Below are 115,343 nucleotides of genomic sequence, written 5' to 3' on the forward strand. Positions count from 1 at the left end.
GACATCATTCCAGCCACAAGCTCGATCCTTCTTTACACCACCCCGGACGGGAACGAAAAAATTGAAGTCCGGCTTGAAAACGAGACGGTATGGTTGACACAGGCGGGTATGGCTGAATTGTTCCAGACCACACCTCAAAACATAACCCTGCATTTGAAGGAAATATTTGCTACCGGCGAATTGGCTGAAGACTCAACTTGTAAGGATAACTTACAAGTTCAAACCGAAGGACAAAGGCAAGTCAGCCGAATCCGCAAATTCTACAATCTGGAAGCTATCATCGCAGTCGGTTACCGTGTACGATCGCACCGGGGTACACAATTCCGCAGATGGGCGACAGAGCGTCTGAATGAATACTTGGTAAAAGGGTTTACCATGGACGATGAACGCCTAAAAAGCGGCATCAACGTGGGTTCTGATTACTTCGATGAAATGCTGGAACGGATTAAAGATATCCGTTCCAGCGAGAAAAGATTCTATCAAAAAATCAGGGATATTTATAAACTCGCAGTTGATTACGATCCTAAAGCGGAAGAAACAATCGAATTTTTCAAGATCGTCCAGAATAAGCTGCATTTTGCAGTATCAGGCAAAACTGCGGCTGAGCTTATTACCGAAAGAGCGGATGCCTCCAAACCGAATATGGGGCTGACATCATGGAAAGGTACAACGGTGCGCAAATATGATGTAGTGATAGCGAAAAATTATCTTAATGAAGCGGAGATGCAGAACCTGAATCGTATTGTCAGCATGTATCTGGATTACGCCGAGGATCAAGCACGGATGCATCGCCAGGTGTTCATGCGTGATTGGCGTGAAAAACTGGACGCTTTTTTAAAGTTCAACGAACGCGATATCTTGAATAATCCGGGCAGAATCGCCAAGGAAATTGCGGATAAGCTGGCGGTTGAACAATACGAAATATTCAATAATCATCGTTTGACGATGGAAGCCACAGCGGAAACGATGGCCGATGATGCTGAGTTGAAGTCCATTGAAAAACAAATTGATGATAAGCGAGACGGCAAATAAAACTCCAATTTGATGCCAACCAGCAATTCCAGCTTGATGCCGTGGCGGCGATCGTCGATCTGTTCGAAGGTCAACCCCAGGGCGCGCCGGAATATGCCGTAATCAACCTGGGTGCCATGGGCGGCTTGTTCAGCGGCCAGGAACAGACGGAACTTGGAACCGGTAACCGCTTGCTGGTGGCAGAGGACAAACTGCGGGAGAATACCCGGAATGTCCAGATACGCAACGACATTGAAGCGCCGGAGCATGAAGCACCGCTTGAATGCTCGGAACTGTTCGACGCGCCAGCCAATATGACCCGCCTCTGCCCCCACTTCTCGGTGGAAATGGAAACAGGCACCGGTAAAACCTATGTCTATCTCCGGACAATTTTCGAACTATCGCAAAAATACGGTTTTCAGAAATTCATTATTGTAGTGCCTTCCGTAGCTATTCGTGAGGGCGTGCTGAAGAATATCGAAATAACCAAGGATCATTTCCGCGCTCTCTACAACAATATACCATTCGAACACTTCGTCTATGACGGTAAAAAGGTCAACCAACTGCGCCAGTTTGCCGTCAGCAATACCCTCCAGATCATGATCATCAACATTGATGCTTTTCGCAAAAACTTTGCCGGCACAGAAGCGGAACAGAAGAGCAACGTTATCTATAAGGAAAGTGACAAGCTATCCGGTCGGCAGCCTATCGAGTTCGTTCAGGCAGCCAGGCCGATTGTCATTATCGATGAGCCCCAGAGCGTGGATTCCACAGAGAAGTCCCAGGAGGCCATCCGGGCTTTGAATCCACTTTGCACTCTTCGCTATTCCGCCACTCACCGGAATCCTTACAACCTTGTTTATCGTCTTGATCCGGTTCGGGCATTCGAATTGAAGCTGGTAAAACAAATCGTGGTAGCCAGTGCCGCGGCGGAAAACAGTGCCAACGATGCTTTCGTAAGAGTGGAAAGCATTGAGTACAAAAAAGGTGTCAAAGCTAAGTTGCGGATTCACGTTCAAACCAAGGATGGACCGAAAGAAAAAACGGTCACCGTAACCAACGGCGCCGACCTGTTCACTCTGTCCGAAGAGCGCCCTTGTTATCAGCATGGTTTTTCTGTGGCTGAAATTTGGGCTGAACCAGGTAACGAATTCATCAGATTTAATAACGGAAAACTGTTGCGCCTGGGTGAAGAAATGGGCGGCTTGCGAGATGATGTTTGGCGGGCGCAGATAAAACACACGGTGAAAAAACATCTGGATAAAGAACTGCAATTACGTGGTCGCGGTATTAAGGTGCTTAGCCTTTTCTTCATTGACCGTGTAGCCAATTATCGTGACTACGAAGAATCCGGCCAGCCGGTAGCCGGGAAATTCGCCAGGGCATTTGAAGAGGAGTTTCATTCCTTGTCCGCATTGGAACAATATAAAGATCTGGATTGTGTTAAACACGCTATTGGAAAACTCCACAACGGTTACTTTGCCCAGGACAGAAAGGGCATCTTAAAAGACACCCGCGGTGACACTCAGGCGGATGATGAAGTCTATAACCTCATCATGAAGGAGAAGGAACGCCTCCTTACGATTGACGAGCCGTTACGATTCATTTTCAGCCATTCAGCATTGCGTGAAGGCTGGGATAACCCGAACGTTTTTCAGATATGCACCCTCAATGAGACCCAAAGCGGTATTAAGAAACGCCAGGAAATCGGCCGCGGACTACGGTTGCCAGTAGACCAAAACGGCTTGCGGGTCTTTGATGACTCTATCAATAAGCTCTACGTGATGGCCAACGAAAGTTACGAAAATTTTGCCCGCAAGCTACAGACTGAATATGAAGAGGAGTGCGGAGTGACCTTCGGCAAGGTCCCGATAACAGCGTTTGCTAAATTGTGCCAGGTAGTTGACGGGCAAGAACAACCAATCGGCCGGACAGCCGCCGATGTTATCAAGGCGGCTTTAGTTGATCAAAAGATGCTTGATACCGAGGGGCGTATCCAAGCGGCTTTTGATCCTAAACGGCTCGATTTCGAGCTGAAATTACCCGAAGCGCATAGAGATCTGGCTTCGGCTGTAATTGATTTACTCTCCGCGTATCAGATTGAACGGCATATCCGCAGAGACAAAGATGAACGGGTAAACCATCTTAAGGGTTTTCTGTTAGAAGAATCAGAGTTTAAAGCGTTATGGGAACAGATCAAACCTAAAACCACCTATCGGGTGGAATTTGAGACCGACGAATTGGTTAGTCGTGCAGTCGCGGCGATCAAGCGAATGGAGCGTATCGAAAAGCCCGTGATCCACGTCCGGACCGGTCAAGTAAAGGTCACCAAAGGCGGTGTTGATACCACCGATATCGGGGTTGCAGAAGAACAGGTTTCCTTTGGCACCAGGCCGGTGCCAGACCTATTAGCGTACCTTCAGAATCAGACTGAACTCACACGCTCCACCCTTGTTCGTATATTGAAAAGTTCAGGCCGTTTGGAAGATTTCTTTAATAATCCTCAACTGTTCATGGACACCGTCGCGGCAATATTGAAGAATGAACTCCATAGGCTCCTGGTAGACGGTATCAAATACGAGAAGGTCCATGGTGACGGACCGGAAGCAGAATGGGAGCAGCTCCTTTTCAAAAACGAAGAGATGATCAACTACCTGACGGCTTTGCAGGTTCAACATTCAATTTACGAATACGTTGAATATGACTCCGAAATAGAGCGGGAATTTGCGCGGCGATTGGACCAGCGCGAGGATATTAAGTTGTTCGTGAAATTGCCAAGATGGTTCGTCATCGACACGCCAGTTGGCAAATACAACCCGGATTGGGCCATCTTAAAGCATGATGACAAGTCTCTTTACCTGGTCCGTGAGACCAAAGGCACCAGGGATTTCCTGAAATTGCGTAACAGCGAAGTGGACAAAGTGAGGTGCGGCGCCAGGCATTTTGAGTCAATTGGTGTACCGTTTGCGGTGGTCACGTCTGCTGATCAAGTATAAGACTGTTTGGAAAATCGGTAATTACTTTCTATCTTCCAATCCATACTTCCCGGTGGTAATATTGAATTAACAGCCTGTCTGGTAAGGAGGCAACATGAAGTGTCCAAAATGCGGCAGTGAGGAAGTGGAGATACTGACCATATCCAACACGTTGTACTGCACCTGTAAAAAGTGCGGTCACAAGTGGAAGAGTGATCTTTAGGGCATACGGCCATGCCTGTTGAACTTAACCGGGACAGTATTGAAATAGATTGCCTGTGCCGTATCTGTCCTTCGTTTGTGGAGTGCGGTGAGCGCATCGGGTTCTGTGTGGCGGGTTCGGCCAGTGTTTGTATTGATATTGAGGCCGGTTGTCTGTGCCTGGGCTGTCCCGTCTGGGTGAAGCAGTGTTTCCGGCACGTTTATTATTGTGTCCGTGGCGCGGAGCCTGCCCAGTGAATATGGCAATGATCATTGATGTGCTAACTACATCACATAGATGTACGATAACAAACAAGGTGCAGATTGGAAATTTCTCCGGACCTCCGTGTAGGTTCAAACCGAAAGCTGGAGATTAAGCATTTTTAACAATGGAAAATAGCGAAATAAAAGTAATAAGCGTGCGTCAGGCAGTCTCTCAGTCCCAGGCCTTGCTGAGGGGCTGTATCCCCGCGGGGCGCTGTCTTTCCGAAGAACTAATCAAGGAGCGGCGGGAAGAAGCGAGCCGTGGCAGAAATCGTTGGTACCCTGGTGGGCCTGTCCAGCCATGAACGGTTCTATGGAAGACTGAATACTGCCTACCGTTTACTGTCTACTGAAAACTGATAGCTGACCGCTGATAGCTAAAATATTCTCCCGAAATGAGACATTTACCCATTGACTATAACTAACATACGTGCTAAAATACATGCTATGATAAACAATGAACAATGTGCCCCAGACAAGCCTGACTCTCCCGGCTCTCATCCACCTGATTCCGAAGCTTCGCCCCGCCGCGGCCCAGGTGCCCCGTTTGGAAATCAGAACGCCCGTAAGCGTGATTTCTACGCCCGGCATGCTGCCGGCAGCCGTCAACCAAGCCTGGAGGAGGCCATGCAAGTTCAGGGGCTTGAGCAGGAGATTGGGCTGTTACGCCACAAACTCCAGTTGATGGAAATACGCAGCCCTGACGACCTCATGTTGTTTTTCAAGGGGGTTAATATCCTGTCTAACGTGATGGCCCGTTGCCGGCATCTTCCAAAAAAGAAGGATGAAAATGAGATATTGCGGGGACTGCAAAGCCTGTTCAGCGGCATAATCATACCGGAAGAAGCGAAAAACGAGATTCTGGCAAAGGAGCTTGATTGAATTTGCTAAAAACAATAATTGAAAAGGCCTATCAATTACCTAAAAAGGCCGTTTTTAAACGTAAAATTCGGATTCGTTTCTGTAAAAAATACTTTTCTGTAACAAATCAAATCCCCTTCGGTGATTGCTTGATTATTTTGACATAAGCCCTTTTACCTTCTATTCTGGAATGAGAGAGGTGAATGGAAAAAATGACCAAATACCGTTGTCTGATCTGTAACTACATCTATGACCCGGCGCAGGGGGATCCCGGAGCCGGGGTTAAGCCGGGTACCGCTTTTGAAGACCTGCCCGGTGACTGGGTTTGTCCCATCTGCGGCGCGGGCAAAGACCAGTTCGTAAAAGCGGAATAAAAGTTTCCGGAGGTTTTCTATGCCGGTAGACCTGAACATTTTAATCGGCGGTGAGGCCGGGCAGGGGGTTGTGTCGGTCGGGGCGGTGCTGGGCCGGGTGATGCTGCGCGGCGGTTACGAAGTCTTTACCGACCAGGATTTTGAGTCCCGCATTCGCGGCGGCCATTCCTTTGCCCGGGTAAGAGTTGCCGACCGGCCAGTGCAGTCGCCGCGGGAAGATACCGATATGGTGCTGGCGCTGAACGCCGAAAGTGTATTACTGCACCAGGCGGAGCTGACCCCCGGCGGCGTTCTCATCTATGATGGGCACCAAACTGAAGTCAAACCGGCCGGCGAGCTGAATTGTCTGGATATCCCCATCGCCGACATCGCGGTTGCAGCCGCCGGCAGTCTGAAGATGGCCAACACCGTGGCTACAGCCGCGGCGCTGGGACTGCTGGAGTATGACTTTTCGCTGCTCTCCGAGGTGTTGGAGCATGAGTATGGCCGGCACGGTCAACAGGTGGTTGAGGCCAATATCAAGGCCGCCCGCGCTGGTTACGATTATGCGGCCGCCCACCGGCCGAAGGGTTACGCCTTCCCGCTGAAGGCCGGCAAGCCGTCCGGGAAGCTGTTGCTTACCGGTAATGAAGCCGTGGCGCTGGGTGCGCTGGCGGCCGGTTGCCGCTTCGTGGCTGGTTATCCCATGACGCCGTCCACGCCGATCCTGGAATACCTGGCGGATAAGGGTCGGGAGTTCGGGGTGCCGGTGATTCAGTCTGAGGATGAGATTGCCGCCATTAATATGGCGGTCGGGGCTGGTTACGCCGGGGCGCGGGCGATGACTGCGACGTCCGGCGGCGGCTTCAGCCTGATGACGGAGGGGCTGGCGCTGGCCGGCATGACCGAAACACCGGTGGTTATCGTTCTGGGGCAGCGGGCCGGTCCGGCCACCGGACTGCCGACGCGCACCGAACAGGCCGAACTGAATTATGCGATACATGCCGGTCACGGCGAATTCCCCCGCGCGGTGCTGGCCCCGGCTAACGCTGAAGAGGCTTTTTGGCTGACGGTCAAGGCCTTCAATCTGGCGGAGAAATATCAGACGCCGGTCATTGTCCTAACTGACCATCAGATGGCCGACTCCTATTATACTGTGGCCCCGTTTGACCTTGAAGCGGTAACAATAGAAAGGGGCGAATGGCTGTCTCAGACCGAGGCTGACCGCCAGGGCAGGGAACATAAGCGTTATGCTTACACCGAATCCGGCGTCTCCCCGCGGGCTTTACCCGGTATTCACCAGGCGCTGGTGGCGGCGGATTCCGATGAACACTCTGAAGCCGGTCATATCATTGAAGACGCCGCAACCCGGCGGCTGATGGTCGGCAAACGGCTGAAGAAACTGACCGGACTGGCCGCCGAGATTAACAAACCCGTCCTCAGCCGGCAGCCGCAGGCGGATTATACCTTCATCAGTTGGGGCTCGGGCTTCGGCCCGGTTGCCGAGGCGGTTGAAATCCTGAATGGTGCCGGCGGCAAGATAAGTCATCTGCATCTGGCGGAATTGTGGCCGTTCCCGGCCTCGGAAGTCGCTGCCATGCTGGACGGCGGCGGCAAACCGGTGGTCATTGAAAGCAATGCCACCGGCCAATTGGTGCGGCTGATTCAGGCGGAGACCGGCATCAATGCTGATATCCGCATCAACCGTTTTGACGGGCGGCCGCTGTCGGCTGCATATATTCTGAACCAATTTCAGCCGGAGGGTGCGTCATGAGCGATAAACTTAAAATTACCCTTGATGACTACACCCCGGCCTCGGACAACGCCTGGTGTCCGGGGTGCGGCAACTTCGGTATCCTGCGGGCGGTCAATCAGGCGCTGGTAGAACTGCAACTGGAGCCCTGGCAGGTGCTGATGGTTTCCGGCATTGGTCAGGCAGCCAAGCTGCCGCATTACACCCGGACCAATATTTTTAACGGACTGCACGGCCGGCCGCTGCCGGCGGCCATCGGTGCCAAAACCGTTAATGCCGGGCTGACGGTCATCGCCGAAAGCGGCGACGGCGACGCCTACGGCGAAGGCGGCAATCACTTCATTCATACCATGAACCGCAATCCGGACATCACTTACCTGGTACACAACAATCAGGTGTATGGGCTGACCAAGGGCCAGGCCTCACCGACCACTGACCTGGGCTTTACCACTAAAATGAACCCGGATGGGGCTTGGACGGCGCTGCATCCGCTGGCGCTGGCGGTGGCCGCTGATTGCAGCTTCATCGCCCGCGGCTTTGCCGGTGATCTGGAACAACTGGCGGCTCTGATCGCCGCCGGAGTCCGGCACCCGGGTTTTGCCCTGGTGGAGATATTACAGCCGTGCGTCAGCTTTAATAAGAAAAACACTTTTCAATGGTATCAGGAACGGGTATATAAACTGGAGGATGAGTCTGGTTATGATACGGCTGACCGGACGGCAGCTTTTGGCAAGGCACTGGAGTGGGGAGATAAGATTCCCACCGGCGTCATCTACCGTCATCCCAGAGAGACCTTTGATGAATATCTCGGCACTGCCGGCAAAGAGCCGCTGGTGTTGCGCCGGCCGGACATCAGGTCGGTGGCAGACCTCTTTGAAGAGTTCCGCTAGCCGCCTGAACTACTGCCGCCGGGTGATGCTATAATAATTTCCGAAGGTGGATGACAGTAGATGAGAAAAGAACAAAAGATACTTAAAAAAGCCGGAACCATTGCCGTAGTCGGCGCCTCGCCGGATATTTCCCGGCATTCCAACGCCGTTACCGCTTACCTGATAGCGTCCGGTTTTCGGGTGATACCGGTCAATCCCAATGCCGCCGAGGTTTTGGGGTTGAAAAGCTACCCGGACCTTAAATCCGTGCCGGAACCGGTGGACATCGTTAATGTCTTTCGGGCTTCAGAGCATACGCCGGAAATTGCCGAAGATGCCGTGGCTATCGGCGCCAGAGTGTTGTGGCTGCAGCAGGGCGTGGTCAATGAAACAGCGGCGGATATTGCCATGCGGGGCGGGCTGGAGGTCATTATGGACCGGTGTATCGCCCGGGCTCACGCCGCCATGACCGGTCTCAGTCACTAGCCGGCGGTGACAATCAGCGCTTTCCGTGATATTCTTAAATATATGCCTTGTACATTTTCACCGCTGAGTCCGGCGGAGCTTTCGGCGCGATGGGGCGGTGATATTAACCTCAGCGCGCCTTTTCCGTTTGTCACTCCCGGGTGGCTAAACGTCTGGTGGCGCAATTTCGGAGCCGACGATGAACTCCTGCTGCTCCTGGCCGAAAAAGACGGCCAGGCCGTGGGCCTGGCGCCGCTCCGGCTGGCGGGCGGCACGGTGCGTTTTATCGGCAGTGCCGATGTTTGTGATTACCTGGATTTTGTAGTCCGTGAAGGCGGGGAAGACGATTTCTTTGCCGCCCTTTTGGATAATTTGGCTGCGGCCGGTGTAAAACAGCTGGAACTGGAAGCCCTGCGCCCGGATTCGGTTACCCTGAAGCATCTGCTGCCGCTGGCGCGGCAACGCGGCCTGCCGCTGGAACTGACCGATACCGATGTCACCCTGGAAATGGATCTTCCGGCAGACTGGGAAACCTATCTGCAAAGCCTGAGTTCGCATCAGCGTCACGAGATAAAGCGCAAAGGGCGGCGGCTGACCGAAGCCGTCGATGTCACATTTGACATAAAAGAACCTGACGATGTTCCGGCCGAGCTGGCGGCGCTGCTCCGGCTGCTCCGCATCAGCCGGAAAGACAAGGCCGAGTTCATGACCCTGGAGATGGAAGTTTTTTTCCGGGAACTGGCGGCGGCCATGGCTGATGGGGGCTGGCTGAGATTCGGGCACCTGCGGCTGAACGGGGACATTGTCGCCGCCGTCATGTGCTTTGATTATAATAACACCCGCTACCTGTATAACAGCGGCTATGAGCCGGAACACTCCGGTCTCAGCGTCGGCTTGCTGTCCAAGGTTTATTCCATTCAGGATGCCGTGGAGCGCCGGATGCGGGTTTATGATTATCTTAAAGGTGCTGAAATATACAAGTACCATCTGGGCGGACAGGAGAAACCGATCAGTAATCTCAGGATTGAGTTAAATGGCGGATAACAGCAAACTGAGTATCGCCATGTTGTCGGTACACAGTTGTCCGGTGGGGCAGCCCGGCGGGCGCGATACCGGCGGCATGAACGTCTATATCCGGGAAATGGCCGCCGCCCTGGGACGGCGGGGGCATCGTGTGGATATCTTTACCCGTGCCCATGACCCGCGGGACGCGGAGTCGGAGGCATTAGCCCCTGGTGTCCGCCTGGTCCATATCCGGGCGGGAGCCGTGGCAGAAATGGGCAAACTGACCCAGTTTAATAATCTGCCGGAATTTGAACGCAATCTCCATGATTTTTGCCGCCGCGACTGCGCCGTCTATGACCTGATTCACTCCCACTACTGGCTGTCCGGTGAAGTCGGGCGCAAGCTGGCGGCTGAACTGGGCGTACCGCATGTTTTCGCCTTCCACACCGTGGGGGCGGCCAAGGACGCCCTCGGCCTGGGTGCACCGGAACCGGGCTTGAGGCTGATAACCGAGGCTGAAATAGTCAACGACTGCCGCCGCATCATGTGCGGCACCTTGGGGGAGGCGGACTCGGTTATCCGTTATCATCAGGGGGCCGCGGACAAGGTCAGCGTGGTGCCGTGCGGGGTTGACTTGGGCTTGTTCCGGCCGCTGGATAAAACGGCGGCCCGGCACATATTGGGCCAACCCGAAGCCCCGACGGTGCTGTACGTCGGCCGGCTGGATAAACTCAAAGGCATTGACCGTTTGGTTGAGGCCGCGGCTTTGTTAAAAAATAAAAACTGTCGTCTGCTGGTGGTCGGCGGCGATGAACACAGCCGGGAGACTCTGGCCCGGCTGCGCCTTCAGGCTGAAGTTCTGGGCCTCGCTGACCGGGTGAGTTTTACCGGCGCGACGCCGCAGTCCCAGATGCCTTGGTATTATGCCGCCGCCGATGTGGTCGCCGTGCCGTCTTACTCCGAGACCTTTGGTATGGTGGCTCTGGAAGCGGTCGCCTGCGGGACGCCGGTGGTTTCTGCTGATGTCGGCGCCGCCCGGGATATTATTAAAGAAGGGATTTCCGGCTCCGTCACGCCGGATAACCTGCCGTCGTCATTAGCCCCGGCGCTGGATGACTGGTTAAATCGCCCGACAGTTGACCCGGAAATACTGCATTGCTCCATCAGTGATTTCAGCTGGGACGCGGTGGCTGTGCGGGTGGAGGCGGTTTTTGAATCACTGATGGTTGCCAAAGAAGATACCGAGGTGTGTTTGAATGGATAGTGTAAAACAAGCCGATGTACTGGTGGTGATGGCGCATCCGGATGACCCGGAGTTTTCCTCCGGCGGCACCATTGCCCGGCTGGCTGGCGAGGGCAAGCGGGTGGTCTATGTCATCTGTACCGCCGGAGACAAGGGCACGGATGACCGGCAGATGCCGCCGGCCCGGTTGGTGGCCATCCGCATGGAAGAACAGCGGGCAGCCGCCCGAACCCTCGGTGTTGAAGACGTTGTGTTTCTGGGAAATCCGGATCAGGGACTGGAAGCCACGCCGGAGTTGCGCAAAGAGCTGGTGCGGTTGATTCGCCTTTACCGGCCGGAACTGGTCATTACCCACTCGCCTTACCAGCGCTATATCTGGTGGCACCGGGATCACCGGCAGTGCGGTGAGGCAACTATGGACGCGGTCTTTCCCTATTCGCGGGATCATCTGGCGTATCCGGACCTGCTGGCCGCCGGTTATGAGCCGCATAAGGTTGGAGAGGTCTGGCTGGCCGGGGCCGAGGATTCGGACTACCGCTCCGACATTGAAGGCTTTTTTGACCGCAAGGTTGAGGCCATCAAGTGCCACCGCAGTCAGGTGGGCGATGATTTTGCCGCCCGGCTGGATCGGATTAAAGCCCGGGCTTCCGCAGCCGCCGAAGGCGAAGAGTTTCTGCTGGCGGAATCGTTCAAGAAGATTGAGATACCGTGGTGACCGCCTGAATTCCAAATCCAGATATCTTAATAACCAACAAATATTCCGGGAAAAGGCGACGCCGGTGCAGTAATCCTTGACTCATCCTTGTCATATTTCATATAATATCTTTCTGTTTGTAAGCAGACCCGGTATTTCGTGCCGAAAAAACCGGATTCTGCCCGAGTGGCGCAATGGTAGCGCAACCGACTTGTAATCGGTAGGTTAGTGGGTTCGAATCCCCTCTCGGGCTCGGCTGTTGTACGTGGAGAGGTGCCGGAGTGGTTAATCGGAGCAGTCTGTAAAACTGCCGCTCGAAAGGGCTTCACTGGTTCGAATCCAGTCCTCTCCAGTTTTTTTATATTCGGCAGCTAGACAACGTAGCTGGTAATAACTATAATACTAGGGTTGCCCACATAGCTCAGTCGGTAGAGCACGTTCTTGGTAAGAACGGGGTCATCGGTTCGAATCCGATTGTGGGCTCCAGACGAGAAATTAATAAGGGGGAAAATATAAATGGCTAAACAGAAATTTGATCGCTCTAAACCGCATGCCAACGTTGGCACCATCGGTCACGTTGACCATGGCAAGACCACGCTGACCGCCGCCATCACCACCGTGCTGGCCGCCGCCGGCCTGGCTCAGAAGCGCAGCTTTGATTCCATTGACAATGCGCCGGAAGAAAAAGCCCGCGGTATGACCATCGCCATCTCTCATGTTGAGTACGAGACGGCCAACCGTCACTATGCTCACATTGACTGCCCCGGCCATGCCGACTTTGTCAAGAACATGATCACCGGTGCCGCCCAGATGGACGGTGCCATCCTGGTGGTCAGCGCTCCCGACGGTCCCATGCCGCAGACCCGCGAGCATGTACTGCTGGCGCGTCAGGTCCAGGTGCCGGCCATTGTGGTCGCCCTGAACAAAGTGGACATCATGGAAGATGAAGAACTGCTGGAGCTGGTGGAGCTTGAAGTTCGCGAACTGCTGAACAAATACAAGTTCCCCGGTGATGACACTCCGGTCATGCGCGTGGCCGCCGTCAAGGCGCTGGAATGTGCCTGCGGCAAGCAGGAGTGTGAATGGTGCGGCCGCATCCTGAAACTGATGGATGCTGTTGATACCTTTATTCCCATGCCGGAACGCCCCAAGGACAAGCCGTTCCTGATGCAGGTAGAAGATGTCTTTTCCATCAAAGGCCGCGGCACCGTGGCCACCGGTCGGGTTGACCGCGGTGTAGTCAAGGTCGGCGATGAAGTTGAAATCGTTGGTCTGCACCATGACACCCGCAAGGTTGTTGTCACCGGTGTGGAAATGTTCCACAAACTGCTGGACAGCGCCGAGCCCGGCGATGCCGTCGGTCTGTTGCTCCGCGGTGTTGAACGCACCGATATTGAGCGCGGCCAGGTGATGGCCAAGCCCGGCTCCATCAAGCCGCACACTAAAGCCGAAGCCGAGGTCTATGTTCTGTCCAAGGACGAAGGTGGTCGCCACACTCCGTTCTTCAACGGTTACAAGCCCCAGTTCTACATCGGCACCACCGATGTCACCGGCAACATTGAGCTGCCGGCCGGCGTGGAGATGGTGATGCCTGGCGATAACGTCAAGATGAAGGTCAACTTAATCTACCCGGTTGCAATGGAAAAGGGTCTTCGGTTCGCCATCCGCGAAGGTGGCCGCACCGTAGGCGCCGGCGCCATCACCGAAATTCTGGAGTAATATGGCTAAGACAGAAAACCGGATCGTAATTACTTTTGCCTGCACCGAGTGCAGCGAGAGAGTATATACGTCGTCCAAAAACAAGCGCAATGACGCTCGGCGTCTGGAGATTAATAAGTATTGTCCCCGCTGCCGGACTCATCATTTGTTTCGGGAGACTAAGTGACGGGACAATTGCGAAAGCAAGCCATGTCAAAAACAAATGCCAAGCCGCCGGCTAACAAGCCGGCGGCTGCGGCCAGGCCTGGTTTTTTCGGCAATATCATTGCTGAACTGAAAAAGGTTACCTGGCCGACTCGGGATGAAATAAGAAAGCTGACCGTAATGGTATTGGTCGTGGCCTTTTCCGTCGGGCTGGTGCTCGGCGTACTGGACTATGGCCTGTCCTACCTGGTGGATAACTTCCTGCTGAAATAGCGGGATGCGGTTGGTAACAGGCGCAAGCCGAAGGTGCTGGTATTGACGGAAAACGATAGAAAATGGTACGTGGTTCATACTTATTCCGGTCATGAAGAACGGGTGAGAAAGAACCTGGGCGAAAGAATTCAGACGCTGGATCTGGGCGAGGAAATCTGCCGCGTGGAAGTCCCCACCGAAGAAGAGGTGGAGGTCAAAAACGGTCTGCGGCGGACCATCCGGCGTAAGATTTTGCCTGGCTACGTCATTGTTCAAATGTTGATGACTGACCAGAACTGGAATATCGTTCGCAATACACCCGGTGTGACCGGGTTTGTCGGCACGGCCGGCAAACCGACGCCGCTTAAGCCCCATGAAGTTGACCGCATCATTACCCAGATGGAGGCGGAAGCCCCGCGGGTGAAGGTCGGCTTTAAGAAAGGCCAGAGCGTCCGGGTGGTTGACGGGCCGTTCGTTGACTTCATCGGTATGGTGGACGAGGTCCACGCCGACAAGGGCAAGGTTAAGGTATTGCTTTCACTGTTCGGTCGGGAAACCCCGGTGGAACTGGACTTTTTACAGGTGGAGAAGCTCTAAGAGAGTTACTCCCGGATTCAAGGAGATAGGCTTTGGCTAAGAAAATTAAAGCAATTATTAAATTGCAGATTCCCGCCGGTAAGGCTAATCCGGCACCGCCCATCGGTCCGGCGCTTGGTCAGCATGGCGTCAACATCATGGGTTTCTGTAAGGAATACAATGAGCGCACCGCTTCTATGGAAGGCACCGTGGTGCCGGTGGAGATTACCGTCTTTGATGACCGGTCTTTCACCTTCATCACCAAGACCCCGCCGGCCGCCGACCTGCTGAAGAAAGCCGCAGGCGTCCCCAAGGGTGCCACCAGTCCCGGTCAGGGTGCCCCCATTGTGATATCCCGCGCCAAGGTGCGCGAAATCGCTGAATTGAAAATGAAAGATCTCAACGCCGTTGATGTGGAAGGCGCCGTGCGTATTATCGCCGGTTCCGCCCGCAGCATGGGGATAAAGGTAGAATAATATGGCAGACCATGGAAAAAGATTTGAAGCAGTAGAAAAGCTGGTGGAATCCGGCAAAGATTACACGGCCGCTGAGGCCGTTGCACTGGCCAAACAGGCCGCCACCTGTAAATTTGATGAGACCGTAGAGATGCACCTCAAGATGGGACTTGACCCGCGTAACTCTGCTCAGGTAGTCCGGGGCGTGGCGCTGATGCCGCACGGGTTGGGCAAGCAGGTGCGGGTGTTGGTTTTCGCTCAGGGCGATGCCGAAAAAATTGCCCGGGACGCCGGTGCCGATATTGTCGGCGGCGACGACCTGGTGGAAAAGATCGCCGGCGGCTGGCTGGAGTTTGATGTCGCCATCGCCACGCCGGAAATGATGGGTAAAGTCGGTAAACTGGGTAAGTCGCTCGGCCGCAAGGGGTTGATGCCTAATCCCAAGGCCGGCACCGTGGTACCCGCTTCCGATCTGCCGCAAACCATCAAGGAAGCCCGCATGGGCCGGGTGGAATTCAAGCTGGATCGGACTGCCATCATTCACGTTATCCTGGGTAAAGCCAGTTTTGAAGAAGAAAAACTGGTGGGCAATATGACGTCACTGATGGAAGCGATAGTGCGTGCCAAGCCCGCCGCAGCCAAAGGGCAGTACATTAAGAGTGCTTTCCTGACCACTACCATGGGCCCCGGCATTAAGCTGGATATGCGCTCCATCATGTCTCTTGCTGGGGTCTAGTGTCGCTTGCGTCTCACACCGCAGGATGCTAAGATAACCTGAATTAACAATTTAATATCCGGAGACAGCCGGCGTCCCTTTGAGGACTTAATTAATGCCCGCCGAGGAAACAGAGAGCCGATAACGGTTTTTTAAGAGTCCTTGCGCGTGCGAGGACTTTTTTTATTTCTGAAGAGAGGTTAGAAGTATGGTAAATGCCAAAGTTAAGCTGAAAAAACAGCAAACAATTGATGAGCTGCAAAAGATCATCGCTGAATCCAGCGTAGCCATCATCACCAATTACCGTGGTGTCAGCACCGCTGAACTCACCGGTTTACGCGGCAAACTGCGCCAGTCCAGCGTCGGTTACAAAGTGGTCAAAAACACGCTGGTTAAAAGCGCCGCTGCCGGTGCCGGTAAGGACAACCTGACGGCGCTGTTAGACGGGCCGATTGCCTTGTCCTGGGGCTACGGTGAGGATGTTACCGGGCCGGCCAAACTGCTACTGGAACACATCACCAAATCCAAGTCCGTAATGACTGTGGAGGGCGGTTTTCTCGGCTCTCGCGCCTTGTCCGCTGAGGATGTGACCACCCTGTCCAAACTGCCGTCAAAAGAGATTCTGGTGGCTAAGGTGCTGGGCGGTATTCAAGCCCCGCTCTACAAACTGGTCGGTACCCTTAACGCGCCCATTCAGGGTTTGGTGACTGTGTTGAACGGCCACCTGAAGCAATTAGAAGAAGCCAAATAAATTTAGAAAATATTAACGGAGGAATTACAGAAATGGCTGTTAAAGAAATCATCGCTCAAATCAAGGAACTCAACGTCATGGACCTGGCCGATCTGGTCAAGGCTCTGGAAGAAGAATTCGGCGTCAGTGCCGCGGTTCCCATGGCTGCTGCGGCGGCCCCGGCTGGCGGCGGCGAGGCTGCTGCCCCTGCTGAAGAGCAGACCGAATTTGATGTCATTCTGAAAGACATCGGCGCCAATAAGATCAACGTCATCCGGGTTGTTCGCGAACTGACCGGCCTGGGACTCAAAGAGTCCAAGGAAATGGTTGAAGCCGCTCCCAAAGCAGTCAAGGAAGCTGTCAGCAAGGAAGAAGCTGCCAGCGTTAAAGAGAAGCTGGAAGCTGCCGGCGCCACCGTCGAAGTTAAATAGTCTTAAATCACGTAGAAAAAAAGGGAACCCGCCGGAAGGCGGGTTCCCTTTGTGTGTTTAAACAGGGAGGCGGAATTACTGCTGTCGGACGATGAGCAACGGCAGTTCGCTCTCTGCCAGAAGTTTGTGGGTGATTGATTTTGCCCGCCAGGTGGACACCACCGAGGCCGTCGCCATGACCACCATATCGGCCCCAAGCACCCTGGCCGCAGCGGCAATCAGGCGGGATGAATCGTCGCCGATGTCTACCCGTGTGTCGGCATCAAGCCCCTCCAACCGGAGTTTGCGGGCTAGTTGTTCCAGGTAATCCCCGGTTTTTTCCTGTTCTTTGACTGATACTTCCCGGTCATACAGACCACGGTCGCCGACCAGGTCTGATTCCGGTTCGGCATCGTAAACTTCCCTGACCATGCTGAATAGGGTGATTTCTCCGTCATCAACCCGGGCCAGTGCCACCGCCGGCGCCAGAGCTTGTTCCGAGCCGGCGCTGCCGTCCAGCGGGACCAGAATTTGGTTAAACAGCGGTCGGCCGCCATCCGGCGTATGGGGCGGCACCAGCATGGCCGGGCAGCCCACCAACCGGAAAACGTCGTCAAAGAGTGACGTTGTCTGACGCTGAGTGGTACTGGAACCTTCCCGCACCATGACAACCAGGTCAATCCCGTTGTTGGCCACATAGTTTTGGATAACCTCGGTCGGCTGACCGAATTGAGTTACAGCGGTCACCGCCGGCAGTGCGCCGTCGCCGGTGAGGTCGGCAGCGATTATTTCCGCCCGTTTCTCCAGGTACAGCCGATGCATGGTATGGTGCAGGTGATGGCTTTCATCACAGGCATGTAGCAGTACCAACTCGGCCCCGGTCCGGCGGGCCAGGGCTTCTCCGTAAGGAATCACGGCTTCAGCCAGGTCTGAACCATCCAACGGCAGCAGAATTTTCTTAAACATTCAGTCTCCTTTTTAAGAGGTTGTTTCAGGATACCTTTTTGGCGCCAATGCGTCAATTTGTCCGGAACCGATATCCATATTACCGCCTCTTCGGCTGTTTGAAACTGGCGTTATGAGGTGTTACACTCAAGCCCTTATGATTACTATCGGACTAACCGGCGGTATCGGCAGCGGTAAGAGTACGGTCGGCGCTATGTTGAAAGACTTGGGCGCCGCGTTTATTGACGCGGATAAGGTCGGCCACCGGTTGTTGCGGGAAGATGAAGCGTTAAAGGCCGAGATTGTCCGTCTCTTCGGCGAGGATATAGTTAACGGCAACGGTCAGATTGACCGGCGGCGGCTGGCGGGTATTGTTTTCAGCGACCCGGCGGCGCTGAATCGTCTTAACGCGGTTACACATCCGTTAATCAACCGGGCGGTAGCCGCGGAAGTGGCGCAACTCAGACAAGATGGTTATCAGGTGATTGTTGTGGAGGCGCCTTTGCTGGTAGAGGCCGGATGGGCGGCCGAGTCCGACACTATCTGGCTGACGGTGGCCCCGGCGAAGGTGGTGCTCAAACGGCTGGTGGAAAAAATGGGTTACACCGAAGCCGAAGCCGGGGCGCGGATCGCCTCCCAAACATCCAACGATGAGCGGCGGCGTTACGCCGCTGAGGTAATAGACACCGATACCAGCCTGGAAGAGCTTAAAATCCGGGTAGAGCGGCTCTGGCGGGGATTGTAACCTTTAACCTCAGGCCTTTTTAAGATAGCCCAGCCCGTCCCGCAGCGGCATGGGTTTGAAACCGAATTGATTCTCCACGGCATCCGGTTCGGTGGTGTTTTCAATCTCCATGGATTTGAACTCCCCCATGCTGATCGGCGGATTGGCGAAAAGCTTATCCATGACGGCTACCACCGGCAGCATCAGCGGCCGGGGTATTTTGACCTTCAGTTTTTTCTTGCCCATAGCTCTTAAGAGTTCGTCCAGCATGGTCTCATAGGTCACAATTTCCGGGCCGCCGACCGGGCAACTCTCACCGCTTTTTTCGCCGGCGACCATTTTGAGAACGCAGCTGACCACATCACCGATCCAGATGGGCTGCAGTCGGCTTTTACCGTCACCGGCAATGGGGACGATGAACGGCACCATATTAACCGAGCGTATCAGCGAAGCGACAAAACCGGCGCCCTGACCGAACATCACCGAAGGCTGGAGAATGGAGTAGTCCAGGCCGGAGTTTTTGACCGCTTCCATGCCCAGCCACTTGGAATGGAGATAAGTGTAGCGGGGGTCGGGGGAAGCTCCCAGAATGCCCATGTGGATGAAACGCTTTACTCCGGCATCCCGGGCGGCATTGACCACGTTCTGTGTGCCGACCACGTTAATTTTGTGATAGGTGTTTGGCCCGAATTCCCGGATGATGGCCACCAGGTGAATGACGGTGTCTACACCTGCCATGGCCGCCCGCAGACCTTCTGTATCGGTGACGTTGCCCACGGCCAGTTCGGCACCTGGGGCCTGGATGCGGGCACCTTCAGCTTCATTGGTGACCAGACAGCGCAGCTGGTGACCGTCCTTGTGCAGCCGGGGGATAAGGTGGCTGGCGACAAAACCGCTGGCACCGGTGATGAGTATCATGGCATCCTCCCGAAATGAAGTTCATATCAGTATAGCGCGAAAAGATTGAAAGCGGTAGAGTCCGATTGATTTTTTTTCTAAAAGGCAAATACATCACCGGCGAGTGTTATAATACCAACGGGAGGACGTAGAATGTATCCCGCACTGCTTTGGGAAAAATTGCCGGACAACCGGGTCAGATGCGGCACCTGCCAGTGGTTTTGCCGCATCAATGAAGGACAGACCGGTGTCTGCCGTATGTATCGGAACGACGCCGGGGCGTTGTTCAACCTGAATTATGCCAAAATTTCCTCACTGGCGGTTGATCCCATTGAGAAGAAGCCGTTGTATCATTTCCATCCCGGTTCCAAAGTATTCTCTTTGGGCAGCTGGGGCTGTAATTTCCATTGCCGCGGTTGCCAGAATTGGGAGATTGCCTGTCCTGAGGACGAGAACGGTTTGCGGTATTCCCGGGAAATATTGCCGGAGCGGGCGGTGGAGATGGCCTGTCAGTCCGGCAGTGCCGGTATCGCCTGGACTTATAATGAGCCGTCTGTCTGGCTGGAATATACTCTGGAGACCGCCAGACTGGCCAAAGCACAGGGGCTCTATACGGTCTATGTTACCAACGGTTATGCCTCGGAGGCCCAGCTTGATGCCATCGGGCCGTTTCTGGATGCCTGGCGGGTGGACGTCAAGGGATTCAATAACCAGAGTTATCGTAAAATAGGGCGGGTTCAGAATTATGAAGGGATTTTGCGGGTTACGGAACGGGCCAGTCACAAGTGGGGCATGCACGTTGAGGTGGTGACCAATATTATGCCCTGTATCAATGACGATGACAACCAGCTCCGCGGCATCGCTGAGTGGATTGCCGGCAGTTTAAGCCCGTTGACGCCGTGGCACATTACCCGGTTTCATCCCCGCCGGCAGATGCAAGACTATCCGGTGACGCCGCTGGAAACTATGGAGCGGGCCCTCGCACTGGGGGTGGCAGCTGGCCTGGAGTTTGTCTATCTGGGGAACGTTGGCGGTAATGATTCCGGTGACACCGTCTGTTACAATTGTGGGCAAAAAGCGGTTAAGCGGTCCGGTTATTCAGCCCGAATAATGGGTTTAGTTGGAACCCATTGCCGCTTTTGCGGCACGGAATTGAATTTCAGAGTGTAGCTACTATTGAACGAAAAGAGACGACAGCCATGGTAATGACACGGCATCCGATCGCATCAGGAAAATTTTATCCGGGTACCGCTGAACAACTGCGGGCCTTTATTGAGTCATTTGTGGAGCGGCATGATGACAAGATTCAGGCGGTCGGCATTATCTCGCCGCATGCCGGCTATATTTATTCCGGGGCGGTGGCCGCCTCAGTCATAACCCGTATTGCTCCGGCTGATACCTACATCATCATCGGCCCTAACCATACCGGGATGGGCAAACCATTCAGCATTATGACCGTCGGTAACTGGCAAACACCGTTGGGCGACGTACCCATTGATTCGGCTTTGGCCCAGAATATTCTGGCCAATTCCAAATACCTCCAGGAAGACCGAACGGCCCACCAGAGCGAACACGCGATAGAGGTGCAGTTGCCGCTGCTCCAGTATTTCAAACCGGATCTCAAAATCGTTCCGATTACCCTGGCCGTCGCTACGCTGGAGATTTATCGGGAAATCGGGGCCAGTATTGCTCAGGCGGTTCAGGAATCACCGGACAAAAAGATAGTGATTGTGGCCTCCTCTGACATGACTCACTATGAGCCGCAGGAATCCGCCGTTGCTAAGGACAAGAGAGCCATTGAAGCTATTTTGGAATTAGATGAAGAGGCTTTGCTGGAGCGGGTTATCAAGGAAAGAATTTCCATGTGTGGTTATGCACCCGCCGTCACCATGTTGACGGCGGCCCGGGCACTGGGCGCCAAAAGCGCTGAATTGGTGCGGTACCAGACTTCCGGCGACGCTTCGGGGGATTATTCCGCCGTGGTCGGCTACGCCGGTATCATCGTGCATTGTCGCCAGACTTCACCGCTGGTAAGTCTGGCCAGAGAGGCGGTGGAAACCTTTGTGAAAGAGCACCGGACGGTCAGTCCGCCGAAAGAACTGCCCCCGGAGATGACCGGCCGGGCCGGGGTTTTTGTTTCCCTGAAAAAGGAAGGTCAGTTGCGGGGGTGTATCGGCACGTTTGAACCATCACAAGAGACCATTGGGGCGGAGATAATCGCCAATGCCATTGCTGCGGCCAGCCGCGACCCGCGGTTTCTGCCAGTATCTCAGGAAGAGCTTGGCCATCTCTCATACAGTGTGGATGTCCTGACCGAACCGGAGCCGGCAGAGCTTGATGAACTGGACCCCAAAAATTACGGTATCATCGTAGAACGGGGCTGGAAGCGAGGGCTGTTGCTACCTGACCTGGAGGGGGTGGATACCGTGGAAGCACAGATAAGTATCTGCCGCCAGAAAGCCGGGATAGGCACGTTGGAACCGGTCACACTATACAAGTTTCAAGTGAAGCGATACAGGTAATCAGGGTTACAGCCGTTTTTGTTTATATTGGACAGGGAAAGGATTGGAGATGCCCGCTGTTATTCCGTTGGGTGATGAACTATATCGGGAAGAAATAAATCTGCCGTTGATGCGCTGGCTGATGACGTTCATGCTGGTAATCGGCCTGGCATTTTCCTTGGTTCTGTTTGGCGGCAGTGAGTCAAATGAGCCCCCGAAGGTGGTATCGGTGATTCTGTCGGCGGTATTTTTGTCGGTCGCCTGGCTGATGTCCAATTTTCTGAAATTTACAGTCATTGTCACCCCTGAGTTAATTAATCTGCAGTCCGGACGGTTTCATACCTCCATCAGAATTGCCGATGTTCAGGACTGCCTGATTAACAATCGGCCTCCCCTGGTTTTCGGTGGCTGGGGCTTGCGGGTCACTCGCTTTAGAGATGGATGGGTCAAAGCCTACAGCTTTGGACGGAAAGGGATTGATCTGGTTATGAAGAACGGGCCTTATCGCCACATCATATTTTCTACCGAAAATCCGGAACAACTCCGGGAAATCATTGAGGGAAGACAGAGTAATGTCCCAGGATATGTTTGAAAACCAATTTGAAAAGTTGCGGAATGAGACGGCGCCGCTGGCGGCCCGGATGCGCCCGCAAAACCTGAATGAATACATCGGGCAGGAACATCTGGTCGGCGAGGGGCGGGCGTTGCGCCGGGCTATTGATGCCGGTGAATTACCTTCAATCATCCTGTGGGGGCCTCCTGGTTCCGGCAAGACTACATTGGCACACCTGATGGCTAAGGCCAGTGACGCTCAATTTGCGGTGGTGAGTGCTGTCAGCGCCGGGGTCGCCGACCTTCGCAAGGTGATAGAAGAAGCCAAACAACAGCGGTTGTCACAGCACCGGAAGACAATCCTTTTCATTGATGAAATACACCGGTTCAACAAAGGCCAGCAGGACACCATTCTGCCGTATGTGGAGGATGGTACCGTAACGCTGATTGGGGCGACCACAGAAAACCCGTCCTTTGAGGTTATCTCACCCCTGCTATCCCGGTCGCGCACCTATGTATTACAAGCCCTCAGTGCTGAACAGATTAAATTGCTGTTGGTCCGTGCCGCCGGTGATAAGGAACGGGGATTGGGCGAATCACATGTCGTTTTGTCTGAAGAAGGAGCTGAACATATCGTCAATCTGGCCGGAGGGGACGCCAGGATCGCCCTGAATATTCTGGAATTGGCGGCCCGTACCACGCCGCCGGATGAAGCCGGCAAACGCCATATCACCCTGGAGTCCATTGAAGATGCTGCTCAGACCAAAACGCTGCTTTATGACCGCGCCGGCGAACAGCATTACGATATTATTTCAGCCTTGCATAAGTCCATGAGGGGTTCTGACCCGGATGCTTCATTATACTGGTTGGGGCGCATGCTGGAAGCGGGTGAAGACCCATTGTATATCGCCCGGCGGCTGGTGCGTTTTGCTTCCGAAGATGTGGGCATGGCTGATCCGCAGGCTTTGGTCATCGCCATGGCTGCGCAACAGGCAGTACATTTTATTGGTATGCCGGAGGCCAATACGGCTCTGGCCCAGGCGGCGGTCTATCTGGCGACGGCCCCAAAAAGCAATTCGCTGTACGCTGCCTATAAAAAGGTGCAGTCTTCCATTGCCAAGAACCCCGTTGAACCGGTGCCTTTACACCTGCGCAATGCCCCCACCGGGTTGATGAAAGACCTGGGTTTTGGCAAGGGTTATAAATACGCTCATGATTATCCGGAGCATTTTGTGCGGCAGCAAAATTTGCCGGGATCTCTTAAAGGGCAAAAATTCTATACCCCTTCAAAGCAGGGGTTTGAGAAAGAAATTGCCGACCGCCTAAATCATTGGTTCGGCCCCCGCCGGGAAGAAGAATAGAGTCTGACCTCCGGTATCCTTTCGCCCAAATGCTAACTGAGCATGGTTGCCTGCTCTCTGTTCTCGTATATGCTCATATATGTGACGATGGAAAAAGAAAATATTACCCCAAATTTTGGGGGTATTAATACCCTCTTGACATTGTCCAACAAAGTCATTTATAATAGGGTACTCTTAATCAGGCCGGTAAAGGCCCGTATGAGCCACCGGTCTCCATAAAGGGAAACGAAGCACACATAGATAGAGAGGACAAAGCACATGAAACAGTCAAGTTTCCAGGTTGCTACTTCACATTGCGGTCTATGTCACTACTCCGGCTATTCAAATCGCTGCACTTTCTTTGAAGATGGCGTTTGCCCCTACATTCAGAGCGTGCGCGATATCAAAAAGGGTGTCCGCAGCAACAAAGAGGCCGAAGTCAAGGCCTAATTAACTCGGAATAGAAGAATATCGTCTAATCAATCGGCGGGGAAGCAAAACCCCGCCGATTTTCTATTGCCCGACAATTCATCGTGTGCTAAGATAGCGTTAATCTAAATAGGTGAATGAGCGTTCAATGAAAAATAAAATCAGTATCCTGTCTGAGAAAAAGCAACAGATCGCCCTGGGTGGCGGTGAAGCACGGGTCAAGGCCCAGCATGCCCGGGGTAAGCTGACCGCCCGGGAACGTATTGAAAAATTACTGGATCACGGGTCTTTTGTAGAACTGTCTGCATTCTGCACCCACCGGTCAGGCGATTTCGGCTTGGGCAACCAGCAGCATCCCGGTGATGCTGTGGTCACCGGGTGCGGTACCATTGATGGCCGTAAGGTGTTTGTGTATGCACAGGATTTTACGGTGCTGGGTGGTTCCATTTCTGAGGTTGTCGGTCAGAAAGTCCGCCAGGTAATGGAAATGGCCATTGATTCCGGCGCGCCGCTGGTCGCCGTTAATGATTCCGGCGGCGCTCGCATCCAGGAAGGCGTTGCCAGTTTGTGCGGCGTGGGGGACATACTGCTGTTAAATGCGCTGGCCTCAGGCGCTATTCCCCAAATATCTATTATTGTCGGTCCGTCGGCCGGTGGTGCGGTTTACGGCCCGGCCTTGACCGATTTTGTATTCATGGTTCGGGGTATGGGGCAGATGTATATTACCGGTCCGGATGTAGTTAAGGCGGTCACCGGTGAAGAAGTGACACATGAAGCCTTGGGTGGTGCCGATACCCATGCCAAAAAAAGCGGCGTGGCGCATTTTACCACTAACACCGAAGTGGAATGCTTTGAACAGGTACGCAGACTATTATCATTTTTACCCTCCTCTTTTGATAAAGAGGTCCCCAGGTTGCCTTCAAAAAAGGGTGCTGAAACCCATCATGATGATGCGCTGAATAGTATCGTGCCGGATGACCCGCGCAAAGCCTATGACATGAAAAAGGTGATTACCACCGTGGTGGATAATGGCGATTTCATGGAAGTTCAAGCGGCTTTTGCCCCAAATATGATAGTCGGCTTCGGTCGGCTGGATGGGCAGAGTGTGGGTTTCATTGCTCAGCAGCCCAATTATCTGGCGGGCGTCATTGATATCAATGCAGCCGTCAAAGCTGCCCGGTTTGTCCGTTTTTGCGATGCCTTTAATATTCCGCTGGTCAGCTTTGTGGACGTTCCCGGCTTTCTTCCCGGCGTAGATCAGGAGCACGGGGGGATTATCCGGCACGGGGCCAAGCTTATATACGCGTACGCCGAAGCTACCGTACCCAAAATCACGGTGATTACCCGCAAGGCTTACGGCGGAGCCTATATTGTGATGAGTTCCCGTCACCTTCGGGGGGATATTAATTTGGCCTGGCCGTGTGCTGAGATCGCGGTCATGGGTGCCGAAGGCGCTGTGGCAGTGATTCACCGCAAGCGTATCGCCGAGGCGGTTGATCAAAAAGCTGAACGTGATCTGTGCGTTGCTGAATATCGTGATAAATTTGATAATCCTTACCAGGCGGCGGCCATGGGATACGTGGACGATGTGATTATTCCCGCCGAAACCCGCGCTCATCTGATTAAGTCATTACGAGTTTTAGCTGGGAAAAAGGCCCGGAATCCAGCAAAAAAACACGGTAATATCCCGCTCTAGGGCTATCTTCCCCCAATGTTTATTTGCTGAAAGTTTTTGTAAATTGGCTTAACTGCTGATTTACAGTAAAATAGCGGCGCAGTATGTTTTATTCCGTAAAAGATGATGAATGACCGAAAAATCGCTATAATAAGTGCGGCCATTGGGGCTTGGGAGGAATCTCAGGGTCTTGAGGCACCTCCAGTTGACAACGGGCGATTGCTGGCGGTTATTACCGCCGCAATGAACGTCTATTTAGATACCGATAAAGCCACCGTTTAAGGGGGAAGTATGCCGGCTAATCCAGTAAAAATCACCGATCTGACATTACGCGACGGGCACCAGTCGCTCATGGCAACCCGAATGAGTACCGAAGATATTCTGGGTATTGTCGGGGAAATGGACAAGGCGGGTTTTTACTCGCTGGAGGTCTGGGGTGGAGCTACCTTTGATGTGCCGATCCGTTTTCTCAATGAGGACCCCTGGGAGCGGTTGCGGCAGATAAAGAAAGCCGCCCCCAATACCCCGCTCCAGATGTTGCTCCGCGGCCAGAATCTGGTTGGTTATCGCAATTATGCTGATGATGTGGTGACGGCTTTTGTGGAACATGCCGCTGACTGTGGGGTGGACATCTTCAGAGTCTTTGATGCGGTTAACGATGAACGTAATTTTGAGACGGCCATTAAAGCCATCAAGTCTAAGGGCAAGCATGCCCAACTGGCACTCAGTTATTCGCTGACGGAACGCTGTATGGGCGGCCCGGTATACAATCTGGATTATTACATCGCCAAAGCCCAAACGTTTGAGGCCATGGGAGCCGACAGTATCTGTATTAAGGATATGGCGGGTCTGATTTCTCCGACTGATGCCTACAATTTGGTCAAGGCACTAAAGAAAGCAGTTAAGGTCCCGATCCAATTCCACAGCCATTACACCTCCGGTATGGCCTCAATGAGCATGTATAAAGCAATAGAAGCCGGAGTGGATATTATTGATACCTGTCTGGCGCCTTTGGCTTTGAGAACCTCGCATCCGGCTGTGGAACCAATGGTTGCCGCGCTTTCCGGACAGGCGAGAGACACTAAATTGAACCTTAGCGACCTGCTCAAGCTGGGTGAATATTTTGAAACTATTGCGCCCAAGTATCGGGATTTCATGGATAATACCAAAACCGCGGTCATTGATACCGCCGTACTTGAACATCAGGTACCGGGTGGCATGATTTCCAATCTGGTCAGTCAGCTTCGTGAGGCTGGGGCACTGGATCGGATCAATGAAGTTTATGAAGAAATCCCACGAGTCCGCAAGGATATGGGTGTGCCACCTTTAGTGACTCCGACCAGCCAGATCGTGGGTATTCAGGCGGTACAGAATGTCCTGTTCGGTCGCTATAAAGTCATTACCGCGCAGGTGAAAGACTATTTTTACGGCCTTTATGGCTGCCCGCCGTTACCTGTTGACCCGGAAGTTCAGAAACTGGCGCTTAAAGGATACGAACGTGGAGAAACGCCGGTTACTGTCCGGCCGGCTGATGTTCTTGAACCCGAACTGGCTGCCGCCAAAGAAGCCACTAAGGGTATTGCCAGGGATATCGGTGATGTTTTAACCTACGCTTTGTATCCTCAGGTTGGTCTGCGTTTCCTTAAGTGGAAATACGGGCTGGAGACACCCCCGGCGGACATCAAAGCCAAAACTCTTGATGATATTAAGCACGAGGATGACCTGATTGCCATGGCTAAAGCGGGCAAGCTGGTGGAGAAGGGTTCTGCACCGGCGCTGACACCAGTCGGCGGCTTGCGTTATTTCTATGTCCACCTGGACAATCAGGTCTATCATGTCGGTGTTGAGCCGTCGGCTGCCGGCAGTCAGACTCCTGTGGTCCAGCAGATTCAATCCGCCCCGGCAACGGTCAGTGTGCCTGCCGCTACGCCGCCGCCGGTGTCCCAACCGAAGCCCGCTACGCCAGTAGTATCAGCCAAACCTCAGGAAACGGCGACACCCAAAGCCGCCGGCTCTGATCCGGTCGGTGAAGGGGTTGTTGCCCCCATGCCCGGCGTGGTGGTGCGCTATGAGGTGGAAGTGGGCGCCCAGGTAAAATCCGGGGATACGGTTGTGGTTTTGGAAGCGATGAAGATGGCGATTGATTTGCCGTCACCGATTGACGGCACCGTGGCGGCACTTAAGTTCGCTTCCGGTGACCGGGTTTCAAGGGATGATGTTTTGGCGGTAATCGCTCCGTAAGTTTCAAACAGCCTGGACTGAGTTTTATTCAGTATAAATTGCTGAAATACCATAATCCTTGACGGTCTTCGTACCGGGAAATTTCAGTTTTGGTATATCCGGGATTTAATGATGGGTTATTAGGGATTAAAGTTATGGGAAAAAATCTAGCAGAAAAAATTCTTTCAGAGAAGACCGGCAGTGACGTTAAATCGGGAGATATCGTGGTATCCCCGGTTGATTGGGCTCTGGTGCAGGACACAACCGGGCCGCTGACGGTCCGGGAGTTTCTGGCGCTCGAGTTGCCAAAACTGGCCAATCCGGCTCATACGATTCTTTTTATTGATCATGCCGCTCCGTCACCTCAGAAACAACTGTCTTGTGACCATACCTTCCTGCGTAAGTTCGCCAATGATTACGGGGCAGTTTTATCAGACGTCGGGGAGGGCGTTTGCCACCAAATTATGGCTGAAAAGTATGCGCGGCCCGGTGATGTTATCGTCGGGGCTGACTCTCATACGGTCACTGCCGGAGGTTTGGGTGCTTTTGCCACCGGAATGGGTTCTTCAGATGTGGCCGCGGCCTTTGGTCTTGGGAAAACCTGGTTTCGGGTGCCAGAGACTTTTTTCATCAGGATGACCGGCAAGTTTCAGAATCATGTCACCGCCAAGGATGTGATTTTACATCTTATCGGTTTAATCGGTGCTGACGGTGCTACGTACAAGGCGTTGGAGTTCGGCGGCGACGGCGTGGCTGACATGTCGGTGACTGACCGTCTGACCATCGCCAACATGGCGGTGGAAGCGGGGGCTAAAGTCGGGCTATTCCCTTCGGACATTCTGACGCAGGAATATCTGACGCAGCAGGGGCGCGCTGGTGATTACCGGTCGTTGACCGCTGATGCCGGCGCTGTTTATGAACGGATAATTGATATTGACCTTTCTAATTTAGAGCCGACCATAGCCAAACCTCATACCGTTGATAACACGGCTACTGTTACTGAACTCAAGGGTACCAAAGTAGACCAGGTTTTCATCGGCACCTGCACCAACGGCCGGTTGTCAGATTTGAAACAGGCCGCCGAAATTCTTAGAGGCAAGCGTCGGAATCCTGGTACCCGGCTGTTAGTGGGCCCGGCTTCACCTCAGGTGCTGTTGGCTGGGATGAAATTGGGTTATATTCAGACTCTGGTTGAGGCCGGGGCGGTGATTCTGCCGCCCGGATGCGCCGGATGTCTGGGTGTTCATCAAGGCGTGCTGGGCGACGGCGAGGTCTGCCTTTCCACTGCCAACCGCAATTTCCTGGGACGGATGGGTAATCCGGAAGGATATATTTACCTTTCCAGCACACCGACGGCGGCCGCTTCGGCCATCACTGGCGTCATCACTGATCCGCGGGAGGTAGCGTAATGCTTAAAGGCAGAGCTTTTAAATTTGGGGATAATATTTCCACCGATCTGATCGCGCCCGGCCGGCTGGTGCACCTCCGGAGTAATCTGCCGGAACTGGCCAAACATGTGCTGGAAGATGCGGACCCGACCTTTGCCGCCCGTGTTAAGCCCGGAGATTTTGTAGTCGGCGGCAGTAATTTCGGCTTGGGGTCCAGTCGTGAACACGCTCCGGTTATTATCAAGATGGCCGGGGTGTCGGCGGTGCTGGCCAAATCTGTCGCCCGCATATTCTTCCGCAATGCCATTAATGTCGGCCTGCCAGTGCTGGTGTGCGATACCGATAAGATCAACGAAGGCGATGAGCTGGAAATTGACCTGGCTTCAGGCATTATTCAAAACAAGACCAACGGCGAGACTCTAACTTCCGGCAAGCTTCCTGAAGCCATGCTGGCAATCTTGAATGAAGGCGGTCTCAAGCCATATATCAGGAAATATGGTGATTTTCAAATATAATATGGTGAGAGAGCGTGATTTAGACGTGTCCAACACCGAAGGTTAACTAAGGAGCAACAATGATTCATAATGTAACTTTAATTCCCGGCGACGGGATCGGCCCGGAAATATCCGATGCCACTCGTCGAGTACTGGAAGCCACGGGAGTAAAATTTAACTGGGAAGTGGTTCATGCCGGTACGGACGTAATTGTCGAATTCGGTACCCCTTTACCGGAGCAAGTCCTGGATTCCATCCGGAAAAATCGCACGGCCATCAAAGGCCCTATTACCACACCGGTGGGTTCCGGCTTTCGCAGCGTCAACGTGGCTATTCGTAAAGCGCTTGATTTATATACCTGCCTGCGGCCATGCAAGAGTTATCCGGGGGTACCATCGCGTTACAGCGACGTAGACCTGGTTATTGTTCGGGAAAACATGGAAGACCTTTATGCCGGCATTGAGTTTGAGCGGGGCACTGACTGGGCGGAAAAACTTAAGCAGATGCTTAAGGATAAGGGAGAGAAACAAATCCGTGAGGATGCCGGTTTCTCTATCAAGATGATCTCTGAAACCGGAACCCGTCGCATTGTGAAATATGCCTTTGAATATGCCCGCCGCTACGGCCGTAAAAAGGTTACCGCCGTGCATAAGGCTAATATTCTGAAATTCTCCGACGGGCTGTTTCTGGCGGTTGCCCGCGACGTGGCAACAGAGTATCCGGACATTGAGTTTGATGACCGTATCGTGGATAACATGACCATGCAGCTGGTGAGGAATCCGGGCCAGTTTGATGTGATCGTCTGCCCCAATCTTTATGGTGATATTCTTTCTGATCTATGTGCCGGGCTTATCGGCGGTCTGGGTGTGGCCCCGGGCGGAAATATCGGTGACGACTATGCTGTTTTTGAGCCGACTCACGGCAGCGCCCCCAAATATAAAGGACTGAACAAAGTTAATCCAATGGCAATGATGCTTTCCGGTGTATTGATGCTGCGTCATCTGGAAGAAAACGCGGCTGCTGACAAACTGGAGCGGGCGATTGCTTCTGTCATCGCCGAAGGCACCAATGTGACGTATGATCTGACCCCCGAAGGGGGTACTCCGGCGGGTACGGCTCAGGTGGCAAACGCCATCATCGCGAAACTATAGTAACGATGCTCCTTCTTAAGGAGGAGCAATGCTTTAAAACGGGTGGTAAGTGATATGAAGATAACAGTTGTTGGGGCCGGAAATGTCGGTGCCACATTAGCCCAGCGCTTGATTGAAAAAGACTTTGCTGATGTCGCTCTGGTTGACGTGGTTGACGGTATCCCTCAGGGTAAGACACTGGATATGCGACAGTCGGCTAATGTAATCGGTTTCACTCATGAACTGACCGGTTCTGATTCCTATGAAGTAACTGCGGGTTCCGATATTATTGTGATTACCGCCGGCATTGCCCGCAAACCGGGTATGACTCGGGATGAGCTTATCGGCATCAACGCTAAAATCGTCCGCGAAGTTGTTGAAAAATCGCTGGCGCTGTCGCCTGATGCGATATTCATTATTGTGACCAATCCGGTGGACGCCATGACTTATCTTGCGTTGAAGACCAGCGGTCTGCCGAGGGAACGTGTTTTCGGTTTGTCCGGTGTACTGGACGGTGGGCGTCTTGCGGCTTTCCTGGCTGAGGAATACGGTGTCAGCGCCGCCGAAGTTTTCCCCTGTGTCATGGGGGAACATGGTAGTAACATGGTCGTCTACCCCCGTTTTACCACCGTCCAGGGCAAACCGATGTCGGATCTGATGGATAAGGCTAAGCAACAGGCGTTTATTGACCGCTGTGTGAACGGCGGCGCTGAAATAGTAGGTTATCTTAAGACCGGTTCGGCATTCTACGCGCCTTCAGCCTCTGTTGCCTATATGATTGATGCGGTAGTCAATGATTCCGGCATTCAGATGAATTGTGCCACCTATCTCAGCGGGGAATACGGACTATCCGATGTTGTCATCGGTGTACCGGTCAGGTTGGGGAGCGGGGGCATTCAGAAAGTCATTGAACTGGCGCTGAATGCGGATGAAAAGGCAGCACTGGAAGCGTCCGCTGACGCAGTTCGCAAGACTATCGCCGCTCTGAATATTTAAGCTATTTCTGATTAGTGGTGTGTTGCGGTAATATCTTTCGGTCGGTGCTGTCGCAGACAGTTCAATGACAGCCGGCCCTCAAACAGCCTATAATAATCACATGCGTGAAATTCAAACCTCAGTTATTGCTCAAACCGTTGCCCGACTGGCCGAAGAGGCCAATTATGAATTGGGTTCCGATATTCAGGTCGCTCTAGGCAGAGCCAAAGACGCCGAGAAATCACCGCTGGGACGGGAAATTCTGGACAGCTTCGCCGAAAATGCCCATCGGGCTCCTGAACTGCGCCGTCCTTTATGCCAGGATACCGGCGTGGCAGTGGTCTTTCTGGATATCGGTCAGGACGTACATTTTACCGGTGGTGATTTGGAAGCAGCCGTTGTTGAAGGCGTCAGATCCGGCTACCAAAAAGGTTTTTTACGAAAATCTATGGTGGCTGAACCTTTTACCGGGCGTAAGAATACCGGCGACAACACCCCCCCGGTAATTCACTATCGGTTAGTGCCTGGCCATCAGGTTAAAATCAGTTTGATGGCTAAAGGCTCCGGCGCGGAGAACATGAGCCGTCTCTTTATGCTTAAACCCGCTGATAGTCGTGACGGCGTCATTGATGCCGCGGTCACGACAGTGGAGGAAGCCGGCGGTAAAGCTTGTCCACCGGTCATCGTGGGCATCGGTATCGGTGGTACCGCAGAAGCTTCCATGTTGCAAGCAAAGCGGTCGCTGTTGCGTAAGGTTGGCCAGCCGTCCGCTGAGGCGGAAACGGCCGCGCTTGAACAGGAGATATTATCCCGGGTAAATAGGTTGGGTATCGGCCCCCTGGGACTGGGAGGGACGGTTACTGCCATGGCGGTTCATATCGAAAGCCTGCCCTGCCATATCGCCAGCTTGCCGGTGGCGGTTAATCTGCAATGTCACAGTGCCCGTCATCGGGAGGTACTGTTATGAAACAACCATGGCGCGAACTCGTCCTGCCGTTGTCGGCAGACACAATTGCCGGACTGAAGGCAGGAGATAAACTGATGCTGTCTGGTACCATCTATGCCGCCCGGGATGCGGCGCATAAGCGTTTTATTGAAGCGCTTGACCGGGGTGAACGATTACCGGTTGACTTGGGCGATTCACTGATCTATTACATGGGGCCGACTCCGACCCGCCCGGGTGACGTTATCGGTTCCTGCGGCCCGACCACCAGTGCCCGAATGGATAAATATACTCCGCGGCTTATTGTTGAAGGCTTGCGTTTAATGATGGGCAAAGGCAACCGTTCCCCGGAAGTCGTAGCGGCTATCAGAGAATATGGAGCTGTTTATCTGGTAACCCTCGGTGGGGCCGGGGCACTGTTGTCGGCCAGGGTAAAGTCGGCTGAAATACTTGCCTATCCGGAACTTGAGGCTGAGGCGGTACTCAAGATGGAAATAGAACGTTTCCCGGTTATTGTAGCCATAGACGGTCAGGGCAATGATTTGTTTAAAACCGGGCCGGAACAGTATCGCAAGGCATAATTTTAAAATATACAGCCATCATCAATAACCTGGCAAGGTAATTCTAGGGGGATTAAAATGGATTGTATCTTCTGCCGCATCGCCGGGGGCGATATTCCTGCGGAAATATTACACAAAGATGATTTAGTTGTGGCTTTTCGCGATATTGCGCCTCAGGCTCCGGTGCACATTCTGATTGTGCCGGTAAAGCACTTCAGCAACCTGACTGAGGTCAATGGAGATGATTATGAAATCATCGCTCATATTTTCAAGGTGGCTATTGAATTGGCTGACCGGGAGGGTATCGCCGAAAGCGGTTACCGAATTGCCGTCAATTCCGGAAAAGAGGGCGGGCAGGTAGTGGGTCACCTGCACTTTCACCTGTTGGGCGGGCGGCAGCTTTCGGGAGATTTAGGCTGAGTGAATGAATTCTGGAATATAATCAAGGACGTTTCTGTTGTCTAAGGATATTCGGGAGGGCAGCAAAGCGGCTCTCCCTATTGTATTAGGTTACTTGCCGGTCGGCATGGCTTATGGCGTGCTGGCGCGGGCGGCTGGATTATCAACACTGGAAGCAACTGGAATGAGCGTTTTTGTCTTTGCCGGGGCTTCTCAATTTATTGCTGTCAGCATGCTGGGTGCCGGTGCCGCCGCTTTTCCCGTCATTCTAACTACATTTATTGTGAATTCCCGCCATGTACTGATGACATCGGCTTTGGCGAGGTATTTCAAGGGACTGCCGGTTGGGAAAATCATTCCGCTGTCGGGTCAGGTTACCGACGAGTCTTTTGCCGTAGCCATGGCCGATGTATCCCTTGTTACCGGGCGTCCCAATTATCTGATGGCGTTGCAGATGACTGCCTATGGCTCCTGGGTCAGCGGTTCCATTATCGGGGCGTTGTTTGGGTCAATTATTGACAGCTCCTCGTACGGCATACCATTCGCCATGACGGCATTATTCATCTGCTTGCTGGTGATGCAAATACGAAACCGGGTGCATGTTATTGTCGCTGTGACGGCCGGTGTCCTGGCGCTGGGTTTGCAGGGCATTCTGCCCAACAATCTTCACCTCATCATCGCTGCCACAGGGGCGGCGGGCACCGGCTTGTGGCTGACCCTGCGCCGGGAAACTATGAACGGTGTCTGGTCTGAAAGCAATAAAGAATAATGCGCCTGGAGATTCTATTGATTATCCTGGGGATGACCGCGGTGACTTTTATTCCCCGCTTTCTGCCGATGGCTTTCATGAGCCGTCTGAAGGTGCCCAAAAGGTTGAGCGTTTTCCTGGAATATGTCCCGGTGGCGGTACTGGCGGCGCTGGTTTTCCCCGCGGTCTTTGCCGCAGATGAGGGTGGTTTTGGTATTGACCCGACGTTATTGCTGTCGGCCGGCATCGTGCTGCTGTTTTCGTATAAGTTACGCAATCTGTGGGGGGCGGTGGTGCTGGGGATGGCGGTGTATTGGGGCCTGAGCTCTTTTTAACCCTTACATAAATAACAAACGACACCTCAAGAAGCGCTTACATTATTGATAGGATTATCGGTTAAAAGATTGATGCTATTTCAAGTTGAGGTAAAATAGCAGCCCGGCGATGCTTTTACTATCTTGGATTTGCCCGTTCTGTATCATCTGCCGGATTTCAGTTGCCGATGTGCGTAAAAGGGTAATCTCATCGGTGTCCTCCGCCACCAGTCGGGCTGGGGTGAGTTCAGTGGCCAGAAAAAGGTGAAGCACCTCAGTGGAGTAACCCGGCGCTGAATAAAAGCCGGTCAGACGCTCTATCCGCTCTGGATAAAAACCGGTTTCTTCCTGCATTTCGCGGCGAACCGCCTCTTCCGGAGTTTCACCCGGGTCAATGCCGCCGGCTGGTATTTCCAACAGTTCCGTTTCAACGGCGTGGCGATATTGCCGGACCAAGAGTAAATCCCCGTTCTCATCCACGGCAACTACGGCTACGGCAGGGGGATATTCCACCACGTCCCAGATCTTTTCAGCTCCGTCGACCTGCGTTACGGCGTCCTGGCGCACGGTGATGAGCTTACCGGTAAATACGGTGCGGCGCTCTACATCATTATATTCAGACATGGGCTGGCACTGTAGCGTTGAAGGTCATGGCTGACTCATCGCAGTCCGGGAACTTGGGGCAGCGGTAGCACTCACCCCAGACCTTGTGCGGCAGTTCCTTTTTTTCCACCAGCTTGAAACCGCAGGTGCCGAAGAACACCGGTTGATAGGTCAGGCAAAAAATGGTGGGGATGCCCAGTGAGGCCGCTTCATCCAGACAAGCCTGGACCAGGGCTGTCCCCAGTTTCTGGCGGCGACGTTCGGTTTCAACCGCCAGTGATTTGACCTCGGCCAGATCTGACCAGCTGATATGTAAGGCGGCGCAGGCCAATACCTTATCGCCGTCACGGATGACAAAGAAATCACGGATATTTTCATATATTTCCGAGAGCGGTCGGGCCAGCATCTGACCTTGCTCAGCGTGGGAATTCACCAGCTTATGAATCTGCTTGGCGTCATTGATAATGGCTTTTACAACTTTCATGATATGCGGTTGCCTTTCAGTTTGTGGTCGGTGTTTACATAAAAAGAGTCCGGTTCGCTCAGACGCAGGAAATGCAATTGGTGTCGGCTGGTACGCACCTTGATAATATCTCCGGTCACCAGTTCAGTATTGATGTGCCCGTCAATACACAAAGTTGCCTGGTGATTGGTACTGACCTTGAGCGTAACTGTTTTATCTGCGGGTATTACCAATGAATAACTGCGGCCCAGGTGCGGCAGAATAGGGGTCAACAGGATTTCCGGTGATTGCGGATGCATGACCGGGCCGCCGGCGGCAAAATTATAGCCGGTGGAACCAGTGGCTGAGGCTACTATGACTCCGTCGCCTTTGTAGGTAGCGTAATGAGTATGGTCAATGTGACAGTCAACACTGATAATACGGGCAATGCCGCCTCGCGCAGCTACGACGTCATTAACGGTAAAAAAATTCCGGACCGCGCCGTTTTTGGTATCAACGGGCGTCACTTCCGCCTCTAAAACGGTGCGGTAATCATCCCAGCCTTCACCCGCCAGGATGCGGGGCAACAGTTCCAGGGCTTTGTCGGCAGGCATTTCGGTCATGAAGCCCAGTTTGCCCAGGTTGACGGAAGTGATGGGGATATCCAGCGGTAACGCTGCCTGTGCGGCCCGCAGGATGGTGCCGTCACCGCCGGTGGTGACAATCAGATCGGTACCCGCCATGTGATTTTTCAGCTTTTGGCTGTCCCAGGCGGAGCACATCCAGTAATCACTGCCGTGCTTCTCCAGAGAAACAGCAATTTCCTTGCCCAGGCCAAGAGCCGCTTTATTAAGCGGGTGATATATTATGCCGATATGTTTAAAATTCATGAGTGAGTCTTCCCAGTAAAAATGAGTGTAACACCGGTTCCGGAGGGTGTCAAAGAAGATTAGCGGCGACGGGCGAGGATGATAAACGCAATACCGAGCGCCACCACGCCAATGCCAACCAATGACAGGAAGGTGACGTCCGGTTGGCTCATCAGGTAACCGATGATCATGGTTGCGGCGCCGCCCAGCATAACCAGAACGCCTAGCAACTGTAACTGGGGGTATTTAAGACCTGACCGTGTGGTAGAAGTACTGCCGGATGGTGAAGCTGAGCGCACTGGTTTGGCGGCATCTCTCTGCCTTTTAACTTCCTGAGATACAGCCTTCATGCGGCTGGCGCCGACCAGTATCAGGATAATGGCTACAACAAGAAGGAGTTCACCCGGTCCGATTTTCATAATTGTTTCTGATCAACCTCAATATTGAGAGTCATAATAACATAAAAGGCGTTAAAAAGGTAATAATTTCAGCCTCCAGGGACGGATTTTGACACTGATATAACTCATCGGCTAATCTTAAGATTATGGAACCTATTCCGATTACCGAATTGAAGGGCAAGGCCGGATATGAATTGCCGCCGCTGATGTTTTATATTGAGCGGGGCCTGGTCAACAAATTCGCCGCGGCCGTCGGTGATTTAAATTCCCGCTGGGAGACCGAAGCACCGCCGTCGTTGATTCCGGCACTGGGATTTGATCAAGTTTACGAGATACTGGCGTCAGCGGAAACAGTGGCGGTGCTGCACGGTGCCACCGACGTGGAGTTTATCAAACCAGTGAATATCGGAGATACCATCGTGATGAAGGCGGTTATCTCCTCCGCCCGGGAAAGGCGGACAGAGAACGGTATCACCGTGTTTGTTAATTTCAATATTTCTTATATCAATCAGGAAGCGGGCGTTGTGGCGAACTGTCGCCAGACGGCACTGGTGACCCGGCATGACTGATACACTTGAATTTGATTACATTCCTCTTGAGACTGAGATTCCGGCTCTCGTTAAGCATCCTAATTCCCGGCAACTGGTAATGTATGCCGGGGCCTCCGGTGATTATAATCCCATTCACTACGACCGTGATGTTGCCGCGGCGCGGGGATTGCCCGGCATCGTGGTGCACGGGCAACTGGTCAGCGCCTGTCTGATCCAGCTCCTGACTGATTGGTTGGGAGACCGGGGGGTTATAATGAAGTTTGCCGTTAGTTACAAAGCTATGACGTTTCCCGGTGAACCATTCACCTGCCGCGGCATAGTTGCCAGAAAATCGGACGCCGGTGACCGCCAATTGACGCTGACGGTCTGGGCTGAGAATCCACGGGGCGACAAGACTGTTACAGGGACAGCGGTCGTCCGGTTATTTGGGTAACCCAATTTCGGACGACCTTCAAACTCTAACCTTGCCCTTTCCAGTAAATAACCCGGATTTATCAAGATCAGTTACCTCCGCTGCGCTGTGTTTATCTCTATTCCGCAGTTGTAATTCATCGGTTCAATTGACACCTAAGGGTACCACCGTTAAACTTAATTTATTACCTGTTGAAGGAATGTATATGTTTGATATCAACGAGGCTGCCCAATATCTGAGTGGCAAGTTCGGACATTATCGCGCCGACCACATTGAAGTTCATCTGGAAGAAACTGAGGCCAGTGCCGTTGCCTATCGGGGCCGGGATCTGGAAACCGCCACTCGTACCCGTGACGCCGGGGGCAACATCCGCGCTTTGGTCAATGGCGGCTGGGGGTTTGTCAGTTTCAATTCTTTGGATAATATTGAAAAGCGTATTGAACAGGCCGTGGAGCAAGCCCGTCTGGCGGGTAAAGGCGGTGGTGAATTTGCCGGCGTGCCAGCGGTTACCACCGAGGTAACCATTGACGAAAATCATGACCCGCGCCTCATTAGCCTGGCCGACAAAAAGGCATTGCTTGATGAATATAATGAAGCCTTGTGGTCGGTCGGCGGGTTACAGACCAGCAATATCGGTTACGGTGACAGTCGCCGGAAATCTGTGCTACTGACCTCGGGAGGCAGTTTTATCAGTCAGGAACGGGCCGATGTTACCCTCAGGGTGAACGCCGTGGCGGCGGGTGACGGTGAGGTGCAGCAGTCCGGCATCTCCATGGGCAGCCGCGGCACCTTCAGTGACATCAAGGGGCTTCACAGCCGGGTTAAAGAAACCGCAGAACGCGCCGTGTCTCTCCTCAAGGCACCCCAGGCCAGGGGCGGTGAATACACCGTGGTGCTGGACCCGGTGCTGGCCGGAGTCTTCGTTCATGAAGCCTTCGGCCATTTATCCGAGGCTGATCATATTTATGAAAATCCACAACTTAAGGCAGTCATGGTGCTGGGTCGGGAGTTTGGCGGCGAACATCTTAACATTATTGATGATGCCACGATGCTTAATCTTCGCGGCGGCTACGCCTATGACGATGAAGGCACTCCGGGCCAGCGGGTGCATCTGATCCGGGAAGGCAAACTCACCGGACGGCTGCATTCACGGGAGACAGCGGCAAAGATGAAAGAGGCGCCATCCGGCAACGCCCGCGCCATATCTTTCCGGCATCCGCCGATTGTGCGCATGGGCAATACCTTTATCGAGCCCCGGGACGTTACTTTTGACCAGATGATCGGTGATATTAAAGAAGGTATTTACGCCCGGAACTGGTATGGCGGCACTACTTCCATGGAGATGTTTACCTTTTCCGCCGGTGAGGCTTTCATGATTCGCAACGGCAAGGTTGAGGAGCTGATTCGTCCGGTTGTATTGTCGGGCAACGTGTTTGAAACCTTGAAGCGGATTGACGCCATTGGCAATGATCTGGATATGAATCAGGGCGGCGGTTGCGGCAAGGGCGGACAATCCCCATTGGCGGTGTCTAATGGCTCGCCGCACATCCGGATTCAGCAATGCCTGATAGGAGGCCGTTAAATATGGAAGCCAGATTTGTAAAACTGCTGGAAAAGGCGGCAGCGGCTGCGGAACAGGCAGACCTTTTCATTGTTGACAGTGAGGAAACCCCGGTTAACTTTGAGGCCAACCGGTTGAAAAGCCTGGAGTCAAAACAGAGTTCCAGTATTACCCTCCGCCTCATTAAAGACGGACGGCTGGGCCTGGGGGTGAGCAGCCGCCCTGACGACGACGATAAAATTTTAGAAATGGCATTAGAGACAGCGCGGTTCGGTCAGCTGGTGGACTTTGACCTGCCGGGTCCGCAGGACTATCCGGAGGTTGAGACCTGGGATGATGCAGTGCTTAAGGTAAGGACTGCCGAGATGGTGGATATGGGTCAGCGGATGATTACTGCGGTTACTGACCGCTACCCTGACGTTCTGTGTGATGCCGGTGCGGAAACCGCCCATATGTCAGTCAGGGTCTACAATTCCCGCGGCGGTGGCGCCTCGTACCGCAAGACGGTCATGGGCGTTGGTCTGCAGGGCTCCAGAGTCCGAGGCACCGACATGCTGTTCGTCGGTGACGGACAGGATGATTGTTGCGTGATTGCCGACCCGGGTGAAGTGATTAATAATGTACTGACCCAGCTTGAACGGGCTGACAAAAATGTTGCAATCAAATCCGGTGAACTTCCGGTGATTTTTACCCCTTCCGGGGTAGCCAGTGCCTTTATTCCGGCCTTGGTTTCCGCTTTGAACGGCAAACTGGTGCTTGAAGGGGCGTCGCCGCTGGCTCAGAAGCTGGGTGAGACGGTATTTGACCCCAAACTTTCGCTATTTGATGACCCCACAATCAGGTTGCGTCCGACCTCCCGACTCTGTGATGATGAGGCCGTTGCCAGCCGACGTATACCGTTGGTAGAACAAGGCAAAGTGGCCAACTTTTACTACGATTTGAAAACCGCCGCCCGCGCCGGTAAAGTCAGCACCGGCAGCGGTTCCCGCGGCCGCGGCGGAGCGCCATCTCCTTCGGTCAGTGCCCTGGTGGTTGCGCCAGGAGAAACCAGCTTTGAGTCAATGCTGGCGGAGATCAAAGATGGCCTGATTGTGGAATACCTGATGGGGGCGGAACAGGGGAATGTGCTGGGCGGAGATTTTTCCGGTAATGTTCTTTTGGGTTATCGGGTGGAAAACGGCCGGATAATCGGACGGGTTAAGGATACGGTGGTTGCCGGAAACATCTATCAACTTTTAAAAGGCATCACCATTGGTTCCGATAGACGCTGGCAGGGCGGCTTGTACAGTCCTTCCATTTATTGCCCGGCGGTATCGGTATCCACAAAATAGACGGCCCCATTGGAGGAATCAAGGTGAAAGGTTCAGTTAAAATTCTGGCTCGTCCCAAGCTGAAAGATCCATATATGCTGGCGGCCTGGCCGGGTATTGCCAATGTGGCCTTGATTGTCGGGACGTTTCTGGCCCATAAACTTAATCCTAAACCCTTGGCGGAAGTGATTGCCCCGTACTTTTTTGATCCCATCGGGGTGCTGGTTCAGAATAATCTGGTAGAGTCACCGCAATTTCCGGAAAGCCGGTTTTTCTATTGGAAAAATAAACCGGGTAAACGGGACTTGATTCTCTTTATCGGGGATGATCAGCCGCAAAACAAGACCTATGAGCTGGCCCACAGTGTTATTGATGTTGCCGAGCGATTCGGGGTGAAGCGGCTGTACACCTGTGCTGCCGCTTTGACTCGCATCCATCATTCGGAGCAACCGAAAGTTTGGGGGGCGGCGACACAACCGGCGCTGCTTGAAGAGATTAAGCAATACGATCTGGTTCTGGGCGGCGATCTGCAGATTTCCGGCCTTAACGGGTTGCTCCTGGGAGTGGCCAAGGACCGGAGGTTGGATGCCATGTGTCTCCTGGGTGAGGTGCCGCATTATGCCTCCCGGTTTCCCAATCCCACGGCCGCTCTGGCGATTACCGAAGTGCTGCTCAAGATGCTGGATGTGGATGTTGAACTGGATGAACTTAAGGAGCAGGCGGTTGAGGCCAGCAGCCGCTTAAAAGAAATGGCCGCTGAGGCCATGGGTGACTACATTGACTATTTTACCGAGCCGATTTGGGAGAGCGGCGGAGAATACGGAGACGAAGAAGAAGATGACGAAGCCGGATCACAGAACTGAGCCCGGAGAACCAACTTTTGAGGGCGTTTTAGTCAAGCTGGCGAAAACGGGTACAGATTTCTCCAATTCCGAAATTGCCGCCCTCAGCCTGGCTTCACCCGAAGATAAACAGCTTTTTGCGCGTTATTGGGCAGAAATGGCTGAACCCCGCAAAGCGCAGGTTCTTGGTCGGATGCTGGAACTGGCGGAAGAGGACGCCAATCTGGACTTCAGTCCCTTATACCATATCCTTTTAGAGGATCCGCTGGCCCCGGTGCGGGCTGGTGCCGTCCAGGGGCTGTGGGAAAATGAAGACCCGTCGTTAATCCGCAGGTTTATTCCGTTGATGGAGAATGATCCTGATGCCGGAGTTCGGGCAGCGGCGGCTCAAGGTCTGGGCCAGTTCGTTTTGATGGCCGAGCACGGCAAACTGCGGCGGGAAATACGGGATCAGTTGCTGGAAAAATTACTGGCCGTGTTCGGTAATTCTGAGGAGAAAGATGAAGTCAGGCGGCGAGCCCTGGAATCGGTGTCTTTTCTGTCCTGCCCTGAGGTTCGCCAGGCGATATTGGATTCGTATGATTCACCTGACCCTTTCGTTCGAGGTAGTGCCCTGTTTGCTGCCGGGCGTAATCTGGATCCCGGTTGGCTGGATATGCTGCTGGATGAGTTATCCAGCGACAATCCGGAACATCGTTATGAGGCGGTGGTCGCCTGCGGGGAGTACGAGGATGAACTGGCTGTTCCGCAGTTAATCCGCCTGACTTTGGATGCGGATGTTGAAGTAAAAATGGCGGCCATTACCGCCCTGGGCAAAATCGGTGGGGCGGAGGCGAAGCAACATCTGCGTGACCTGACCGAAAGCGATGATTCGGCGGTGGCGGAAATGGCGGTTCAGGCTTTGAACGATATGGTTACCGATGATGAAGTCATGGACTTGCTGGCGGACGAAAATGGCCCGGTTCAGGGCGGCTGATCAGGGGCAGTTCATTATCAAAAAGTTTGGTCAATAATTATTATTAGACGGGAGTGTCGCGGTTTACGATTGAATCAAAAGTTTCATCACCCCATAAAGCCTTGACACGCCCTTGTCCCCTGTGATATTATTCTACTTCGTCAGCGATTGACGGGCACCTTAACAACTGGATAGCGGAAGAAAAAAAAGCCAATTTTATTGCAGCGTAAATTCGTTTTAAAATAGCCTGGAGAGTTTGATCCTGGCTCAGGATGAACGCTAGCGGCGCGCCTTATGCATGCAAGTCGAACGGTCTCTCGCAAGAGAGATAGTGGCAAACGGGTGAGTAATAGATAAATAACCTGCCTTTAAGTGGGGGATAACACTTCGAAAGAAGTGCTAATACCGCATGTGATGCTCTTTCATAAGAAGGATCATTAAAACCGCAAGGTGCTTGAAGAGGGGTTTGTCTCCGATTAGCTTGTTGGTGGGGTAACGGCCTACCAAGGCAATGATCGGTAGCTGGTCTGAGAGGATGGTCAGCCACACTGGAACTGAGACACGGTCCAGACTCCTACGGGAGGCAGCAGCAAGGAATCTTGGGCAATGGGCGAAAGCCTGACCCAGCGACGCCGCGTGAGGGATGACGGCCTTCGGGTTGTAAACCTCTTTTCTCAGGGAAGAATAATGACGGTACCTGAGGAATAAGTCTCGGCTAACTACGTGCCAGCAGCCGCGGTAATACGTAGGAGGCGAGCGTTATCCGGATTTATTGGGCGTAAAGTGGGCGTAGGTGGTCTTTCAAGTCAGATGTGAAATCTCCCGGCTCAACTGGGAGGGGTCATCTGATACTGTTGGACTTGAGTATGGCAGGAGAAAACGGAATTCCCGGTGTAGTGGTGAAATGCGTAGATATCGGGAGGAACACCAGAGGCGAAGGCGGTTTTCTAGGCCAAAACTGACACTGAGGCCCGAAAGCGTGGGGAGCGAACAGGATTAGATACCCTGGTAGTCCACGCCCTAAACACTGGGTACTAGGTATAGGGAGTATCGACCCTTTCTGTGCCGAAGCTAACGCTTTAAGTACCCCGCCTGGGGAGTACGGTCGCAAGACTAAAACTCAAAGGAATTGACGGGGGCCCGCACAAGCAGCGGAGCGTGTGGTTTAATTCGATGCTACACGAAGAACCTCACCAGGGTTTGACATGTTAGAAGTAGTGAACCGAAAGGGGAACGACCTGTTAAGTCAGGAGCTATCACAGGTGCTGCATGGCTGTCGTCAGCTCGTGCCGTGAGGTGTATGGTTAAGTCCTGCAACGAGCGCAACCCTCATTGCTAGTTATATTCTCTAGCGATACTGCCTCGCAAAACGGGGAGGAAGGTGGGGATGACGTCAAGTCAGCATGGCCCTTATACCCTGGGCTACACACACGCTACAATGGGCGGTACAATGGGTTGCCACCGGGTGACCGGGAGCTAATCCCCAAAACCGCCCTCAGTTCGGATTGCAGGCTGAAACTCGCCTGCATGAAGTCGGAGTTGCTAGTAAACGCGTGTCAGCATAGCGCGTTGAATACGTTCTCGGGCCTTGTACACACCGCCCGTCACGTCATGAAAGTTGGTAACACCTGAAGTCGATAGGCTAACCCGCAAGGGAGGCAGTCGCCCAAGGTGGGACTGATAATTGGGACGAAGTCGTAACAAGGTAGCCGTAGCGGAAGCTGCGGCTGGATCACCTCCTTTCTAAGGAATACGAGAGCCTCGCTCTCTATCCTAGGTCGGTCTTCAACGCGAGTTGAAGTATTTGATTGGCTACCTTTTTCTTCCGCTATCCAGCGGTTAAGGTGAAATTGTTTCAGACACCAAACAGCGGCGCGTTAAACAACGCGCCGCTTGATTTTAGGAGCAGTACTGGGTTAAAATTAGCTCCGTTCATTCACATTCCCGGGCCATTAGCTCAGTTGGTTAGAGCGCGGTCCTGATAAGACCGAGGTCCCTGGTTCGAGACCAGGATGGCCCACCAGTCAGAGTCCCAAAGAACCGCTTAAACGCGGTTTTTTCTTTGCCGCCAGGGCATAACGATTGAAAAAACGCAGAATAGTGAAAATAGTAGTGCTATTCTGATAGAATACCTTAGCCTGATTTCAAGTACCGCCTGCCTCCACGTGAGGAAAGGCTTTCAATAGACAAATACTCTGTTCCACCCGCAATACCTTCACCGATACTTTATGGGGACAGGCGCGTTGATTTCTTACAAAGGAGATTATGCCGCGATGCAGTACAAACCATACACCTTGCATAATTTCAAAGATATCCCCCAAATCCGTACTCTAAGTGAGCAACAGATTAAAGACATTGAGATAGTTGGTACCGTTTTACCTTTTCGTACCAATAATTATGTCGTGGATAATCTGATTAACTGGGATAAGGTTGCCGATGACCCGCTGTTTATCACCACTTTTCCGCAAAAAGGGATGCTGTCGCCAAATGACTATGAATTGATCAGGGAGTTTTTGGACGGTGGGGCAAATGCTGATGTTATCCAAAAAACCGCCGGGAAAATCAGGGCGAAGTTGAACCCTCACCCTGCCGGCCAACTACAACACAATACTCCGACCGTTGAAGGCGAAATGCTGGAAGGTATTCAGCATAAATATCGTGAAACAGTGTTATTTTTTCCGGGTCAGGGGCAAACCTGCCATGCCTATTGTACCTTCTGTTTCCGTTGGCCTCAGTTTGTCACCGGGATGGAGGATTTGAAGATAGCCTCGCGGGAGGTTGGGCGACTGGTAGACTACCTGAAAATTCGGCCAGAAGTGACCGATGTCCTGATTACCGGCGGCGACCCGATGGTGATGAAGGCCGGGATTTTGGCACGTTACCTTGAACCGTTACTGGAATTGCCGAATCTGAAAACCATTCGTATCGGCACCCGGACGCTGTCGTTCTGGCCTCATCGCTATGTAACTGACACCGATGCTGAGGATGTGCTTGGGTTGTTCCGAAAGGTTGTTCAGGCGGGCAAACACCTGTCTTTTATGGCCCATTTTAATCATCCAGTTGAACTGAAACCTGATATTGTCAAAGAGGCTGTCAGGCTCATCCAGCAGACCGGGACGGTCGTCCGGACGCAATCGCCCCTGCTGAGGCACGTTAATGATTCTCCTGACGTATGGGCTGAATTGTGGCGGCAACAGACGACCCTGGGTTGTGTTCCTTATTATATGTTTATGGCTCGTGATACCGGCGCTCAACATTTCTTTTCAGTCACCTTGGCAGGCGCCTGGGAAATATATCAACAGGCCTTTCAAGCCGTAAGCGGCATCGGCCGAACCGCCGAAGGTCCGGTTATGTCCGCTTTGCCGGGTAAAATTCAGGTAATGGGAGCCACCACAATTGCTGGTGAGAAAGTATTTGCCTTGCGTATGGTTCAGGGACGCAACCCGGACTGGGTGAATCGGCCTTTCTTTGCCGCGTTTGATGAAAAAGCAGTTTGGTTTAATCAACTGAAACCTGCTTTCGGGGACGGCGAATTCTTTTTTGATGAGGAACTGGCTGCGCTGCTGGAGTCCGGCGAAACCGAATCAGATTTCTAGCTTTTTGTTGAAATAATTCACGGGATACTGTTGGTAGCGCAACACTTGAATTGTTAGGGGTAAGAAGAAAGGGGTGGAAATTTCCACCCCTTTTCTTCAAAGCGCACCCTTGTAACCGTATTAGCTAGCGGCGTCTATGGCGCCTTGGATCCAACTGTCAAACAATGTCTGATTAGCGGCAATCCATTCATTCGCATCCTGGACGATGTCTTCTGGCCGATTTTCACCTTGGAACATCTCATAGTTTTGCGCGAAGATATCTTCCAGCGGAATCTGCAGGTTTTTCAGGATGTAAGCGGCCGCCGGGTTGGCATTCAGGAATGCTGAATTAGCGACCACCTGAATATTGTTGGCCGGCCAGCCCATGTTAAAGGGCTCGGCGGCACCGGCTTTACCAACCAGGTTAGCGACGAAGGTTTCGTCTTCAAGATCTGACTGGTCTGCTGGTAAAGTGGAGAATGGAACCTCCAGCCAGACCACGTCCTCACCGGGTACCAGTTCGTTCACAGTCCAATTTGGGGTCCAGGTGTAGAAAAAGACAGGTTCCCCCGCGTTGTATCTGGCGACTACGTCGGCCATAGCCGTATTGTAGGCGGCCTGGGTGGCGTTAATATAGTCATTCAACCCGTAAGCTTCCATCTGGTGCAGAATTACGGCTTCGCAGCCCCAGCCGGGGGGACAGGCAACCATATTAGCTTTATCATCGTTATCGGTATCAAACAAAGCCGCAATTTCGGGGTCTTTGAAGTCTTCAATACTGGTAATCCCATATTGCTCAGAGGTGGCTTTGTCAATCAGGTAGCCCTGCAGGGCGCCGCCCATGGCAAATTCACCCACAACTTCGCCTTTACCCTCAATGATGCTCAGATATTGATTATGCAGCGGGAACCAGCCATCAGCCCAGAAATCTACATCGCCGGTGGCAATGGCATTGTAGAAAACGGGGTTATCAAGCGTGATGGGGTCTTTGACATCATACCCTAGTTTCTCCAGGGCCTGAATGAAAACCTCGGTTTGGAACCAGCCAGTATCCCAGGTTGGTTGGGCAACATTTACGGTTGTGCCGTTGCCAGGTCCATCATCAGTGCTATCGTCGCTACAACCTGTAACCAGCAGAGACAGCGACAATACGACGGTAAAACCGACAAGCAATAGTTTGCGCATTTTGGAATTCATGTTTTCCTCCTCTTAGAATATTTTCAACAATCTCCTCAGGTGCGCCATAAGGAGAAGTTAGAAACGGGGGTTTAACTCCGTCAGGTTTTTGTCTTCTTACGGAGTGATTTGAACAGGGTGACAGCTTTTTGGAATAAGCCAGTACCCTTTCTGGGTTGGGCAGTGGTTAAAGATTGGGACATTCGGTCAAGGATGATGGCAATGGCCACAATACCGATACCGCCGATGGCCGCGTAGCCGACATCATTACGTCCCAGACCGGTCCAAACCACCAGACCCAATCCGCTGGCACCGATAAGAGCGATGACGACCGCCATGGACATGGCCAGCATGAGAGTTTGGTTTAAACCGGCCATTATCGTAGGCATAGCCAGCGGTATTTGAATATTAAGCAGTATCTGGTTGCTGGTACCGCCGAAAGACCGTCCGGCTTCCACCACATCTTTGGGCACCTGGCGGATACCCAGGTCGGTCAGTCGGATAATCGGCGGCAGGGCAAATACTATAACGGCAATCAGTCCGGGTACCAAACCGACACCGAAGAGCATTACTATGGGAACCAGATAGACAAACGCCGGAATTGTCTGCATGGCATCAAGCAAAGGCCTTATGATTCCCGCGAATTTGTTGCTGCGGGCAGCCAAAATTCCGGTTGGAACACCAACCAATATACAAAAGATGACGGCAGATAAGACCAGGGCCAAAGTGGTCATAGTTGCTTGCCATAAGCCCAGGAAACCCACAAAAGTCAAAGTGATTGCGCTTATTAAACCGAAAACCCAGCCTTTGAGACGCCAGCCAATTAGAAACACGACCAATAGAATAATCAGCGGCGGCAGCCATAGCAGGAAGTCTTCGGTCCCGCTCAAGGTGAAATCAAAAGGCTTTTTTACAACCTGGAAAAAACTGCGGGCATTGAGACTGATCCAGTTAACAGCTGACTGTATCCAATCGTCTAACGGGATTGTATAAAGGTTAAACGGCCACATAAGGTTACTCAGCCTCCCTTTGGGTGGCGGCATCGTCGGTGTTGCCGTTGTTATTGGATTCGCTGCTAAGCGGCGAGACACTACTCAATACATCCAGCGGTTCCAGGATGCCGCGGAAACGACCCTTGTCGGAAACCACCGCAATCGGCAGGCTGTCGCCGCACAAGGTCAGCACTTCACCCAGCGGGGTGTTTTCCTCAGTTTGCGGAAAGTCGGTCATCATGACCTCTTCCAGCTTGAGGTCGCCTTTGCGCACTGCTTTGGCAATATCCTGATCGGTCACCAGCCCCACCGGTTTGCGCTGCCGATCAACTACATACATGGCATCTGATTTGGTCTGACGCAGCCGCACTGAGGCGGTTTTGACCGTGTCATGAGTAATTGTCAGTGTATCCGCTGGCTTCATTATGGAGGAAGCACTGAAAACCAGACCGCGGTTCACATCGGAGGTGAAAGCGGCGACATATTCGTCAGCCGGGCTGCTGACAATTTCTTCTGGAGTACCGATCTGCACGATGCGACCGTCCTTCATCACTGCGATATGGTCGCCCATTTTGAGCGCTTCGTTCAGATCGTGGGTGATGAAGATGATGGTTTTTTGTAAAGTCTGCTGCAGGTTGATCAGTTCATCCTGCATGTCCCGCCGGATTAAAGGATCCAGAGCAGAGAATGGTTCATCCATCAGCAGGATTTCCGGGTCGGTCGCCAGCGCCCGCGCCAGCCCGACCCGCTGCTGCATACCACCGGATAGATCTGCGGTCAGCCTGTCCCCCCAACCGTTCAGTCCGACAACGTCTAACGTATCCTGAGCCTTTTTACGATCCTCTTCCGTCAGAGTGCCCCGGATTTTCAGTCCGAATTCAACATTTTCCAATACCGTTTTATGGGGCAGCAGGGCAAAATGCTGGAAAACCATGGCTATTTTGGTTCGGCGGATTTCTCGCAATCGGCGGTCGTCCACTTTGGTGATATCCTCGTCGTCAATAAGAATGCTGCCGGCACTGGGATTATGCAGACGGTTCAGACAACGGATGATGGTGGATTTGCCGGAGCCGGAAAGACCCATAATCATAAAGGTCTCACCCTGAGTCACAGAAAACGAGGCGTCTATCACTGCGGGGATATTGCGAGATTTTTTCATAATCTCTTCCCGGGTAACGCCTTGCTTTAATTTTTCAATGGAGGATTCCGGGGCAGGTCCGAAAACCTTGTAAAGATTTTCCACCCTTAATTTCGTGTTACTTATGACTTCCTCGCTTTTGTGTCGGATTGGAGACCGGCGAAGCCGGAAAGTGGCCGTATCCGCGAAGTTCTATGGTTCAATATTATAACATATTAAAACATAATGCAAGCGATAAATCGGATTAAATACAGGAGTATATGCGGATTACAGTTGCTGCCTAATGTTGAAAATGCTCGCCAATGCCTGAGAATTGATGTAGTAGAAATATATTATCGCCGGAGAGTCCTGACTGGTGTTATGGGACTGAGTCTGCTTAAATTACCCCGTAACTTCACTGGAGGTGGTATGGTCAATAATTACGAGATTAACGAACTTGGCAAGGAAGAATCATGGCGGATGTTTCGTATTATCGGTGAGTTCGTGGAGGGTTTTGATAAACTGTCCGGTGTCCGACCGGCCGTCACTATATACGGATCCGCCCGGGTCAAACCGGATGAAAACCTTTATTCACTGACCGAAGAGATCGGTTACCGGTTAGGCCAGGAAGGGTTCTCTGTTATTACCGGAGGCGGCCCGGGATTGATGGAAGCGGCAAATAAAGGTGCTGCCCGCGCCGGTGTCACCTCGGTCGGTCTGAATATTCTGCTTCCCATGGAACAGCAACCGAATAAATATGCCACTAAATCTTTGTCCTTCAATCATTTTTTTACCCGCAAAGTCATGCTGGTAAAATACGCCACCGCCTTCATCATCATGCCCGGCGGACTGGGGACTCTGGATGAACTGACTGAAGTTTTAACGCTGATGCAAACTGAGAAAATCAGACCCTTCCCGGTGATTTTATTCGGCAGTGATTTTTGGAATGGCTTTTTGGACTGGCTGCGGGGTATGGTGATGGGTCGGGAATATATTTCTAAAATAGATTGTGACCTTTTGCGCGTAACCGACAGTGTTGATGAAGTGATTGAGATTATCCGTAAATGGCATCAGGAGCACAAACTGATCGGGCAGGGACTGGTTAACGGGCATTAAAGTTATCCCAGTGTGAAAACACGGGTGGAATTAAAAGAACCTGCCGGTCACGGCAGGTTCTTTTGCTAGTCTTTTAATTGAATCTAATGATGGTGTTCGTGCGATGATGGGGTCGGTTCAAAGGGCGGTTTTTCACCGCGGCGTTCGTAATAATTCTCAATCGCTTTTCTCAAAGCCTCTTCGGCCAGCACCGAACAGTGCATTTTGACCGGCGGCAGACCGCCCAGAGCCTCGGCAACGGCTTTGTTGGATATTTCCAGTGCCTCTTCTATGGTCTTGCCCTTAACCATCTCGGTTACCATGGAACTGGTGGCAATAGCGGCCCCGCATCCGAAGGTCTTAAAACTGGCATCGGTGATGATGCCGTCCTTGACCCGGATATAAAGCTCCATGACATCACCGCAAACGGGATTGCCCACCCGGCCGACGCCGTCGGGATTTTCCATCTCACCGATATTCCGCGGATTTTTAACGTGTTCTATGACTTGTTCGCTGTAAGCGGCAGGTCCGTTGCTCATCTTATTCTCCTATTTTACTGCGCCCGGCGCCAGGGGCGACATCGCTCGTAATTTTTTTACAATACCGGGCAGAGTTTCAATCACCCGGTCAATATCTTCGTCATCGTTGAATTTACCCAGGCTGAATCTGATGGAGCCGTGCGCCTCTTCTGCCAGACGACCGCAGGCCAGCAACACATGGGAAGGTTCCAGGCTGGAGGAACTGCAAGCGGAACCGGTGGAGGCAGAGATCGCTTCAAAATCCAGGTGGAGCACCAGGGATTCACCTTCAACGTACTGGAAGGAGATATTGACATTGTTCGGCAGCCGTTCAGACGGGTGCCCGTTCAAGGTAGCGTCGGGAATGCGCTCCAATAGTTCCGCGGCCAGGCGGTCGCGCAGGGCGGTGATTTTCTCGGTTTCGTCGTTCATTTCGGCCATGGCAATCTCGGCGGCCTTGCCGAAACCGACAATGCCGGGGACGTTCTCAGTGCCGGGGCGCTTGTGGCGTTCCTGGCTGCCGCCGGACAAAAGAGAGTCAATCCGAACGCCCTTTTTGATATAGAGCGCACCGATACCTTTGGGGCCGTAGAGCTTGTGACCGGACATGCTAAGCAGGTCGGCATTGAGGTCTCCGACGTTGACCGGAAGATGACCGGTCGTCTGTACGGCGTCAACGTGAAACAGGATGCCGTGCTGCCGGGCAATGCGGCCGATTTCGGCCACTGGCTGAATCGTACCAATCTCGTTATTAGCATGCATGATGGATATCAGAATGGTCTTTGGCGTTATGGCTTTCTCCACGTCGCCCGGAGCAACCTTGCCGTAGCGGTCCACCGGCAGGAAGGTCACTTCAAAGCCGTGTTTAGCCAGATACTCGCAGCTTTCAATTACGGCGTGATGCTCAATACTTGACGTAATGATATGGTTGCCTTTATCCGACCTGGCCCAGGCGGCACCCTTGATCGCCCAGTTATCCGCTTCAGTGCCGCCGCTGGTGAAGAATATTTCGTCATCCCGGGCGCCGATCAGAGCGGCGACCTGACTGCGGGCATGTTCCACGGCCACCCGTACCGTTTGTCCGGTGCTGTGAACTGATGACGGGTTACCGAACGACTCCTTCAGAAACGGCTGCATCGCCTCCGCTACCCGGGAGTCAACCGGAGTGGTCGCCGAATTATCCAGATAAGCCTGTTTCATTAAAAAGCCTCGTTTTGTCGTTAGACGCCAGGTTGGTTAGCTGAATAGACATCCTGAAACAGCCAGGTGGAGAGATAACGCTCGCCGGTATCGGGCAGTACCGCCACAATCAGCTTATCCTTCATCTCAGGTCGTTTGGCGACTTCCAGAGCCGCCCAGACGGCGGCGCCTGAAGAGATGCCGGCCAGGATGCCTTCTTCTTTAGCCAGGCGCCGGGCGGTGATCCCGGCGTTGTCATTACTCACCTGTATTATCTCATCAATGAGTTCAGTTCTCAAAACTGCCGGGATAAAACCGGCACCGATTCCCTGAATTTTGTGCGGTCCGGGCTTGCCGCCGGAAAGCACCGGTGAAGTTTCAGGTTCCACGGCGATGGTTTTGAAACCGGGTTTACGCTGCTTCAGTACCTCGGAGACACCGGTAATGGTGCCGCCGGTGCCGACTCCGGCTACCAGCACGTCCACCCGCCCTTCGGTATCGCGCCAGATTTCCTCGGCGGTGGTCAGTCGGTGAATTTCCGGATTGGCCGGGTTATTAAATTGCTGCAGGATTATATAGCCCGGATTGTTGTCCGCAATTTCCTGAGCGCGGCGGATAGACCCGCCCATACCCTCAGCGCCCGGGGTGAGTACAATCTCCGCTCCCAGAATAGCCAGGAGTTGCCGTCGTTCCATAGACATAGTTTCAGGCATGGTCAGAATGAGCCGGTAACCGCGGGCAGCCGCGGTAAAAGCCAGCGCGATGCCGGCATTACCTGAAGTCGGCTCTACGATGGTGGTTCCCGGTATGAGTTTGCCGCTGGCTTCGGCGTCGGTAATCATGGCCACACCGATGCGATCCTTGACGCTGTGCAGCGGATTAGAAGATTCAAGTTTGACCGCCACTTCGGCAACGGCGCCTTCAGTAAGGCGGTTCAGCCGCACCAGCGGCGTGTTGCCGATGGTCTCGGTGATGTCGGCAGCAATCCCGCGGGTAAGTGCCGGAAATTCCCGGTTTCTGAACTGAACTTTCCTGACTTCGGTTTCCCTGGTCATTATATATTCCCCCTGTTCGTATTGGTAATTAAATAAATGCCGGTTTGAGCCAGGATATTCGGCAACAACCTTACCCTGGCGTTACCGTTAAGGAAGTATTTCTGCTCAACCCTATAATCGTTTTCATGACAGAAGGCAGAAAAATCCGACAGGCTGAGGAAATGGAGATTGGGAGTATCGTACCACTGGTAGGGCAGCGCCTTGGTTACCGGTACTTTACCGATCACGCCCAATCGCCAGCGGGCGGAGATATAAGCAAAATTAGGCACACCCACGATAGCCTGTTTGCCTACCCGCAACGCTTCGGCAATGACTTCCTGAGGGTTTTTTACCTGCTGGAGGCATTGATTTAAGATGACATAATCAAAAGAATCATTGCCGTATTCCGTCAGTCCGTTATCAATATCCTGATGGGAAACCGACAGGCTGCGGGCCACACAGCGGTAGATAGCCTGTTCCGAAATTTCCACTCCGCGAGCCCTGACCTGTTTTTGCTCGTTCAAATAGGCCAGCAGGTCACCATCGCCACAACCGAGGTCCAGCACGCTGCTTCCCGGCTTGATCAGCCCGGCGATAATCCGGTGGTCTTTACTGACAGTAGTCATGACAGTAGGCCTTCCGTCGGGTGCAGTTCCCGGCTGACCTTGCGCAGGAAATGGCTGATAAGATGGGTTTCTTCATCCACCTCCAGCAAAAAAGCATCGTGACCGTAGGTGGAATTGATTTCGCAGTAGGTCACGTCAATTCCGGCGAGCTTACAGCCGCGCACCAGTTCCCGGGATTGATGCGCCGGGTACAGCCAGTCGCTCTTAAAGGCCAGCACCATAAAATGAATATTTCGGGCCACGGCCAGCGAATCCGGCAGGGACTTTTGTCCGGCCAGGTCGTACAGGTCAATCGCCCGGGTCAGGTATAAATATGAATTGGCGTCAAAACGTTTAACGAAAGAGTCGCCCTTATATTGCAGGTATCCGGCTACTTCAAAGTCGGTGCCCAGCTTGGCCCCGTCCTCCCGGCGTTCACGAAAACGCCGGCCGAATTTATCGGCCATGGACGCATCACTCATATAGGTGATATGACCAACCATCCGGGCCATCGCCAAACCGCGTTCGGGTGCTTTGCCGTCATAATAGCGTCCGTTGTTGAAGTGCGGGTCAGCCATGATGGACTGCCGGCCGACCTCATTAAAGGCTATCTGCTGCGGTGAGTGGTGGGTGGTCGTAGCGATAGCGATAACCGAGTTTAATCGTTCCGGATGATTGACCGCCCAGACCAGCGCCTGCATGCCGCCCATACTGCCGCCGGCCACCGCCAGTAGTTTGTCTATTCCGAAATGCTTCACCAGTTCCAGTTGCGCCTCCACCATGTCGCCGATGGTGATCAGCGGAAAATCCAGGCCGTACGGCTCGCCGGTAGCCGGATTGGGTGAAGCCGGGCCAGTAGAACCCTGACAACCGCCGATGACGTTGGAGCAAATGATGAAATGCTCATCAGTGTTGAAAGCCTTGCCGGGTCCGACCATGGTGTCCCACCAGCCGGGTTTGCCGGTGGCGGCGTTTAATCCGGCGACATGGGCATCGCCGGTCAGCGCATGGCAGATTAACACCGCGTTGGAACGGTCTGCGTTCAATTGCCCGTAGGTCTCATAAGCCAGTATTACCGGCGCAATCACTTCGCCGGATTCCAGCGTCAACCGGTCAATGGTAATGTATTGGGTCTTGACCAGTTCGGTAATTTTGGATGGTTGTTCGTTCATGGCTTCACGCCTCAGGTTGCCGCTTTATTCAAGGCCTGGTCAATATCGGCGATGATATCATCAATATGTTCAATACCGATGGACAGCCGGATATAGTCGGGTGTCACGCCGGCAGCCGCCTGCTCATCCTCCGTTAGTTGCTGGTGGGTGGTGGAAGCCGGGTGTATCACCAGACTCTTGGCGTCGCCGATGTTGGCCAGATGGGAGATCAATTTAACCGAGTTTATAAATTTAGCCCCGGCGGCCAGTCCGCCCTTGATGCCGAAGCCGACCATGCCGCCGAATTTGTTACCCAGGTACTTCTTTGCGGTTTCATGATTGGGGTTGTCGGTCAGACCCGGGTACACCACCCAATTCACCAGCGGGTGCTGTTTCAGGTGTTCTGCCACCTTGAGGGCATTTTCTGAGTGTCTCTCCTGGCGCAGCACCAGTGTTTCCAGCCCCTGCAGCAGTTGGAAGGCGTTGAAAGGGGATATGGACGCGCCGAGGTCGCGCAGCAACTGTACCCGGGCTTTTATGATGAAAGCCACGTTGCCCATGCCGGGGAAATCCCCGAAGACATCCCAGTATTTTAGGCCGTGGTAGGCAGGATCGGGTTCGGTGAAATCAGGGAATTTGCCGTTACCCCAGTTGAATTTGCCGGAATCCACAATGACGCCGCCAATGCTGGTGCCGTGACCGCCGATGTATTTTGTGGCCGAGGCGATGATAACATCAGCCCCGAAATCAAAGGGCCTGGTCAGGCCGACGCCGATGGTGTTGTCTACTATCAGCGGGACACCGGCCTGGTGGGCGATTTCAGCCAGAGCGGTAAAATCCGGTACGTCCAGTTTAGGATTGCCGATTGTTTCAGTATACACGGCGCGGGTCCGGCTATTGATGGCAGCCTTGACACTTGCCGGGTCGCCGGAGGGGACGAATTTTACTACCCTGCCCAGTTTGGGAAAGGTATAGTGGAACAATTCATAAGTACCGCCGTAGAGATTGCTGGTAGCCACAATTTCGTCACCCGGTCGGGTGATATTCAATAAAGCCAGTGTTTCAGCGGCCTGACCTGAGGCAACGGCCAGCGCGCCGGAACCGCCTTCAATAGCAGCCACCCGGCGTTCAAAAACGTCAGTGGTCGGGTTCATCATTCGCGTATAGATATTCCCGAATTCCTTCAGGGCGAAGAGGCTGGCGGCGTGGTCGGAATCTTTAAACACAAATGAAGTCGTCTGGTAAATCGGTACGGCGCGCGCGCCGGTGGCCGGATCGGGCGTCTCCTGTCCGGCATGAACGACGATAGTTTCAAGTTTTTGAGCGGTCAATTCAGGTCCCTCCTTGGTTTATTATAGCTGAAATATCCAGACGGCATCAGATATAGTACATATCGCCGTCCTGGGACATCTTGGCCTGCTGACGGCTCACCAGGTCAGCCAGGGTCGTCTGATTCAACACTTCGTTCATCGCCCGTCCCATATCGTTCCAGACATCTCTGGTAGGGCAATAACGGGCCCGGTCGCATTTATCCGGGCTGTGGATACAGTCCACCGGCTCAATGGGGCCTTCCAGCAGACTGACCACTTCGCTCAGTTTTATGGCATCAGGGGACTTGGCCAGTTTGAGGCCGCCTTTGGCGCCGCGGACGGATTGGACCAACCTGGCGTCAACCAGCGGGCCGACCAGATGCTCCAGGTATGACAGCGAGATTTGCTGACGTTTGGCGATATCCTTGAGAGGAATCACCTGATCTCCATAATTCTGGGCCAGGTCCAGCAGGGCGCGAGTACCGTAACGGGCTCTGGTGCTTAGTTTCATTAATTTTCCTCCGGCAAAGTTGATGAAAAGCATCAACAAACTGATAATATCAGTTGGCTGTCACCCTGTCAAATCCGGTTTGGGCGGAAACGCGACAGGAAGCCTGCGCCGCGGGGTTATCGGAAAAAGGGGCAATCTAAAAAAGGAGCCGTTGCTCAAAACGGCATTGTCAGCGAAGGACTGACATATCTCTTGCCGGCCATGGCGTGCCGGATAGCCGTGGCCACATGCTCAAAGCCATAATCTTTGAGGATATAGCAACTGGCACCGGCCTTCAGTGCCCGGATAACATAGGGCTCATCGCTGTGCATGGACAGTACCACTGTTTTTGTTTTTATTTTATTTTTCTGAATGGCCTCCGCCAGTTCAATCCCGGAATAATAGGGCATGGACAGGTCGGTGACCAGAACATCCGGTTTGTGGTGCATTGTCAGCGCCATGGCTTCAGCACCGTCGGCGGCCTCGCAAATTATCTGAAAATCAGGTTCAAATTCCAGTAACGAGCGTATGCCCTGGCGGACAATCTTGTGGTCGTCGGCCAGAATGATTGTTATCCGGTGGTTATGGCTGTTAGTTGTCATATTGTTAATATATTACAAACTCCGTTGAGTTAAAATCCGTATTAATACGCGATTATTACGAATAACTTACTGAAATTCTCTCAGCGGCAACTTCACCGTGACCACGGTCCCCTGACCGGTGTTTGAATTAACGGAGAATTGGCCGCCCAGCAGTGTCGCCCGTTCTCGCATAGCGGAAAGTCCGGTAGAACTGCCGGCGCTCAACTCGGCGGCACTGAAACCTTTGCCCCGGTCGGAAATATAGAGCATAATCGCTGAATCTTTTACCATTATTTTAACTTCAGCTTCCAGAACACCGGCATAGCGCAGGACGTTGGTCAGGGCCTCCTGAATGATGCGGAAAATGCCGATATTCATTTCTGCTGACAACTCCGGCAGGTTATCATGGTGGAAAATGACTTTTAATTCTGCCTGCTCTTTGAGTTGCTTGAACTGCCATTCCAGCGCAGGTATCAGTCCCAGGTCATCCAGAATACCGGGACGAAGTGACAAAGACAGGTTTCGTACCTGTTTGATAATCTCCGTGATCGTATTAGAGATTTCCTTAAGCACCGGGCGTAACTCCTCGGTAGCAACTTGCTCCGCTTTACCCAGCAGCAGTTTCACAACGGTCAGGCTTTGCCCTGTCTGATCATGAAGTTCGCGGGCAATCGCCCGTTTTTCTTGTTCCTGGGCGGATAGCAGACGGTTGGAAAGGGACCGCAGAGAAGCTTCCGCCTTTGCCCGGTATTCAAGTTGCTCCAGGAGTTTATCATGGGCTGACACTAGTTCCCGGGTGCGTTCCTTAATGCGGGCTTCCAATTCAGAGGTCATATTCTGCAATAATTGTTCTGCCTGTTTTCGGTTCGTGATGTTGGTAAAAATACCGACGTTAGCAATGATCTCGTTGTTTTTATTCCTGACCGGAGTGGTTGCTCCCATTACTGTTATAGGATCTTTACCCTCACGGGTAACCAGTATTTCTTCGTTGGTGACTGTTTCGCCGTTCTTCACCGTTCGATACATGGGCCAATCTGATGTGGCATATTGTCGGCCATCAGAATGAAAACAACACAGGGCTTCAAATCTGGATATGTTTTCAGGAATCTGCCCAAAAATATTAACAATCTCGCTGTTGGTCATCAGTAAACTGCCTTCTGTGTCCCGAAGGATTACCCCGGAAGGTAGCTGGTCGATGGTATTTTGCAGCAACAGGTGTTGTTTTTCCAACAACATTAGAAGGTTTTCACGTTCGGCCTCAACGGTTTTCCGCCGATTGATATCCTTGATGATATGGACGGTTCCGATGCAGCGGCCTTCCTGATCAATGATGGGGGAGGTGGTAGCTTCAACGTAAATATCCAGTTTGGGTTCAAATAATTCCTCACTCACCGTCCGGCCGCTGGCCATGGTTCGGGCGTGCGGGCAAATGGCGTGCGGTCGAGCGGAGTTGTGAACGATGTCATGGCAGAGCCGGCCGACCGCTTCTGCCGGGGATATGTTGAATATCCTGCCGAAAGCCTGATTGGCGCGGACGATGCAGTGCCGGCTGTCCAGCAGTATCACCGCGTCATTAATAGAGTCAAAGGTTGCCTGCCACTCTTGAGCGGCCTGGCGTAATTTCTCCTCGTTTACTTTGCGCTCGGTTGTATCGTAAAATATTGTTGCGAAGCGCCCGGGCGCTGGTGAGTAAGCTTTTACCTGATACCATTTTCCGATACTGGTGCTATAATTTTCAAAGGTGACCGGGATGCCGCTGACCGCCACTTTACCATAGGTCTCAATCCAGGAAGATTCTATGCCGGGAATCACCTCACGGACATTCTTCCCAATCACATCTCCTGCCTTCAAGCCGGTTGTCTCTTCAAAAGCGGCATTGACTTCAATGAAACGGTAGTCAATCGGAGTTCCGGCTTCATCAACAATGATTTCGTGCAGAGCGAAAGCTTCGGTCATAGTTGTGAAAAGGTCCCGGTATTTTCCTTCGCTCTCCCGGAGTGCCTTCTCTTGCATTTTACGTTCAGTGATATCTTCGGTGATGCCGAAACCGCCGAGCAGTTCTCCGGAATCATTCGTTTCCAGGAAAGCTTTTTCACGGACCCACTTTTCGCGACCCTCAACAATAATCCGATGTTCAATGTCGTAAGGCTCGCCTTTGAGGGCTGCTTTCCAGCATCCATCCACATGCTGGCGGTCATCGGAATGGATAGTCCCCAGAAAGGTTTCGTAAGTCAACGGAATACCCTTGGGGATTCCGAAAATCCTATGGTTTTCATCCGACCAACTCAAAACGTCCTTCTGGACGTCCAATCGCCAACTGCCGATATGCCCAACCGTCTGAGCCCGGTTAAGATCCTCCCGGGTTTGGGTCAACGTTGCTTCTATTTGTTTACGGGTAGATATTTCCTGTATCAAACGGTCATTTATCAGCGCCAGTTCTTTGGCACGATTTTCAAAACGCTCTTCACTCTTTTTCAAATTATGAAATAAAATGCTGAAAGGCCGGGAGATTCCAGTTTCAATCAGCGCTTTGTAAATAAAGTAATAAGAAACTACTAGCAAGGAATGCCCAAGGGTATTCATCAAGCCGTAAGCGTCAGCATAGAGAGTCAAAGTCATTTCCGAACTTATGTTAACGCCCATGGCGATAATCAAGTATCTAAATACGTTGCCGCTGAATTGACCTCGTTTCTTGTATAGAAGAATAATCGCGCCAAGCAGGATACCGGAAATGATGAACTCACTGATTATCTTGAAAGCAGTTAATCCATTTTCCGGGGTGAATGTCGCCGGGAAAATCGGCCAGATCAGAATGGAAGTTATGATTAACGATGTGGTCAAGGCATATGCGCCAAAAGCAGGGCCGATTTTCAATCGGCGTGAGAGATATCTCGTTGCCGACAGCAGGGTCAGAGCTTGTAGATAACGGGCGGCAATCCAAAACTGAGCAGCCAGGTTGGTAGGTTCAAAATCCTGAAAAACGCCCATGCCGCGGTAAGACAGGGTGTGAAAAGCATTGAGCAGACTGACGAACAAGAAGCCGATACCTATTAACAACAGATAATCGTTGTCCAGAAACTTTCGGGCGTTCCAGGCGATAATGAAAACACTGAAAGCGACTACCACACCGAAAAGCTCAATAAAGCTGTGAAACAACAGGTAATCCACCTGGCTAAGCAGGTACAAACCAATAAAGGCCAGGAAGGAAATTATTATTACGATGGCGGGTGATTTGAAACCTAAAAAATTATTCATGGCTCCTTAATCACCTGACTCTTGCCTGTTTATATCAACTATCCGGCGCTTAACGATATCAATCACGTCTTCTGGGTGGTGAATAGTCCAGGCTTCTTTAACCAGCCCTTTGGCGTGAATGGCTGCGTTAGTAAATGGCGTGGCCATGGCCACCACGTTCATGCCGGCGCGCATTGCGGCGGTGATGCCGTTGACCGAGTCTTCCAGCACCAGACACTCAATCGGCTTGACGGACAATACCTGGGCGGCTTTAAGATAGATTTCCGGGTCGGGTTTCCCGCGGTTTATATCTTCAGCCGTGAGTACCGCATCCAGCAACCCGCCGATATCCAGCGATTCCACGACGTGGTTAACGTCCCGGCGTTTGGAAAGAGTGGTCAGCGCGGTTACGCAACCCATTTGCCGGGCCATTTTCAGAATGGCAACGTTGAAAGGCCATTGGTTGTCCCGGAGTATCTGAGGGTCGGCCACCATCTTATCGTATATCCGATAACGGATGGCCGTCAGTGCGTCCCATGGCTGGGCGGCGCCGTATTGGGGCATCAGTTCACGGAGGTGTTTTTCCAGCCCCAGTTTTTCCATGACGTGACGGGAGGTCTCTTCGCGGGAAGCACCGATGACTTCGGCATAGGCTTTGCCGGCCCGGTCATCAGGCTTGTTGGTGCCCAATATCTCCTGTACCGCCAGGTCATAAGCCCGTGCCTTCAGCTTTTCCGTCTGTACCAGTACGCCGTCCAGATCAAAGATAAAAGCCCGGATCATGACCCCTTTACCTCGCTGATATATATTGTATAATGCTAAAGCAGGCGGGCTTCAAGGTCAAATGAAACGGGAGAGATGCGATGAAAACCATCTACCTGGTTCCGCACAGCCATTATGACGCGGTCTGGGCGTTTACTAAAGAAGACTATTTTTTCATCAATATTGAAAAAATCCTGAAACCGGCGATAGATATGATGGCTGATCCGGGCTATCGCTTTTTGATTGAACAGACCGCCCTTCTGGAAGAAATTGAGCATCGCAATCCCAGCCTGTTTGCCGATATCAGTCAATATGTCGCAACGGGTCAGATTGAGATAGCCGGTGGTGAGTATTTGATGTCGGATACCATGCTGCCCGGCGGTGAAACACTGGTGCGGCAGATCCTTTTCGGGAAAAATTATGTTCGGGAAAAACTGGGAGTGGCGACCCCGGTGATGTGGGGTGCCGACGCTTTCGGGTTTAACGCCCAGATGCCTCAGATATACCTCAAAGCCGGTTTCCGTTATTTTGCCTTCCGGCGCGGTGCTGACCGTCCCGCTCCCACCGAATTCTGGTGGCAGGGGTTGGACGGCAGCCGAATTCTGACTCACTGGATGCCGCTGGGCTACCGCGCCGGCTTATTTTTGGATGAATTGGATGACAGTTATCAGAAGCTGGCTCCGGTGGCGGCCACTGAACATATCCTGATGCCGTCCGGCAGCGGCTCCATTCCACCCCAGCCGGAAACCGCTGCTGCGGTCAGGCGATGGAACCGGCGGCATAAAGATGCCCGCATGGTTGTATCGCGGGCTCGTGATTTTTTCCAGGCCTTGGAAAAGTCCGCTGACGGTCTTGAAATTCGTACCGGGGAACAGTATTCCGGGCATTATTCCCGTGTTTTTCCTCACTGTACCTCCAGCCGGATGTGGCTGAAGCAACAACAACGCCATTATGAACACCGGATTCTCGCCAGCGAAAAATGGGTCACCATGGGCTGGTTGCTGGGCGTGCCGTATCCGGTGGACGCTTTTCGCGACAGTTGGAAAAAAGTGTTGTGGGGTGCCTTTCACGATGTTGCGCCGGGAACAGGCATGGATGAAGGCTATGAAGAAGCGCATCATAATTACGACTATTTGAACAGTCATCTTACCCAGGTGCTTTCCAGCTTTCTGGAGCTTGTGCAGGATAATCTGGCCGCCCCGGCGGACATTATTGTATTTAACCCGTTGTCCTGGCCGGTGCGGAACTGGGTGGAAGTGGAGTTGGGTTTTGACCGCGGGGTGATCCGGCGTATCGGCGGTTTATTCGGTGGCGGCAGCGATGTGGAAGTGGAGATACTTGAGGCCACGCGTTACTCCGATGATTCCTACCATACGGTGAGATTGGGGTTCGTGGCCGCGGTGCCTGCATTCGGGTTTTGTACCTATCGGATTGTTAAAAACGGCCTTAAACCCCCCTCCGGTTCCCGGTTGAGAAACCGGGGCAACAGCATCCAGAATCAGTTTTTCCGTTTGGAGATTGACCCGGGCAACGGCTTGCTGGATCTGTATATGGACGGCAAACACCTGTGTTTCGGCAATGAGTTGGTGGTAGAGGAGGAAACCGGCGACCTGTACTATCACCGGCAAAATATGGCCGGTGATATCCGGACTGAAAGTGAGGCGGGAGTGACTTTCGGCCGCTTTCGCATGAAGCACTTTGAAATTGAAAAAACGCCGTTACGGCGGGTGGTACGGATGGAGAGCGACTACTATTCTCTCATCTGGCCGTATCGGCTTCAGGATAAACTGCGGCCGGTTTTGTGGCGACACAGTTATTTGTCGGTATCAAAAACAATCGTTGTTTATCATGACATTCCCCGCATAGATTGCGTAATCCGCATTGATAATCGCCATCCTCAGATGCAGCTCCGGTTGAAATTTGCCACCGATATCAAATCGCCGCAGTATACTTCCGAAATCCAGTTCGGTGCCGTGAGCCGCCCGGTTAACCAATCCAAAGACACCGGCACCGGTGATGAGGTAGAGAAGCCGTCAGGTATTTTTCCGGCCCAGAACTGGGTGGATTATTCCGATGATGAACGGGGTCTCACGCTGGTCAACAAGGGCTTGCCATCACATGAGGTGTGCGACGGAGCGATCTATACCACCTTATTACGCAGCATCCTGATGCTGTCTTCCGACGGTATCACCGGACCTGCTGTGCCGACGCCGGATGCCCAGGAGTTCAAAAAATATACTTACGAATACTCCCTATTCCCCCACCACGGGGACTGGAAAACAGCCCGGTCTTATCAGGTCGGCCATGAGGTAAACACTGGTCTCTCCGCCTTTCAACTCCACCTCAGTCCGCGGCGGCGCAAGGTATTTCCGGAGGCCTTTTCCTTTATTGAAGCCTCACCCGGCAACATTATTCTCTCGGCGTGTAAGCGGGCAGAAGACGGCAGCGGTATTATCCTGAGGCTTTATGAGGCGGGTGGTGAAGAAACCGCGGCGGTGGTGCGGTTTTTCAGTCCGGTAAGCGCCGGGACAGTTACGCCGGCCGATGACAACGGGTTGATCCGGCATCCGTCAGGGGTGAAACTGGTTAATCTCCTGGAAGAGGAAATAGAAGATCTTGGTCACGACGCGGGCTCCATCAATCTGGAGTTCAAACCATTTGAAATCGTCAGTTTGAAGATAATCTTTTAGTCATTTCGGTAAAAAACTTAGTCTGCCGGCACGGGCAGCACATGGCGGCCGGTTCAGCCGCTGCCGGCCCCGGCGCTGCAAGCGAAGCAGTGACCGGCAAAGTTTATGGTGCGGTTTATCAGTCGGTCATAATCAAACTCAAAAATCGTCTGCGATGTATCCGGGTTCAAACCTCGGTCCAACGCCAGGTTGAAATCACAGTCGTATAGCCGGCCGTCCGGGCCGACGCTGACCAGTGTTCTGCAGGTGGCGGCTTTGATGGCCGTTTCATCTGAAGCCTGGATCAACCCGTTCATATATTCATCGTAACCGCCGGTTCGCTGCAAATCCGTGGCGTAGCGTCCCGCCGGAATATTGGTTACCGTCAGCAAGTCATTAAATTTAATGCCGTACTCTCCCAATACTTCGTGAAATCGGCTTTCCAGGAGGACGCGTTTGGTGGCGCTCAGCGGACCGTCATGGTTGGTCACCAGTTTTAATATAAGTTCCGGCCGGCTGCCGTAACCGACAGCATTGAGCTGCCTCAGGGATTTCAGGCTTTTTTCAAAGACGCCTCGGCCCCGGATTTGGTCGGCGGCGTCTTTTTCCCAGGCGGGCATTGAGGCAAGTAATTCCACCCGGTTGGCGGCAAAAAACTCCGGCAGGTATGTCCGGGATTCCCCGGTCAGCGGATGGCCGTCCAGCGTAACCGTCAGGTTGTGCCGTACGGTAACTTTTTTGTCCAGGTGCCGGATAGCACCCACCAGAGCTTCAAAACCGGGGTGCAGTTCCGGAGCGCCGCCGGTAATGTCAACGCTTCGGATGGCGGCATTGCTGGCAATGACCGACAGACAGGCATCCATAACGGCTTTGCTCATGTGAAGAGGCATTTCGGGTGAGGCGCTCAGATGACAGTGGTGACAAGCCTGGTTGCACAACCTGGTAATATTCAGCCACAGGGTTTCAATGCCGACCGGGTGTAATGACAGGTCATGGGCCGTCATCCAGGTGCCGAAGTTGTACTTTTCGGTCATGGTGTCAGATTGTTTGGGCATATTCCTGCTCATTTATTGTGTCGGTGTTTCGGTTAGCCAGCCAATCCTGCCAATCAGTGACGGTGTCAATGTCACCCAGGGGCGGCAACAGATGGACGGTTTGCTTCATTTTGGCGGCGGCGTGCAGCGTTTTTTCCAGCACCTGCCCGCTGCTCCAGGGGATGTTTCGGAACAATTCCGTAGCGGGTTCGTTCAAGCCGACCAGGTAATAACCGCCGTCCGGTGACGGGCCGAGGACGATATCGTGGCGGTGCAGTGCGACGAAGGCCGCTTCAAGGATGCCGGAGTCCATATCAGGGACATCGCTGGCAGCGATAATGACCGCTGCCGCGCCGTTTTTGAAAGATGCGGTGAAGCCATGGCTCAGCCGGACGCCGAGATCTCCAGACGGCTGCGTCATGATTTCATACCGGGCACCGGTCCAGTCTGACACTCGCGCTCGGTCGGTGCCGTCGGCAATATAAGCAATTGTCTGTGTCGGCCCGGCCAACCGGTCGGCGGCGGTAAACAGTCGTTCGGCACACCGGCGGTAGATGCTGGCTGCTGCGGCCGGGCTGGAACCGGCCGCCAGGCGCGTCTTAACCTTGCCCGGTTCCGGATAGCGGGTCATCATCAGCAGAACGCGTTTGCCGATCCGCTGGTTTCGCTGTTCGTAGATATCGGCTAGTCGGTTTGCCGGGGTACCCATCCGGTATCGGGCAATGTACCAGGCGTTCAGGAGGGATTGTTTTACCGGCCCGTTGAGGGCAAACCGACGGGCGGAAGTGGTGACGTTGAGCCGAAATCGGTGAATTCGGGTGATTTTATCGGCCCGCTGCAGTAATTCCAAATCTTCAAAAAGGCGCTGCTTTGGGAAACCGCCGATGGTGTTGAAAAAATCTTTTCTTACCGTAATGCAGGCGTCTCCAAAGCGGGTTTTACCCTGATGCCGGGTGGTATAAATTGTAATCAAATTCAGCAGCCAGTGCTTGCGGTCAAAGCCCAACCGGAAAGTGCCGATTTTTATCGCCGGGTCGGCAAATAAGCATGCCAGGTATTTTTCAGCATCGGGCGGCAGGAGTGTATCGGCATGCAGAAACAGAATGACGTCACCCATGGCGGCGGCGGCCCCAGCATTGCATTGCGGGCCGCGCCCAAGGGGTGCAGTGAGCAGTTTTACCTTGCATCCTTCGGCAATACTGAGTGTCTGATCGCTGGAGCCGCCGTCGGCGACAATAATCTCCGCTGAAGGCAGCGCGGTGCGGACGGCGGTAATGCAACGCCGGATGGTGGTTGCCTCATTCAGGGTCGGGATGACCACGCTAAAAGAAATCACAGTCACATTGTTCCTGATTATATCAGTTTAAGCGTTATTACCGACAATGATTGATAAAAATACAGCACCGGGGCATGCCCCGGTGCTGCCTGTTACCGCGTTCAACCTATGCTACTGGGCGCGGGTATATTTCATGCCGCGGCCGATGCCGCTCTGTGTAAGTTTGCCGCCGGCGACCGCTTCCTTAACGGTTTTTCTGATGAGGTTATCGGAACATTCGGGTGCGGTTTTCAGTACCTGCTGTTTAATGACGCCGAAGCCCCGGGCTCTTTTGAAGAAACCACTGTCATACAGGCTGTCAATTACCTCGCCGCAGGTATCTTTCTTCTTTTTGCGGCCGGCCGTGGCGGTTTTGGCCGGGCGTCCGGCTTTGCGTCCCGGCAATGGTTCAGCGGTTACTGCGTCATCAAGCAGAAAGCGCCCCATGTGTTTTTCTACAAATTCCACCGGGCCTTCCAGTTCAATTACGCCTTCTTGAAGATCAATTAATACTCGTGCAGTTGTCATTTGAATCCCTCAATTCTTTCTTAACTTAAAATAAGTTAAGTAATTATAACTATGAAAAACAGCAATTGTAAAGGGGTTTTTTATTCAATATTTTCCCGGAAACAAATGATATGGCGTACATGTGCCAGGCATACTGGTTTTAGCCAGAATTATTGTGGTTGCTGCCGATAATCAGTTGCCAACGATGAAAAAATGTGAATAACCAACGGACGGGGCAAAGAGGGAGTAATTACGGGTTCGGCTCAAAAACGACCGGAAAGTCCGCGGGTTGACGTTGTACTTGAACAATCCTTCAACGAAAGCCTATAATAGCCGGGTTCGTTGAACCAACGCTCAATACGCCTGAAGAGGAGCCGCTGTGGAATATTTTTTGGATGAACTTCAAACTACCGTTCGGGACCTGGCGCGTACCATTGCTGAAGAAAAGGTGTTGCCGGTGCGGGCGGAACTGGATGAAAAAGAAGAGTTTCCGACGGAAATAATGAAAGAAATCGCCGCTGCGGGCTTATTCGGCATCGCTATTCCGGAAGAATTGGGCGGCATCGGCGGCGGTGCGTTTGAGCTTTGCCTGGCCACCGAGCAGCTGGCCCGGGTCTGCGGCGGCACCGCGGTTACCTATGCGGCTAATTTTCTGGGTGCCGATATCCTGATTGATAACGGTTCTGAAGAACAAAAGGCCCGCTTTCTGCCAGATATTGCCAGCGGGGCCAAGATGTGTGCCTTTGCCATTACTGAAGAGTCGGCCGGTTCCGACGCCGCCGCGGTTAAAACTACGGCGGTGAAGACGGACAAGTGTTATCTGCTAAACGGCAGTAAACGCTTTATCACCAATGGCGGCGATGCCCAACTGTACACGGTTATTGTCTGTACCGATCCCGGCAAGGGTGCTCGCGGTCTGTCAGCGCTGATTGTGGAAAAAGGCACTCCGGGCTTCACTTTCGGCCGCAAGGAGAAGAAGATGGGTATCCGTGCTTCTTCAACCAGAGAACTGCTGTTTGATGACTGCGTGGTGCCTTTTGAGAACCTCATCGGCCGGGAAGGCATGGGCTTCTTCTACGCCATGAAACTTTTTGAGAAGTCCCGCCCCGGCATCGGCGCTCAGGCGGTCGGTATCGCTCAGGGGGCTTTTGAGGCGGCGCTGGACCACGCTCGCAACCGGGTGCAGTTCGGTGAGCCGGTTTTCAACTTCCAGGCCGTCCAGCACATGCTGGCTAACATGGCGATGGATATTGAGGCGGCGCGAGCGCTTATTTACGCCAGCGCCCGGACCATTGACTCCGGTCTGCAGAAAAGCGGCAATTTAGAATCAGCCATGAGCAAGGTGTACGCCTCCGATGTTGCCATGCGGGTGGCTACTGATGCGGTGCAGATTATGGGCGGCGTCGGCTACATGCGGGATTATCCGGCGGAAAAATACATGCGTGATGCCAAGATTACCCAGCTCTATGAAGGCACCAATCAGGTGCTGCGCAATATCATCGCCAGCGAATTACGCAAGAAATACTAACCGGTTTTAATTTAGATTGACAAAAGGGAAGGCCACAGGCCTTCCCTTTTGTATTGTATCGCCGGAAGAATGGTTTTAAGTTTAGCTTCGGCCACAAAAAAACCCCGTTCTTCAACGGAGCTGAAAGCTGACAACTGATAGCTGAAGGCTGGTATCTAGTAATTTACCGCCGATACTTCCTCAGCGCCCAGGGTTTCGGTAATACTGCCCTTTTTTCGGCGGGCGGTCATGCCTTCCAGCGCCAGTTTATCCATCTCAAGCTGTACTGGTACCGGGTATTCGCCGGTGAAACAGGCCAGGCAGAACCGGTCTTTGGGGGCGCCCACAGCGCGAATCAAGCCGTCAACACTTAGGAAACCAAGTGAATCAGCGCCAATATAGTCCTTGATTTCCGGCACGGTCATCTGCGCGGCAATCAGCTCGCGGCGCGAAGCCATGTCCACTCCGAAGAAACAGGGGTGGCAGATAGGCGGGGCACACACCCGCATATGCACTTCTTTAGCGCCGGCGCGTTTCAATAATTTGATGACCTGGGGTGTGGTGGTGCCGCGGACGATGGAATCATCAACCAGTACCACTCTTTTACCGTCCAGTACTGATTTCAGGGGATTGAATTTGAGTTTGACCCCCAAATCCCGGATTCGCTGAGTGGGCTCAATAAAAGTTCGCCCCATATAACGGTTTTTAATCAGGCCTTCAGCCGGGGGAATGCCGCTTTCCAAGGCGTAACCGGCCCCGGCGGGAGTGGCGGAATCCGGGACACCGATTACCAGGTCAGCCTCAACCGGGAACTCCTTAGCCAGCTCGGCGCCCATGGCCTTGCGGGCGGAGTACAGCAACCGGTCGTTCATGATGGAATCCGGTCGGGCGAAGTAGATATACTCAAAGATGCACAGGGCTTGTTTATCGGAATTTTCCTTGTAGCTTTCCAGTCCGTTAGCGTTAATGCGGATAATTTCTCCGGGTTCAATCTCCCGGACCAGGTCCGCACCGATATGACCCAGGGCGCAGGTTTCGGAAGAGACCACCCAACCGTTGTTGCCGATGGTGCCCAGACACAATGGGCGTACTCCCAGCGGGTCACGCATGGCATACAGGGTGTCCCTGGTCAGAATGGTACCGGAATAGGCACCCTGTAACCGGCCCATGGCGTGGCGGATGCGCTCGGTCAGGTCGGCATAGGGGGCGGCCATTATCAGGTTGGCGATAACTTCGGAATCGGTGGTGGTGTGAAACTCGTAGCCCAGTTCTTCCAGCTCCCGGCGAAGGGGCTCGGCGTTGGTGATGTTGCCGTTGTGAGCCAGGGCCATCTGGTTGTCGCCCTGGCCGACCAGAACCGGTTGCGCGTTTTGAGAACAAGAAGAACCGGCAGTGGAATAGCGATTGTGGCCGATGGCGATATGGCCGTTGAGCTTGTTCAGGGCCTTTTCGGTAAATACCTGAGAGACCAGCCCCATTCTGGCATGAAAAAAGATGGTTTTCCCGTCGGCTGTGGCGATGCCGGAAGACTCCTGTCCCCGGTGCTGCAGTGAGAAGAGGGCAAAGAAAGAAATGCGGGCAACTTCTTCAGCGGGAGCATAGATTCCAAAGACACCGCACTCTTCTCGCGGCGATTCAGAACTTAAAGGCCATTTCACTTGATTAATTATAGGGGCTAATGCCTTGTGGGTCAATTCAAAGGGGAGCCAGACCGTGTCAGACACCGGTATATTGAAAGCTCGGAGGTACAATGATAATATCCGTATTGAACACTTTTTCAAATAAATCGGTTGAGGCGTAACATGGATAAAATCGCGGCTTTTGTCACCGGTAAGCCCAGGGTTATTATCGCCATCGTTGTCCTGGTCAACATCGCGGCACTGTTGTCATTTTTCCGTTTCAGCCTGGACACCGATTTCCTCAACTTCTTCGCCGATGACAACCCTGAGGTTGCCGCGTATTTTGACCTGAATCAAAAGTACGACACCGGCGAAGCGGTGACGGTCCTGCTTGAAAGTGACCAGGGCTTGCTCAACGCCGGCAATCTAGTGGCCATATTCAATCTTCAGTCTGAAATTTCCGGGATAGGCGATGTCAGTCAATCGCAAAGCTTCATTCCGCCTCAGATTGTTGTCGGCGGAACGCCGGTGCCGGTGACTGCCGAGTTTATCAGTCAGAATGGGCCGGTGCTGGCGCAGTTCATTGACCAGCAATATTTTATGACCGGGCAATTTTTGTCGGCTGACCGACAGAGCGGGATTTTGGTGGTCAGCGTTGAAGTCGGTGCGGATTCCGGGCCGGTGGTAGATGCTTTGAGACAGATTATCGCCGACTATCCGGAACTGTCACCTGCGCTGGCGGGTAATCCCGTTATTAAGGACACTATTGTCGGCTATCTGGTGACCATTTTGTTTATCCTGTTGCCGTTTGCCGTCGGCTTAATATTACTGGTCTTTTATCTGATCTTACGGAATCGGCGGCTTACGCCGCTAGCAATGCTGCCAGCCGGTATCGCTGCGCTGTGGACTTTCGGCACTATTTTCTGGGGCGGTTTTGAATTGTCGCTGGTGACGGTCATCACCCCGATTTTTATCATCGTCATTGGTTCAGCTTACGGTTTGCACTTTATCAGCCATTTTCAGGAAAATCTGGCCCGCTTCAGCGATAAGCAGACGGCTATTCGGGAAACACTGCAAATGGTGGGCACGCCGATTATCCTGGCCACGCTGACTACCATGGCCGGTTTTGGCTCTCTGATGTTCGGCGACGCGGTTCCCATGCGCCAAATGGGCTTATTCGTCACTCTGGGTATCGGCTACGCCGGGTTGCTGGCAATCTTCTTTGTACCGGCGGTATTGAGCCACCTGAATCTGGGTACCGCGGTGCCGCCTCCGGCATCCCGGCGGCTGGGTGATCTGGTCGGCCGCGCCTCCTCTCATCGCTGGTCAATTTTTATGTTTTTCACCGCAATTGTCATCGCCGCTGCGGTATTTATCCCCAAACTGGAAGTGGTCTCCAATCAACTGATGTTTTTCAAGGAAAGTTCGGAAATTCGCCAGGCCTCGGCTCAGATTGAGGAGCATTTCGGCAGCGCCCAGCCGCTGTTCGGTGAGATCGTTTCCGATATGGGCGCTGAGGCGGTTTTTAACGCTGAAGAAGCCGCCCGTTTACTGGCGGTAGAGCGGGACCTGGAAGCACAGCCCGGTATCAGAAGCGTCACTTCAGTATTTGACCTGATCGCCGGCTTCAGCCGGATGAGTACCGGACTTGATGCCTACCCGGCAAATCCAGCTATCGTACAGGCCTTTCTGGCGCAACTCGGCGACGGCACAAAGAGCTGGATATCCGATGATGCTTTTCGGATGTTCATCCGGCCGGTGGATATTGAAGCGGATGAAATTGACGGTATTCTGGCCTGGGCGGCCGCTGAGCCTTCGGTCAAAGTTATTACCGGGATGCCGATTCTCTTTGACCAGTTCAACCAGATCGTAGTGGATAGTCAGGTGCGCAGTCTGGGACTGGCTTTGGTGCTGGTGTTTCTGATGTTGTTGATAACCCTGAGAAGCCTCAAGGCGGCCGTGGTGGGCTTATTGCCTATTGTTCTGACCATTGCCGCCGTCCTGACCTTCCTGGTGGTCAGTAACTTTAATTTGAATGTCCTGACGGCGAATTTGTCCGCCATCGTTATCGGCGTCGGCGTGGACTATTCCATTCATCTGATTTCCGGAATCTATTACTTCCGCCGGCAGGGGCTTGAAGGCAGCGAGGCGGTTGAGGCTGCCATCGGTTCGGTTTCCCGGCCGGTTCTGGCCAATGCCTATGGTTTGAGCATCGGTCTTTCGGTCCTGTTCTTCTCGCCGCTCTTAATTCATATTCAGGCATCGGCGGTGATGTGGGTGGCCATGGTCATTTCTTCAGCTGCGGCACTGCTGATAATTCCCCAGTTTTATCGCGGTCGCCGAGGCCCGGTCAAACTATGACATGGCTTAATTGAAACCTGATACCGGAAACGGCTATAATTACGGCTTGCGCGGTGGGTATAGCCGAGTGGTTAAGGCGTCAGGTTGTGGCCCTGAAGATCGTGGGTTCGATCCCCACTACCCACCCCAGTTTGCTTTTCCCCGCGCCTGTAGCTCAGTGGATAGAGCATTGGTCTTCGGAACCAAGGGCCGTGGGTTCGAATCCCTCCAGGCGCGCCAGTATTAAAGAAAAAATTTGCCCTCTTCTTGGATTCGGGAGAGGGCTTTTGTGTTCTTGCTAAGAATATCCTAACAGAGGGCTTCAATTAGGCGAATGGATTTTGGTTATAACTAGGTATCCAAACCTTTAGCAGGCGTATCCTGTAAGCCCCGGTTCTACCGTGCCTCATGTAACCGGTTTCCTTGGTGTCCACATTTGTGGAATAATTTATTCCAATTGTGTGTCACTGTATTTGGCCGGAGAGGTTGCCGTCGATTTTGGAGAATACTTACTCATCATCCCATAGAACCTCACCTTCAAGTATTTATAGCGTCATCTGGCGCTTTCAAAATGATTGTTGACAAGTAATTCGGAATCAGGAGGAACCACAGTGAATCAAGAATTGCCGTTATTTTGTTGAATGACGATATAAGTGGCTAAGGATATAGTCCTCTCATTCGCCAAACAAAACACGTATAACTCTCAAAATCAACATTTAGTTCGCCGCAAACGTCTGGTATCTTTTTTTGGACTCCAGTTTTTCGTTTATCAGATACCTCGCAAGACACCACAGTACCTTTCGATACGATGGCATGAGAGATAATATATGGATCAGCCTTCCCACCCAATAACTCAAGGTCAACATCGGATAGGTCATCACCATAATTTCGGAGTACGGTGGGAAGTGCGGATACACACTTAGCGCCGGATTCCTTCTTCAGATTCGTATGTCTTGATAAAAACTTCTTCAGGCCGTCTTTTTTACAGTCAATTTCCTCAAGGACTTCCTCTGGAATTATAATCTCTTCATTCGAAGCAAGGTTGTCAAACCATGACCAAAAGGCTTTATTTGGCCCATTAGGGGGAAAATCATCTTTGTAAGCGTGAATCAAACAGCATGTGTCAAAAATATACATCGCCCTATCCAAAAACTTGGTTGAAAGCATCTATTTTTACTCGTATGAGACCGGATACTTCGATTTCAGAGATTAGGCCATCTCTTGCAGCACTGGATATGGTATGCAATAACGCACTCCCAAGTGCGTATTTCATCCTTTTGTTGTACCCAGGCCCAGAGTCTTTTTTCCTTTTCCGCTTTTCTTGAATGAATTCTTTGATTTGTTTCCATTCTTCCTGATATGCATCATACCAGCGCCAGTATTCTGATGAACTAATCTTATTTAATTGAAATAGTTTAATTGCAACAACAATCGGACTCACCTTTGCTAGTTTTGCAATTCGTCTTATTACAGCGTCGTTATCATATCCGATTGTGAATAATTCCCAATCTTTAAGTATCGCATCTTCAGGGACAAGAAACTCCGATGCTACAAGGTCGCAAAATTTCTCAGTAGAAGGCTTTTCTGATGGTGCCTCTACACTCCAAATATCTGTGTTGGAAATACACGCGTCTCCAAGCCAAAGATGGGTCAGTTCGTGAATGAGAGTAAAAATATTCGCCGTCTTGGTGTCGTTGGGATTAATGACTACGAAAGGTGCCATGGGGTCACTAAGTGTAAAGCCCCTGAAGACCTCAGGCGCAAAGTCAGTATGATAACTACCAAGATTACCTTGAAAAATGACAAAAATACCCTTAGACTCAGCTTTTTGACGGATTAAGTTAAGTTTTCCATCGATGGTTTTTGATTTAATATATCCAGTTGGTTCAAAGCCAAGATATTCCCGTATGATTACAGCGAGCGATTTTGGACTGAGGCTAGTTTTGGCTGTTCCGATGAAACCAAGAGGGGGAGTGTTTGAAGAAATGAGTAAGTCACGAGTTATTTTTTGAATCCCTTCAATTCTTCGGATCAAAGCGGAGAACTCAGCTTCAAATGATTCCTGAGCCGATTCGTATTTACCAAAAACTCGAAAATCTACTAAGCCCCGCTCCTTTTTGGGAGGGGCTGTCAAAAAAAATGTTAATACTGTCCTGCGATAAGCGTGAGCTAGTTTTTTAAGTTGGCTGAACGTGGGTGTCTCGATGCCATTTTCCCAACTCTCCAGCCTAAGAGCAGGGCTCAAACTTTCTGTTTTGATATTAGCGCCATGCCCGGCTTTCATTCCTGCTTTAAAGGCAGCACGAGTAGGAGTGAGTTTTGCTTGTAGTCTGGCCCACTTCAACATATTTGGATTAATTGGGATTTCTTGTTTCATAAGAATGTTAGATTGCACACTCGTGCTGGGGATTATAGTTCAACAAATACTAAATAGCAAGAAAGATTAAGGTCTATTACCGCTAACAAAATGCTTACAGATGGAGCACTACAAAAAACTGAATTGCAATATTTTACGAATAAATTAGGCTAATGATAGCAAGAAAACAAACTTGATTGGTTGTCCCTGAGGCCTTGCGGTAATGTTCTTTCGGACTTCGGAACCAAGGGCCGTGGGTTCGAATCCCTCCAGGCGCGCCAGTTTTCCTATCTTAATTTCTTCATCAGTTACGCCCGTTAAAGGGCTGGTTTTACCTGACCGTTAATTTGCCTCGTTACTCACCTCAGGGTACACTTTAGCCGTGATACCGATTACCTCCGCCATTGCTATTGCCGAAACCGAGATTACTGAATCTTTTGTCCGGGCTTCCGGACCGGGTGGGCAGAACGTCAACAAATTGGCCACCGCGGTGCAGTTGCGGTTTGACCTGGTTAATTCCCCGTCGCTGCCGGATGACATAAAGGCTCGGCTCAGGGATTTGGCTGGTAGCCGGGTTACGGAAGACGGCGTACTTATTATTGACTCCCGGCGTTTTCGCACCCAGAAGCGTAACCGGGAAGACGCGATGGAGCGGCTGGTAGCAATTATACGTCAGGCGGCTCAGCCGCCGCCGATTCGTTATAAAACCAGACCGACCCTGGCTTCCAAATTGCGCCGCTTAGACAGCAAACGGCGAGGCGCCGACATCAAGCGCGGGCGTGGCCGGGTGGACCCGGGACGTGAATAACCGGGTTTGCACTGCTGCTCGCTCCATATGATAATAGTGTGCCGAACGAAACAAGTTTTATTTAGCAGGCTTTGGCTGCTCTGAGGAGATACTTCGCCCGATGGCCCACGTTAATATCCAGAATGTTTCACTGAGTTTCGGCGGGTATCCGCTGTTTGAGGGCATTAACCTTACGGTGGAGCGCGGTGAAAAAGTGGCCCTGGTCGGGCGCAACGGGTCAGGAAAATCCACCTTGCTCAAATTGATTGCCGGGCTGATTCAACCGCATTCGGGCAGCATTGCCGTCCAAAAAGACATACGGGTGGCTTACCTGGACCAGTTGGTGCCGGGGGAAACGCCCGGCTCCCTGTTTGAGGTGGTTAAATCCGGTTCAGGCCGGCTGCACCACCTGACGGAATCGGAATTGGAACGCAAGGCCGGGAAAATAATCTCCCAATTCGGGCTGGACGGTGACTGGGTCTTTAATGAACTTTCAGCCGGGCTGAAGCGTCAAGCCCTGCTGGCTAAAGCCCTTATGGCCGAGCCGGATATTCTGCTGTTAGACGAACCTACCAACCATTTGGACATTGATTCCATTAAACGCCTGGAAGATACCGTGTTGAAGTTTCGCGGTTCGGTCATACTGGTCACCCATGACCGTGAATTTTTGCAGCAGATTGCTACCCGCATCGTAGAGATTGACCGTGGCAAACTCTTTGACCAGACCTGTGACTATCAGACCTTTCTGGAACGCCGTGAGGCGGCTGAAGAAATTGAAGCCACCGAAAATGTTTTATTTGATAAAAAGCTGGAGAAGGAAGAGGTCTGGATCCGTACCGGCATCAAAGCCCGGCGCACCCGGAATGAAGGTCGGGTGCGGGCTTTGGAAAAAATGCGGCAGACCCGACAGTCCCGCCGGCTGAAGCCGGGAGCGGTCAGGCTGACCAACCAGAAAGCCGTAAACTCCGGCAATCTGGTCGTTGAAGTTGAAGACGTCAATTTCAGCTATGAAGGCATGCCTGTAATCAAGGGTTTTAACACCACCATAATGAAAGGTGACCGGGTCGGCATCCTCGGCCCCAACGGCAGCGGCAAGACCACGTTGTTGCGCTTGCTGCTGGGGGAACTGCAGCAGGCCTCCGGCACCATCCGCCTGGGCACTAATCTGGAAATAAGTTATTCCGACCAATTGCGCGGACAACTGGATGAAACCAGGACCTTAATGGAGAATGTTTGCGAGGGCAGTGATACAGTTACCATCAACGGCCGGTCGCGCAATATTTATGGTTATTTACAGGATTTTGAGTTTTCTCGTGAACAGGCACTATCTTACGTCTCCTGCCTTTCGGGCGGGGAACGTAACCGGCTGGTGCTGGCCAGACTGTTTACCCGTCCGTCAAACCTGCTGGTGCTGGATGAACCGACCAACGATCTTGACCTGGAAACACTGGAAATCCTGGAGGACTACCTGCTGAAATACCAGGGCACCATCCTGATGGTCAGCCATGACCGGGCTTTTATCAACAATGTCGTCACCAGCACCCTGGTTTTTGAGGGTGACGGCACGGTTAATGAGTATATCGGCGGTTATGATGACTGGCTGCGCCAGCGGCCGGTTGATGAAAAGCCTGGCAAAGCAGCGACATCAAAAACAGTGTCGGAAAAACCCCGGCGCCAACCGGTGAAATTCGGCTTCCGCCAGCAAAAAGAATTGGAAACCTTGCCGCACACCATCCAGGCACTGGAAACAGAGCATGAGGCGCTGTATCAGGAAATGGGTAACCCCGCCATCTACAAGAATGACGTCTCGGCACTCACCGCCAGACAGGACCGAATCAAAGAGATTGACCAGTTACTGGCTTCGCATTATGCCCGGTGGGAGGAGTTGGAGCAACTGCACGCTGAAGCCGCTCAATGAGACTGTCAAGCCGGTGATCATCCGTAATCAGTTTTTCCTTTTGATGCTTAGGTAGTTTTTTTACCTTGAGCTCCACCCGTAATGCCAGGCTTCGGGGGCCGATATTTTTTCGGAACACAATGGTAAGCGGCCCGCGGCCCCTCAGGTATTTCGCCCCGGCGGGGCCTTTCTGCCGGTGTTCGGCAAATCGCCGGTCAACATCAAGGGCGATGCCGGTATATAAACTACCGTCACCGCATCTGATCAAGTACAGGTGCCAGGTCATGGATTCAGTCATTGTTGAGATGATTTATTACTTCTGATTTGGCCTATTGTACCGCTAAATCAATCTGTGAAGCGAAGCGACTGTGGAAATGGTTTGGCGCATTTATTACTTGAGGATCGTTGGTTCCTTTGACCGGATAAAAACGAAGGCATATAATCGGAATGTTATTTTCAAACACATGACAAGCGGGGACAAAGGATGAATCTGGTTCTGGCCAGGGCATGCACTAATACTTGCCCTTATTGTTTTGAATCCGGCGAACGTGAAAAAGGTAAAGCCGGCCTGGTATCCATGGAAAACGTCATGAAGCTGGCTGTCTGGGCGCGGCAATCTCAGTTGCCGTACCTTTCGCTGCTGGGCGGTGAACCGTTTTTGCACCCGGAACTTCCCGCCATTGTAACGTTGTTTCGTAAAACCAGTCCGGGCACCGGACTGCGTATTCTGACCGGGGGCATATTCAAAAACCGGCTGCTGGAAGCCATTAACCCGGAGGATGCCGGCATTATTTTTAACGTTAATGAACCCCGGGACTACCGCAACCCCAAACATTTTGACAAGGTCATCAATAATATAGAAACTGCTATCCGGCGGGGTTTTCGGGTGATTCTGGGTTTTAATGTCTGGCGGCCGGACTTTGACCCCATGTTTATGCCGGAACTGGCTCACCGGTTGGGGCGTACTAATTTTCGCTGGACGATTGCCAACCCCCAGCGTAATTTTCCGTCTTCGGTTGTCAGCCCGGAGCAATTCGGTGAAACCGCCGACCGGTGTTTTGAAATGCTGCAGGAAGCCGCCCGCCTCAAAATAGAAGGTCTGCTGGATTGTCCGCTGCCGATGTGTTTTTTCACTGATGCCCAGTTAGGCTGGATAGGCCAGTACCACAACAGCATCGCCTCCCGGATGGGGGCCTGCGAGCCGGTGATGGATGTCACTCCGGAATTGGAAGCAGTCCGGTGCTTTGCGTTATCGGATACCCAGCGGGTCAAGGTGACCGATTTCGGCAGCGAACAGGAAATGAGCGATTGGTTCCGGTTGAATACGGACTATCAATTGCTGAACAGCGGGATATTCCCGCACTGCGTGGATTGTCCTCATTTCCAAAGCGGACGCTGTTTCGGCGGTTGCCTCGCCTGGCATCAGGATAAGATTACTGAAGGTGCCGAACCGCCCGGAACGGCACTCGCGGTAGCCATGCAGACCCTTTTAGATGCCGGTCAGCCGGAAGCAGCGCTGGAGAAATATGAATCTACCGGTTTTTGGGCCAGGACTGTGGTGCCGATGATCGTTGCGGCGATGGCCGCTACCGAACTGAAACGCTGGGATTTGGTGGTGCGTTATGCTACCGAAGCCCACGATCAAACCACTGAACCCGATATTAAGGCCGTGGCGTCACAGTTGCTGGCCGGGGTGCCGACCGGCCGGTTTGAGGCGGCCGATGACGACGATGATGTGCCGCCGTTTGTAGTCTGTTCCTGATTATCTGAATAACCACGCTATTCTTCGCCGGCCGACATTCGGTCCCGGTTGATTGAACGGGAGTTAATTATATCTATGTCCATGGGGCACGGTTTTCCTTATTTTTACGCCAACATTGAGGGTAAGCCACCACGGGTAACCGGCGGGCTGATCCGGCGCATTCTGGCGTACGCCAGGCCATACCGCTGGTTGATTATTGCCATGATTGTGGTCACCATGACCACCACCGGTCTGGCGCTGGCGACGCCGCTTATTCTGCGGGATTTAATTGATAACACCATTCCTGCCGGGGACCTGACCCGCCTGGGCTGGCTGATTGCCGCTCTGATTACGGTGCCGATGGCAACTAGTGTCTTGAACGTGATTCAGCGCCGCCTGAATGCCAAAGTCGGTGAGGGCGTGGTTTATGACCTTAGGGTGGCGCTGTTTGGCCACCTCCAGCGAATGGCCCTGAGCTTCTTTACCAATACCAAAGTCGGCGAACTCATGAGCCGGCTCAATAACGACGTTGTCGGCGCGCAGACTGCTATCAGTAACACCTTTGTCAGTATTTTTTCCAGTCTGGTGCAGGCAGTGGTGCTTTTCTCAGTGATGATGTTATTGGAATGGCGGCTGACTCTGATCAGTCTGCTGGTATTACCGTTATTCTTGGTGGCCGGGCGTAAATTAGGCCGGCGCTTACAAATGATAGCCCGTGACCAGATGGATCTGAATGCCCGCATGAATGCCGTCATGCACGAACTCCTTAACATCTCCGGCGCCTTACTGGTCAAGCTGTTCGGCCGTACTGCCGTGGAAGACGAGCGCTTTCGGGAACGGGCTGCCGGCGTAAGGGATGCGGGGGTGCAGCGCGCGGTTACCGGCATGATTTTCTTCGTCAGTATCGGTCTGCTCAGCGCCCTGGGTGTTGCCCTTATCTACGGTGTCGGTAGTTATCTGGTTATTCAAGGTTCATTGTCCGTCGGTACCATCGTTGCGCTGGCCGCCTACCTGGGCAGTCTGTATACGGCCCTTCAGACACTGACCAACGCACCAGTGGACTTCGCCACCTCCATGGTCAGCTTTGAGCGGGTGTTTGAAGTGCTGGACCTGCCGCATGAAATCTACGAAAAACTCGATGCCCGGGTCCTTAGTGAAGTTCGCGGTGTGCTGGCCTTTGAAGATGTCAGTTTTAAGTATGAAGTCAATGAACAGGCGCTGCTCAAAGATGTCCGCCGGGTCGGCGACATGCAGGAAGTGGAAGCCGTATTATCAAATGGCGCCGTTAAAAAGCCTGGAGCGCCCGTTGATGCCGTCAATGATGAAGCCTTAAGCCAGGCGCGGGAATGGGTCTTAAATCACGTTTCCTTCAAGGCTGAACCCGGTCACCTGGTCGCCCTCGTGGGACCCAGCGGCGCCGGTAAAACCACCATGACCTATCTTATTCCACGTCTTTATGACCCCACTTCCGGCCGTATTACCATAGACGGCATTGATTTGAAGGGGGTCACCCTGTCTTCGCTAACCGAACAGATCGGTATGGTCACCCAGGAAACTCATCTTTTCCATGATACCATTCAGGTAAATCTGCTCTATGCCCGTCCGGATGCCACTCAGGCGCAGGTTGAGGCCGCCGCTCGGGCCGCCAACATCCATGATTTCATCATGGGGCTGCCGGCGCGGTACGACACCGTGGTCGGGGAGCGTGGTTACCGCTTGTCCGGCGGCGAAAAACAGCGGCTGGCGCTGGCCCGGGTCATTCTTAAAGACCCGCGTATTCTGGTATTGGATGAGGCCACCAGTTCCCTTGATTCAGAGTCTGAAGCCTTGATCCAGGATGCTCTGAAGCGGGTAATGGCCGGGCGCACCAGCATCGTCATTGCTCACCGGCTCTCCACTGTTCTGGCGGCAGACCAGATATTAGTGCTGGACCGGGGAAAGATCGTTGAATCCGGCACTCATGCCGTTCTGATGGCCAACGGCGGCCTGTATGCCCGGTTATATGAAACTCAATTTCGTCGGAAAGCCGGCGAGTTATAACCTGTAAGAACGTTTTTTGCCGATGCCTGATGTTGTTATCCGCCGCGCCGCCAAAGAAGATGCCCCGATCGTTTTGTCTTTGATTCGGGCGCTGGCTGAATATGAAAAACTGGTACCCCCGGATCAAGCCGCCCGGGAACGTTTCACCGCTGAGATGAACGCGGAACGGCCGCGGTTTGAAGTTTACCTTGCCGAATACCAGGAGATGGCCGTGGGTTACGCCATTGTGTTTGAGACCTACGGTAGTTTTCAGGCCCGGCCAAAGCTGTATATTGAAGATTTGTTTGTCTTGACTGAATACCGGCGGCTCGGTATAGGGAAAGCCCTTTTTCAGGCGCTCATAGTGGCTGGCCGGGAGCGGGGCTGTGGTGCCGTGGAATGGGCCGCCCTGGATTGGAATATCAACGCCCACCGATTTTACCAGCAAATGGGTGGCCGACATCAGGAACAGTGGCAGCTATTTCGGCTGGAATTATAAGAATTTAATCCTCGTCAAAAAATATAGACAGCGGCGTATAGCTTATTGTAAACTTGGCACATTCAAATCTTTTTATTGGAGGAGCCCAGGTGAAAAAAAAATTAGCCTTTTTGTTCCTGACCATGGCTTTGATAGCCGCGGTTGCCCTGCCGGGTTGCAGTAATGACAATGATGACCCGGATCCCACCTCAGGCCTGACTAAAATCAGAGTCGCTACCGACGCGACCTGGCCGCCTTTTGAGTACATTGACACCGCGACCAACAAAATTGTCGGTTTTGATATTGACCTGATGCTGGCGATTGCTGAAAAGGCCGGCCTGGAAGTTGAGTTCGTTAATGTGGAATGGGATCCTTTGCTGGCCGGCGTATCTCAGGGCACCTATGACGCTGCCATTTCCTCAATTACTATCAAACCGGATCGCTTGGAAGCTATGAGTTTCTCTGACCCCTATTTCGTGGCCGGTCAGATCATCGTGGTTCGTGCCGGTAACACCGATATTGCCGGTGAAAACAGTCTCGCGGGTAAAAAGGTCGGCGTTCAGTCCGGTACTACCGGTGATGATGAAGTCAGTGAGATCTCCGGCGTTGACAGGGTCGCTTACGACGAAATCGGTCTGGCCTTTGCCGCGCTACTCGGTAATCAAATTGACGCGGTAGTCTGCGACACCCCGGTTGCCGATGGATACGTGACCAAATACAATACTGAGTTGAAGACGGTCGGTGAAGTCCTGACAACTGAGGAATACGGTATTGCGTTGCCAAAAAGTAACACCGCCCTCCTGGCCAAGATCAACGCTGGTTTAGCGGCGGTCATAGCCGAAGGCAAAATAGAAGAGCTGGTTCTGAAGTGGCTGGTCAGCTAAATTGATTTTAAGAGGGGGGTGCGTTGTAACCCCCCTCTTTGATTTCTGATATGACAGAGCAAAATAAAATCTCCGGGCCGGAAGAAGAGCTGAGTTTTGTAACCGGCGGTGAGGTCAATGTCCGCCATGACACCTGGTGGTGGCTGGTAGCGGCGGTAGTTGGTCTGGTGGTTTTGCTGGTTGTCGTCAAACCGGACCCGTTCAAGGATCTGGTAGTCTTTGCTCGTGACGGCATCGCTGTTACTATTCTGGTTACCGTTGTTTCTTATCTCTTGATGCTGGTGCTGGGGCTGTTCGGTGGCTTGGGACGACTGGCCAAGAATAAGTTAATCTATGGTATTTCCACCCTGTATGTGGAAATCATCCGCGGCATTCCTTTGCTCGTCCAATTGATCGGCTGGTATTTTGCTTCTCCAGTGGTCATTCAGCGAGTCGGTGAATGGCTGAATTTTGCCCCTTTGATGCAATACCGCGCGGATCCCATTGTCACCGCCATTATTGCCATTACTGTTTGCTACGGCGCCTACATGAGTGAGATTGTCCGCGCCGGTATCCAAAGCATCCCCAAAGGCCAGATGGAAGCGGCCCGTTCGCTCGGCATGAACCATTTCCAGGCGATGCGCTTTGTGGTTCTGCCACAGGCGTTCCGGGTGATTTTACCACCGATGGGCAACGAATTTATCGCTTTGCTCAAAGATTCATCGCTGGTTTCCGTAGTTGCGGTGGCCGACCTCACCCGCCGGGGTCGGGAGTTCATGTCAGCTCATTTCAATCCCATAGAAACCTGGACCATGGTGGCACTGCTTTATCTGGTGATGACGTTGCTGGCGGCGCGGCTGGTTTCTTATATTGAGAAAAAGACCAAGTACGAAAGATAGCCATGGCAGAACCAATTATCAAGATAGAAAATATTCATAAAAACTTCGGCCGGGTGCAAGCCCTGCGGGGCGTCAGCCTCAACGTTGAAGCCGGGGAAGTCGTGGTAATCATCGGTCCGTCCGGTTCGGGTAAATCAACCCTTCTCCGGTGCATTAACCGTCTGGAAGAATACAATTCCGGCAAGATTACTGTTGACGGTATCCCGCTGGATACTACTCAGAACATCAACGCCGTTCGCCGTGAAGTCGGTATGGTGTTTCAATCGTTCAATCTATTTTCTCACCTGTCGGTGTTGGACAACCTGGTGCTGGCTCAACGGCAGGTACGCAAACGCAACAAGGCGGAAGCCGAGGATACCGCCCGGCAACTGCTCAAAAAAGTTGGTATTCCGGAAAAAGAAAATGCCTACCCCGGCCAACTCAGCGGCGGGCAGCAACAGCGGGTCGCCATCGCCCGTGCCCTGGCGATGAATCCCAAGGTAATGCTTTTTGATGAGCCGACCTCAGCGCTGGATCCGGAAATGATCAAAGAAGTGCTGGACGTAATGACCAATCTGGCGTCTGAAGGCATGACCATGGTGGTGGTCTCGCACGAAATGGGTTTCGCCCGCGCCGCAGCCAACCGCATGATTTTCATGGATGAGGGCCTGATTGTAGAAACCGCCACCCCCCATGATTTCTTTACCAATCCTCAGCAGGAACGCTCCCGGGCTTTCCTGTCAAAAGTCCTGCATATACATTAGTTATAAGCCTTAAAATGCGCTGATTAACCAGTCAGGGTCACTATCAGCCTAAGATTTCCGCCTCATACAGCAGATAGTGGCTCCGTTGCATACCCAGCGCCTGATAAGTCCGCTGCGCCGGTTTGTTATGCTGGTCCACATAAAGCCGGATTTCCGGCACGCCGCCGTCCGCCTGGGCGGCTGTTTTAATATATTGATACAGACTGCGGTACAGTCCGCGCCGCCGGTATTCCGGAGCAACGTAGACACTCTGAATCCACCAGATAACACCGTTGCGCCAGTCGCTCCACTCATAGGTGATCATAGTCTGGGCGGCGGGCCGGCCGTCAATTTCCGCAATAATATAAAACCCGAAGTTGGGATGCCCCATGAAATAGGTGACGCCGTCGGTCACTGTGTCCCGGTTCAAGTGTCGATTTTCGGTTTCCAGCGCCAGTGCCAGATTATAACCGGCGATAATCGGAATATCATCGGCCCCGGCGCGGCGGATAAAGGGCTGATTTTTGTTCATCTGCTTTCCTCGCGAGCGTATAGTCCCAACCGATTGTAACCCATATTATTTCATCGTGCCAGCCTATTGACAAAGGCTATTAGATAATATATGCTGATTCCCAGTTGTTCAGTTCGCGTCATTAGTACCGCGCCCAAAGCCCAAGTATGGATGACCGCAACTCTCACAACGAGTATTAAGAGAGGAGGTCATCAAATGGCGTTCGAGGACAAACAAATCCAGTGTTCCGATTGCGGAACTACCTTCACTTTCAGCGCTGCGGACCAGGAATTCTTCCAGTCCAAGGGTTACACTAATGAACCCAAGCGGTGTGCTGCTTGCCGTTCGGCCCGTAAGGCTGAGCGTGGTGGTGGTGGCGGTGGTTTCGGCGGCGGCAGGCCGACCCAGATGTTCCCCGCCGTATGCGCTGCATGCGGTCAGGACACTCAGGTTCCCTTCCAGCCCCGCGGCGACAAGCCGGTTTATTGCAGCGACTGTTTCCGCAAAGTCGGCTCCAGTCGGTAATCTACCAACATGAAACTAAGAAAGGGCGGCCCTCAGGGCCGCCCTTTCCGTTTGTCAATACAAATTCAATCAGAGCTGACTGTTACTTTTTGGCCGGCGGCGCCAGCCGGTCCTGCAAAACACCTGATGATTCCATAAGCGCGGCCCGGATCTGTTTGGCCAGGTCCAGGGCTTCGTCGGCCACGGCGCTGACTTTGGCAATGTGCTCCGCGGCGACTCTGGCCGCTTCACCGGCGGCCTTTTCTCCGGCTTGCTGGGCAGCCAGGGCGGCCTCACGGGCGGTTTTAGCGGCTGCATCGGCTAACCGGATGCTGTCGTCAATCTCATCAAGGATTTGCGGCAGCGGTTTGGACATAATCCTGCTGGTAATGGGTTGGTCAGCCATAAATATTCCTCCACAACGCTTTTTTCAACTTACTTGCCATATATATTATAGTCCTCTTTGCAGGAGATAGTAACCCTTTGCTTTCGTATCCAACTGGACATAAAAAATAATACTATCAGTCCAACCTGATCGGGACAATCCGGTTACCCAGGTCTTCAGTGCTGTGGTGAGTAATTCTGACATAGTTATCGGTATAGCCCGTCCAGGTGCCGCCGCCACATTCCTCAAAAAGCACTTCAAAAACCTGTCCGGTCAGACTTTGCCGGAAGGCCGTTTCACAGGACGAGGCCGTCTCCAGAAGTCGTTGTACCCGGTGTTGGGTGATTCGGGGCTCAACCTGGTGCGGCATCCCGACGGCGGCGGTCCCGGGCCGGGGTGAAAAGGGGAATATATGCAGTCGGGCAAAGCCGATGTCCTGAATGAATGCCAGACTTTCGTTAAACTCGCCGTCAGTTTCACCGGGAAAACCGGCAATGATGTCGGTGGTAATGGCGGCGGCCGGAGCGACAGTCCGGATTAAAGTCACCGCCTGCCGGTAAGCCCCGGTATCATACCGCCGGCGCATGCGCCGCAATACCGTGTCGGAACCGCTCTGTAAAGACAGGTGAAAATGGCGGCACAGTCTGGGGTTGCGCCATAATTCAATCAGCGCCGGGGTGATTTCCCGCGGTTGCACGGAAGAAACTCTGATGCGCTCTATAGTGGTCTGTTCAATTATCCGGCGGAGCAAGCCGGTTAGGTCAAATTCACCGTCCCGGTATTCACCGATTTCGGTACCGGTCACTACGATTTCGCGGTAACCTTCGGTCTGCCGCGTCTTGATTTCTTCAATCACTGCTTCCGCGGGCACACTACTTTTGACCGGTCTGACCGTTGGGACGATGCAATAGGCGCAGTGATGGTCGCAACCTGCCTGAATTTTTATCAACGATCGGGTACGGGGCAGTTCTGGAACGTAAAGTGCCTTGTCCGGCTGAAATCCCAGCCGTCTGATTTCCGCCGCGATATCCGCCTTGCCGGTCATACTGACTACCGCCGCCACCCCGGGCAGGGCGGTGATGGCCTGAACCTGGCGCTCGGCATAACAGCCGGTAACCACCACGGCAATGTCGCGGCCGGTCTTCCGGGCTGACCGAACCGCCTGGCGCGCCTTGCGGTCGGCCACATGAGTGACGGTGCAGGTATTCAGAATCAGGACATCAGCCCCGGTCAAACGGTCCACCACACGGTAACCCGCTGCCGCTAATTGGCGCCGCATGGCTTCGGTTTCCGCCTGGTTAAGTTTACAGCCGAAAGTATCAATATGAACGCGGGTCATACGGCACATTATACCAGAAACCAGGCAACAAAATTGTTATTTAGTCTTTGACCGGGTCCCGGAGCTTCGGTATAATGGCAATATAATCACATTATATTGCCGTATATGGAGGATCAAACCATGGCCAAGATAGACAGCCGGGAAGTAGAACGGGAGAAACTTGCCATATTGCGGGTGCTGGGCAGTGCTTCCGGTGCCATCGGCAGCCAGGTGATTGCCCGCCGGCTGCGGGACGAGTACGGCATAGAGCTCTCCGAACGGGCGGTGCGTTATCACCTGGGCTTGCTGGATACTCAGGGCTGGACGGATAAAGTGTCCCGGCGCAGCGGCCGGGTTATCACAAACGCCGGTCTGGAAGAACTGGGAAATGCCCGGGTCACCGACAAAGTCGGCTTTGTGTCGGACAAGATTGAACTGCTGGCCTACCAGAGCACCTTTGACGTCAATCGTCAGGAGGGGTTGATACCGGTTAATATTTCATTTTTCCCCGCCGCCCAGATTAAAGAAGCGCTGAAAGCCATGGCGCCGGTTTTCCGTGCCGGCATCTGTGTTTCGGACAAGGTGGCGATAGCGGAATCGGGCGGCAATCTCGGCGGCGTCACCGTACCGGACGGCTATACCGGTTTAGCCACTGTCTGCAGTATTATCATCAATGCCACGCTGCTGAAGGCAGGTGTTCCCATGGACTCACGTTTCGGCGGCACCCTGCAGTATCGCCAGAACCGCCCGTGGCGTTTTTCAGACCTGATCCATTACTCCGGTTCCTCGCTTGATCCTTCAGAAATATTCATTGCCGGCCGCATGACCGGCGTATCTGAAACAGCCCGACGCGGCTCCGGTAAAATCCTGGCAAATTTCCGGGAGGTCCCGGCGATGAGCCTGCCGCTGGTACGGGAATTGATTGCCAAATTGGAAAAAGCGGGTGTCCGCGGACTGGTAGACATCGGTGAAAGCGGCAAACCGGTGTGTGAAGTGCCGGTGGGTTTGAATAAAGCGGGATTGGTGCTTTGCGGCGGTTTAAATCCGGTGGCGGCGGCGGCTGAAGCCGGCATCACCACCCGTAACCGGGCGATGAGCGGGTTGATGGACTATCGGAGCCTGATGCGCTTCAGTGAAATAGCCTGAAATAATGACCGGGGCATGGAAATGCCCCGGTCGCAATGTCGCCTGAAAAATAGCTGTTTTATAGCTGGGCTTTAATTTCCGCCAGCTTCCGCAGGTGGGCTTTTTCTTCGGAGATAACCGTGGCAATGGCCTCAGCGGCGTCGCCGGACATGATCTCCCGTAATTGTTCATAGAAGAGGATAGCGTCCTTTTCCGCCTCAATTCCGACCTCTACCGCCTGTTTGTCGGTGTCAGCCTGGGTCACCAGTTCCGAGGCCGCCAGGTCATCGTTGAACACCGATGATTCCACCAGGGCCTGGAAATAAGCCCCGTATTCCTCGGAGTCATAGCCCTCGCCGGCGGTCGCCGGCGCTTCGTTCAATAATTTCTGAAAAGTCTGGATGTGGCCGTGTTCCATGGCTGCCAGGGCCAGGAATGCCTGTTTCATGCCTTCTGAGCCACAGGACCGCGCCAGCGTGTCGTAAAAGGCCGCCCCGCGGCGCTCAACGGCAATGGCAATGTTAAACAGTTCCGCCGGACTAAAGGAAATGGTCATGGTCTGCCTCCTGAATCAGTTTATTTTTTCGGGAAAATCTATTTCAAACGGGCTTCGCAGGCCGCCCAGTCAATATTATTGAAAAAGGCACCGATATAGTCGGCTCTTTTCAGGCCGTAACCTAGCATAAAGGCATGTTCCCATACATCCATCACCAGCACCGGCTGACAACCGGCCAGGTGCCCGGATTCGTGAAGGTTGATCCAGGAGTTGAACAGCCGGCCGGTTTCAGTATCCTGATACAGTACCACCCAGCCGACCCCGCGGAGCGCGCCCGTGGCGCGGAAGTCGGCTTCCCAGGCGGCAAAACTACCCCATTGTTTGGCTGTTTCAGCTACCAGACGGCCGTTCGGGGCCGGAGTGCCGCTACCGCCCAGATTGCCGAAATAATATTCATGCAGCCGCATACCATTCCATTCAAAACCGAAACGGCGCTGCAATTCGGCATATTCCGGCGTCGCGGCCTTACCGGCCTTACTGAGTCCGTCAATCAAGTCAATGAGATTATTGGTGTTCTTGACATAACCCTGATACAGGGTGAAATGGTTGTTCAACAACCCCTCGGAAAAACCTGCCATCCCTGATAGACGGCTGAAGTCCTTTGCGGTATAGCTCATCATCGTCCTCCTTATTCAGTGCTTCCATTATATAGCACCGGGAAATGGGCGCAAACAGTCTGCCGGGCTCAGTCCGGTTTGGGGATGCCGGCCGCTTCCATTACCAGTTCGGTCAGCCGCGGCAGGGCGGCGGCTACCTCCGGAGTGAACTCCAGCGACGGTTCCAGACTGCCCGGTTCCACGCCGAAGAAGGTAAAATCCTCCGGCAGTTCCCCGGTCAGGCCGAGAAAAAAGACCGCTTCCACCACCCCCATGTCATGGGCCGACCGCATACCCGCCGCCGCATCCTGCAGTTCCCTGACTCCGAACTTATACAGTGTACCGGGCGGCCCGTCGCCGCAGACAGCGTCAACAATAATGACTTTCCGGCGGCCGCGGATCAGGTCTACGATGACTAGCTGGGATGTACCGCCGTCCAGCACCTCAACGCCCTTTGGCAGGGGGTACTTCATGATTCGCTCGGCCACGCGGACGCCGGCGCCTTCATCAGACAGCAGAATATTGCCTACTCCCAGCACCAATACCGGTTCCGGCGGTGTTTCGCTCAGGTAATCAACGGTCTCGGTCATCGCACCTCACCAGTTTAGTATCGGGATAAATTGCGTTTGGTTTCTTCAAATTGTGCCGCTGAATTATAACATATCTGCCTGAAGCCGCCGCTGCCGGCTATTAACGCCCTGACTGACTTATGCTACAATTATGGAGTTCCGTCCGGGTAGTCATCCCCCGGACAGATAATCAGCTGACAGGAGATATGATGGACAAGACACAGGTCAAGACAGTCAGTGAACCCAGTTCACGGACCCTTTCGGTTAATGAAGATCAGCCTATTGAAAAGGCTATCCGTCAGTTTGTGAAACAACCGGACGTGCATACCCTGTTCATCGTTGACGACAAGGGCAAACTGAAAGGGCTGGTGAAACTGCACTATATCCTCAACTGGGTCAAGTTGAAGCTGAATATGGATGTTGCCAACCGTTCCAATATGCGGGTGGCCGGCGCCTTTCAGGCTTTTGAAATTATGAAGCTTTGTCAGTCGCAGACCATCGGCGATATCATCTCCGAAACCCCGTCGGTGAAGGAAACCGACACCCTGGATCAGGCGCTCCACATCATGGTGCATGAGCAGCTGGTTGAATTGCCGGTGGTGGATGGCGCCGGCAAACTGATCGGTGAAGTAAAACTGACCCACTTGCTGGCCCGGATGCTGGAAGATAGTCCTGACTCCGAACCAATCTGTAAAATTTAGCCGGGCTGAACTACCCGAGGCTTGGTGTTTAACGCCTGACAACAACCGCCAATGTCGGCCGCGACCATCAGTCAGTCAATCGCCTCTAACTTACGGCCCGCTTCAAAAGCCGCCACGTTGGTCTGCCGGAACCGGGCGGGCAACGCCGCCTCAATGATGCTCTGGAGCTTTGCGGGCTCAATGCCCAAAAACCTGACAGCATAGCCCAGTAGAATCGTGTTCACCATTTTGGCATTGCCCAGCGCCTCCGCCGTGGCGGTGCCGGGCACCAGATGCACTGAAGGCGTAATCCGCTGAAAAGCTGCCTGCACCGCCGCATCACCGGGGTACGCGGCAGTACCCAGCGTCACCGAAAGCGGCGGCAGCATCAGGTTATTAATAATCGCGATGCCTTCCGGTTTCAGGAAATGCGCCCAGCGCACGGCTTCCAGTTTTTCAAAAGCCAGCAGCAGATCAACCTCCCCCGCCGGTATCAGCGGTGAGGCTACCTGCTCCGCGTAACGCAGGTGACTGACCACGCTGCCCCCGCGCTGGGCCATCCCCAGGGTATCGGTCTTTTTAACCTCAAATCCGGCGCTCAGGGCGGCTTCAGCCAGAATATTGGAAGCCAGCACCACCCCCTGACCGCCGACCCCGACAATAAGAATATTCATGCCGTTCATGACGCTGTCTCCGCTTCTACAATGGCGCCCCGCGGGCAAACCTGCTGGCAAATGGTGCAGTATTCACCGACACAGACACTGCGGTCAATAAAAATATGGCCGTCTTCATCGCGCTGGATGGCGGAACAGCCCACCAGCAGGCAGGCGCCGCAATCGTCGCATTTTTCATTTACCAGCCGGGGCTTGCCCCGCTTCCGGGTCAGGGTGGGGCAGTCGCCCCGGACAATGACCACAGCCAGTTGCCCGGCGGCCAGTCCCTGTTTCACGGCGTTACGCACGGCTTTGAGGTCAAAGGCGTCAACCACGGTGACGTCCGCCACCCCGGCGCCCCGGACCAGATTCTCAATGACGACATTATTCCGCCGTTCGCCGGCCGGCGACACGCCGGAGCCGGGATGTCCCTGGTGCCCGGTCATAGCGGTGGTGGCATTATCCAGAATCAGCACGCAGATGTTGGCTTGATTGTAAACGGCATTCAGCAGGCTGTTGATGCCGGAATGCATGAAAGTGGAATCGCCGATAACCGCCAGCGGTTTTTCCGGCAATCCCGCCCGGGCCATCCCCGCGGCCTGAGAGATACCGGCCCCCATACAGCCGCAGGTGTCCATCGCCGACAGCGGCGCGTAGGCCCCCAGCGTGTAACAACCTATGTCGCCGCAGATAGTCAGCCTGGGCGGACGCGCCTGCCGCCCCGGCAGTACCGAACGGTGTCCCAGGCTGCTCAGTGTAAAATAGATGCCGGCATGGGGACAGCCGGGGCATAATAAAGGCGGACGTTTGGCGAGCTCCGTATCTCCCGCTGCCGCCGGATTTCCCGGTCGGGTCAGGCCGGCTCCGGCGGCAGCCGCCCGGATGATGTCGGGCGAATACTCACCGGTTCGGGGGAAAGCGGCCTTGCCGATGACACTAAGCCCCATGGCCTTGAGCTGGAGTTCCAGAAAACCGTCATTTTCCTCAATAACCATAATCCGGCTGACCCCGGCGGTAAATTCTTTTATCTTGCGTTCCGGCAGGGGATAGGAGAGGCCGAGTTTCAGAAAGGACGCTTCAGGGAACACCTCCCGGGCATAATGAAAGGAAATACCGCTGGTGATAATCCCCAGCTCCGCCGAACCGTTTATGATGTGATTACATTCGGCAGTTTCACCCCATGCCGCCAGTTTTTCCAACCGCTCCGTCAGTTTCGGCCAGCGGCCGCGGGCGGCACCGGGCAGCATCACCAGCTTGGCCGGTTCATGCACAAATTGCGGCGTCAGGGTTATGGCGGCGGGCTCGACGGGCTGAACCACGCTTTTGGAATGACACACCCGGGTGGTCGGCCGCAACAGCACCGGCGTATCAAATTCTTCACTCAGTTCAAAGGCCAGCCGGGTGAAGGTGTAGGCTTCCTGAGAGTCAGCCGGCTCCAGGCAAGGCACCCGGCCCAGCCGGGCATAATTACGGCTGTCCTGCTCATTCTGGGAACTGTGAATACCCGGGTCGTCGGCGGATATGATAACCAGCCCGCCGCGGACACCGGTGGTAGCCGCGGCCATGAAGGCGTCGGCAGCCACGTTCAGGCCTACGTGTTTCATGGAAGCCATGGCCCGGACGCCGGTATAACTGGCGCCCAGCGCAACCTCTACAGCCACGGCCTCATTGGATGACCATTCGGTATAAATTTCGGGGAAACGGGCGGCCGCTTCCAGTATTTCAGTAGACGGCGTGCCGGGATAGGCCGCGGCCACCCTGACGCCGGCGTGCGCCGCACCCAGGGCGATTGCTTCATTGCCGGAAAGTAGTTGTCGTTCCAAATTTGCCTCGCAACAGTGGATATTCAAGGATAGATTAAGGTCTTTGTCCTGTCAAACTTTCGGGATTAGACCCACGATGAATATGCCGTAAATGATATGAAATCCTAAAAAAGCTTAACTCTCCTATTGACTATTATGGTAAAATTAATTATAGGAGCGGCTTGAGTAAAGCCTGAACCGTGATTTGGATTTAAGCTGTATCGTTCTGGCCGGGGGACGCGGGTTGCGCCTCGGCCGTAATAAAGCGCTTGAGCAGATTGACCGCCAGACCCTGATACAACGTTCTGTCTCAAGGCTTCTTTTTTTGGACACTGAAATTATTGTCGTTACCGGGCCGCATAACACCGACCTGGGGCTGGAGAATTTCAGTAATGTCCGTATGGTGATTGATGCTTTTCCAGGCCGCGGCCCGCTGGTTGGTATTTATACCGGATTACTGAATTCGCGCTCCGATAAAAACCTGGTGACCGCCTGTGATATGCCGTTTGTGAATCCGGATTTGCTGCGCTATATGGCAGAACGCGCCGCCGGCTGTGACGCGGTGGTGCCGCGGGTGGGGCAGGAAGTGGAACCCCTGCACGCCATTTACGGCAAGAATTGCCTGCCCCAGGTCAAGTACCTGCTGGATGAAGGCACGTACAGCGTCACTGAGTTGTTCCGGCGGGTACGGGTCAGGTATGTTGAAGCTGAGGAGATTAACCGGTTTGACCCGGAGCACCGCTCGTTTTTTAACATCAACAACGAAGATGATTTAAGTCTGGCCCGGGAGGCGGTTAACCGGGAAAAACTGTCGCCCACGGGCACCGCGTAATTGATAAACTGATTTATTATATATTTTTGGAAGGGAACCACATTGATTCACAACGCCGCCCAATTTGATTTTAAGGCCCCGGAGTCCATCTCCCGGGCGCGACGGGTTTTAATTAAGCCTTCAGCCCATCTCAGCGCCGGTTATCCGGTCAGCACCAGCCGGGAGCTGCTGGCCAAGATTATCAAAGGTATCCGCTGGATCAGCGATGCCGATATTGTGCTGCTGGAGGGTACCCCCAACGGTTCCCCCATGCAGTCGGTTTATCAGTCGCTGACCTATGATTTCCCCCGGGTGCTGATGCTGGACGTCAAGGATTCCACCTGGGTTGAGGTGGATAACCCGCTGACCAAACCGTTTATCATTCCCACTTTCTGGGTGCCGAACATTATCTTGTCATCTGATTACCTGATCAGTGTAGCCCCGCTCAAGGTGGTCAAAGGGCAGGGACAGATGACTATCGCTAATTTGATGTCGCTGCTGCCGGTGGTCAAGTACGGCGGCGTGCGGGACGGCTGGAAGACACTGCACGCCCTGGGGCTGGATAAGGTCCTGGCTGACCTGTATTTTACCCTGCCGTTTGATATGGGCATCGTAGAAGCCCGTCAGAAATTAATCAGCGACGGTGATCCAATGCATGGTACGGTGGAAGATGTCGGCAAGATATTCATCGGCAAGCCGTTTGATGTGGACCTTGAAGTCACCGAATCCCTCGGTATCAAGGCCGATTATATTGAAAACATTAAGCTGGGTCGTGAGGAAGTAGAATTCTAGCGGCGTCGCTGTTTTGCGAAATTAAATAAAAACTGCCGGTTGTGCCGGCAGTTTTTATTTTCCTAACAATGTTTAGCGTACTTCAAAAACCGGGAACCCCCCGGTCGGCGGAAGCTCTGCAATTTCCACCGCTTTAACCCGGGCCAGCAGCGGGCCTTTTTTCAGGGCGCTGATAAACTGCCGCACCTGGATTTCAGGGCCTTCGGCAATGGCTTCTACGGAACCGTCGGGCAGGTTGGTCACATAGCCGGTGAGGCCGCGGCGCTCAGCCTCTCTGATGGTGAAATCACGAAAGCCGACGCCCTGCACCCGTCCGGTCACCGTAATGCGCGCCGCAAAAACCATAGAGCCCTCAAGGGTTATACGCCCTTGAGTTTTTTACCTTTCTTAATCACCTCCACCGGCGGCGGCGGGGGGATGAATTCGCTGGTTACGCCGCTTTGCTTTGTGTCTTTCTTGACCTTTTTCTGTTCGCGGCCGCTCTTGTCTCGCTGTCCCATAATGTTTTACCTCTATTCCAATATAATCTAATGTTAACAAAGCCTAATCGGAGTGTAAAGTATTGTCCAACCGCTTTAGCGCCTGCCCGGCAGCGGCTGATTCCGCCTCCTTCTTACTCAGGCCCTGACCGCTGCCCAGCACCTGCCCGTTCATACTCACTTCCGCGGTAAAGGTGCGGCGGTGGGCCGCCCCGGTGCTTCGGGTTATCCGGTATTCCGGCGTAGTGTGATACTCCCCCTGAACCAGCTCCTGCAAGCGGCTTTTGGAATCGTCCACCGTGCTCAGGCTGATCAACTGCTTGAAGGCCTCCGCAAACAGGCGGTCAATGAAACTGCCGGCGGCGGCATGTCCCTGATCCAGATATACCGCGGCAATCAGCGCCTCCAGCGCCCGGGCCAGATTAGCCGGCTTCCGGCGCCCGCCGCTGCTGATTTCGCCCCGGCCCATGAATAAATCTTCCCCCAGGCCGATGTCCCCGGCCAAACCGGCCAGCGTATCCCGGCGTACCAGCAGGGAACGGTAACGGGTGAGCGTTCCCTCCGTCTCCCCGGGGAAATCCCGGTACAGCCTCTCGGCGATCCACAGTCCCAGCACGGCATCACCCAGAAACTCCAGCCGTTCGTTGGGGACCAGTTTATTGCCCGGGGTTTCGTTGACATAAGAACTGTGAATCAGCGCCAGTTCCAGGAGCGCCGGGTCATTGAACCGGACGCCCAGACGGTCTTGCAGTTTTGCGTATTTATCCATTACAGTTAGCATAATTTCTGGCGCTCAGGGTGTCAATATTAGCCGGTACTAGTGCTAAGGCATTAAATCCTTGACTAAGCGCTTCTGAAGGTTTATTATATTGAAAAACAATCTCAGGAGGCGGGAATTGAAAGGTTTACTTGACAATCTGGTTGCCTTGGCCGTCATTGCCGGCACGGCTTTTGTTACCTTCGGTATTGCGTATGTCCTTTTCTGGGGCTTCATGAACCATAACCCCGTCTAGAGTTTCCGGCCCTTAACTTAAAAACCTGATCCGATCCAGCTTTCGCGGTTGCGATGGCTGGGTCGGTTTCGTTATAATGTCCTTCGCGTTGGGGATTCGTCTAGTGGTAGGACAGCAGACTCTGAATCTGCATACCCAGGTTCGAACCCTGGATCCCCAGCCAATTTCAATCTGGCGCATTCGTCTAGCGGCCTAGGACGCTGCCCTCTCAAGGCAGAAATCACGGGTTCGAATCCCGTATGCGCTACCAGTACATCTGCCTGCCACAACCCTGGTATCATGGTTTTAGGCTGGTGATGCTTTTAAAGACATTAAACCACGCACCGTTGGCCGCTAAACCCCAAAAAGAGACAATTCGTCGGGACATGTTGTTGGTATAAGTGGGGGGACGACAACGTTCGGTATGCGTGCCACTGAACTGGGGACCTTACTTATCGCGATATCAAACAAATTAGAAAAACGTTAGGTATCGGTTGAAGGCAAAGTTGACCGGCAGAGAACCCTTTCCCCTTATTCGGGCTACCAGGTGGATTGCATGCGAAATATTAATCGGCATAAATTTAATTAAAAACTTAAATTAAGGGCTGGGGTAAGACCCAGCCCTTAATTTATCGTATTCTGATAACGATGAATTCGTTAAGCGACTAGCTGTCAATCACCAAGCCAAGAGCGACTATTTGAGTCCATATATTTTTCGCTCTTGGGGGTAAAGTTAAAACTATTTCGCATACCACGCGCGCGGAGACCATTCTCTAGCCCAGACTTCTTCGGCATCCCATTGGCCTCCATAGCCCATGAAATCATCCATATTTCTGAAAAATCCATTAAAGAGACTGGTTTTTGAGGCTGTGATCTTAATCAGTTCATGAACATTTGCTACATCATATTTGCTGAAAGGGCATTCCCTGAAACAAATTCCGCAGAGAGTATTTGTCTCTAACCAGAATCCCATACAGTTTTTGGAATTTTCGAACCAGGCCTTGTGACCTTTATTGTTCCATTCACCCTTGGTTTCCCAATAAGGTTCTTTTTCGAAGCTAAGGGCACCACTTGGACATGCATCAGCGCATTTCATGCAAGAGGTGCAGAATTCTTTCAGTCCGATATCAATTGGTTTATCCGGTGCCATTGGGAAATCAGTTAACAATGTGGTCATATAGAAACTCGGACCGAACTGTGGTGAAACCAAACGGTTTGTCCTGGTTAATTCAGCCATACCACCGGCGATACTTAAAGGAACGTCAAGAGCCGGGGTATTTGGAATAGCGCTGTATCCAATGTATCTTAAGAATTCAGAGAGACGTGGTTTAACCGCCGTATACAAAACATCAATGGAATCCCTGCCGGAGGCATCTCCCAAAGGGCTTACTCGGACTTTGGTTATCGGCGTTGCCCAACGGATTGCAAGGGAAACAGCATAACGGAATTTTTTAGGGATAATAGTCAATCCAGGTTCTTCGGAATATTCTTCAACATCTCTGAATTCGATTTTAGCCTTGCCGGTATGAGCATAAAAAAATCTTTCATCAAGTTCAGTTACTGTTACAAGGTCAACACCATAAAACCTGGCAGCATTCTTTAATGTTCGGGTGTTTTCTTCCGGAGTTCCACTCCATTTGCCGACACCCAATTCTTCTGGTTGGACCATTACCATATTCATCGAATTACCTTTAATCCATGTGGGCGTATTCAAAACATCATTGACGACCTGACTCGCGGTGCGACCTCCAAATTTAAGAGCCAAATCTCGTCGGCTGTACCCGTTGACCGCGTTCTTACAGTTTTCTATGGTATTTGCTTTTGCATCATCTCGAAGCTGTCCAAATTCTGCCGGAGTATAACCATAGATGGTGGGGACTCTTTGATCATATCGACTATACTCTTCATTGAACTCAAACATCTTGGGGTTTTCTATTTCTTCTACCCACCATTTTCTTTCGGTGTCTTTGTATCCTGGCATAGAAATCAATTCATCAATGTCATGGAAACCAGGTGCTACCAATCCGGCAGCACCCAAGCCGGCTCCGGTAAGTCCGAGGCCTTTCATAAAATCTCTTCTACTTACAGTACTGTGAAATTTAGACATTAAATAACCTCCTTTATTCTCGGTAAGGTCTTTCCCTCTGCCACTCGGTCTCTCCCGGGAGTCATTGTTCATCGGAACTCCTTTTTCGCATTTCACTCACAAGGATATTCTTGTCTTTGATAACTTCATTGCTGATTTGTCGTTGAAGCACAAACCGAACACCCTGAAGGGGTACTGTAGCATGGAAAGAAAAGTTAAACATCGTACCAAAGAACTAATAAGTCTAAGCATTTAGTATAATAAGATAATATACGCAAGTATATATACTAAGGTATATGAAAGTATGAATCACATCAATATAGCTACATGGAAGCCTAGTCGAAATAGTAACTTTCAAAATCAGGCTTCCAATCGCTTTTCAGGACGGAATAATATAAACAGCATTTTTCAAGAGGGGAGACATAAACAAGCCTAAGCAGTATGCTGTGCCTAATCGCGGCGCGGAGCATAATCTAAGGCAGATAAGAAATGGTCATGATAGCCGCCATCGTTTCTGGGCCATCATTTCTATACTGGTGAGCGCAATTTGCCTGGAAGCTCATGAAGTTTTCCGCGGCAACCTTAATCGGTTCACTACCGACCGTGATCTCTAATGCGCCGCGCAAGACAAAAACATGCTCCTCGGCGTTGCCCTGATGGGGCTCGGCATCCAGCGTTATCCCCGCGTCTATTTCCAAATAATAGGTTTCAAAAGCCCTCTCAGGATCAAACACTATCATGGGGAAGATTCGGTATCCCGGGACATCCCCGGTGATGGGCCCGGCCTGTTTGAAGGATTTTACCGTGATTTCCTGATTCCTGTCTCTGAGCAGGGCGGTGAACGGCAACCGCAGCCCGTTGGCAATTTTCCAGATGGTCGCGACGGTCGGGTTGGACTGACCGATCTCTATTTGCCGCAGCATACTCTTGCTCACGCCTGTCATCTCAGAGAGGATTTCCAGGCTGAGATTGCGGGATTCACGGATATTCTGCAGGTTGGCTGCCAGTGAGTTATGCCGTTGTTCCATAAAACAATCCCCTTGACGTTATAACGCACGGAGAGTACACTATAACAATCATTTATTCGTTATAGTGTACCACTAGAACACGATGATGCCAAGGAGTCCCGGTGAACGCAGAATTCGGCACCCTAATATCGTTTGTTTTGATAAGCTCTTTTACGCCGGGGCCCAACAATATCTCCTGCGCTTCCATGGGCATTCTCCATGGCTACCGGAAAACCCGGGGCTATCTGTCGGGCATCATGGCCGGCTATTTTCTCGTGCTGCTGCTATGCAGTCTGGCCTCCAGAAGCCTGCTGGAGGTGTTTCCGTCCTTTGAGATCGTTATCCGGATAGTCGGAGCGCTGTACATCCTCTGGCTGGCGTGGCATACGGTACAAGCGAGCTATGACTTTGACGAGCAGAACCAGCGGGTAATGGGTTTTTCCAGGGGGTTCTTCCTGCAGTTGCTCAATCCCAAGGGCATTCTTTTCGGGTTGACCCTCTATTCCACGTTTCTAGCGAGTGTCACCGGGACTCCCGTATATTTGATATTGTCGGTTTTGGTTATGGTCGGCGTCGGCTTCGCCTCAATCTCCACCTGGACCCTGTTTGGAGCGGCCATCAGGGTTCACCTGAAGCACCGGACGATCAAACTAGCGGTTAATATCGGTCTGGCGGCGCTCCTGGTATTTACCGCGTTTGAAATATCGGGCATTCCTGAACTGCTGGCTGTCTGAGAACCGGGCCATTGCTGAATACCCCGGCATCCCGGAGTTTCAAATGGACCGTATTTGCCGTTCAGTCAATTCTGACCCCGCAGAATTAAATCAGCTAAAGGCTTTTTCCTAATAAAACGAATTCCTTGCCGTCATCGGCAATGAAACGTTTCGCCAGATTTTGGGGCGGCAGGTTGTCTGATAATATCCAGGACGCCTCCAGATACTCGTAGCCCTTTTTTAGCAGGTTCCTGGCCAGATGGGAACCCATCAAGGCCCCCACCCCTTTTGTCTTCCAGCCGGGCACCACTCCGATTGAAATAACCCGTCCCCGCTTAATCTCCTGGTTTCTAAAGGACTGGTAAACATCCGGCAGGCAGATAAGCAGTCCCACCGCCTCACCCGCAGCGTCTTCGGCAATGATTATAAGTTCGGGATCAATAAATGGCAGGAGTGATGCCACCATTTCCCGGTCCTGCTCCAGTGTCCGGGGCGTATAATTATGACTGCCGGCGAAGATGGTATTCTGCAGGCGGTTAAAGATCACTATTTCGCCGGGTAACCGGTTGAGGTTGAATTCCCGGGTGGTGAAGCCGCTGAGTTTTACTTCCGGTAGTTTGGCGGAGCTACGGCTGTAATTGAATGTTCTCATGGTTGCCGTCACCCGATACCCCAGCTTGCGGAATATCTCCGGATAGTACGGAGGATTGTAATTGGTCAGGATAGTCTGCGGCTGGTCAAACCCGGACACCAGTAGCCCGACCAGCAGATTATCCACCTTCGGTGCCAGCACCGACTTCGCCCCCGCCGTGCGTAAAAAGCTCTCGCACTCTTTAAGAATCGCCCCTCCGGCGTCCTGATGGTTTTCCAGAGCCTCAAAAAAGCCGATCCACCCGATCAGGCCGCCGTCTTCATCAACCGACCCCTTGTTCAGGATAGCGCAGCCTCTGGCCACCGGGTGTTCATTCTTCAGGGCTACAAATGGCTGGATGATAATCTCGTCACTGTTATGACGGGCTTTGTACCGTTGCAGAAAAGCTTGGTCAGATTCCGCCACCCGGATTGGATTCTGCGCGTACACCTGTCGGGCTGTTTCCAGAAAGGCGTTGATGCCGGGCCTGTCATCGGGTCCGGTAAGCTTAATGATGTTCACCCTAAAATTTCCTGATTACCCGGATATATTTTTTGGATACCGGGTTTATTTCCGGCGGCTTGTTGGTGAAAACGACGCTGCATAAAACCCCGCCGGCCTTTTTTATCCACCTGGCCAGATTTTCCGTCACCGCCTTTTCAATTTCGGCGCGGTTAGCGTTTTCTTTTATTATGAGCCGGACTTCAATGGCATCAACAGCATGCTGGATGACCTGATAATCAATAATCGCATCAGAGGCATGGATAACCGCCTTTTGGACGTAATCGGGGAAGAGATAACAAATCTCCGTATTGACGCCTTTTAGTTGAAAAACGTCGTTTGCCCGGCCATGAATCCGCTCCACCACCCTGAAGCATGAACCGCAGGCGCAGGGTTTGTCGCTGATTTCCAGCACATCATTCAGTGAATAGCGGATGATCGGCTGGGTGGTCCGGTAGAGGTCGGTTACCACGACATTTTTAGCCTGGCCCAGAGTATCCCCGGTATCTTCCAGTTCCACCAGCATAATATCTTCATTCAGGTGCAGCTTCCCCATGCGGCAGGTAGAAGCGATAAAACCTTCCGATCCCTGGTAGATTTGGATTATCCGCGTTCCAAACGCCGTTTCTATCTCGGTCTTAATCTCGTCAGTCAGCACTTCAGCGTATGAAATAACGGCCTCAACCGCGTGTTTAATCTCCTGATGCTGTCGGGCGATCATTACCAGCAGTGAGGGCGGTCCGGCGATGATGTTCAATGCCTTGTCGTTGATCGTCTGAATGTATTCCTCAACGGGGTGCGTGTAATCCATATATACAATCTTAAGACCGAAACTCTGCACTTCCATAAAGGCGGGGTTATTAGTTCTGAGGGTAAATAGCACCCTGCGGTTTTTAATGCTCTTCGGGATACCGTTCCGCGCCCAGAGCAGACAACTGTATAACTCTCGTTCACCTTCTGACAGCACCGTTAAACCCTTGTTGCCTGAGGTGCCGGAAGATACACCCACGGAGAATTCACCTTGATACAGCCCCAGGGCGCCTTCTTTTTCCTGTTTTAACTGGAAGTCAATGAGTTCAGCCTTCTTCAAACCGGCCGTATTGATTTCGTCAAAATGGGTCATCATTTCCGCTTTATCCAGCTTCGGCACCGTTGCAAAGGCCGGAATGGGTTGCCCGGAGAATAATCGGTTGTAATACGGGGAGTTTTTTACGGCGGTGTTAAGTATGACGGCGGCTCTTTTTTCCTGATGCCGGCGCAGAGTTTCAGCACTCCAGCTATAAAAATGCTGGTTCAGGCGATACACCGTCCACAGCTTGCTCAGTATATTCAATCAACACTCCGTCAGCACCGGGATTGCGCGCCTCAGGCATGGTGCTTCAAACCGGCCTGAACGTCCTGATAAACCTTGCGGGTGATCCCGTATTTTTGTAACACCACAGCGGCCAGTACCAGAAATACCCCCGGAATCAAGCCGAAGGCCAGCCTGACGGCGACAATAGCTTCCGGTGTCTGCACTTCCAGTGTGCCGTCATAGCCGAAGGTGCCGAGGAAAAATCCCAGCAGTAGTCCGGAGGTCGCTATGCCTATTTGATGAATGGTCATCCAGGAGCCGAAGTACACCGCCTCATGTCTGACGCCGTTCTTATGCGCGTAATAATCCACCAGGTCAGGCACAAATGAGTAGGGGATTAACAGGTAAGCTGACATAATGACGCCCAGGAGGCCGCATCCCGCGAAAAACAACAGGGTTGAGCCTTCCTGAACCAGCAGCCCGACCCCCAGCAGAACCACCGCACCCAGGGTGTTGGCTATCAGCAGTAACCTTCTCTTATCAAACCTCCGGGTCAGTTTGTACCATACCGGAATCAACAGCGCGGCGGTAATCGTGTAGATTGCCACGCCATAGGTACTGCTGCCGGTATCCACCAGGATATATTTAGCGAAGTAGGGGATTGAGGCCATCAGGCAGCCGGTGGCGATCGCGCCGAGATATTTGAAAACCAGCAGAATAACGACATATTTTTCTTTGACCAGGCCCCAATACTGGCTCAGATTGATTTTGATCGGCCCGGTCACCGTGGCCGATACCTGCTCCAACCCTTTGATGCTGTTGGCCGCCACCACCAGCGTAATCGCGGTGAAAACACCAAAACCAGCCGCCATATACTTAAGCCCCAGCGCTTCATCGGTAAAGGAGGAAACCAGCAGTGCCACACTGCCGCCCAGAATTATCCCCATGGTGGAAAAGACCGCCCTGATGCCGATAATCTGAGTTCGTTCGTCATAGTCCTTAGTCGCCACCGGCACCACGGCCATATAGGGGACGGACACAAAGGCATAAGCGGTGGAATATATCAGCATGCTGACCACCGCCAGTACATACTTTATCCCTTCGTCCAGCGATGCCGGGATTAACCACAGCAGGATAAAGCTGATGGCAAAAGGCACCGCGCCGAACAAAATGAACAGCCTTTTAGCGCCGAAAGTTGATTTAACGCGGTCATTGAACGCGCCGATCAGCGGGTTGGCGATTCCTTCCCATACTTTACCGATGAAAACCACCGTCCCGGCCAGCCAGGGAGTGATCCCCAGAATGTCGGTGAGGTAGTACAGAAAGAAGAAACCGACAATGAAATAGGAAATGGAAATCCCGAAATCCCCGAAAGAATAGCCGATTTTTCTGGTTACTTTCATCGTGAGTTACTCAAATCCGGTATTAACCGATCCATATTTCCTCACTCGGCGGATTGTGCCGCCCCCGTTCTGCTACGGCGCGTTGCCGTATAATAGCACAGAATAGATATGTTCGGTGGATTTACAGGTAGAGCATGGGAAAGGGGCTTTATCTGAGTTGAATATTATAAATGTCTTGCACCTTGTGTATTACGACCTTATAATGGCTTGAATTAGGAGGACTATCTGTGCGCTTTATAAGGAACGATCTTGGATAACCTAAAAACTAAGAGTGAAATTATCGTGAACGTTCTCCAAGAAGGCTTAAAGCACCTTGTGTGGAGTAATCAAGAGGTTAGCGGAGGCGCAATGGTGTTATGAAACCTTTTTCCATTCTCCATATATCTGACCTCCACCGCTCGCCTCACGACCCGATTTCGAATGCTGAACTCATTTCAGCTCTAGTCAAAGATCGTGACCGCTATGTTTACGAAGACCCCAAAATCGGGGTTCCTGAAGCTATAGTGGTTTGTGGCGACATAATACAAGGGGTATCGCTTGGCTCAGTGGACTATGAAACTCAGTTAACCCAGCAATACACAGTCGCAGAAGAATTTCTTGATGAGCTCGTACGGCGTTTTTTGGACGGTGATCGATCACGTCTAATAATGATACCGGGCAACCATGATATTGATTGGAATAAAGCACACAACTGTTTCGAAACGGTTGATTTAAACGATATTCCTTCTGACCTTGAATCTGTCCTTTATACAGACTCATCCGACTATCGATTAGATTGGAAATCATTAAAGTTATTGCGCATTACAAATCGCGATCTTTATGAGCAAAGGTTTGATACATTCTGGAGTTTCTTTGAGAGATTCTATTCAGGCGTTTCTGGTTTGTTGAGTGTTCACCCACATTCAGATGCTAATCTTTTTAGCCTCTGTGATGGTCGGATCGGCGTTGCCGCGTTCAATTCTTGCCATGACAACGACTGTTACGCTTTCCATGGTCGAATCAGCAAGGAAGCCATCGCGCGAAGTCACCTTGAGTTGAATGACTCTGGCCATATCTTCGATTTACGCGTTGCGGTTTGGCATCACAATATTGAAGGGCCACCCTATCGCACGGACTACATGGATGTTGATATTGTCCGTGGAATGATTGGTCGCGGTTTTCGGCTCGGTCTCTATGGTCACCAGCATAAGGCACAAATTACGCCACACCAGATATTGCTCCCCGACCAAGAAAAGATGGCGGTTGTTAGCGCTGGTTCATTATGTGGTGGTCAGGGTGAACTCCCCTTCGGTATTAACCGCCAGTACAATATTCTTGAAATATCACCGGATTTTTGTCACGTTCGGATTCATGTTCGTTCCATGTCCGTCGCAAACCTGTTTACGCGTTGGTATCTCCCGGAACTTGGAGGTGCAACGTTTGTTGACTGTGATTGGGAGCCTCTGAAAAATCCTGTTGGCGGTACCGTCAATACCGAAAATGTCCGTATGCGCCATGTGATTGAAGAAGCAGAAATTGCAGCAAAGAGTGGTAACCCGGCACATACGGTTGAACTTCTTCGGGGACACAATATGGCAGAGGGGAGTTATGCACGTGAACTACTCCTAGCCGCAGCCTTTGAAGACAAAGACTGGGCAACTCTCGTCCAGGTCGTAACAGAGCCGCATAACATTCTAGAGTTGGTACAACTGGTTGAAGCTTTTATTCAGACACAAGAATTTACGCATGCCACTGAAGCATTGGATCGTTTCTCTGAAGTAGTTCAGCTTTCTGAACCGCAAAACATGGAACTTCGGAAAAGGATCCACGCAGAGGAGATAATTAAGAGATGAATCAGCAATCAGAGAAGATTCCCTTCGGGATTGAAATAAACCGCATGATTGATTTGCTTGCTGAGCAGATATACCCTACACCCTTTGCGCTTTTGCGTGAAAATGTTCAAAATTCCTACGATGCAATCTTGCTACGTCTCCATTTGAGCCAAAACTTCGAACCAAGAATCGAAGTGATTATTAAACCGAACCAAGTCATAGTGTCGGATAACGGAATCGGTATGTCACGGACTGATCTTCGCGACCACTTCTGGTTTGCGGGGTCGAGCAGTAAGAATACAAAAGAAGCGCAAGCTGCCGGTGTTGTCGGCACATTCGGTATCGGCGCCATGGCTAATTTTGGCATTGCAGAGGAACTAGTAGTTGAGACGGAGAGCGCTCTTGTTGGGGAACGTACAAAGTGTTCTGTAATGAGGTCTAAGCTATCGGTGAATGAGGATTGTATATCTTTTGAAACGTGTGAGGCAACCGGCAACCCTGGCACCACTGTCACCGCCACTATGCAAGCAACAAAAACGATAAATGTGGCTGAGGCCGAGACTTATATATCTCAATTCGTAGCTCTTCTCTCATTAGACGTCTTGGTTAACAACAAAAAGGTAAGCGGACAACCTTTTGAAAATGCTGTATCTCAATTAGTTGCAACCTGGAAGTCCTCTTCCCTCAGTGCTGATCTAGGTGACGGGCTCAAAGCTGATATCGACCTTACAGGTGCCATCAATGGTGAGACTAGAATTGAATTACATAACATTGAATATGGGTCGCAGATACTCAAGGGGCGCATGGCGTTGCGCCAGGGAGTCGGAAATTTGCGAACCTATCGAAACAGCTTTGGACTCGCTACAGCTAGCGTTACATCAGCTTATGGCTTTGGTGGGGTCGCTGATTTTCTGTTTTTGCATCCGACAGCGGGTCGCGAGGCACTAACCACAGACAGCCTCCAACTTCTCCAGAGAATCGTTACGCGGGTCGATGAATACGTTTCATTACAACTTGGCAACCGGCCAGAAAGTAACGTTAATTCGTACTTTGTTACATGGGCGGCTCAAAGGCATAGATACGACCTTTGTTCTCACCTGCTCGTCCGCGTTGAACCCGGTGAAACACTCGCGCTCCATGAAATCCAGGAGCTCTCACGACAGGCTCCGTTCCTCGTTTATGGTGGCACGGATACCTCAACAATTCAGCATGCCTCCGAGGACAGGCAGATTATCATGTTATCAAAGAATGCACAACGTAAGGATTGTGAGATAAACTATCTTCGTAATTACTGCAAGATCGAAGAACTATCGGACGATCCCAAAGTTCTTTTAATGAAAGCTGATGCAGAGACAACTGGAGCTGAAAAGGCTTTTGCTTTTCGGTTAGCGTCGATTTTATCTACTGACTATTTTTTGGAAGTTGATATTCGTTTCGGTACCATTTCTCATGGATTCCCTGTTCTTGTGACATCTCGCACCACGCCGGTTGAAATCTACATCAATCCTAATACCTCGACAGTACGAAGCATCTTAGAGCTTTTCGTGCGAGAATACGCAGCCTTCGGTCATATGGCAAAAGACTTCGTTCGTAACATGCTTTTTCCAAGAGTTGCAAATCTTGTTCCAAGTTCAACCAGGCAGGGCGCGGAGGCTTTCCTAAAATCAATCAACCGAACTCGCGAGATTTTTGAGTATGAAATGACTGATCTAGAGAGTTTAACGGCACTCTGGAAGGATTATTTATCTGGGAAGATATCGTTCCAACAGGCATCAGATCGAGCGAACCGTGTAGCTGTGCGTAGCTACCAGATCTTTGATCGTGAAGCAGCCGGAGCAGTGCGAGATGTTGTCCCCGGTGTCATTGAAAACGAGGCAGCCACTGCACAAGAGAACGGGTCCCAATACGGTCCACTTCCCCCGATTCAGCGACTTGATATGAGCACAACCAAGAAGCTTCTCACGATTAATGAAAATGAACCGTCTCTTAAAGGTTACCGATGCTTTCTGGCGTTGACAGATCGCATTCAAAAAGAAAAAGGCGATTTTTTTCTCCAACCACATCGTACATCGGTAGTATGGGGCGGCCAAAAGGCGTTATTCATATTCGAGCACCACTCAGGTGATTTTGGACTATATTATGACCTACAGACTCAGGGTCTCATCAGTGAACAACCAGGTGGTGGATCATTCGAGACGTGCACAATTGTCATGAAAAACCGTATTTTCATACCCATACCTCCGAACATCCAAGCATCCTTCTGGCCACATGATAATGAGAGGAAGAGATTCGAAGTACGTTGCGACATTCTTTATATTGATCAGGAGGCACAGGATCAAAATTATTGTGAAACTAATGACGTAACAACCATATAAAATTTAAGATTGATCACGAAACCGCAAACAAAGATGACATGGCTAGGCGGTATATTGGCAATAACTCAGAAGGATAATGTTTGGTTGTGTCTATTAGTTCTCGAAATCTGTGGCTCATACAGACTGGATAAACTTTCCTAGGTGAAATTAAATTTGGCATTCTTACAAAATACCTTTGCACGCTCATAGAGACGTTTTTTATATCCTGGAGGGATTTGGTTATCTTTTTTCAATTTTAGTGTCAGATCGAATAGTTTGTTGAGCGCTTCTTTTTCACCGCTTATCAAGTACGATTCTTGATAATACCAAACGGCTTTATCATAGTCGTTTGCGTCTAACGCCAATTCGGCCAAATCAAAATAGAAGCCCTTCAATTTAACTACGTCATCTATTAGTGCTAGAAATTTGGTTTGAAAATCACTTTCACTACAATTTATCGCGAAATTTCTAATTGTATCAGAAGGTAGATAACGGAAACTTTCAACTAAAATGATGACAGGTTTTCCTAATCCATAGGCTATTCCTGTCTCCAAATAAAGATTCCCAATTGTCTTGGCCTTAGATGTTTTTGATGAAATCACCACGCAAAATGCGGCAGACTGTATCTCTCTACAAATTGAACAATAATAATCACCGCGTCGGACAAGGGCAGCCCCTTCAACAATATCATAACCTCTATTTACGACACATGTTTTTACATTTTCCAACACTGTATCCATATCCGCGTTTCGGTTTTTCGCAGAAGGGGAAATCACGAATACATTTTTTGGATTAGGGTTTGGGAATTGCGAGCACTCCGATTGATTCAGAGCGCAAACAATCACTCTTTAGTCCTCACGTTTTTATATTTACCGGGGGATTTCTTATGATCAACTATCTTTCCGGTGGTAGTATCAATCTTGACATACCTTTTGGTAACAGGGTTTTCTACTTGAACACGTTTCGAAATTTGCCCTACTAGTTTTCCAGAACTTGAACGTTTTGCCATGGTATTAACCTCAACCAGAGTATATCGTTACTCGTAAATCAAGTCAATCATGTGTTTCTATGGGCGAACAATGGATGACATTTATGCTAGGTGATACAAACTTGAGCAGGGAAGGGCAAGTATCCCAGAGAATATTCGATATGATGACAAAGAATTACAACGAGGTGCTACGAATTCTCGTCGTCGGCACTCGTTCAACTCAACCCACTCCAACACTGTGTTTCTGGTGGGGTTTGACTCTCCCTGTCTCCACCACAATGGTTCCCTTTCAGTAAAAGTTGGCGGCTTCGGGTAAAGCACATTTTCAAATCGTCTGGGCTATCCGCTTCGTATATACTCCACATAACTATTATACTGCACCCCGACACCTAAACTATCCATCCGGCTAGTATAAAACTAGCCTCATAAATGGTTTCCTCTTCGTCTGCCTGGTTTATTATCGTTCCGGGCTTAAACGGGTGGATATACGGTGTGATTGGTACTTGATGTCGCCGTATAAACGCCATACACTAATATCCGGGTGAGTCGTGGATATCGGAAAGGTTTGAGGTGACACTATGGGAATCGGGAAAGTAATACTATTCATCTTCGGATTGATCGGCCTGCTGACGTCATCGGGGTTTTTATTCGGGGGCGGGGCGATAATCCTGGCTGACAACACCATCAAAGACAGTGATTCCTTCTATTCAACCCGGACTGTCCAGATTGAAAGTAATACCTATGCGGTGATTACCGGCCCGGCTGATATTTATCTGGGTGGTCGATGGGACTGGGGGAGCCTGGCTACCTTCAGAATAATGGGGAGCAACAACGATCCCGACGGCCAGATATTTATCGGTATTGCGCCGACTTCAGACATCAACGCCTACCTCAGCGGCGTTGAACATAGTGAAATCACTCAGTTTTCCATGTTTCCACATAATATAAGTTATGCCGTTCATTCAGGTGTCGTCGTGCCCGGCGCGCCGGCTGATCAGTCATTCTGGACCGCTTATGCCTATGGTACCGGTACCGAGACGCTGGAGTGGGATGTTGAGTCGGGCAGGTACTCGCTGTTGTTGATGAACGGCGACGGGACTGAAGGCGTTGACCTGGACGTTGAGTTCGGCTTAAAAATAGCCTGGTTAATCGGGGTGGGTATCGGTCTGCTGCTCATGGGCGTTATCGGAATCATCATCAGTATCATCCTGATTTCCCTGGCATTCAGATCCTCATCCAACCGGAACCCGCCGACCCAGGGACCGGCGGTGCGGGCAGAAACAGACAGTTCTTCGGCTACCGAGACTCATGATGTTGTCGTCAATGAGTTAGCCGACAAGACTGGGATGGGCCTGGCTCCCAACGTCGCGGCTCTCCTTTGTTATGTGTTCGGCTGGGTCACCGGCATCATATTCTTTATTCTGGAGAAAGATAACAAATATGTCCGCTTCCATGCGCTTCAGAGCATCATCGTTTTTGGTTTTCTTTCCATGGCCGGCGCTGTATTGGGGGCCTGGCCGTTTTTCGGCACAATCTTTGAAGCCGGTATCGGTATCATCACTCTGGTTTTCTGGATAATCCTGATGGTCAAAGCCTACCAGGGCGAGAAGTATAAGATGCCCTGGGCCGGCGACTTCGCGGAAAAGCAGGTTAGCTGAATTATAGCTGTCTGCGGCGGTTGTGGCAGATTAACCACAATAAACAAACCAGGTTGGCATGGCCAACCTGGTTTGTGTCTCAATGAACTTCAGGCTCTGGAGCTATCGTATAGCTTTGGAAGCCTCCGTTTTTTTATACGCTAAACAACAATTTTGAATAGGTCGGCATCGGCCAGTATTCAGCAGAGACCAGGGTCTCCAATGCATCAGCATCCTTGCGCAACTCGCCCATGCCTTTGAACACCAGGTCGCGATAGGCTACGGCCTGGGTTTTGGAATTGCCGTGCAGGTCGGCAGTGGACTGGAGCGCCTGCTCAAGTTTGGCCAGGTTGGCGCTGAAGGACTGGGCCAATCCGCTGATGCGGTTGAACAAATCCTTCTCCACATCGGCATTACCACCAATGCCCAATACACTGCTGATGGAGGCTGCCAGGTGGGCTTTGTAGCTGATTACGGCCGGCAGGATCTGGCGCTTGGCCATCTCCACCATGGTTGAGCCTTCAATGTTGATCGTTTTGTTATAGATTTCGTATTGAATCTCGCTGCGGGATTCCATCTCCACCCGTGACAGGACGCCGTGTTTTTCCATCAGGGCCAGGTTCTTTTCCGCGCGGATCGCCCCGATGGCATCCACCATGTTGGACAAATTCGGCAAGCCGCGCTTCTCAGCCTCGGTGACCCAGGCCTCAGCGTAGTTATTGCCGTTAAAAATAACGCGTCCGTGTTTTTTTATGATCTCAAGCACAACCACGCCAATCTCTTTTTGGACATTGGCAGCCTTTTCCAGCCGATCGGCAATCTGACTGAGACTCTCGGCGACAATGGTGTTGAGCACGAAGTTGGCCTGGGCAATGGACTGCATGGAACCGACCATGCGGAATTCAAATTTATTACCGGTGAAGGCAAAAGGTGAGGTCCGGTTCCGGTCGGTGCTGTCCTTGGACAGTGACGGCAAAGAACTGGTGCCCAGATGCATCATGCCGCCTGACTTGCTGCTGGTGGCCCCGCCGGCCTCAATCTGAGCCAGGATATCCGTCAGTTGCGCTCCCAGGAAGACAGAGATAATGGCCGGAGGCGCTTCGTTGGCGCCGAGACGGTGATCGTTGCCCGGGCTGGCGGCAGAGACCCGCAGCAGGTCGGCATATTCGTCCACGGCCTTGATGACCGCACTCAGGAAGATCAGGAACTGAACGTTGTCATGCGGATCCTTACCGGGTTCCAGCAGGTTCTGGCCGTCATTGGTGGACATTGACCAGTTATTGTGTTTACCCGAGCCGTTAATGCCGGCAAAAGGCTTTTCATGGAGTAAGCACACCAGGCCGTGACGCAGGGCGACTTTTCTCATCGTCTCCATCGTCAACTGATTATGGTCGGTGGCAATATTGCTGGTGGTGAAAATCGGGGCCAGTTCGTGCTGGCCGGGCGCCACTTCATTATGCTTGGTCTTAGCGGCCACTCCCAGCTTCCACAGCTCAGTATCAAGTTCGGACATAAAAGCCGCGATGCGGCTCTTGAGCTGGCCGAAATAATGGTCTTCCAATTCCTGGCCTTTGGGAGGCTTGGCGCCGAAAAGGGTGCGGCCGGTCAGAATCAGGTCCTGACGCTGATCAAACAGTTTTTTATCAATCAGGAAATATTCCTGCTCGGGGCCTACCGTGGTGGTGACCCGTCTGGTGGTCGTATTGCCCAGAACCCGCAGAATCCTGAGGGCCTGAGTGTTCAGGGCATCCATTGAGCGCAATAACGGGGTTTTCTTGTCCAGGGCTTCACCGGTATAGGAGGCGAAAGCTGTCGGGATACACAGCGTGCCGTCTTTAACGAAAGCCGGCGAAGTGCAGTCCCAGGCAGTATAGCCGCGGGCTTCAAATGTGGCCCGCAGACCGCCGGAGGGGAAGGAAGAAGCATCCGGCTCTCCCTTGATAAGTTCCTTGCCGGAAAATTCCATGATCATGCGTCCGTCAGGGGTCGGAGAGATGAAGGAATCATGTTTTTCCGCGGTGATGCCGGTCATCGGCTGGAACCAGTGCGTGAAATGAGTCGCCCCCCGGTTGATAGCCCAGTCCTTCATGGCGCCGGCCACGACCTCGGCAACCTGGGCGTCAAGAGTCAAGCCTTCCTCAATCGTTTGTTTTAAGGATTTGTAAATCTCCTTGGGCAGGGTCTGGCGCATGACTTGATCATTGAAAACTTCACTGCCGTAGATACTCACCAGGTCAATGGGTTCGCAGGGGTTGGAATGGGACATCGTTAAAGCTCCTTCATCAGTCAATAATTTTGCCGTTTGGTGCCATGGTCGGTAGTACCTTTGGTGATTCGGGCGGGTCTCGCCTTGAAAATTACAGCCACAGAATAACGAAGGAACAGTTGGAAATACTCTTTGGCCGACCGTACACCTTGTATTATATCGGGCAATTGTTACCAATAAATTACGGCCTGGATATTTTATATGGGTGATTTGGATTTCCGGTTTGGAGAAAGCGCTAATTTATTGCCGCTCCGTTGCCCGGGTCAGTTGCTCTACATTGCTTTTGGTGAAAAAGCCGTCAAAATCACCGAAGCGGTGGATGTACTCGGTCACCAGCAGCGTATCGGGTGAAGGCTCGGTAAAAGTTTGCTTCAGTCCTTCCTGCTCCGAACCCGCCAGGTCCAGCAGGAACTTTTGCCCGTTTTCTTTCAGCAAGCGGAAAACCCGGTCAATGTCATCGGTTTTGAAAGCCATATGGTGCGGTCGGGCGCCGTAGTTGCGGATGAATTGCTCGGTCGGGCCGGGGTCATCGGCTCGCTGGTCACCGGGGATGCCGGAGGTAAAGACCAGGGCGAAGTCAGTCGGGCTCAACCGGGTGACGCTGGTGATGGAATTCAGGCTTCTGACATAAATTGCAAAATCAAACCGGTATTCGGTGAGGTTCATGAATTCGATGATGGCCTCTGTCCGGTCAGCCGCCGTGATTCTAAGCGCGACATGATCCAGATGTTTAACGGCGGACAGGTATTCCCGGTCCGGCTTTTTCGGCAATTGGAGCCTGCTGACACTGTTTACCGGCCGGTAGCGCCCGCGCCCGCCGAGCCACTGGACAAAGCCGAGGGAGATGCCGGTGAAAGCCGACGGTCTGGTCTGGATGAACAGCCGGTTGCCGTGGTGGATAATGTCCGGGGTCATGAATTCAATGCCGCGGGCTTTTTGCAGGGCGGTGTATTTTTTAAGGTCAGCGGTGCGGAACACCAGCGTTTCCAGGCGGGTATCAGGCAGGGCCTGGGCTTTCGGCGCCAGATTGAACGGGCGGAAAGGATTGGCACCGGTTTTACGGCAGGTAACCAAAAAATCTGCGGAATCCGGAGTTTTCAGCACCCGGGTCATGACGGATTCATCCTCAAAAGCCTCGGTGATGGACAGGCCGGTGGTGTTGAGCAGGCCGCTGACCGCCGGTCCCAGCCGGTCGGGTTCGGTATTGATGATGACGTGGTCCAGTCCGCCGACCAGTCCTGACAAGCCGGTGCGGGCATGCTCTGCCTTAATGAGCATGGTGGCTTCAATCAGTTTCTGGTCTTCTTTTTCTGTCTGGCGGTTGTCATACGGCAAGGCGGCTGCCTCCGCTATTAATTCATTTTATGATAACATCAAAGCAGTTGTTTGTAATCAATTATTTGAAGGATGATTGCATGACGCCAAAATCAGTCAGAACGTTAGGGGGGTCCGGTATATCGGTTACGTCTGTCGGCCTGGGCAGCTGGCAGTTTTCCGGTAAAGTCATCGGCTCCGCTTATTGGAAGCAGTTGAATTCGGTAGACATAAACGATATTGTCGCCGCGGCGCTTGAAGGCGGCATCAACTGGTTTGATACGGCGGAGTTATATGGTTTCGGCCGTTCGGAGAAGGCGCTGGCCCGGGCGCTGGCGGCGGCTGGCAAAACGCCGGATCAGGTGATGATCGCTACCAAGTGGTTTCCGGCTTTTCGTCCGGCGGTCTCCATCAAGCGGACGATTGACCGGCGGCTGGCTAATGTGGCGCCTTTTGAAGTCGGTTTGCATCAGGTGCATTTCGCCAATTCCCTGTCTTCGGTAGAGAAACAGATGGATGTCATGGCTGACCTGGTGGAGCAGGGGAAAATCAAGGCGGTCGGGATCAGCAATTATTCGGCGACATTGATTCGGCGGGCTCACCGCCGGTTGCGGCAGCGGGGAGTGCCGCTGGCTGCGGTGCAGACCCGGTATAACCTGCTTGACCGGACGATAGACCAAAACGGGGTTCTGGATACAGCCAAAGAACTGGGGATTACGGTGATTGCTTATTCCCCGTTGCAACTGGGGTTGCTCAGCGGCAAATATCACCGGCGGCCGGAAACGGTGGCGGCCTTGCCGTATATGCGGCGCCGAGTCATCCGCCCGCTGGTGGAGCGTTCCCGGCGGCTGTTGCATGAACTGGAAGAGATAGCGGCGGGACACAACGTCACCCCGGCTCAGGCGGCGCTGAACTGGCTGATTAACGCTCACGGGGAGACCGTGGTGGCTATCCCCGGCGCCACTTCGGCGGATCAGGCAACCCGGAACGCCGAAGCCATGAAATTTCAATTGTCCGCCGCTGAGATGGCACATCTGGACCGGGTTTCGCGGGCTGCCGCTGTTATTGCGGAATAGGGGCCGGCTCAACGGGAAATCAGGTCGTCGTCCTGAGTCGCCCTC

At 52.5% G+C, this 115,343-nt stretch carries 111 protein-coding genes, 8 tRNA genes, 1 rRNA gene, 2 pseudogenes and 1 other annotated feature (1 of these 123 running past the window's edge); of the genes and pseudogenes, 77 read left to right on the forward strand and 45 right to left on the reverse strand.

Translation table 11 applies throughout. The features are described from left to right. The 22 genes from V8247_RS06215 to rplL form a co-directional block, all read left to right on the forward strand. Positions 1-1,032, forward strand: the 3' portion of a protein-coding gene (locus tag V8247_RS06215; protein WP_338736978.1) for a virulence RhuM family protein. It extends 18 nt beyond the left edge of the window; the window shows 1,032 of its 1,050 coding nt (coding positions 19-1,050); its start codon lies beyond the left edge, outside the window; its stop codon occupies positions 1,030-1,032. Positions 1,033-1,073: 41 nt separating this feature from the next. Beyond that, positions 1,074-4,007: a DEAD/DEAH box helicase family protein gene (locus tag V8247_RS06220; protein ID WP_338736979.1), complete on the forward strand. Its 2,934-nt coding sequence runs from the start codon at positions 1,074-1,076 to the stop codon at positions 4,005-4,007. Positions 4,008-4,220: 213 nt separating this feature from the next. Further along, entirely contained in the window at positions 4,221-4,445 is a 225-nt protein-coding gene (locus V8247_RS06225) for a DUF2769 domain-containing protein (RefSeq protein WP_338736980.1), read from the forward strand. A 453-nt stretch (positions 4,446-4,898) separates the two neighbouring features. Beyond that, on the forward strand, positions 4,899-5,333 hold the full coding sequence (locus tag V8247_RS06230) for a hypothetical protein (protein ID WP_338736981.1): 435 nt from the start codon (positions 4,899-4,901) through the stop codon (positions 5,331-5,333). Between the two features lie 191 nt (positions 5,334-5,524). Continuing rightward, positions 5,525-5,686, forward strand: a complete 162-nt coding sequence (gene rd, locus V8247_RS06235; protein WP_338739340.1) for a rubredoxin — start codon at positions 5,525-5,527, stop codon at positions 5,684-5,686. 19 nt (positions 5,687-5,705) lie between these two features. Continuing rightward, on the forward strand, positions 5,706-7,439 hold the full coding sequence (locus V8247_RS06240; RefSeq protein ID WP_338736982.1) for a 2-oxoacid:acceptor oxidoreductase subunit alpha: 1,734 nt from the start codon (positions 5,706-5,708) through the stop codon (positions 7,437-7,439). After that, the gene (locus V8247_RS06245) at positions 7,436-8,308 is read left to right on the forward strand and encodes a thiamine pyrophosphate-dependent enzyme (RefSeq protein ID WP_338736983.1); all 873 of its coding nucleotides are present in this window, start codon (positions 7,436-7,438) and stop codon (positions 8,306-8,308) included. The genes V8247_RS06240 and V8247_RS06245 overlap by 4 nt, the downstream gene beginning before the upstream one ends. Positions 8,309-8,368: 60 nt before the next feature. Continuing rightward, entirely contained in the window at positions 8,369-8,773 is a 405-nt protein-coding gene (locus tag V8247_RS06250; protein ID WP_338736984.1) for a CoA-binding protein, read from the forward strand. Positions 8,774-8,815: 42 nt separating this feature from the next. Then, on the forward strand, positions 8,816-9,796 hold the full coding sequence (locus V8247_RS06255; protein WP_338736985.1) for a GNAT family N-acetyltransferase: 981 nt from the start codon (positions 8,816-8,818) through the stop codon (positions 9,794-9,796). Further along, positions 9,786-11,021 carry a glycosyltransferase gene (locus V8247_RS06260; RefSeq protein WP_338736986.1) on the forward strand — a complete coding sequence of 412 codons (1,236 nt, stop codon included), beginning with the start codon at positions 9,786-9,788 and terminating at the stop codon, positions 11,019-11,021. The genes V8247_RS06255 and V8247_RS06260 overlap by 11 nt, the downstream gene beginning before the upstream one ends. Beyond that, on the forward strand, positions 11,014-11,715 hold the full coding sequence (locus V8247_RS06265; protein ID WP_338736987.1) for a PIG-L deacetylase family protein: 702 nt from the start codon (positions 11,014-11,016) through the stop codon (positions 11,713-11,715). The genes V8247_RS06260 and V8247_RS06265 overlap by 8 nt, the downstream gene beginning before the upstream one ends. Before the next feature lie 159 nt (positions 11,716-11,874). Next, positions 11,875-11,947, forward strand: a tRNA-Thr gene (locus tag V8247_RS06270). Between the two features lie 14 nt (positions 11,948-11,961). Continuing rightward, a tRNA-Tyr gene (locus tag V8247_RS06275) sits at positions 11,962-12,046 on the forward strand. Positions 12,047-12,104: 58 nt separating this feature from the next. Beyond that, positions 12,105-12,180, forward strand: a tRNA-Thr gene (locus V8247_RS06280). Between the two features lie 30 nt (positions 12,181-12,210). After that, a complete protein-coding gene (tuf, locus tag V8247_RS06285) occupies positions 12,211-13,413 on the forward strand; it encodes an elongation factor Tu (RefSeq protein WP_338736988.1) in 1,203 nt (400 codons plus the stop codon). Position 13,414: 1 nt separating this feature from the next. Then, entirely contained in the window at positions 13,415-13,579 is a 165-nt protein-coding gene (gene rpmG / locus V8247_RS06290) for a 50S ribosomal protein L33 (protein ID WP_338736989.1), read from the forward strand. Positions 13,580-13,602: 23 nt separating this feature from the next. Next, positions 13,603-13,830, forward strand: a complete 228-nt coding sequence (gene secE, locus V8247_RS06295; protein ID WP_338736990.1) for a preprotein translocase subunit SecE — start codon at positions 13,603-13,605, stop codon at positions 13,828-13,830. A 42-nt stretch (positions 13,831-13,872) separates the two neighbouring features. Beyond that, positions 13,873-14,406, forward strand: coding sequence for a transcription termination/antitermination protein NusG (nusG, locus tag V8247_RS06300; protein ID WP_338736991.1), 534 nt, complete (start codon positions 13,873-13,875; stop codon positions 14,404-14,406). A gap of 32 nt (positions 14,407-14,438) precedes the next feature. Then, complete coding sequence (gene rplK / locus V8247_RS06305) at positions 14,439-14,861, forward strand: 50S ribosomal protein L11 (protein ID WP_338736992.1); 423 nt, start codon at positions 14,439-14,441, stop codon at positions 14,859-14,861. Between the two features lies 1 nt (position 14,862). Then, positions 14,863-15,576, forward strand: coding sequence for a 50S ribosomal protein L1 (rplA, locus tag V8247_RS06310; protein ID WP_338736993.1), 714 nt, complete (start codon positions 14,863-14,865; stop codon positions 15,574-15,576). Positions 15,577-15,616: 40 nt separating this feature from the next. Beyond that, positions 15,617-15,749 (forward strand) — a sequence feature (ribosomal protein L10 leader region). Positions 15,750-15,763: 14 nt separating this feature from the next. After that, the gene (gene rplJ / locus V8247_RS06315; RefSeq protein ID WP_338736994.1) at positions 15,764-16,306 is read left to right on the forward strand and encodes a 50S ribosomal protein L10; all 543 of its coding nucleotides are present in this window, start codon (positions 15,764-15,766) and stop codon (positions 16,304-16,306) included. 32 nt (positions 16,307-16,338) lie between these two features. Then, positions 16,339-16,716, forward strand: a complete 378-nt coding sequence (rplL, locus tag V8247_RS06320) for a 50S ribosomal protein L7/L12 (protein ID WP_338736995.1) — start codon at positions 16,339-16,341, stop codon at positions 16,714-16,716. Between the two features lie 75 nt (positions 16,717-16,791). Here rplL and V8247_RS06325 read toward each other — a convergent pair whose 3' ends face one another. Then, the gene (locus V8247_RS06325) at positions 16,792-17,661 is read right to left on the reverse strand and encodes a universal stress protein (RefSeq protein ID WP_338736996.1); all 870 of its coding nucleotides are present in this window, start codon (positions 17,659-17,661) and stop codon (positions 16,792-16,794) included. Between the two features lie 136 nt (positions 17,662-17,797). Here V8247_RS06325 and coaE point away from each other — a divergent pair, with 136 nt between their 5' ends. Continuing rightward, positions 17,798-18,385, forward strand: coding sequence for a dephospho-CoA kinase (gene coaE / locus V8247_RS06330; protein ID WP_338736998.1), 588 nt, complete (start codon positions 17,798-17,800; stop codon positions 18,383-18,385). A 9-nt stretch (positions 18,386-18,394) separates the two neighbouring features. On the opposite strand, the gene V8247_RS06335 is transcribed toward coaE, so the two are convergent. Beyond that, a complete protein-coding gene (locus V8247_RS06335; protein ID WP_338736999.1) occupies positions 18,395-19,282 on the reverse strand; it encodes an NAD-dependent epimerase/dehydratase family protein in 888 nt (295 codons plus the stop codon). A 132-nt stretch (positions 19,283-19,414) separates the two neighbouring features. Between V8247_RS06335 and amrS the strand changes: the two genes are divergently transcribed. From amrS to V8247_RS06420, 17 genes are all read left to right on the forward strand, one after another. Then, the gene (gene amrS, locus V8247_RS06340) at positions 19,415-20,431 is read left to right on the forward strand and encodes an AmmeMemoRadiSam system radical SAM enzyme (protein WP_338737000.1); all 1,017 of its coding nucleotides are present in this window, start codon (positions 19,415-19,417) and stop codon (positions 20,429-20,431) included. Positions 20,432-20,460: 29 nt separating this feature from the next. After that, a complete protein-coding gene (gene amrB, locus V8247_RS06345; protein WP_338737001.1) occupies positions 20,461-21,783 on the forward strand; it encodes an AmmeMemoRadiSam system protein B in 1,323 nt (440 codons plus the stop codon). 49 nt (positions 21,784-21,832) lie between these two features. Next, entirely contained in the window at positions 21,833-22,354 is a 522-nt protein-coding gene (locus V8247_RS06350) for a hypothetical protein (RefSeq protein WP_338737003.1), read from the forward strand. Next, entirely contained in the window at positions 22,335-23,675 is a 1,341-nt protein-coding gene (locus V8247_RS06355; protein ID WP_338737004.1) for a replication-associated recombination protein A, read from the forward strand. The genes V8247_RS06350 and V8247_RS06355 overlap by 20 nt, the downstream gene beginning before the upstream one ends. A 258-nt stretch (positions 23,676-23,933) precedes the next feature. Next, positions 23,934-24,104: a hypothetical protein gene (locus V8247_RS06360; RefSeq protein ID WP_338737005.1), complete on the forward strand. Its 171-nt coding sequence runs from the start codon at positions 23,934-23,936 to the stop codon at positions 24,102-24,104. A 127-nt stretch (positions 24,105-24,231) separates the two neighbouring features. Next, a complete protein-coding gene (locus V8247_RS06365) occupies positions 24,232-25,779 on the forward strand; it encodes an acyl-CoA carboxylase subunit beta (RefSeq protein WP_338737007.1) in 1,548 nt (515 codons plus the stop codon). A gap of 105 nt (positions 25,780-25,884) precedes the next feature. Then, the gene (locus tag V8247_RS06370) at positions 25,885-26,040 is read left to right on the forward strand and encodes a hypothetical protein (RefSeq protein WP_338737008.1); all 156 of its coding nucleotides are present in this window, start codon (positions 25,885-25,887) and stop codon (positions 26,038-26,040) included. A gap of 9 nt (positions 26,041-26,049) precedes the next feature. Beyond that, the gene (locus V8247_RS06375; protein WP_338737009.1) at positions 26,050-27,999 is read left to right on the forward strand and encodes a pyruvate carboxylase subunit B; all 1,950 of its coding nucleotides are present in this window, start codon (positions 26,050-26,052) and stop codon (positions 27,997-27,999) included. 134 nt (positions 28,000-28,133) lie between these two features. Continuing rightward, on the forward strand, positions 28,134-29,387 hold the full coding sequence (locus tag V8247_RS06380) for a 3-isopropylmalate dehydratase large subunit (RefSeq protein ID WP_338737010.1): 1,254 nt from the start codon (positions 28,134-28,136) through the stop codon (positions 29,385-29,387). Next, positions 29,387-29,881 carry a 3-isopropylmalate dehydratase small subunit gene (locus V8247_RS06385; protein WP_338737011.1) on the forward strand — a complete coding sequence of 165 codons (495 nt, stop codon included), beginning with the start codon at positions 29,387-29,389 and terminating at the stop codon, positions 29,879-29,881. Before V8247_RS06380 ends, V8247_RS06385 begins: the two co-directional genes overlap by 1 nt. Before the next feature lie 59 nt (positions 29,882-29,940). Beyond that, positions 29,941-31,011 carry an isocitrate/isopropylmalate dehydrogenase family protein gene (locus V8247_RS06390; RefSeq protein WP_338737012.1) on the forward strand — a complete coding sequence of 357 codons (1,071 nt, stop codon included), beginning with the start codon at positions 29,941-29,943 and terminating at the stop codon, positions 31,009-31,011. Between the two features lie 54 nt (positions 31,012-31,065). Continuing rightward, entirely contained in the window at positions 31,066-31,986 is a 921-nt protein-coding gene (gene mdh / locus V8247_RS06395; RefSeq protein ID WP_338737013.1) for a malate dehydrogenase, read from the forward strand. 100 nt (positions 31,987-32,086) lie between these two features. Continuing rightward, positions 32,087-32,932 carry a fumarate hydratase gene (locus V8247_RS06400; protein WP_338737014.1) on the forward strand — a complete coding sequence of 282 codons (846 nt, stop codon included), beginning with the start codon at positions 32,087-32,089 and terminating at the stop codon, positions 32,930-32,932. Further along, positions 32,929-33,489: a Fe-S-containing hydro-lyase gene (locus V8247_RS06405; RefSeq protein WP_338737015.1), complete on the forward strand. Its 561-nt coding sequence runs from the start codon at positions 32,929-32,931 to the stop codon at positions 33,487-33,489. Before V8247_RS06400 ends, V8247_RS06405 begins: the two co-directional genes overlap by 4 nt. 57 nt (positions 33,490-33,546) lie before the next feature. Beyond that, positions 33,547-33,888, forward strand: a complete 342-nt coding sequence (locus V8247_RS06410; protein ID WP_338737016.1) for a histidine triad nucleotide-binding protein — start codon at positions 33,547-33,549, stop codon at positions 33,886-33,888. Positions 33,889-33,925: 37 nt separating this feature from the next. After that, a complete protein-coding gene (locus V8247_RS06415) occupies positions 33,926-34,636 on the forward strand; it encodes an AzlC family ABC transporter permease (protein WP_338737017.1) in 711 nt (236 codons plus the stop codon). Beyond that, positions 34,636-34,950, forward strand: coding sequence for an AzlD domain-containing protein (locus V8247_RS06420; RefSeq protein WP_338737018.1), 315 nt, complete (start codon positions 34,636-34,638; stop codon positions 34,948-34,950). The genes V8247_RS06415 and V8247_RS06420 overlap by 1 nt, the downstream gene beginning before the upstream one ends. A gap of 75 nt (positions 34,951-35,025) precedes the next feature. Here V8247_RS06420 and V8247_RS06425 read toward each other — a convergent pair whose 3' ends face one another. From V8247_RS06425 to V8247_RS06440, 4 genes are read right to left on the reverse strand one after another with little or no spacing between them, the layout of a single operon-like run. Further along, positions 35,026-35,553, reverse strand: a complete 528-nt coding sequence (locus V8247_RS06425; protein ID WP_338737019.1) for an NUDIX hydrolase — start codon at positions 35,551-35,553, stop codon at positions 35,026-35,028. Then, a complete protein-coding gene (locus tag V8247_RS06430; protein WP_338737020.1) occupies positions 35,546-36,016 on the reverse strand; it encodes an N-acetyltransferase in 471 nt (156 codons plus the stop codon). The genes V8247_RS06425 and V8247_RS06430 overlap by 8 nt, the downstream gene beginning before the upstream one ends. Beyond that, positions 36,013-36,864 (reverse strand): NAD(+)/NADH kinase, encoded by an 852-nt coding sequence (locus tag V8247_RS06435; RefSeq protein WP_338737022.1) that lies wholly within the window; start codon positions 36,862-36,864, stop codon positions 36,013-36,015. Before V8247_RS06435 ends, V8247_RS06430 begins: the two co-directional genes overlap by 4 nt. 59 nt (positions 36,865-36,923) lie before the next feature. Next, on the reverse strand, positions 36,924-37,262 hold the full coding sequence (locus tag V8247_RS06440) for a hypothetical protein (RefSeq protein WP_338737023.1): 339 nt from the start codon (positions 37,260-37,262) through the stop codon (positions 36,924-36,926). Between the two features lie 125 nt (positions 37,263-37,387). On the opposite strand from V8247_RS06440, the gene V8247_RS06445 reads away from it, so the two are divergent. The 9 genes from V8247_RS06445 to V8247_RS06485 all read left to right on the forward strand — a co-directional run bounded on the left by V8247_RS06445 (position 37,388) and on the right by V8247_RS06485 (position 46,468). Further along, the gene (locus V8247_RS06445) at positions 37,388-37,810 is read left to right on the forward strand and encodes a MaoC family dehydratase N-terminal domain-containing protein (protein ID WP_338737024.1); all 423 of its coding nucleotides are present in this window, start codon (positions 37,388-37,390) and stop codon (positions 37,808-37,810) included. Further along, a complete protein-coding gene (locus V8247_RS06450; protein WP_338737025.1) occupies positions 37,803-38,225 on the forward strand; it encodes a MaoC/PaaZ C-terminal domain-containing protein in 423 nt (140 codons plus the stop codon). Before V8247_RS06445 ends, V8247_RS06450 begins: the two co-directional genes overlap by 8 nt. Positions 38,226-38,409: 184 nt before the next feature. Then, entirely contained in the window at positions 38,410-39,786 is a 1,377-nt protein-coding gene (locus tag V8247_RS06455; RefSeq protein WP_338737026.1) for a TldD/PmbA family protein, read from the forward strand. A 2-nt stretch (positions 39,787-39,788) separates the two neighbouring features. Continuing rightward, positions 39,789-41,096, forward strand: a complete 1,308-nt coding sequence (locus tag V8247_RS06460; protein ID WP_338737028.1) for a TldD/PmbA family protein — start codon at positions 39,789-39,791, stop codon at positions 41,094-41,096. 23 nt (positions 41,097-41,119) lie between these two features. Continuing rightward, entirely contained in the window at positions 41,120-41,938 is an 819-nt protein-coding gene (locus V8247_RS06465) for a PAC2 family protein (protein WP_338737029.1), read from the forward strand. Beyond that, positions 41,913-42,893: a HEAT repeat domain-containing protein gene (locus V8247_RS06470; protein WP_338737030.1), complete on the forward strand. Its 981-nt coding sequence runs from the start codon at positions 41,913-41,915 to the stop codon at positions 42,891-42,893. The genes V8247_RS06465 and V8247_RS06470 overlap by 26 nt, the downstream gene beginning before the upstream one ends. Positions 42,894-43,116: 223 nt before the next feature. After that, positions 43,117-44,615 (forward strand): 16S ribosomal RNA (locus V8247_RS06475). 203 nt (positions 44,616-44,818) lie between these two features. Next, positions 44,819-44,895: transfer RNA gene (locus V8247_RS06480), tRNA-Ile, on the forward strand. Positions 44,896-45,145: 250 nt separating this feature from the next. Next, entirely contained in the window at positions 45,146-46,468 is a 1,323-nt protein-coding gene (locus tag V8247_RS06485) for a lysine 2,3-aminomutase (RefSeq protein WP_338737031.1), read from the forward strand. 120 nt (positions 46,469-46,588) lie between these two features. On the opposite strand, the gene proX is transcribed toward V8247_RS06485, so the two are convergent. The 3 genes from proX to V8247_RS06500 all read right to left on the reverse strand — a co-directional run bounded on the left by proX (position 46,589) and on the right by V8247_RS06500 (position 49,774). Further along, positions 46,589-47,644, reverse strand: a complete 1,056-nt coding sequence (proX, locus tag V8247_RS06490) for a glycine betaine/L-proline ABC transporter substrate-binding protein ProX (protein ID WP_338737032.1) — start codon at positions 47,642-47,644, stop codon at positions 46,589-46,591. Positions 47,645-47,724: 80 nt separating this feature from the next. Then, on the reverse strand, positions 47,725-48,513 hold the full coding sequence (locus V8247_RS06495; protein WP_338737033.1) for an ABC transporter permease subunit: 789 nt from the start codon (positions 48,511-48,513) through the stop codon (positions 47,725-47,727). Positions 48,514-48,637: 124 nt separating this feature from the next. Further along, positions 48,638-49,774, reverse strand: coding sequence for a betaine/proline/choline family ABC transporter ATP-binding protein (locus V8247_RS06500; protein WP_338737034.1), 1,137 nt, complete (start codon positions 49,772-49,774; stop codon positions 48,638-48,640). A gap of 252 nt (positions 49,775-50,026) precedes the next feature. On the opposite strand from V8247_RS06500, the gene V8247_RS06505 reads away from it, so the two are divergent. Continuing rightward, positions 50,027-50,848, forward strand: coding sequence for a TIGR00730 family Rossman fold protein (locus V8247_RS06505; protein WP_375340859.1), 822 nt, complete (start codon positions 50,027-50,029; stop codon positions 50,846-50,848). A gap of 83 nt (positions 50,849-50,931) precedes the next feature. Here V8247_RS06505 and nifU read toward each other — a convergent pair whose 3' ends face one another. The 10 genes from nifU to V8247_RS06555 all read right to left on the reverse strand — a co-directional run bounded on the left by nifU (position 50,932) and on the right by V8247_RS06555 (position 61,712). Next, complete coding sequence (nifU, locus tag V8247_RS06510; RefSeq protein ID WP_338737035.1) at positions 50,932-51,366, reverse strand: Fe-S cluster assembly scaffold protein NifU; 435 nt, start codon at positions 51,364-51,366, stop codon at positions 50,932-50,934. A gap of 9 nt (positions 51,367-51,375) precedes the next feature. Beyond that, on the reverse strand, positions 51,376-52,545 hold the full coding sequence (nifS, locus tag V8247_RS06515) for a cysteine desulfurase NifS (protein ID WP_338737036.1): 1,170 nt from the start codon (positions 52,543-52,545) through the stop codon (positions 51,376-51,378). A 20-nt stretch (positions 52,546-52,565) separates the two neighbouring features. Continuing rightward, positions 52,566-53,579: a cysteine synthase A gene (gene cysK, locus V8247_RS06520; RefSeq protein WP_338737037.1), complete on the reverse strand. Its 1,014-nt coding sequence runs from the start codon at positions 53,577-53,579 to the stop codon at positions 52,566-52,568. Next, entirely contained in the window at positions 53,579-54,184 is a 606-nt protein-coding gene (metW, locus tag V8247_RS06525) for a methionine biosynthesis protein MetW (RefSeq protein WP_338737038.1), read from the reverse strand. The genes cysK and metW overlap by 1 nt, the downstream gene beginning before the upstream one ends. Continuing rightward, positions 54,181-55,335, reverse strand: coding sequence for a homoserine O-acetyltransferase (locus V8247_RS06530; RefSeq protein ID WP_338737039.1), 1,155 nt, complete (start codon positions 55,333-55,335; stop codon positions 54,181-54,183). Before V8247_RS06530 ends, metW begins: the two co-directional genes overlap by 4 nt. A gap of 11 nt (positions 55,336-55,346) precedes the next feature. Next, positions 55,347-56,645, reverse strand: a complete 1,299-nt coding sequence (locus V8247_RS06535) for an O-acetylhomoserine aminocarboxypropyltransferase/cysteine synthase (protein WP_338737041.1) — start codon at positions 56,643-56,645, stop codon at positions 55,347-55,349. Between the two features lie 46 nt (positions 56,646-56,691). Further along, the gene (locus V8247_RS06540; protein ID WP_338737042.1) at positions 56,692-57,135 is read right to left on the reverse strand and encodes an Rrf2 family transcriptional regulator; all 444 of its coding nucleotides are present in this window, start codon (positions 57,133-57,135) and stop codon (positions 56,692-56,694) included. A 155-nt stretch (positions 57,136-57,290) separates the two neighbouring features. Continuing rightward, the gene (locus V8247_RS06545; protein ID WP_338737043.1) at positions 57,291-57,716 is read right to left on the reverse strand and encodes a response regulator transcription factor; all 426 of its coding nucleotides are present in this window, start codon (positions 57,714-57,716) and stop codon (positions 57,291-57,293) included. 66 nt (positions 57,717-57,782) lie between these two features. After that, complete coding sequence (locus V8247_RS06550; RefSeq protein ID WP_338737044.1) at positions 57,783-60,950, reverse strand: MASE3 domain-containing protein; 3,168 nt, start codon at positions 60,948-60,950, stop codon at positions 57,783-57,785. A 6-nt stretch (positions 60,951-60,956) separates the two neighbouring features. Continuing rightward, positions 60,957-61,712: an HAD family phosphatase gene (locus V8247_RS06555; RefSeq protein WP_338737046.1), complete on the reverse strand. Its 756-nt coding sequence runs from the start codon at positions 61,710-61,712 to the stop codon at positions 60,957-60,959. 80 nt (positions 61,713-61,792) lie between these two features. On the opposite strand from V8247_RS06555, the gene V8247_RS06560 reads away from it, so the two are divergent. Then, a complete protein-coding gene (locus V8247_RS06560) occupies positions 61,793-64,381 on the forward strand; it encodes a glycoside hydrolase family 38 C-terminal domain-containing protein (protein WP_338737047.1) in 2,589 nt (862 codons plus the stop codon). 53 nt (positions 64,382-64,434) lie between these two features. Here V8247_RS06560 and arsS read toward each other — a convergent pair whose 3' ends face one another. The 3 genes from arsS to V8247_RS06575 all read right to left on the reverse strand — a co-directional run bounded on the left by arsS (position 64,435) and on the right by V8247_RS06575 (position 67,237). Beyond that, positions 64,435-65,415 (reverse strand): arsenosugar biosynthesis radical SAM (seleno)protein ArsS, encoded by a 981-nt coding sequence (gene arsS / locus V8247_RS06565; RefSeq protein WP_338737048.1) that lies wholly within the window; start codon positions 65,413-65,415, stop codon positions 64,435-64,437. After that, positions 65,399-66,736, reverse strand: a complete 1,338-nt coding sequence (locus V8247_RS06570) for a TIGR04283 family arsenosugar biosynthesis glycosyltransferase (RefSeq protein ID WP_338737049.1) — start codon at positions 66,734-66,736, stop codon at positions 65,399-65,401. Before V8247_RS06570 ends, arsS begins: the two co-directional genes overlap by 17 nt. Positions 66,737-66,841: 105 nt before the next feature. Then, positions 66,842-67,237 (reverse strand): hypothetical protein, encoded by a 396-nt coding sequence (locus V8247_RS06575; protein ID WP_338737050.1) that lies wholly within the window; start codon positions 67,235-67,237, stop codon positions 66,842-66,844. Between the two features lie 358 nt (positions 67,238-67,595). Here V8247_RS06575 and V8247_RS06580 point away from each other — a divergent pair, with 358 nt between their 5' ends. Then, positions 67,596-68,744 carry an acyl-CoA dehydrogenase family protein gene (locus V8247_RS06580; RefSeq protein ID WP_338737051.1) on the forward strand — a complete coding sequence of 383 codons (1,149 nt, stop codon included), beginning with the start codon at positions 67,596-67,598 and terminating at the stop codon, positions 68,742-68,744. Positions 68,745-68,899: 155 nt separating this feature from the next. On the opposite strand, the gene purF is transcribed toward V8247_RS06580, so the two are convergent. Further along, positions 68,900-70,381 (reverse strand): amidophosphoribosyltransferase, encoded by a 1,482-nt coding sequence (gene purF, locus V8247_RS06585; protein ID WP_338737052.1) that lies wholly within the window; start codon positions 70,379-70,381, stop codon positions 68,900-68,902. 144 nt (positions 70,382-70,525) lie between these two features. On the opposite strand from purF, the gene V8247_RS06590 reads away from it, so the two are divergent. The 3 genes from V8247_RS06590 (at position 70,526) to V8247_RS06600 (ending at position 72,922) form a co-directional block, all read left to right on the forward strand. Further along, on the forward strand, positions 70,526-72,703 hold the full coding sequence (locus tag V8247_RS06590) for an MMPL family transporter (protein ID WP_338737053.1): 2,178 nt from the start codon (positions 70,526-70,528) through the stop codon (positions 72,701-72,703). A gap of 53 nt (positions 72,704-72,756) precedes the next feature. After that, positions 72,757-72,832: transfer RNA gene (locus V8247_RS06595), tRNA-His, on the forward strand. 14 nt (positions 72,833-72,846) lie between these two features. Further along, positions 72,847-72,922, forward strand: a tRNA-Arg gene (locus tag V8247_RS06600). 417 nt (positions 72,923-73,339) lie between these two features. Here the strand turns inward: V8247_RS06600 and V8247_RS06605 are convergent. Continuing rightward, positions 73,340-73,849: a DUF4411 family protein gene (locus V8247_RS06605; protein ID WP_338737054.1), complete on the reverse strand. Its 510-nt coding sequence runs from the start codon at positions 73,847-73,849 to the stop codon at positions 73,340-73,342. Continuing rightward, positions 73,824-75,059, reverse strand: coding sequence for an XRE family transcriptional regulator (locus V8247_RS06610; protein WP_338737055.1), 1,236 nt, complete (start codon positions 75,057-75,059; stop codon positions 73,824-73,826). The genes V8247_RS06605 and V8247_RS06610 overlap by 26 nt, the downstream gene beginning before the upstream one ends. A gap of 361 nt (positions 75,060-75,420) precedes the next feature. Here V8247_RS06610 and arfB point away from each other — a divergent pair, with 361 nt between their 5' ends. The 4 genes and pseudogenes from arfB (at position 75,421) to V8247_RS09160 (ending at position 77,743) form a co-directional block, all read left to right on the forward strand. Continuing rightward, positions 75,421-75,846 (forward strand): alternative ribosome rescue aminoacyl-tRNA hydrolase ArfB, encoded by a 426-nt coding sequence (gene arfB, locus V8247_RS06615; protein WP_338737056.1) that lies wholly within the window; start codon positions 75,421-75,423, stop codon positions 75,844-75,846. A gap of 100 nt (positions 75,847-75,946) precedes the next feature. Beyond that, positions 75,947-76,471 (forward strand): annotated as a pseudogene (locus V8247_RS09150) (ATP-binding cassette domain-containing protein); the annotation flags it as partial. 57 nt (positions 76,472-76,528) lie between these two features. Next, positions 76,529-77,242, forward strand: a pseudogene (locus tag V8247_RS09155) (ATP-binding cassette domain-containing protein); the annotation flags it as partial. A 78-nt stretch (positions 77,243-77,320) separates the two neighbouring features. Further along, the gene (locus V8247_RS09160) at positions 77,321-77,743 is read left to right on the forward strand and encodes a hypothetical protein (protein WP_407064894.1); all 423 of its coding nucleotides are present in this window, start codon (positions 77,321-77,323) and stop codon (positions 77,741-77,743) included. On the opposite strand, the gene V8247_RS06625 is transcribed toward V8247_RS09160, so the two are convergent. Further along, entirely contained in the window at positions 77,661-78,020 is a 360-nt protein-coding gene (locus V8247_RS06625) for a GIY-YIG nuclease family protein (RefSeq protein ID WP_338737058.1), read from the reverse strand. The two genes, V8247_RS09160 and V8247_RS06625, sit on opposite strands and share 83 nt — an antisense overlap. Positions 78,021-78,206: 186 nt before the next feature. On the opposite strand from V8247_RS06625, the gene V8247_RS06630 reads away from it, so the two are divergent. The 6 genes from V8247_RS06630 (at position 78,207) to V8247_RS06655 (ending at position 84,465) form a co-directional block, all read left to right on the forward strand. Further along, positions 78,207-79,484 (forward strand): radical SAM protein, encoded by a 1,278-nt coding sequence (locus V8247_RS06630; RefSeq protein ID WP_338737059.1) that lies wholly within the window; start codon positions 78,207-78,209, stop codon positions 79,482-79,484. Positions 79,485-79,559: 75 nt separating this feature from the next. Further along, positions 79,560-81,503, forward strand: a complete 1,944-nt coding sequence (locus tag V8247_RS06635) for an ABC transporter ATP-binding protein (protein WP_338737060.1) — start codon at positions 79,560-79,562, stop codon at positions 81,501-81,503. Between the two features lie 22 nt (positions 81,504-81,525). Next, positions 81,526-81,981, forward strand: coding sequence for a GNAT family N-acetyltransferase (locus V8247_RS06640; RefSeq protein ID WP_338737061.1), 456 nt, complete (start codon positions 81,526-81,528; stop codon positions 81,979-81,981). Positions 81,982-82,070: 89 nt separating this feature from the next. Beyond that, positions 82,071-82,844 (forward strand): basic amino acid ABC transporter substrate-binding protein, encoded by a 774-nt coding sequence (locus tag V8247_RS06645; protein WP_338737062.1) that lies wholly within the window; start codon positions 82,071-82,073, stop codon positions 82,842-82,844. A gap of 50 nt (positions 82,845-82,894) precedes the next feature. Further along, positions 82,895-83,722 (forward strand): amino acid ABC transporter permease, encoded by an 828-nt coding sequence (locus V8247_RS06650; protein WP_338737063.1) that lies wholly within the window; start codon positions 82,895-82,897, stop codon positions 83,720-83,722. 2 nt (positions 83,723-83,724) lie between these two features. Further along, on the forward strand, positions 83,725-84,465 hold the full coding sequence (locus V8247_RS06655) for an amino acid ABC transporter ATP-binding protein (protein WP_338737064.1): 741 nt from the start codon (positions 83,725-83,727) through the stop codon (positions 84,463-84,465). A gap of 43 nt (positions 84,466-84,508) precedes the next feature. On the opposite strand, the gene V8247_RS06660 is transcribed toward V8247_RS06655, so the two are convergent. Continuing rightward, positions 84,509-84,976 carry a GNAT family N-acetyltransferase gene (locus V8247_RS06660; RefSeq protein WP_338737065.1) on the reverse strand — a complete coding sequence of 156 codons (468 nt, stop codon included), beginning with the start codon at positions 84,974-84,976 and terminating at the stop codon, positions 84,509-84,511. Positions 84,977-85,171: 195 nt separating this feature from the next. On the opposite strand from V8247_RS06660, the gene V8247_RS06665 reads away from it, so the two are divergent. After that, complete coding sequence (locus V8247_RS06665) at positions 85,172-85,480, forward strand: CxxC-x17-CxxC domain-containing protein (RefSeq protein ID WP_338737066.1); 309 nt, start codon at positions 85,172-85,174, stop codon at positions 85,478-85,480. Positions 85,481-85,562: 82 nt separating this feature from the next. Here V8247_RS06665 and V8247_RS06670 read toward each other — a convergent pair whose 3' ends face one another. Continuing rightward, a complete protein-coding gene (locus V8247_RS06670; RefSeq protein WP_338737067.1) occupies positions 85,563-85,865 on the reverse strand; it encodes a hypothetical protein in 303 nt (100 codons plus the stop codon). A 115-nt stretch (positions 85,866-85,980) separates the two neighbouring features. Further along, positions 85,981-87,183, reverse strand: a complete 1,203-nt coding sequence (gene mtaB, locus V8247_RS06675) for a tRNA (N(6)-L-threonylcarbamoyladenosine(37)-C(2))-methylthiotransferase MtaB (protein ID WP_338737068.1) — start codon at positions 87,181-87,183, stop codon at positions 85,981-85,983. Between the two features lie 120 nt (positions 87,184-87,303). On the opposite strand from mtaB, the gene V8247_RS06680 reads away from it, so the two are divergent. Further along, positions 87,304-88,308: an NrpR regulatory domain-containing protein gene (locus V8247_RS06680; RefSeq protein WP_338737069.1), complete on the forward strand. Its 1,005-nt coding sequence runs from the start codon at positions 87,304-87,306 to the stop codon at positions 88,306-88,308. Between the two features lie 58 nt (positions 88,309-88,366). Here the strand turns inward: V8247_RS06680 and V8247_RS06685 are convergent, their stop codons facing one another. From V8247_RS06685 to V8247_RS06695, 3 genes are all read right to left on the reverse strand, one after another. After that, entirely contained in the window at positions 88,367-88,843 is a 477-nt protein-coding gene (locus V8247_RS06685; RefSeq protein WP_338737070.1) for a ferritin family protein, read from the reverse strand. Positions 88,844-88,881: 38 nt separating this feature from the next. Continuing rightward, positions 88,882-89,460 (reverse strand): Fe-Mn family superoxide dismutase, encoded by a 579-nt coding sequence (locus V8247_RS06690; RefSeq protein ID WP_338737072.1) that lies wholly within the window; start codon positions 89,458-89,460, stop codon positions 88,882-88,884. A gap of 68 nt (positions 89,461-89,528) precedes the next feature. Then, positions 89,529-90,029 (reverse strand): hydrogenase maturation protease, encoded by a 501-nt coding sequence (locus tag V8247_RS06695; protein WP_338737073.1) that lies wholly within the window; start codon positions 90,027-90,029, stop codon positions 89,529-89,531. 188 nt (positions 90,030-90,217) lie between these two features. Between V8247_RS06695 and V8247_RS06700 the strand changes: the two genes are divergently transcribed. Continuing rightward, a complete protein-coding gene (locus V8247_RS06700) occupies positions 90,218-90,709 on the forward strand; it encodes a CBS domain-containing protein (protein ID WP_338737074.1) in 492 nt (163 codons plus the stop codon). A gap of 71 nt (positions 90,710-90,780) precedes the next feature. On the opposite strand, the gene V8247_RS06705 is transcribed toward V8247_RS06700, so the two are convergent. Continuing rightward, entirely contained in the window at positions 90,781-91,371 is a 591-nt protein-coding gene (locus V8247_RS06705; RefSeq protein WP_338737075.1) for an indolepyruvate oxidoreductase subunit beta, read from the reverse strand. Further along, complete coding sequence (locus V8247_RS06710; RefSeq protein ID WP_338737076.1) at positions 91,368-93,164, reverse strand: thiamine pyrophosphate-dependent enzyme; 1,797 nt, start codon at positions 93,162-93,164, stop codon at positions 91,368-91,370. The genes V8247_RS06705 and V8247_RS06710 overlap by 4 nt, the downstream gene beginning before the upstream one ends. Before the next feature lie 184 nt (positions 93,165-93,348). Here V8247_RS06710 and V8247_RS06715 point away from each other — a divergent pair, with 184 nt between their 5' ends. After that, positions 93,349-93,975, forward strand: coding sequence for a molybdenum cofactor guanylyltransferase (locus tag V8247_RS06715; protein ID WP_338737077.1), 627 nt, complete (start codon positions 93,349-93,351; stop codon positions 93,973-93,975). 42 nt (positions 93,976-94,017) lie between these two features. Continuing rightward, entirely contained in the window at positions 94,018-94,746 is a 729-nt protein-coding gene (locus tag V8247_RS06720; RefSeq protein ID WP_338737078.1) for a DUF362 domain-containing protein, read from the forward strand. Positions 94,747-94,818: 72 nt separating this feature from the next. Here V8247_RS06720 and V8247_RS06725 read toward each other — a convergent pair whose 3' ends face one another. The 3 genes from V8247_RS06725 to rnc are packed head-to-tail and all read right to left on the reverse strand — an operon-like array spanning position 94,819 to position 95,994. After that, a complete protein-coding gene (locus V8247_RS06725; protein ID WP_338737079.1) occupies positions 94,819-95,091 on the reverse strand; it encodes an acylphosphatase in 273 nt (90 codons plus the stop codon). A gap of 14 nt (positions 95,092-95,105) precedes the next feature. Next, positions 95,106-95,246, reverse strand: a complete 141-nt coding sequence (locus V8247_RS06730) for a hypothetical protein (protein WP_338737080.1) — start codon at positions 95,244-95,246, stop codon at positions 95,106-95,108. A 43-nt stretch (positions 95,247-95,289) separates the two neighbouring features. Next, complete coding sequence (gene rnc / locus V8247_RS06735) at positions 95,290-95,994, reverse strand: ribonuclease III (protein ID WP_338737081.1); 705 nt, start codon at positions 95,992-95,994, stop codon at positions 95,290-95,292. Positions 95,995-96,327: 333 nt separating this feature from the next. Here rnc and V8247_RS06740 point away from each other — a divergent pair. Beyond that, positions 96,328-96,401: transfer RNA gene (locus V8247_RS06740), tRNA-Gln, on the forward strand. A 10-nt stretch (positions 96,402-96,411) separates the two neighbouring features. Beyond that, a tRNA-Glu gene (locus V8247_RS06745) sits at positions 96,412-96,488 on the forward strand. 468 nt (positions 96,489-96,956) lie between these two features. On the opposite strand, the gene V8247_RS06750 is transcribed toward V8247_RS06745, so the two are convergent. Both V8247_RS06750 and V8247_RS06755 read right to left on the reverse strand, forming a co-directional pair. Further along, a complete protein-coding gene (locus tag V8247_RS06750; RefSeq protein WP_338737082.1) occupies positions 96,957-98,324 on the reverse strand; it encodes a reductive dehalogenase in 1,368 nt (455 codons plus the stop codon). A gap of 452 nt (positions 98,325-98,776) precedes the next feature. After that, positions 98,777-99,331, reverse strand: a complete 555-nt coding sequence (locus tag V8247_RS06755; RefSeq protein WP_338737083.1) for an XRE family transcriptional regulator — start codon at positions 99,329-99,331, stop codon at positions 98,777-98,779. 101 nt (positions 99,332-99,432) lie between these two features. Here V8247_RS06755 and V8247_RS06760 point away from each other — a divergent pair, with 101 nt between their 5' ends. Next, positions 99,433-100,044, forward strand: coding sequence for a LysE family transporter (locus V8247_RS06760; protein WP_338737084.1), 612 nt, complete (start codon positions 99,433-99,435; stop codon positions 100,042-100,044). Between the two features lie 94 nt (positions 100,045-100,138). On the opposite strand, the gene V8247_RS06765 is transcribed toward V8247_RS06760, so the two are convergent. The 3 genes from V8247_RS06765 to V8247_RS06775 are packed head-to-tail and all read right to left on the reverse strand — an operon-like array spanning position 100,139 to position 103,852. After that, a complete protein-coding gene (locus tag V8247_RS06765; protein WP_338737087.1) occupies positions 100,139-101,176 on the reverse strand; it encodes a hypothetical protein in 1,038 nt (345 codons plus the stop codon). A gap of 1 nt (position 101,177) precedes the next feature. Further along, the gene (locus V8247_RS06770; protein ID WP_338737088.1) at positions 101,178-102,488 is read right to left on the reverse strand and encodes a F390 synthetase-related protein; all 1,311 of its coding nucleotides are present in this window, start codon (positions 102,486-102,488) and stop codon (positions 101,178-101,180) included. A 32-nt stretch (positions 102,489-102,520) separates the two neighbouring features. Then, on the reverse strand, positions 102,521-103,852 hold the full coding sequence (locus tag V8247_RS06775) for an MFS transporter (RefSeq protein WP_338737089.1): 1,332 nt from the start codon (positions 103,850-103,852) through the stop codon (positions 102,521-102,523). 356 nt (positions 103,853-104,208) lie between these two features. Between V8247_RS06775 and V8247_RS06780 the strand changes: the two genes are divergently transcribed. Further along, positions 104,209-105,684: a metallophosphoesterase gene (locus V8247_RS06780; RefSeq protein ID WP_338737090.1), complete on the forward strand. Its 1,476-nt coding sequence runs from the start codon at positions 104,209-104,211 to the stop codon at positions 105,682-105,684. Next, the gene (locus V8247_RS06785) at positions 105,681-108,038 is read left to right on the forward strand and encodes an ATP-binding protein (protein WP_338737091.1); all 2,358 of its coding nucleotides are present in this window, start codon (positions 105,681-105,683) and stop codon (positions 108,036-108,038) included. Before V8247_RS06780 ends, V8247_RS06785 begins: the two co-directional genes overlap by 4 nt. Positions 108,039-108,175: 137 nt before the next feature. On the opposite strand, the gene V8247_RS06790 is transcribed toward V8247_RS06785, so the two are convergent. Then, entirely contained in the window at positions 108,176-108,745 is a 570-nt protein-coding gene (locus V8247_RS06790) for a hypothetical protein (protein ID WP_338737092.1), read from the reverse strand. Between the two features lie 838 nt (positions 108,746-109,583). Here V8247_RS06790 and V8247_RS06795 point away from each other — a divergent pair. Continuing rightward, complete coding sequence (locus tag V8247_RS06795; protein ID WP_338737093.1) at positions 109,584-110,663, forward strand: DUF4870 domain-containing protein; 1,080 nt, start codon at positions 109,584-109,586, stop codon at positions 110,661-110,663. A 133-nt stretch (positions 110,664-110,796) separates the two neighbouring features. Here V8247_RS06795 and V8247_RS06800 read toward each other — a convergent pair whose 3' ends face one another. Both V8247_RS06800 and V8247_RS06805 read right to left on the reverse strand, forming a co-directional pair. Continuing rightward, on the reverse strand, positions 110,797-112,908 hold the full coding sequence (locus V8247_RS06800; protein ID WP_338737094.1) for a glutamine synthetase III: 2,112 nt from the start codon (positions 112,906-112,908) through the stop codon (positions 110,797-110,799). A 240-nt stretch (positions 112,909-113,148) separates the two neighbouring features. Next, positions 113,149-114,243, reverse strand: a complete 1,095-nt coding sequence (locus V8247_RS06805; protein WP_338737095.1) for a hypothetical protein — start codon at positions 114,241-114,243, stop codon at positions 113,149-113,151. 80 nt (positions 114,244-114,323) lie between these two features. Here V8247_RS06805 and V8247_RS06810 point away from each other — a divergent pair, with 80 nt between their 5' ends. Next, complete coding sequence (locus V8247_RS06810) at positions 114,324-115,298, forward strand: aldo/keto reductase (protein ID WP_338737096.1); 975 nt, start codon at positions 114,324-114,326, stop codon at positions 115,296-115,298. The last annotated feature ends 45 nt before the right edge of the window (positions 115,299-115,343 follow it).

The sequence above is a fragment of the Dehalogenimonas sp. W genome (assembly GCF_037094495.1).
GTDB lineage: Bacteria > Chloroflexota > Dehalococcoidia > Dehalococcoidales > Dehalococcoidaceae > Dehalogenimonas > Dehalogenimonas loeffleri.

What these genes read in the sequence shown, in the direction of transcription:
- V8247_RS06225 (WP_338736980.1), top strand. Translation starts at nt 4,221, where the DNA reads ATGCCTGTTGAACTTAACCGGGACAGTATTGAAATAGATTGCCTGTGC.
- V8247_RS06230 (WP_338736981.1), top strand. Translation starts at nt 4,899, where the DNA reads ATGATAAACAATGAACAATGTGCCCCAGACAAGCCTGACTCTCCCGGC.
- rd (WP_338739340.1), top strand. Translation starts at nt 5,525, where the DNA reads ATGACCAAATACCGTTGTCTGATCTGTAACTACATCTATGACCCGGCG.
- V8247_RS06240 (WP_338736982.1), top strand. Translation starts at nt 5,706, where the DNA reads ATGCCGGTAGACCTGAACATTTTAATCGGCGGTGAGGCCGGGCAGGGG.
- V8247_RS06245 (WP_338736983.1), top strand. Translation starts at nt 7,436, where the DNA reads ATGAGCGATAAACTTAAAATTACCCTTGATGACTACACCCCGGCCTCG.
- V8247_RS06250 (WP_338736984.1), top strand. Translation starts at nt 8,369, where the DNA reads ATGAGAAAAGAACAAAAGATACTTAAAAAAGCCGGAACCATTGCCGTA.
- V8247_RS06255 (WP_338736985.1), top strand. Translation starts at nt 8,816, where the DNA reads ATGCCTTGTACATTTTCACCGCTGAGTCCGGCGGAGCTTTCGGCGCGA.
- V8247_RS06260 (WP_338736986.1), top strand. Translation starts at nt 9,786, where the DNA reads ATGGCGGATAACAGCAAACTGAGTATCGCCATGTTGTCGGTACACAGT.
- V8247_RS06265 (WP_338736987.1), top strand. Translation starts at nt 11,014, where the DNA reads ATGGATAGTGTAAAACAAGCCGATGTACTGGTGGTGATGGCGCATCCG.
- tuf (WP_338736988.1), top strand. Translation starts at nt 12,211, where the DNA reads ATGGCTAAACAGAAATTTGATCGCTCTAAACCGCATGCCAACGTTGGC.
- rpmG (WP_338736989.1), top strand. Translation starts at nt 13,415, where the DNA reads ATGGCTAAGACAGAAAACCGGATCGTAATTACTTTTGCCTGCACCGAG.
- secE (WP_338736990.1), top strand. Translation starts at nt 13,603, where the DNA reads ATGTCAAAAACAAATGCCAAGCCGCCGGCTAACAAGCCGGCGGCTGCG.
- rplA (WP_338736993.1), top strand. Translation starts at nt 14,863, where the DNA reads ATGGCAGACCATGGAAAAAGATTTGAAGCAGTAGAAAAGCTGGTGGAA.
- rplJ (WP_338736994.1), top strand. Translation starts at nt 15,764, where the DNA reads ATGGTAAATGCCAAAGTTAAGCTGAAAAAACAGCAAACAATTGATGAG.
- rplL (WP_338736995.1), top strand. Translation starts at nt 16,339, where the DNA reads ATGGCTGTTAAAGAAATCATCGCTCAAATCAAGGAACTCAACGTCATG.
- V8247_RS06325 (WP_338736996.1), bottom strand. Translation starts at nt 17,661, where the DNA reads ATGTTTAAGAAAATTCTGCTGCCGTTGGATGGTTCAGACCTGGCTGAA.
- coaE (WP_338736998.1), top strand. Translation starts at nt 17,798, where the DNA reads ATGATTACTATCGGACTAACCGGCGGTATCGGCAGCGGTAAGAGTACG.
- V8247_RS06335 (WP_338736999.1), bottom strand. Translation starts at nt 19,282, where the DNA reads ATGATACTCATCACCGGTGCCAGCGGTTTTGTCGCCAGCCACCTTATC.
- amrS (WP_338737000.1), top strand. Translation starts at nt 19,415, where the DNA reads ATGTATCCCGCACTGCTTTGGGAAAAATTGCCGGACAACCGGGTCAGA.
- amrB (WP_338737001.1), top strand. Translation starts at nt 20,461, where the DNA reads ATGGTAATGACACGGCATCCGATCGCATCAGGAAAATTTTATCCGGGT.
- V8247_RS06350 (WP_338737003.1), top strand. Translation starts at nt 21,833, where the DNA reads ATGCCCGCTGTTATTCCGTTGGGTGATGAACTATATCGGGAAGAAATA.
- V8247_RS06355 (WP_338737004.1), top strand. Translation starts at nt 22,335, where the DNA reads ATGTCCCAGGATATGTTTGAAAACCAATTTGAAAAGTTGCGGAATGAG.
- V8247_RS06360 (WP_338737005.1), top strand. Translation starts at nt 23,934, where the DNA reads ATGAAACAGTCAAGTTTCCAGGTTGCTACTTCACATTGCGGTCTATGT.
- V8247_RS06365 (WP_338737007.1), top strand. Translation starts at nt 24,232, where the DNA reads ATGAAAAATAAAATCAGTATCCTGTCTGAGAAAAAGCAACAGATCGCC.
- V8247_RS06370 (WP_338737008.1), top strand. Translation starts at nt 25,885, where the DNA reads ATGAATGACCGAAAAATCGCTATAATAAGTGCGGCCATTGGGGCTTGG.
- V8247_RS06375 (WP_338737009.1), top strand. Translation starts at nt 26,050, where the DNA reads ATGCCGGCTAATCCAGTAAAAATCACCGATCTGACATTACGCGACGGG.
- V8247_RS06380 (WP_338737010.1), top strand. Translation starts at nt 28,134, where the DNA reads ATGGGAAAAAATCTAGCAGAAAAAATTCTTTCAGAGAAGACCGGCAGT.
- V8247_RS06385 (WP_338737011.1), top strand. Translation starts at nt 29,387, where the DNA reads ATGCTTAAAGGCAGAGCTTTTAAATTTGGGGATAATATTTCCACCGAT.
- V8247_RS06390 (WP_338737012.1), top strand. Translation starts at nt 29,941, where the DNA reads ATGATTCATAATGTAACTTTAATTCCCGGCGACGGGATCGGCCCGGAA.
- mdh (WP_338737013.1), top strand. Translation starts at nt 31,066, where the DNA reads ATGAAGATAACAGTTGTTGGGGCCGGAAATGTCGGTGCCACATTAGCC.
- V8247_RS06400 (WP_338737014.1), top strand. Translation starts at nt 32,087, where the DNA reads ATGCGTGAAATTCAAACCTCAGTTATTGCTCAAACCGTTGCCCGACTG.
- V8247_RS06405 (WP_338737015.1), top strand. Translation starts at nt 32,929, where the DNA reads ATGAAACAACCATGGCGCGAACTCGTCCTGCCGTTGTCGGCAGACACA.
- V8247_RS06410 (WP_338737016.1), top strand. Translation starts at nt 33,547, where the DNA reads ATGGATTGTATCTTCTGCCGCATCGCCGGGGGCGATATTCCTGCGGAA.
- V8247_RS06420 (WP_338737018.1), top strand. Translation starts at nt 34,636, where the DNA reads ATGCGCCTGGAGATTCTATTGATTATCCTGGGGATGACCGCGGTGACT.
- V8247_RS06425 (WP_338737019.1), bottom strand. Translation starts at nt 35,553, where the DNA reads ATGTCTGAATATAATGATGTAGAGCGCCGCACCGTATTTACCGGTAAG.
- V8247_RS06430 (WP_338737020.1), bottom strand. Translation starts at nt 36,016, where the DNA reads ATGAAAGTTGTAAAAGCCATTATCAATGACGCCAAGCAGATTCATAAG.
- V8247_RS06435 (WP_338737022.1), bottom strand. Translation starts at nt 36,864, where the DNA reads ATGAATTTTAAACATATCGGCATAATATATCACCCGCTTAATAAAGCG.
- V8247_RS06440 (WP_338737023.1), bottom strand. Translation starts at nt 37,262, where the DNA reads ATGAAAATCGGACCGGGTGAACTCCTTCTTGTTGTAGCCATTATCCTG.
- V8247_RS06445 (WP_338737024.1), top strand. Translation starts at nt 37,388, where the DNA reads ATGGAACCTATTCCGATTACCGAATTGAAGGGCAAGGCCGGATATGAA.
- V8247_RS06450 (WP_338737025.1), top strand. Translation starts at nt 37,803, where the DNA reads ATGACTGATACACTTGAATTTGATTACATTCCTCTTGAGACTGAGATT.
- V8247_RS06455 (WP_338737026.1), top strand. Translation starts at nt 38,410, where the DNA reads ATGTTTGATATCAACGAGGCTGCCCAATATCTGAGTGGCAAGTTCGGA.
- V8247_RS06460 (WP_338737028.1), top strand. Translation starts at nt 39,789, where the DNA reads ATGGAAGCCAGATTTGTAAAACTGCTGGAAAAGGCGGCAGCGGCTGCG.
- V8247_RS06470 (WP_338737030.1), top strand. Translation starts at nt 41,913, where the DNA reads ATGACGAAGCCGGATCACAGAACTGAGCCCGGAGAACCAACTTTTGAG.
- V8247_RS06485 (WP_338737031.1), top strand. Translation starts at nt 45,146, where the DNA reads ATGCAGTACAAACCATACACCTTGCATAATTTCAAAGATATCCCCCAA.
- proX (WP_338737032.1), bottom strand. Translation starts at nt 47,644, where the DNA reads ATGAATTCCAAAATGCGCAAACTATTGCTTGTCGGTTTTACCGTCGTA.
- V8247_RS06500 (WP_338737034.1), bottom strand. Translation starts at nt 49,774, where the DNA reads ATGAAAAAATCTCGCAATATCCCCGCAGTGATAGACGCCTCGTTTTCT.
- nifU (WP_338737035.1), bottom strand. Translation starts at nt 51,366, where the DNA reads ATGAGCAACGGACCTGCCGCTTACAGCGAACAAGTCATAGAACACGTT.
- nifS (WP_338737036.1), bottom strand. Translation starts at nt 52,545, where the DNA reads ATGAAACAGGCTTATCTGGATAATTCGGCGACCACTCCGGTTGACTCC.
- cysK (WP_338737037.1), bottom strand. Translation starts at nt 53,579, where the DNA reads ATGACCAGGGAAACCGAAGTCAGGAAAGTTCAGTTCAGAAACCGGGAA.
- metW (WP_338737038.1), bottom strand. Translation starts at nt 54,184, where the DNA reads ATGACTACTGTCAGTAAAGACCACCGGATTATCGCCGGGCTGATCAAG.
- V8247_RS06530 (WP_338737039.1), bottom strand. Translation starts at nt 55,335, where the DNA reads ATGAACGAACAACCATCCAAAATTACCGAACTGGTCAAGACCCAATAC.
- V8247_RS06540 (WP_338737042.1), bottom strand. Translation starts at nt 57,135, where the DNA reads ATGAAACTAAGCACCAGAGCCCGTTACGGTACTCGCGCCCTGCTGGAC.
- V8247_RS06545 (WP_338737043.1), bottom strand. Translation starts at nt 57,716, where the DNA reads ATGACAACTAACAGCCATAACCACCGGATAACAATCATTCTGGCCGAC.
- V8247_RS06550 (WP_338737044.1), bottom strand. Translation starts at nt 60,950, where the DNA reads ATGAATAATTTTTTAGGTTTCAAATCACCCGCCATCGTAATAATAATT.
- V8247_RS06555 (WP_338737046.1), bottom strand. Translation starts at nt 61,712, where the DNA reads ATGATCCGGGCTTTTATCTTTGATCTGGACGGCGTACTGGTACAGACG.
- V8247_RS06560 (WP_338737047.1), top strand. Translation starts at nt 61,793, where the DNA reads ATGAAAACCATCTACCTGGTTCCGCACAGCCATTATGACGCGGTCTGG.
- arsS (WP_338737048.1), bottom strand. Translation starts at nt 65,415, where the DNA reads ATGCCCAAACAATCTGACACCATGACCGAAAAGTACAACTTCGGCACC.
- V8247_RS06575 (WP_338737050.1), bottom strand. Translation starts at nt 67,237, where the DNA reads ATGACAACTGCACGAGTATTAATTGATCTTCAAGAAGGCGTAATTGAA.
- V8247_RS06590 (WP_338737053.1), top strand. Translation starts at nt 70,526, where the DNA reads ATGGATAAAATCGCGGCTTTTGTCACCGGTAAGCCCAGGGTTATTATC.
- V8247_RS06605 (WP_338737054.1), bottom strand. Translation starts at nt 73,849, where the DNA reads ATGCTTTCAACCAAGTTTTTGGATAGGGCGATGTATATTTTTGACACA.
- V8247_RS06610 (WP_338737055.1), bottom strand. Translation starts at nt 75,059, where the DNA reads ATGAAACAAGAAATCCCAATTAATCCAAATATGTTGAAGTGGGCCAGA.
- V8247_RS09160 (WP_407064894.1), top strand. Translation starts at nt 77,321, where the DNA reads ATGGTCAGCCATGACCGGGCTTTTATCAACAATGTCGTCACCAGCACC.
- V8247_RS06625 (WP_338737058.1), bottom strand. Translation starts at nt 78,020, where the DNA reads ATGACTGAATCCATGACCTGGCACCTGTACTTGATCAGATGCGGTGAC.
- V8247_RS06630 (WP_338737059.1), top strand. Translation starts at nt 78,207, where the DNA reads ATGAATCTGGTTCTGGCCAGGGCATGCACTAATACTTGCCCTTATTGT.
- V8247_RS06635 (WP_338737060.1), top strand. Translation starts at nt 79,560, where the DNA reads ATGTCCATGGGGCACGGTTTTCCTTATTTTTACGCCAACATTGAGGGT.
- V8247_RS06640 (WP_338737061.1), top strand. Translation starts at nt 81,526, where the DNA reads ATGCCTGATGTTGTTATCCGCCGCGCCGCCAAAGAAGATGCCCCGATC.
- V8247_RS06650 (WP_338737063.1), top strand. Translation starts at nt 82,895, where the DNA reads ATGACAGAGCAAAATAAAATCTCCGGGCCGGAAGAAGAGCTGAGTTTT.
- V8247_RS06655 (WP_338737064.1), top strand. Translation starts at nt 83,725, where the DNA reads ATGGCAGAACCAATTATCAAGATAGAAAATATTCATAAAAACTTCGGC.
- V8247_RS06660 (WP_338737065.1), bottom strand. Translation starts at nt 84,976, where the DNA reads ATGAACAAAAATCAGCCCTTTATCCGCCGCGCCGGGGCCGATGATATT.
- V8247_RS06665 (WP_338737066.1), top strand. Translation starts at nt 85,172, where the DNA reads ATGGCGTTCGAGGACAAACAAATCCAGTGTTCCGATTGCGGAACTACC.
- V8247_RS06670 (WP_338737067.1), bottom strand. Translation starts at nt 85,865, where the DNA reads ATGGCTGACCAACCCATTACCAGCAGGATTATGTCCAAACCGCTGCCG.
- mtaB (WP_338737068.1), bottom strand. Translation starts at nt 87,183, where the DNA reads ATGACCCGCGTTCATATTGATACTTTCGGCTGTAAACTTAACCAGGCG.
- V8247_RS06680 (WP_338737069.1), top strand. Translation starts at nt 87,304, where the DNA reads ATGGCCAAGATAGACAGCCGGGAAGTAGAACGGGAGAAACTTGCCATA.
- V8247_RS06685 (WP_338737070.1), bottom strand. Translation starts at nt 88,843, where the DNA reads ATGACCATTTCCTTTAGTCCGGCGGAACTGTTTAACATTGCCATTGCC.
- V8247_RS06690 (WP_338737072.1), bottom strand. Translation starts at nt 89,460, where the DNA reads ATGAGCTATACCGCAAAGGACTTCAGCCGTCTATCAGGGATGGCAGGT.
- V8247_RS06695 (WP_338737073.1), bottom strand. Translation starts at nt 90,029, where the DNA reads ATGACCGAGACCGTTGATTACCTGAGCGAAACACCGCCGGAACCGGTA.
- V8247_RS06700 (WP_338737074.1), top strand. Translation starts at nt 90,218, where the DNA reads ATGGACAAGACACAGGTCAAGACAGTCAGTGAACCCAGTTCACGGACC.
- V8247_RS06705 (WP_338737075.1), bottom strand. Translation starts at nt 91,371, where the DNA reads ATGAACGGCATGAATATTCTTATTGTCGGGGTCGGCGGTCAGGGGGTG.
- V8247_RS06725 (WP_338737079.1), bottom strand. Translation starts at nt 95,091, where the DNA reads ATGGTTTTTGCGGCGCGCATTACGGTGACCGGACGGGTGCAGGGCGTC.
- V8247_RS06730 (WP_338737080.1), bottom strand. Translation starts at nt 95,246, where the DNA reads ATGGGACAGCGAGACAAGAGCGGCCGCGAACAGAAAAAGGTCAAGAAA.
- rnc (WP_338737081.1), bottom strand. Translation starts at nt 95,994, where the DNA reads ATGGATAAATACGCAAAACTGCAAGACCGTCTGGGCGTCCGGTTCAAT.
- V8247_RS06750 (WP_338737082.1), bottom strand. Translation starts at nt 98,324, where the DNA reads ATGTCTAAATTTCACAGTACTGTAAGTAGAAGAGATTTTATGAAAGGC.
- V8247_RS06755 (WP_338737083.1), bottom strand. Translation starts at nt 99,331, where the DNA reads ATGGAACAACGGCATAACTCACTGGCAGCCAACCTGCAGAATATCCGT.
- V8247_RS06775 (WP_338737089.1), bottom strand. Translation starts at nt 103,852, where the DNA reads ATGAAAGTAACCAGAAAAATCGGCTATTCTTTCGGGGATTTCGGGATT.
- V8247_RS06780 (WP_338737090.1), top strand. Translation starts at nt 104,209, where the DNA reads ATGAAACCTTTTTCCATTCTCCATATATCTGACCTCCACCGCTCGCCT.
- V8247_RS06785 (WP_338737091.1), top strand. Translation starts at nt 105,681, where the DNA reads ATGAATCAGCAATCAGAGAAGATTCCCTTCGGGATTGAAATAAACCGC.
- V8247_RS06795 (WP_338737093.1), top strand. Translation starts at nt 109,584, where the DNA reads ATGGGAATCGGGAAAGTAATACTATTCATCTTCGGATTGATCGGCCTG.
- V8247_RS06800 (WP_338737094.1), bottom strand. Translation starts at nt 112,908, where the DNA reads ATGTCCCATTCCAACCCCTGCGAACCCATTGACCTGGTGAGTATCTAC.
- V8247_RS06810 (WP_338737096.1), top strand. Translation starts at nt 114,324, where the DNA reads ATGACGCCAAAATCAGTCAGAACGTTAGGGGGGTCCGGTATATCGGTT.